This is a genomic window from Clostridium sp. UBA4548, assembly GCF_002387895.1.
Taxonomy (GTDB): domain Bacteria; phylum Bacillota; class Clostridia; order Clostridiales; family Clostridiaceae; genus Clostridium_J.
In genome coordinates, this window is sequence record NZ_DGLI01000028.1 from 115,344 (window position 1) to 210,100 (window position 94,757).

Below are 94,757 nucleotides of genomic sequence, written 5' to 3' on the forward strand. Positions count from 1 at the left end.
ATAATACTTGTTGTTGTATTTAAAAAATCCAACAAACCATCCATCAGAACATTCTATATTCTGATTATCTTTATCCTTTACAAAGTATTCTGTAGTTCCTGTTTTGCCCCCTACTTCCATTCCTGGAATCATTGCTTTTTTTCCTGTACCTAAATCATTATTTACTACTTCTATCATGCTATTTTTCAAAGTTTGTGCCGTATTTTTATTAATTACTCTCTCACTTTCTGTATTATACTTCTTAACTACAGTTCCATCTTCCTTTATAAGGCTATCAATAATTATTGGTTTTACATATACCCCATTGTTAACAACGGTATTTGGAATAGTTAATGCAGCAAGAGGGGTAGCTCTCACAGTCTGTCCAATGGATGTATTTGTTATAATTTCCTCTGAGTTTTTAGACGGATATCCCTCTATTTCCCCTACTTTTTCATCCTGTAAGTTTAGTATATTTGAAAACAATCTTTGCTTCTTAGAATAATTATATAAATTTTCAATCCCTACTCTCCATCCAATTTGAGCAAAGGTATTATTTGAGGAACTAATAAATGCTTCCTTCATATTATAACTATATTTCTTTTCCTTACTTTTAGGAAATAAACCATTTATTAAATTAAAGGTCTCCTTAGTTCCCACTATTTCTTCATCAAGAGCAGCTTCATATACAATAGTTTTAAAGATTGAACCTACATAAAATCCATTTTCGCTTGGAGTTCCTATATTCACATTATTGCCATAATCATCTTTAAGTGCCATAGATAATATTTTCCCACTGTCAGCCTCCATCATCACTACGCCAATTTGTCCATAGCTTTTATATTTATCATCCCTGAGCACTTTTTCTGATAGCTCCTGAACATTTTTATCTAAGGTCAATTTTACGTTCACGTTACCCTTATTTTCTACTATCCTTTCATCAATTATATTTCCACTAACATCTTTTTCAAATCTAATCTTAGTATATTTATTATCTTTAACATATTCATATACTTCTCTCTCAAGAGTTCCTTCATCTTTTAATTTAGTACTATCTGAAACTTTTGTCCCTCGAGTTATCACATTTCTTATATTTGAATTAATCTGAGTTTCTGTTTCATTAGTCTCGTACACATAAAAACCCTTTACAGTTTTCACGTCTTTTAGTTTTTCATAAGTGGTCTTATCTATATCATAATATTGCTTACCCTGATTTGAGTATTTTATCAGGGTCAAATCATAATCCTTATTATAATTTCGAAGGGTATAAGTTAAGGATTGAATTTCTGCTAAGTTTTCCTTGCTATTCATGGTAATAAAATTGTTTATATCTATTACAGCATAATATTTTTTTTCGTAGTTAAACAACTCTTCACTTTCTCTATCCAGTAGCTTATAAGGCATATTTTTTATATTTTCTTCATAGTAGTATTGCCTATTGGCCATAGTCTGAAGACTACTATTATCAAATAACTGAATATAGGCAAGCCTTAAACTTAAAACTATAAATAAAACTATCATAATGCTTGTCAAAGCATAGGTTCTACCTAATATTTTTTGTTTATTACCTCTAATATTAAAGCTCATAAAAACACCTCACTCTAGTGTAATCATTGACTAAAGTGAGGTATTATATTCCAATATATTTATATTAGTTTTGAAGTATTTGTCTAATGTTTGCTGTTATAATATCAATAGCAACTTTATTATGTCCACCTTCAGGTATAATAATATCTGCATATCTTTTTGTGTTTTCAGTAAATTGTTCATGCATTTGCTTAACCACAGTTAAATATTGAGTTATAACTGAATCAATAGTTCTTCCTCTTTCATTAATATCTCTAACCAACCTTCTAATGAACCTTACATCTGCATCAGTATCTACATAAATTTTAATATCAAGCATATCTCTTAATTCTTTTTCTTGAAGAACTAAAATTCCCTCTACAATAATTATATCTCTTGACTCCACAGGAATTGTTTCAACTTTTCTATTGTGAATTTCAAAGTCATAAATTGGCTTATGTATAGATTTACCGTGAATTAGGTCATTTAATTGCTTTACAAGAAGCTGAGTGTCAAAAGCATCTGGATGGTCATAATTTGTTTTTGTTCTTTCTTCAGGGGTTAAATAACTTTGATCCTTATAATAAGAATCTTGCTCAATCATAGCAATACATTCTTCAGTAAAACTCTTGTATATTTCTCTGGCAATGGTGCTTTTTCCCGAACCAGTACCACCTGTAATTCCTATTAAAACTGGGCGTTTCATTACTTATCCTCCTTGGATTTAATTACAATATCATTTTCCTGCAACTCTTCTTCTATAGTTACAGTAAATAACATTTGGGCACTTGGTGCAGAATCTATTTTATTTCCTTTGGAATCTTTCATATCTTTCAATACTACTTGTAAGTTATCTCCTACTGGTCGTAGTACTTCAACACTATCTCCGTCAAAGACTTTATTTCTCTGTTCAATAGTTGCAGTATTAGTAGCAGAATCAAAATTCTTTACCACTCCAACTATGTCATATTTTCTTATATAAGCAGAAGATTCATGAATTTGTTTATTAGGATCATTAAAGTAAAAACCTGTATAGTACTTTCTATGGCTTGGCTTATCTAAATCTTCTAACCACTTTTCTTTAAACTTATATTCTGAAGGATTTTTCATATACTCATCAATAGCTTCTCTGTAAGCTTTAGATACTGTTGCTACATAATATGAACTCTTCATTCTTCCTTCTATTTTAAAGGAAACCACACCTGTACTCATTAGTTCAGGAATATGTTCTATCATACACAAATCCTTAGAGTTCATTATATATGTACCTTTTTCATCTTCAATTATAGGATAGTACTCCCCTTCACGCTTTTCTTCAACTAAATGATATTTATATCTGCAAGGTTGAGCGCACTCACCTCTATTTGCATCTCTTCCAGTCATATAGTTTGAAAGAAGGCAACGGCCTGAATAAGACATACACATAGAACCGTGGATAAATACCTCAAGTTCTAAAGTCTCAGGTGTTTTTTCCCTAATTTCCTTTATTTCCTCTAAGGATAATTCCCTTGCTAAAACAATTCTTTTTACACCCATCTTATGCCAGAAGGTACAAGATTTCCAGTTTACGTTATTAGATTGAGTACTTAAATGCAATTCAAGATTAGGAACTACCTCTTTAGCAGTCATTATTATTCCTGGATCAGAAACTATAATTGCATCTGCTCCAATCTCATAAAGATCCACAAGATATTCCTCTAATCCCTCTAAATCTTCGTTATGCGGGAAAACATTTAAAGTAACATAAACCTTTTTCCCTCTTGAATGAGCAAACTCAATCCCTTCCTTAAGCTCTTCATTAGTAAAATTATTTGCAAAAGCTCTTAAGTTTAACTTATTTCCACCTAAATAAACAGCATCAGCTCCAAAGTTTATAGCAGCCTTAAGTTTTTCTAAATTACCTGCTGGTGCTAACAATTCTGGTTTTATCATCATGGTCCCTCCTTACTGTTAATGCAATACCATCTCCCATAGGCAATATGGTAGTTACTAAGTTTTCATCCTTAGATACTAAATCTAAATAATTTTTCATTCTTTTAACTATAGTAATTTTTCTTCTTTTTACTAACTCTTTAGATGCTACCATTCCCCTAAATAATACATTATCAGCAACAATAACTCCATCAGGGCTTAAAAGTCTTAGGCAGTGCGGCAAAAAGTGATTGTAATGTCCCTTACCTGCATCCATAAATATCATATCATAGCTGCCTTCTAATCCTTCTAGAATTTCCAGACAATCACCTTGAAGAATTTCAATATTGCTATTCAAGTTGTATTTTTCTAAGTTCATCTTAGCAATTTCTATAATTTTTTCATCTCTCTCAATGGTAGTAATTTTATTACTACCACCTGAAGACAAATTCATTAGTATGGAGGAATAGCCTATTGCCGTACCCAACTCTAAAATCTTTTTAGGCTTTTTTAGTGTAATCATAAACTGAAGAAATTTTGCTGTTTCCTTTTGCACAATTGGTACAGAATTTTCCTTAGCAAAATCCTCAAGCTCTTTCAAAATTCCTACATTATCTGGAATTAAGCTTCTTAAATAATCTTCCATATAATCATGTGTAATTCCACTCATTTATTTTCCTCCATTATAAATCAAAAAAATTCTATTTAATTATTATATGGTTATATAATCTGTATATAAAAATTTTATTAAATAAAATCTCATACACTATATTATATTATTGTTCATCTTTATAGTTTAAAAACTCTTCATAAGTCTTAAAAAACTTATGATTTAAGTTATCCTTTGTTATGTAAAAAAGATATTCGCTGCTAGTAGGAAATAATGCCGCTTCTATGGAATCCTTACCTGGATTACAGATAGCACCTATTGGCATCCCCTTAACATAATAAGTATTATAAGGCGATTGAATCTCTAAATCCTTATAGAGCAAAGCCTCTTTATGTTCACCTAGAGCATACAAAACTGTAGCATCTATTTGAAGTTTCATTCCTATTTTTATTCTGTTATCAATTACTGATGAAACTAATAGTTTTTCTTCTTTAGCAGTAACTTCACGTTCAATTAAAGAAGCTTTTGTAATCAAATTCTCTAAGGTATCATTACTTATATCTATATTTTTCTCTTTTTCTATGGTCTTAATAACCTCTAAAAATCTTTTATGCATTAATTGTATTACTTCATTACCGGTAATATTTTTCTTAAATCTATAGGTATCAGGGAATAAAAAACCTTCTAAGCTATATCTTTTTTCAGCATTTGTAGCTATATAATCTGGTAGCTTATATTCCTTACAGGCCTTTATAAACTCTTCTTTCTTTAAAATTCCCTTTTCTTCTAATGTTGAACCTATTTGTTCTATAGTATAACCTTCTGGAATAGTTACATTAGCATTTTGTTGATTTAAATTAGGATCTTCTAATGCCTTTATAAATTCATCCATAGTTAAAGTTGGTGAAACACTAAACTCACCTGGTATAATTTGTGGATTTATCTTATTAATTTTTACATAAAGTTTGGTTAACATTGGATTTTTAATAACTTTTTTATTATTTAGCTCCCCTAATACGTTATAGAAGGTATATCCTTCTTTAATTTCTATTACAATGTCTTCTTTCCCTTTAAATGGATGCGAAGTAACATTTTTGTAATAAAACATACCCCCTAAGCCAATAATTAAAAATGCAATTAAAACTATAATTATTGGTTTCTTCACAAAATCACCCCATATTATTTAATAAGTAACAAGGACTTAATTATTTAACTTCTTTCTAAGAAGGCTTTAACTCAATGTGCAGCATGAGCTAAAGCTTTCTGTTTTTTAACTACTTTATTTTCTTTAAAGAAGCTCTTTTTCTTAGTGTTGGGTCTAGTATTTTCTTTCTCATTCTAATAGTCTTAGGTGTAACCTCAACAAGCTCATCTGAAGCAACAAACTCTAAGCATTGCTCTAGGGACATATCATTTACTGGAACAAGCTTTAATGCGTCATCTGCTCCAGAAGATCTTGTGTTTGAAAGATGCTTTTTCTTACAAACATTAACTTCAATATCGTCTCCTCTAGAACATTCTCCACATATCATTCCTTGATATACAGGCACTCCTGGTCCTATGAATAAGGTTCCTCTTTCTTGTGCGTTAAATAATCCGTAAGTTACAGATTCACCACTCTCGAATACTACAAGTGATCCTCTACTTCTCTCTGGAATATCTCCTCTGAACTTCTCATAACCTTCTAATACATGATTCATTATTCCATTTCCTCTTGTGTCTGTCATAAACTCATTTCTGAATCCAATTAATCCTCTAGAAGGTATTTTAAATTCTAATCTTGTGTATCCATTTATAGCACTAGTCATGTTAATCATTTCTGCTTTTCTTGGTCCTAACTTTTCCATAACTACGCCCATAAATTCTTCAGGTACATCTATAGTTAAATTTTCAACTGGCTCTAGTAATTCTCCGTCTTTTTCCTTATAGATAACCGTTGGTTTAGAAACTTGGAACTCATAGCCTTCTCTTCTCATAGTCTCGATTAATATAGAAAGATGTAGCTCGCCTCTACCACTTACTTTAAAGGAATCTGCTGAATCTGTTTCTTCTACTTTTAAACTTACATTTGTTTCAAGTTCTTTCATAAGTCTATCTCTTAAATGTCTTGAAGTAACAAACTCCCCATCTAGTCCTGCAAAAGGTGAGTTGTTAACTATAAAGTTCATACTAAGAGTAGGTTCATCAATATCAACAAATGGAAGCGCTTCAGGTGATGCTGCATCTGCTATAGTTTCACCAATATTAATATCAGATATTCCAGAAATAGCTACAATATCTCCAAGCTTAGCTTCTTCAGTATCTTCTCTCTTTAATCCATTATACACAAATAAACTTGAAATTTTTACATTTTTTGTGCTTCCATCTCTTCTTATTTGAGCAACGTTTTGGTTTCTCTTTACAGTTCCTCTTTCAATTTTACCTATACCAATTTTACCTACATACTCATTGTAATCAATAGATGTAATAAGTAATTGTAATGGTTCATCTATATATCCAACTGGTGGGTTTACAGTGTTGATAATAGCTTCGAAAAGTGGTCCCATACCTTGTGAATCATCTTCTAATTCGTTTTTTGCTATTCCTTCTCTTGCTGAAGCATATATAACCTTAAAGTCTAACTGTTCATCATTAGCTCCAAGTTCTACGAATAAGTCAAAAACTTCATTTATAACTTCTTCAGCTCTTGCATCTTTCCTATCAATCTTATTGATAACAACCATAGGCTTTAACTTAAGTTCTAGTGCCTTCTTAAGAACAAACTTAGTTTGAGGCATAGCCCCTTCATAAGCATCAACTACTAAAAGAACACTATCAACCATCTTAAGTACCCTTTCCACTTCTCCACCAAAGTCAGCGTGTCCAGGAGTATCGATGATATTAATCTTAACATCATTATACATTACTGCAGTATTCTTAGAAAGTATTGTAATTCCTCTTTCTCTTTCTAAATCGTTAGAGTCCATTACTCTTTCTTGAACCTTTTCATTTTCTCTAAACACCTTACTTTGTTTTAAAAGTGCATCTACTAAAGTAGTCTTACCGTGGTCAACGTGGGCAATTATAGCCACGTTTCTTATGTCTTCTCTTGTATATAAATTCATCATTTTCCTCCAATGTTCATCAAATTTTTTAGAATTAATTGCAAAATCAAACTAGTAAGGAATTCCTTACTAGTTTTTAATAATAGAAACTAGTTAAAGTATCTAGCTTAATATAACATTAATATCATATATTTTAATATGATAATGCATAGCTTCACTTATTAGAGTATTCCGTGCAAAATAAAATTGGATACTTTAGTTTGTACCCAATTTTAAAATTCACTATACTTATTCTAATATTATGCTCCATAAAAGTCAATGTTATAACAATATTAGTTATTTGTTAATATTAATAAAATTTTCCACATATAGGTTTTATACTATGAAAAATCAATTTATACTTCCATAATTATAGGTAAAATCATTGGTCTTCTCTTAGTTTTTTCATATAAATATACTCTTAATACTTCTCTTATGTTAGCTTTTATAGTTGGCCATTCGGTAATATTTTTTTCTTCACATTCTTTAAGAGCTTCTCTTACACGTTCTCTAGCTTGTTCCATTAGATCTTCTGATTCCCTTACATATACAAATCCCCTAGATATTATATCTGGACCTGCTATTACAGAGCCACTTTCTTTGTCTATAGTAACAACTACAGTTAATATACCATCCTGTGATAGATGTTTTCTGTCCCTTAAAACAATATTCCCTACATCACCAACACCTAGACCATCTACAAACACCTGTCCAGAAATAACTGAACCAGATTTTCTTATAGAGTCTCTAGTTATTTCGATAACATCTCCATTTTCCCCTAAGTAAACATTCTTTTCTTTCATTCCAAGTTTTACAGCAAGTTCACCATGTTGTTTTAAATGTCTGTACTCACCATGAACTGGAATAAAAAACTTAGGCTTTACTAAAGTATGAATTAGTTTTAATTCTTCTTGGCAAGCATGACCTGATACGTGCACATCTGCCAAAGCTTCATAAATAACTTCTGCCCCTTGTTTAAATAGTTGATTTATAACTTTAGACACAAGTTTTTCATTTCCCGGAATAGGAGTTGCAGAAATAATAACCATATCACCTGGAATAATATTTACTTTTTTATGTTCAGAAGCTGCCATTCTTGATAAAGCTGACATAGGTTCCCCTTGGCTTCCAGTAGTTATTATCACAATTTCATTCTCTGGATACTTTCCAATAGAATCTACATTAATTAATGCACCCTCATCAATATTTATATATCCAAGTTCTATTGCAACTGCAATTATATTCTCCATACTTCTTCCAGAAAGGGCAACTTTTCTTCCATATTTTCTTGCAGCAGTTATTACTTGCTGTACTCTATGAATGTTTGAAGCAAAAGTTGCTACAATTATCCTTCCCTTTGCAGAATGAAATATGTTTTCAAAGGTTTCTCCTACAGTGCTTTCTGACATGGTATACCCTGGTCTTTCAACATTTGTGCTATCTGCCATCATAACAGTAACACCTTTTTTACCAAGTTCTGCGAATCTGGTTAGGTCGGCTACTCCACCATCTATTGGAGTAAAATCTATTTTAAAATCTCCTGTGTGAAGTAATACTCCTGCAGGAGTGTGAATTGCCAAAGCTACAGAATCTGCGATACTATGACTTGTTCTAATAAATTCTACAGATGAGTTTTCCAGCTTAACAATATCTTTTGGTTTAACAGTTATAAGTTCTACTGTACTTAATAATCCATGTTCTTTTAGCTTAGTCTCAACAATTCCTAGAGTAAGCTTAGTTCCATAAACAGGAATATTAATTTGTTTTAGTACATATGGCAAAGCCCCTATATGATCCTCGTGACCATGAGTTAGAAAAATGCCCTTAACCTTATCTTTATTTTTCAAAAGATAATTTATTTCTGGAATTACTACATCAATTCCTAGCATTTCATCATCTGGAAATTTTAAACCACAATCTATTACTATTATATCATTTTTATATTCAATAACAGTAAGGTTCTTGCCAATTTCATTTAATCCCCCTAAAGGAATAATCTTAATTTTTTCTTTTTCCTTTTTCAAATATTCTTCCCTCCTTCATTTAAAAATAGGTATCTGAAATAAATAACAAGAAAAAGCTGTTAAATATATCAGCATTTAACTAGTTACCTTTAAGATACCTTTTGTTGCTTATATATCATTTAAGAGCATTCGCTACAAAGGCCGTAAAATTTCAATGTATGATTCTCTATATTAAACTTATATTTTTTTTCAATAACTTCTTCAATTTCATCCAACAAATCACCTTGAACCTCAATTACTTTCCCACAGCCATTACATATTAAATGATGGTGTTGATGACTATCATCTTGGTGACAAAGTTCATACCTACTACGCCCATCATCTAAATCAAGTTTGCAAACTACTCCCATTTCCTCAAGTAATTGCACTGTTCTGTAAACTGTAGCTAATCCAATCTCTGGACAATCTACTTTTACTAAATCATATAATTCCTCTGCTGTAAGATGGCTACCTTCACTATTGATAATTTCACTAAGTATGGCTCTTCTTTGAGGTGTCAGTTTATATCCTTTTTCCTTAAGGAATTCTTTTAAATTTTCAATCTTATCCTTTGCCATTTTTGAATTAATACACCCTCTCTTTTCTAATTATCATGAAGTTACCTCTTATGTAAAACCCAGATTAATCTAATAGACCTTCTTCTGAAAGTGTTTCATAAGCTTCAGCAACCATATTAAATTCATCTTCATCATCTACAGAAACTAAAACCTCATTACCATCTTCATCTTCAACAACTTTAAGTGCTACTGCATCTAAATCATCAGTTCCAGCTGGAACTACTATAAAGTATTCGTTTTCTTCTATGTCTAATTTTGTTATTACTTCAAATTCTATATCATTTCCTTCTTCATCAGTTAATACAACTTTTTCTAAATAATTATCCATTTGTTGCCTCCTAATATGTATTTGTATTTTATTAATATATACTGTCCAAATATCCTTGTAATATATAAGTTGCTGCAATTTTATCCACTATTTTTTTTCTTTTGCTTCGAGACATATCTACTTCTAACATAGCCTTATGTGCTGCTACTGTAGTAAGCCTTTCATCCCAATATTTAATTGGTACTTCTGTATTTTCTTTTAGCTTATCACAAAACTCCATAACCTTTTCGCCCTGCATTCCTATGGTTCCGTTCATATTTTTAGGCATTCCAGAAATTATGGTGTCAACATTATATTCTCTACAAATCTTTAAAACTTCTTCAATATCATATTCTATCTTCTTGCGTTTAATGGTGGTTATGCCTTGTGCTGTAAATCCTAGCGGATCACTTATTGCCACTCCAATAGTTCTATCTCCAACGTCTAATCCAAGTACTCTCATATGCTACTCCTTAGTATATTTAGCACCTCTTTAGAGCTGCCTATTATTTAAAAGTATAACAACTAAACCTTTATAGCCTTAGTATTTGTGAATTACAAATAAAAATGCCCGATGACGGGCATTTTTTTATTTTATTTCTAGATAAGCTTTTAAAACTTCTTCTAATATATCGTCTCTCTCTAGCTTACTAACTAATGCTCTTGCTCCGTTATAGTTGGTTATATAAGTAGGGTCACCAGATATTAAATATCCAACTAATTGATTTACTGGATTATACCCTTTTTCTTTTAAAGCATTATACACGTCAGTTAGTATCATTTTAGTCATATCCTTTTTATCTTTAATTACATCAAACTGAACTGTGTGTTGTTTATCCACCATAATCACCTTCTTATTTTATATGATACAGGTATATCTTAGATATATTATAAAACATTATCTCCAAAAAGTATACTATTTTACCAAAGTTTCTATTATTAGGAGAGCCTTATCCATAGCCTCTTTCAGTTTCTCTGGAAGCTTTCCGCCAGCCTGTGCCATATCAGGTCTTCCGCCGCCACCGCCGCCAGCAACTGTTGCAACTTCCTTGATTATCTTACCACAATGCACACCTTTCGATACGGCTTCCTTAGATGCCATAGCTACAAATTGAACCTTGCCATTAGAGTTACTTCCCAGAACTACTACTCCATCCCCAAGTCTATCTCTTAATTTATCTCCAAGATTTCTCAGTGCATCGCCCTCAACATCCTTAACAATACCAACTACAGACTTAACTCCTTTTATTTCTTTAACACTATTTAAAAGCTCATCCTCTGCACCACTAGTTAATTTTTCTTTAAGGGCTTGAATTTCTTTTTCCTTTTCTTTTAAAGTTGTTACTACAGAGGTCAGCTTATTTAGGATATCCTTTTCTCCACATTTTAACACCGAAGAAATTTCCTTTAAGAAGTTATTTTTTTCTTCAACATACTTAACTGATTTTTCTCCTGTTATAGCTTCTATTCTTCTTATTCCTGCTGCTACTCCTGTTTCACTTAGAATTTTAAATAATCCTATTTCACCAGAATTTTCAACATGAGTTCCTCCGCAAAGCTCTTTGCTATAATCTCCTACTGAAACTACCCTTACATCTTCCTTATATTTATCATCAAATAATGCTACTGCACCACTTGCTTTAGCTTCATCTATAGACATAACATTGGTAGCTACATTGTAAACCTTCATTATTTCTCTATTTAGTATATTTTCAACTTTTATAACTTCCTCTTCACTAAGTGCTGCAAAATGAGTGAAGTCAAATCTCAATCTATCCTCATCCACATAGGAGCCAGCCTGATTAACATGCTCTCCTAACACTTCCTTTAGTGCCTCATGAAGCATATGAGTTGCAGTATGGTTTTTACAAATGTTCTCTCTTTTTCTATTATCTACTTCTAAGGTAACAACTTCATTTTCTTTCAAACTTCCTTCGAGAACTTCAACAAAATGAAGGGTTTTCCCACTAATATTTTTCTTACAGTTATAAACCTTAGCCTTAAAACTAGGAGAATAAATTAATCCACTATCTCCAACTTGGCCTCCCATTTCAGCATAAAATGGTGTATTGTCAGTAACAATAATTCCTTTTTCACCTTTTTCTAAGGAATTTGTAAAGTTATCTTCTTTTATTAAAACTAAAACCTTGCCTTCACAGTTTAAAGTTTCATATCCCTTAAATTCAGTTGTAACTTCTAATGGAATTTTATTTAAGACTCCATCATCACTACCCATGTAGCTAGAATCTCCCCTAGCTGCCCTTGCTGTTTTTCTTTGATTATCCATCTCAGCATTAAAGCCTTCTATGTCTATAGTTAGACCTTTCTCCTCTACAATTTCTTGTGTAAGTTCTAGAGGGAATCCATAGGTGTCATAAAGCTTAAATGCCTTTTCGCCACTTAAAGTTTTCTCATTCTTACTTTCTAACTCTTCAATATAACACTTTAATATATCCATTCCTGAATCTATAGTTTCTGTAAATCTTTCTTCTTCAAGCTTAATAACTTTCTTAATATAATCTTTCTTTTCTTCTAGCTCTGGATAAGCACCTTTGCTGTTTTCAATTACCTTATCACAAAGTTCATGTAGGAAAATGTTTTTAATTCCTAGAAGTCTACCATGTCTTGCAGCTCTTCTTAATATTCTTCTTAAAACATACCCTCTTCCCTCATTAGATGGTAGGACTCCATCAGAAATTAAGAAAGTAGTACTTCTTATGTGGTCAGTAATTACTCTTATAGAAATATCAGTTTTTCTATCTTTTCCATAAGTAACTTTAGCTATATCACAAACCTCATCTAAAATTGCTCTTATAGTATCTACTTCAAAAATACTATTTACATTTTGCATAATGGTCGCAATTCTTTCAAGGCCCATCCCTGTATCTATATTTGGATTCTTAAGTTTTATATAATTACCCTTTTCATCTTTATCAAACTGAGTAAATACTAAGTTCCAAAACTCAATTACTCTATCTTCTTCCCCAGCTTTAATAAAGTCAGCTTCATTTGTTATAGTCCCAAGTTCACTATTTCTATCGTAGTGAATTTCTGAACATGGTCCACATGGTCCAGGTCCTACTCCAACTTCCCAAAAGTTATCTTCTTTTCCAAGTCTAAATATTCTATTTGGATCTACATCTGTGGTTCTACTCCAAATTTCAAAAGCCTCATCATCCTCAAGATAGATAGTTACATAAAGCTTTTCCTTTGGTATTTGAAGTGTTTCCGTAATATATTCCCAAGCCCATGGAATTATCTGTTCCTTAAAGTAATCTCCGAAAGAGAAATCTCCAAGCATTTCAAAAAAAGTACCATGTCTTGAAGTTTTACCTACATTGTCAATATCACCAGTTCTTATGCATTTTTGACAATTTGTAACTCTTTTGCTAGGTGGCGTTTGAAGTCCTGTAAAATAAGGTTTAAGTGGTGCCATCCCTGCATTAATTAGCAATAAACTATTATCATTCTTAGGAACTAGCGGAAAACTCACCATTCTCAAATGGTCTTTACTTTCAAAAAACTTTAAAAAAGATTCTCTAATTTCATTTAGCGACATATTCTTCATTATATATCAACCTCCAAATTATTATTCATTTTCATCTAAAATTAATAAATTTATGCACAAAAAAAACCTCTTCCCCAACCAAAGGGACGAAGGTTTTCCGCGTTACCACCCTAATTATATCAATGAACCATCGATATCTCTTAATTAAAATATAGCTCCAAAACAGCTTCAATATACTTTCCAAGAAGTTTTCACCAGCCACTTCCTCTCTGAATGTTCCGTACACTTACTCCTTTTTATCATAGCTTAATATTCATTTATTTCTATTTTAAACCTTGTTAACTACAAATTAAGTAGCATATACTCTTCTACTACACAAAAGTATAGTCCATTTATGACTATCTTTATTATACCAAGGCTTGGATCAAGCTCTCTACATACCCTTATTCATAAGACTTTATATTGTGAATTATAAGTAAAATAATATTAATTGTCAATACAGAGAAATGAAGTTATACTTTTGGTTCTGCAAATTTCCTCTTAGTTGTCTTAATAGTTTATAGATTATTATATCAAGTATTAAATAGAAGCCCTGATTTCTCCTTTTAGAATAAATAATAATCTAAATCCTCATAAAGAATCTTAACCATAACCCAAAGAGGAACCACTACAATCATTCCGATTATACCACCTAAACTTCCACCTATGAGTAATAAAAGTAATATAGTTAAAGGATGGGAACTTACACTATCTCCCATCATTTTGGGTCCAACTACATTTCCCTCAATTTGCTGAATCAAATTAAGCCAGATTGCTAACCATATAGCTTTTTGAACAGAAGTGAAACTTGCTAATATAACAATAGGTATTGCTCCAATTAAAGGTCCAAAGTAAGGTATAATATTGAACACTGCATTAATCAAAGATAAAGCAAAGGCAAACTTAACTCCTGTGAATATTAATATAATATATGTAAGAACCCCAACAATACCACATAATTCAAACTGAGTTATTATATATCTTTCTAAAACCTTGTCAATGTGAACTAATGCTCTTTTTACAACATTCCTACTCTCCATAGGTACATATCTTATTACCCCATTAAGTATTTTTTCATCATCACATAAGAAAAAGTATACTAAAGTTGGAATGATGAATATAAGGAGTATATTCTCCCCAATACTGATAGTTGTATTTATAGTTTCTGTAACAAAACCTTGAGCACTTTCCTTTATCTTTATATAAATATTATTTAAAGTTTCTCTAACAAACTCATTTTTTGCAAACTCATACTTATCTAAAGAAAATCTATTGAAATAGTTTTTAATTTGGCTAACTGTATTAGCAAAATTTGCACCTTCTTTATATATTGAAGGTATTAACAATATAAAAATCAAAGCTATAGCTAGTAAAATAGTGCTAATAACTATAATAGCTGATAACTTCTTGTTTAAGCCTTTACGTAGAAATATTTTGTAAAATGGCCTTAAGCTATATGCAATAATAAAGGAAATTAAAATAACTCCAAATATATCTAAAAAAATAGGAACCTTCCAAATGAGAATCACTATTAAAGCTATAAAAGCAATAGTAATCAGGATATTTTTATACTTTATCTTAATGTTCTTCATAATTTACCACAACCTTTGAAAGGGATTTATGAGGAGTTACCACAAGTTTAAACTTATCTTCATTTCCAAAATAGAGTAAATTATCTTCGCCTAAAATTAACTCCTTAATAAGAAGTATTTTTCTCTCTCTAAAAATTCCAGCTATAGTTCCACATTTTATTGATATACCTTTTAGCTCAAAGGTTTTTTCACAAAATATAATGTCATTAACCATTCCTAATATATTTGAATGTTTGTCTAAAACATACATATTTCTAAGTTCTGAAAAAGAAATTTGATTTTCCTTAGTAGTTTTGGTTACTAAAATTTTGGTATTATAATAAATAATATCCTCTTTTAATATATTAAAACCTTTGCTTATAAACTTATAAGGATTAACCTTAAAGCCTGTTACTTCTTTTTTATTAAAGTTAATTAAAATATCCTTAACATAGCCTAAATTCTTACCGTTGATGTCTATTACATCCATATATATAAAATCTCTACTTTTCAACATAATTGTTACCACTCCAAAGTATGTAATTATTATGTTATTATATCCAAATTATTCAAGTATATACTTTAAAAAAAGGATAGTCTCAAGTTTCATCAAAACTTGAAGCTATCCTTAAAATTATCTTATAATTCTTCTACTTCATGTTGGTGTGAATTAGTATTTTCGTATTTATCCTTCCACTTATCAAGGCCTATAGCTTCTCTATAATTGTTAATGGCCCTATGAATGGTTTGTTCCGCAAGTACTGAACAATGAATTTTTGCTGCTGGAAGACCGTCTAAAGCTTCTATTACAGACTTATTAGTAAGTCCCCAGGCTTCTTCTAAGGTTTTGTTCTTTATTAGCTCTGTTGCAATACTAGAAGATGCTATAGCAGAACCACATCCAAAGGTCATAAACCTTACATCCTTAATAATGTTGTCTTCTACCTTTAGGTAAATCTTCATTATATCTCCACAGTTTGCATCTCCTGCTTCCCCTATACCATTTGCATCTGGCAAGGTTCCCACATTTCTTGGGCTATAAAAATGTTCCAATACTTTATCACTATAATCCATTAAATAACATCTCCTAATTCAAAACTTATAGTTAATTTAAGTTAAGACCAAATTCCCCTATAATGTTTTTAGGATATTCAGCTATATGCCAAATATCCTAAATATAAACTTCATAGTATGCTGTTGTTATAGAATTTCTTCTATAATTCCGCCGCCTACCACTAAATCATCAATATAACATACTACCGATTGTCCTTTAGTTATAGCCCTTTGCTTTTCATCGAATATAACTTTAATTCTATTATCATCCAATTGAGTAACTATAGCTGGAGCTGCTTTTGTAGAATACCTTACTTTTGCAGTTACTCTAAGCTCTCCCTGAATCTTATCAAAAGGTATTAAATTAATATTCTTTGCGATAAGCTCAGTTTTAAAAATATGCTCTTCCTCACCAAGAACTACTTCATTTCTCCAAGGAATTATATCTGTAACAAACATAGGCCTTCCAAGGGCTATACCAAGACCTTTTCTTTGTCCAATAGTATAGTGGATGATTCCTTTATGTTTTCCTAAAATCTTTCCTTGCCTATCCACAAAGTTACCTGGTTTAACTTCTCTTCCGCCATATTTCTCTATGTACTTTCCATGATCATTGTCCGGAATAAAACATATTTCCTGAGAATCTCTTTTTCTAAACACATCTAAGCCTATTTTCTCAGCTATGGCTCTAATTTCAGGTTTAGAATAAGTTCCACAAGGCATTAAAGTATGGGCAAGATGCTCTTGTGTTAACCCATAAAGCATATAGGTTTGATCTTTTTTATCGTCCTCTGACTTTCTAAGAACATACCTATCTTCTTCTTTAGTAATAGTTGCATAATGACCAGTAGCTATATAATCTGCTCCTAGCTGCTTAGCTTTTCTTAAAAGCTCACTAAATCTAACAGTTCTATTACACATAACACAAGGATTTGGAGTTCTTCCTTGGAAATATTCATCAACAAAGTAATCTATAACATTTTCCTTAAAAGGCTTCTTAAAGTTTAGCACGTAGAAGGGAATATCTAAAACATCTGCTACTCTTCTAGCATCATTTGCAGCAGCTAAAGAGCAACAACCACCTTCTGTTTCCTCGTAATCGGGATTATCAGAAAGCTTCATCATGATTCCAATTACTTCATAACCCGCTTCCTTAAGTAAGTATGCAGCTACGGAGCTATCAACTCCTCCACTCATACCAACTATAACTTTTTTTTTCATTAATTATCACCTATTCTCCGTGTACATGATCATGAATATCATCATGCTCTTTAAAGTCCCAAAGGTCTAACCCTTGATTTTTTCTGTAGTCATTTATTGCTTTATGGATAGCCTCCTCTGCAAGAACTGAACAGTGCATTTTTACTGGTGGAAGTCCATCTAAAGCTTCAGCTACTGCTTTGTTTGTTAGAGTCCAAGCTTCATCTACAGTTTTTCCTTTTATAAGTTCTGTAGCCATACTTGAAGATGCTATAGCTGAACCACAGCCAAAAGTTTTAAATTTAGCATCTATCACTATGTTGTCTTCTATTTTTAAGTAAACCTTCATTATATCTCCACATTTAGCATTTCCAACTTCTCCAATACCGCTGGCATCCTTAATTTCTCCAACATTTCTTGGATTAGTAAAATGATCCATAACTTTATCGCTATACATATTAATTCTCCCCCTTATTCATATAATCATCATATAATGGTGACATATCTCTTAATCTTTGTACTATTGATGGTACTGTTTTTAAAACATAATCAACTTCTTCTTCTGTTGTTCCATCGCCTAGACTTAATCTTAAAGAACCATGAGCTATCTCATGTGGCAATCCAATTGATAAAAGAACGTGTGAAGGATCTAGTGAACCAGATGTACATGCACTTCCACTTGAGGCACAGATTCCCATAGCATCTAACATTAAAAGTACAGATTCCCCTTCAATAAATCTAAAACATACATTCACGTTACCAGGAAGTCTATTTTCTCCCTTTGGTCCATTTAGTCTAGTATGAGGTATTTCTAATAATCCATTCATTAATTTATCTCTAAGGTAAGTTAATGTCTTATTATGTTCTTCCATATTATCAGTAGCAAATTCTATAGCTTTTCCAAGTCCTACAATACCAGCTACGTTCTCTGTTCCAGCTCTTCTATTTTTCTCTTGTCCGCCGCCATGAACTAGATTGTGAATTTTAATTCCCTTTTTAACGTATAGTGCTCCTACACCTTTAGGTCCATAAAATTTATGTGCTGCTAAAGAAAGTAAATCCATATTCATTTCTTTTACATCTACTGGAATGTGTCCAACTGCTTGAACTGCATCTGTATGGAAGAATATTTTCTTTTCCCTACAAATCTCTCCAATTTCTTTAACTGGTTGAATAGAACCAATTTCATTGTTTGCCATCATTATTGTAACTAAAATAGTATTTTCCTTGATAGCATTTTTTAAATCTTCAAGTCTTATTACACCTTCAGCATCTACATCTAAGTAAGTTACTTCAAAACCATGTTTTTCTAAGTATTCACAAGCATGTAGCACTGCATGATGCTCTATTTTTGTTGTGATTATATGATTTCCCTTATTTTGATGAGCAAAAGCAATCCCCTTTATTGCCCAGTTATCAGCTTCTGATCCACCACCAGTAAAGTAAATTTCAGCAGGGTCAGCATTAATAGCTTTAGCTACTCTCATTCTAGCCTTATCTAAAGCTTTTTTTGTTTCTCTTGAAATTGAATATACAGAAGATGGATTGCCATAAAACTCTGTAAAATAAGGTATCATCTCTTCTAATACTTCTGTTTTTGTATAGGTTGTAGCTGCATAATCCATATAAATAGGTTTATTCATTTAAATTCACTCCTTTTAACTTGGCGATGTTAAAATAATCGTCTACTATATCTTGTAAAGTAATAGAGGTGGTTACACTATCTATACTTTCTTTTATCTTTTTCCAAACAATTCTCGTGGCACAACAATCTATGTTGTTGCAAGAACCATCTTCTAAACAATTTGAAATTTCAATGGGTCCTTCTAAAACCTCTAGAACTTCATAAACTGTTATATCTTTAGGTTCTTTATCTAAAATATATCCTCCATTAGCCCCTCTTACACTTTTAATAAGTCCTGATTTTCTAAGTGATGAAAAAAGCTGTTCTAAATAATATTCAGATATTTTTTGTCTTTCAGAAATACTCTTTATGGATACTGGCTCTTTGCCATAGTTAATGGCTAAATCAACCATTGCCTTAACGCCATAACGTCCTTTAGTTGATAATTTCATATATATCATTCCTTAAGTTTCATTAATGGTTTTTAATGTTGACTGTTTTACTACACTTTCATATTAGCAAATCAGAGTAAAGTTGTCAACAATTCTATTTTACTTTTTTATTATAAGGAAGTAAAGGGAAATTTATACTCCTTCCTATCTAATTTTAGGGTTAATAATCTTTGTTGTGCCAATAGTTAAAGTTATTAATATTATGTAATAGAAGAACTTTTAGGGAGGTTACAAAAATGAGTAACTTTATAGATGGTACCTTATATAGAGATCTAATCATGGGCATAAATAATAAGGTTCAACTAGCAGATGAAAACTTGATTACTGGTATAAACTTTGATAATGCTGCTACCACTCCACCTCTAAAGTGTGTAGTTGAAGATATAATAAAATTCTGCCCCTGGTACTCATCAATTCATAGGGGAGAAGGCTATAAATCCCAATTATCCACTTCCATGTATGAAGAAAGCAGAAAAATTATTGGAAGATTCGTAGGTTATGATGAAAATAATATGGAAGTAATTTATGTGAAAAATGCCACTGAAGCAATAAATAAGTTAGCTAACATTTTATCATGTGGAAAAAGAAGTAATGCTGTTGTTTTAAGCACCTCCATGGAACACCATTCAAATGATTTGCCTTGGAGATATAACTATAACCTGGATTATGTTGATGTAGATGATAAGGGGAGACTTGACTTAACAGATTTAAAAAATAAGTTGGAAAAGTATAATGGTTTAGTAGCTTTAGTTACTGTAACTGGTGCATCAAATGTAACAGGTCACAAAAATCCTATATATGAGATTGCTAAGCTTGCTCACAAATATGGTGCAAAAATTTTAGTGGATGGAGCACAGTTAGTTCCTCATGCCCACTTTGATATGAAACCCTTCTACAGTGAAGATCATATTGACTTTGTTGCCTTTTCTGGCCACAAAATGTATGCCCCCTTTGGAACTGGGGTCTTAATAGGCTCTAAAGAAGTGTTTAATCAGTGCGGACCCGACTATGTAGGTGGTGGAACAATATCTTTTGTATCCCATGACTTAGTAAAATGGGCAGCTTCTCCAGATAGACATGAAGCTGGTTCTCCTAACGTAATTGGTTCCGTTGCCCTAAGCTGTGCTGCAGAAAAATTAAAAGAACTAGGCATGGATAATATAGATAGATATGAAAGAACCTTAACTAAATATGCTACAGAAAATCTTATAAGAATACCTTCTGTAATTCTTTATGGAGATTATATGAACTTCAGAGATAAGGTAAGCATTATTCCTTTTAATATAGAAGGGATTCACCATACTATTCTAGCTAAAATTTTATCTTACGAATTTGGAATTGCAGTTCGAAGTGGATGCTTCTGTGCACAACCCTACATGCAAAATCTCCTTCATGCCACTCCTGAAATGATTAAAGAAAATATAAATGCTCCTAAAGAAAAAATGCCTGGTACAGTACGAATTAGCTTTGGAATGTATAACACCTTTTACGAAATAGATCGTTTCCTCAATGTTATTTACAAAATTGCAATTAATAAGAATTACTATTTAAATAAATATAATTTTTTTAACTATAAATTAGTATAAAAATACCCGATGCAATTGCATCGGGTATTTTTTATAAATCTATTCCTGCTGATTCTCTTAATTTATCTACTGATTTATCAGTTTTATTTTTTTGAAGCATCATATAAACATAAACTGGTATTCCTACTAACATTAGTATAAATCCGTACATAACTGTTTCTGCTCCAGTTCCATAGATTGCATAAATAGAATATCCAAATCCAAGGATTGAGAAGAAAGCATTCTTTAAGAAGCTAGCAAAATTAAAGTTCTTATCTCCTTTAAATAATAGCACTATTTCTGCTGCTGCACAGAATGAGTATGCTGGAAGGAAGGAAAGTGTAGCAAGTAATATCATGAAATCAAAGGCCTTTTGTAAAGTACTTACATAGTTAAGTATAAGTAATGCATTCATACAAATACTTCCTATGATTAACGCAGCCGTAGGAGTACTATACTTAGGACTGATTTTCTTGAATATTTCTGGGAATAATCCATCCTCTGCTGCACCAACTGCACTTCTAGCAGTAGTTAAAAACCATCCTGAGGTTGCTCCTAAAGTAGATATTAATGCACCAAAGGCAATGAAGTTTCCTCCCCAATTTGCTCCAGTAGCACTATTTATAATATCTGCAAGTGGTGCTTCTGACTTAGCAAGGGTAGCTTGATCCATAGCTCCCATAGCCACAAAGCTCATAAAAATATAAATTGCTGATACAATCAAAATCCCGTATACAGTACTCTTTTTAATATTTTTCTCTGGGTTTTTGATTTCTCCGCCTGCTACTGTAGCACTTTCAAGTCCTACAAAGGCCCAAAGAGCTATTGCTATAGCTGAAGGTAACGTATTCATTCCAACTAATTCTTCACTAGATACTGTACTTAAATAGCTTGGGTTAAAGTTTATTGCTGCAATCACTATAAAAACAACAAGTACTCCAACCTTTAATACAGTGGATATAACCCCAATCTTACCTACATATTTAACTCCATAAATATTTATAGCAGTGAAAAGCCACACTACTATGGTACAAACTAAAAATGCAATACCAGGTGATTTAGCTGCTGGTACAAAATATGTAAAATAGCTCATAAAAGCAGTTATAATTGCGCAGTTTCCAACCCAAGAACCAATCCAAAAGGACCAACCAATTAAGAATCCTGCAAAATCTCCAAAAGCTGCTCTCGTATAAACAATAGGTCCCCCAGTTTTAGGCATCTTTGAACCAAGGTTTGCAAAGCTAAGTGCAATTAATAAAGATCCTATAGCAGTTATCATCCATGCTATCATAGATACTTTTGGATTTGTTACCCTTGCAAAGCTTGCTGGAGACATAAAAATACCAGAACCAATGATGTTTCCAACTACAATTGCTGTAGCCGCCCCAAGACCAAGCTCCCTTTTTAATTTCCCCTCATTGTTTAAAGGGTCTAAATTTTTACTCATGATTATCCTCCTTAGAAGTTAAAATAAAACTTGTCCTAAAATTCTAAAAAATCGTAAACGTATTCTATAACACTATATGTATTTTACGACCTTGTTAATACATTAACTAAGTTTAATACATAATGAGTAATAATTCAACATTTTCTAACAATTATTTTAAAATTTTATAGATAAATTATTTATATAAATAAAATTAAAATTAAACATGTTTATTTTTTGTGAATTTTATGTTGAATTTATTAAGAAAATGAAAAAAAGACCAAGGCACACATCACCCTAATCTTTTAGTACCAACTCCATATTACCTGTCATTTTAGCTATAATAGGCATTATTAACTATTAAACTAAAGTCCTAATCTTAAAAAGAAACCTTATTTTTTTACTAATTAATGGTTCCTGTACCTTGATTTGGTGCCCCCCCCTTTAATAATCTTTCTCCCCCCCCTAAACTCTTATGGATATCCTTCACTTCTAATACAGTACCCATGTTATCCCCCTTTTCAATTAAGCACCCTTAACAACCTGTGCAAAATAATATGCTTTTTATTTATTTACGTTTATAAGCAAATTTTATTTAAAAGTAGTGCATTAATATAGATTACAAATCATATTAATACACTACTTAATACACCATATTTACCATTATTATACACTTAAACAACTAACCTCTTACCTAATTAAGTATTTTTAATCATTCAACAGCTCTAATGGAGTCAACAATGCTACTTTTAAATAAACTCCTCGAAGGAATTATTGATGAAATTAGGCAAATAATTATCACTGTAACATAAGTTATAACAATAGTTACAGTTGGAAACTGCCAAATTATCCCTTGACTAATGAGTTGAGCTCCAACCATATAAATTAAATATGTCAATATAGTTCCTAAGGTTATACCTATTCCACCTGAGGCTATGCCATAGAGTAGACCTTCATGGATTATTATTTTTCTAACCTCATCACTTCCGAGTCCTAAGGCTCTCATCATGCCAATTTCCTTACTTTTTAATATTGCATTCATGCTCATTATATTTATTAAGTTTATTATGCTTATGGTAGCTATTATAAAAATAAAACTATAAAGGCTTAAAGACAATTGAAAATTAGTTTTTTTAACTCTTTCAAGCTCTTCCTTAAAAGATATTATTTTTATTTCTTTGCTTAATTTCAAATTGTTTCTTATCTCATTTTCCACTTTTTCATAGCTAACATCTTTTCTTAAATTAATTACTACTTCTTGATCTTTCTTAACCTCCATATGATTTTCAGCAAATTCACTACTTATAATGACCATATTCTTTTCTTTTCCATAGGATAAATTTAAGGCTTCTTCTTTAAGTAGTCCGCCTATGATAAAATCTTCATTACTAAAACCTAACTCCTTTCCTTCTTTATCATATCTTGTATAGCCTAGTCGTATAGTATCTCCTACTTGTACGTTAGTAAAATTATAATTATTTAAATTTTGTGCTAGAATGACAATAGGTTTTTCCCTCATCTCATTTACACTAACATTTCCCTCTAGTAACCCATCCTTTAATTTATCTAGTTCCTCACTACTATATCCCTGAAGCTCAGTAATAAATCTATAACGGTTTTGAGCTACTAAATCCTTCATAAAATTATCATTCTTACTTTCAGATTTTATATATGCTATACCATCATTTGTTAGTTTGTTTTGTGGCACTTCCATAGCAATTTGAAATTTCTTTTTTACTGACAAATAATTTATACCATCAATGTTTTTTAAACTACTAACTTCATTACTTGCTAACCCTAAGTTTTGTGAATGGCCTATGGCTGAAACAATAAAATCACCATTAAAATCATTTTTAAATCTGCTAACGGGATTAGCTAATGATATTAAGTAATTTACAATCATAAGCATAACTATACTCATACTTAAAGAAAATACTGTTGTCATAAATCTCTTCTTATTTCTGCTTAAATTAAGATAAGCTATATGAGTAGTAAAATTAAACTTTTTCATCATAAAACTATTACTTTGCAATGACTTCCTATTTCTTTCGCCTTTTATACCCATATTATTATTTGAAATAATGGCTTCCATTGGAGATATTTCTGATGCTTTTTTAGCTGGAAAGTATACTCCAACAATTATTGATGCAAATCCTACAATTAATGAAGAAATAATCCCTATACTAGGAATTTGAAATTTACTTGCAGTGTTACTCGTGCCTAGCATAATTTCTATTCCTATTTGAGTCACAAAACTTCCAAATAAGATTCCCATAGGTATAAATATTACCCCTAAGATCATGCCTTCTCCTAACACTAAGCTTTTTATCTTTTTAGGTGATGCTCCAATAGCTCTAAATATTCCAAAATCCTTTACTCTTTGTGCTACAGATACATTGAATATATTGTAGATTATTATAATAGCCACAATACCTACTACTATAAATAAACCGACACAAGCAAAATCTAGTATTTTTTGTCCTAGTACATAACTTCCTATAAGTTCATTAGGCATAAAATGAATCTCCGAATAGCTATTTGTAGCAATAAGTGTCATCAATCCATCCTGTATGGAGTAATCATCCTTAAAGGTTAAATATCCACTATATTGTACATTTTTATTATTTAAAATTGTTTCTGCACATTCTTTAGTAATATAAGCTTTCCCGGTATTTTTAGGTCCATATGCTGTAGACTTATGTTCAAATAACCCTACTAATATAAAGTTATCATTATTTTCTATATTTTTTCTTCCATTGGGAGACATGTACTCAACAACTGAAGATAATTCAATACTATCTCCAATCTTATGTTTTTGTGGAAGTAAATCTAGTATCCACTTTTCTAAGGCAATCTCCCCTTGCTTTTCTGGATACTTACCTTCTATTAACTTGTAGTTTAAAAGTTCAGTAATATTTTCATCACAACCCAAAATGTCTAATTTATAACTTGTATTTTCAAATTTATGAGTTCCTAAAGGAGTTATAAAAGTAACCTTATCTATGATAGGATCATCTTTAATTTCTTCAAATCTAGCTTTATTCCATGTAAAAAACATGGCATCATATATCCCTCCAGATCCATCAATAACACTTTGATAGAAAGCCTTTTTTATAGTCTCAACTAATATAGTTGCAGAAATTACTAAAGATATAGATAACACTATTCCAACTGCCATAAAAAAAATTCTTTTCTTATTCTTTAGAATATATCGTGGAATTAGACCCCAAAAACTGCGCATTATTTAGTCCTCTTATCATCCACAATTATGCCGTCAGCTATAGTTATAATTCTATCTGCACGAGCTGCAATATTAGGGTCATGGGTTATCATAACCAAAGTTTGATTGTATTTTTTTATGGACATAGTAAGTAAATCTAAAACCTCATTACTATTTTTGCTGTCTAAGTTTCCTGTAGGCTCATCTGCAAATATGATTGAAGGCTTATTAGCAAGAGCTCTTGCAATAGAGGTTCTTTGCTGTTGTCCTCCTGATATTTCTCCTGGTAAATGAGTTTTTCTATTTTTAATATCTAAGTTTTCCATTATTTCATTTATATAAGCTTCATCAACTTTTTTGCCATCCATTAATAATGGTAGTTTAATATTTTCCTCCACTGATAATATTGGAATTAGATTGAAGAACTGAAATATAAAGCCTATGTTTCTTCTTCTAAATCTAGATAGTTCCTTCTCTCCCATAGAATAAATATCCGTATCATTTATAAAAACTTGTCCAGCTGAAGGCTTGTCAAGTCCTGCTAGAAGATGTAGTAAGGTACTTTTCCCTGAACCACTTGGTCCTACTATTGCCGTAAATTCTCCTTTTTCAATAGAAATATCTGTAGGTTTAAGTGCCTTAACCTCTGTTTCCTTAATTCCATAGGTTTTTGTTAATCGTTTTGTTCTTAATAATTCCATAAAATCTCCCCCTAATTATTTCCTCATGAAGATTGTTTTATTAAAAATATTTTATTGGCTTCAAAGATGAAGATTTGCTCTATTTATCTTTGAAGCCTAAAAAAATTTGTACTCATATATAAATAACCTATTTATCTTATTTTTAATAATCTTACTTTTATTCTATTCCTCTTATAGAGTCAACAACACTTGAAGTAAAAAGTTTTCTTGAAGGCAGTATGGCTGCTATAACTGTAATAAAAGTAGTAATAACAAATACTCCTGCTACCTCTAAGGTAGGAAAGTTCCATGACATATCTGCTTTTATTACCCCTCTTCCCTTAATATAAATTACATATGTTGAAAACACTCCTAATGTTATTCCTACTATACTAGCTGCAACTCCATAAAACATTCCCTCATGTTTTATCATAGTTTTAACCTCATCACTACCAAAGCCCAAAGCTCTCATCATTCCAATTTCTTTATTCCTAATCATTACATTCATATACATTATATTTATCAAGTTAATTACACTTACTATTGCTACTATGAACACAAGACTATATAGGGTCATAGATAACTTCATATTGGACTCTTTTGTTGTTTTAAGTTCTTCTTTAAAGGATTTAATGGTTAAATCTCTTGAAAGCTTCATGGTATCTCTTATTTCTTTTTCTGCTTGTTCATAGTTTGCATCCTTATTTAAGGTAATATTTGCCTGCTGATAGTTATCAATGCTTAAATAGTTTTTCATTGCATCTTCACTTACTATAAACATAATACTGGTACTAGCATCTACTGAAGCTAACATTTCTTCCTTAACCACAGCTCCTACTTCAAATACTTCTTTTGAATCTCTAACAGGATTTCCTTTTTCATCATAAATTGGATAACTTATTTTAATTCGGTCCCCAACTTTGATATTAGTATAATCTCTATAATTTAAATCCTGAACTACTATAGCTAATTTCTTTTCCTTCATTTCATTTACATCTATATTTCCTTCAATTAGTCCTGATTTTAACTTTTCAAGTTCTTCAGAACTGTACCCCAAAGTTCTTGTTTCAAAATAGTATTGCTTTTTATTAAATAGCTCCTTTAAATATGGGTTTCTATTACTATTAGCCTCTTGAAATTTCAAGCCTTTGCTAGTAACACTTTCTGCCGGCACATATACAGGTGAAGAAATTCTTCTCTCAGTTGAAATTTTCTCTACTCCTTTAATTTTAGAAATCTTACTTATATCTTTTTCAGTTAACCCATAATCTTTGGAAATTCCAGAGGATAGTAATACAAAATCACCTGGAAATTTCTTTTTAAAGTTACCTATTGGGTCTGCAGAACCTATCAAGTAGTTTACACAGCTTAACATAATTATGGTTATAGATAGAGAAACTATTGTAGTTATAAATTTTTTCTTATTTCTATTTATATTCATGTACGCCATATTAGCTGGAAATTTAAATCTTTTTCTTAATGTTCCATTACCTTCAAGGGAACTTTTAATTTTTCTTCCTTTTAAGTTTAAATTATTATTAGAGCTTATTGCTTCCATAGGAGATATTCTTGATGCCTTTAAAGCTGGAAAGTACACTCCTATAATAATTGATAAAAATCCAACTACTAAAGCCGGCGTTATACCAGCCATAGGAATATGAAATAATCCCTTTAAATTCCCCGTTGCTGAAGAAAGCATCATAACGGTCCTAACTGCTAAGCTTCCTAAAAATATTCCTATTGGAATAAATATCATACCTAAGGCTATGCCTTCCCCTAGTACTATGCCCTTAATTCTAAGGGGTGAGGCTCCAATGGCCCTTAACATTCCGAATTCTTTTGTTCTTTCTGTTATAGATATATTAAACACATTGAAAATGATAATACTTGCTACAACTCCAATGATAATAAACAGCACCTTAAAAATTAATTCAAAGACTTTCCCATATTGTATAGTGGAAGTTTTAACATAATTTTCATTAAAGAATATTTTAGAATAATTATTTGTTGCTGCTAGCTGCATTGCAGTATCTGTGACAGAACTTGTAGGGTTTATCATTATATAACCTTCATATTCTAAATTTTGATTTTTTAAATTATCCTTAAGAAATTCTTTAGTTATATAAGCCTTTGCTGTATTTTTATTAGAAAATTGATTATTAGTGTACTTAAAAGTTCCAACTAAAACAAAATTACTTTCTATCTCCTCTTGAAGCCTCTCACCATCCAAAGTTCTATATTCTACAGTATGTGGAAACTTCATGGTATCCCCTATTTCATATTTTTGAGGTAATGCATCTAATACCCATTGCTCTAAAGCAATTTCATTTCCTTTTTCAGGATATCTTCCCTCTGTTAGATTAAAGTTCAAGAAATCTGTAATATTTTCATCATAGGCTTTAATATCAATATTGACTTTAGAATTTGGAATTTTATATTCGCCCAAATTAGCAGCTATAGACATTTTCTCAACTGCTGAATCAGTCTTTAGCTCCTCAAATTTTCCATAATCTCTTGTGAAGAATGAAATATCATAGATACCTCCTGCATCGTCAACCATCCTTTCATAGGATGTCTTGCTCACAGATTCTTGTATTATACTTAAAGAAACTATTAATGCTACTGACAGCACTATACCAATACCCATAAATACAATACGCTTCTTATTCTTAATAATGTATCGTGGAATTATCCCCCAAAAACTCCTCATAATCTCCCCCCAATTTAATTTTCATTCAGTTTTTCATGGTACTAGATTACTAAAAAATATTGTTTAAAAAGTGAAATGATTTGTATAAGATCTGTTGCATAAATTTTTATATGTATCTTTAATCCTAATTTAATATAGAAATAGTATATTAGCATCATCGTCGACTTACTTCTGTATTAATATACTACATTATTTTACATAAGTTTTCAGTAAATTTTCAGAATTTTACAAACAGTTAATACTTTTTTGAAACCTTTGCCCATAATAAAGGTTTCAAAAATCTTACCTTTATTAAATTTACAGCTTATACCTAATTATCTTTCCCATAAATACTAGGGTTTCAGTTACAATAACCATTGAAATAGGTATCAGACTTATAAACTTATTCTGTTAAAAAAATATTCATTTCTTTGTCTACCTCTTTAAAATCATATCCATTACTGGTCAACCCAAGTTAAATAGTCTTCTATATTAGTTCCTACTTAATGCATTCTAGTGGCAATGTATCTGACTCAGATAAAAAAGCCAGCATTTCTGCTAGCTCTTAGTTTATTATTTTATATTTTTATCTATTAATATTATAGTAAGATTTCTTAACTTCTATAACTCTCTACTATTTCTCCATAGTAAATTGTATGGTAATCTCCTCCATCATAGCATTCTTCTTGTATAGATTTGCTCAAAAGGCTAGGGTCCATAGCTTGTTTGTAAACTATCTTACATTCGTAGTGAACCATATTCTCTCCCGCTATTATTGGAGTTTTCACAGCTTTTGAAGGTGCTAGTTCTAAGTTGCATTCTTTAAACTTATCCATATCTCTTCCTGATTTTGATCCAAAAAAGCCTAGTTCTTTTCTTAGGTTATTGTTTACTGGAACACTTACAGTAAAGCTTTCTGCTTTTTCTATTAAGTCGAAGGTATATCTAGACTCCCTCACTAGTACAGTAAATATTGGTCTTCTCCATTCAAAGCCTATGTTTCCCCAGCTAATGGTCATAGTGTTAACTCTGTCCCCTTCCTTCACTGTAAGAAAGGCCCCTACTTTATGTAGGTTTTCCATGGCTAATTCTAAGTTTTCAACAAATTTTGCACTCATTTTTTTCACTCCTTATATTTATAATGTAGATTTTCTCTACACTAATTAAATTCTTTATAAAATGACTTATAAAATGTTTAAGTAAATTATAATAAAGTTAATATTATTAATGGGATTGTAATTACTGAAAGTATTGTGCTCAAAAATACACATTGGGATGCATATTCTGCATTTCCTCCATACTTTGAGGCGATTATTGGGGCCATTACTGCTCCTGGCATGGCAATTATTATTACACACACTCTTGTAAGTTCTCTGTCTAGTCCTAAGGTAGTCATAGCTAAGTAAACTAAAAATGGAGAAACTATTAAGCATATAAAAGAACCTAAATAAATGGTCCAGTCTGAAAGTACTTCTTTAAAATTCGCAGAAGATAGCATAGCTCCTACTATTAACATAGATATTGGCGTGGTGGTATCTCCCATTAGCTTCAGAGTTTTATATATAGGAGTTGGCAGTTTAACGGGAGAAATGAATAAAACTAACCCAAAACAAACAGCAATAAAGGCTGGATTTTTCAATACTTGTATAAAAGATTTTAAAGACTTTTTCCCACTATATAGGGATACTCCTAAGGTCCATACAAAAGCATTAAATACCATATTAAATATTGCTCCATAAAATACTCCCACATCCCCAAATATGCTTTGAAGCACTGGATATCCCATAAAACCCACATTGGAAAAAGTGGTTATAAATCTTAATACTGGCTGCTTCTCCTTAGAAGCCTTAAAGAAAAAAAATTTACTTATGGCATATAAACCTAAATGAATTACTATGGAGTAAATTACAATTTTCTTTGCACTATCTAGTAAGTTACTGTCAAATTCTAGATTAAAGGTACTGACAATTAAAAAAGGTAAGGTTATATTAAGAAGTAAACTACTAAGTCCTTTTTCTACTTCCTTAGTAATAAAACCTCTTTTAGTTGCATAAACCCCCACCAACATCATTAAAAACAATATTATTACTTGATTTATCACATCAATATTCATTTTTTCCTCCCCTTTAATCAACTAATCAAATATTACTAAATAAACTTAATTAGTTACAGCTAAAATTCAAGCCTATAAAAATACTATTCCTTAGATTTCATTTTTGTTCATCAATTTTACTATATTAGGTTTTACCTTGAAAATATATTTCAGCAATCTACAAAATATATTGTGACAAATCATGAATTTAAAACAGCATTCTTTATTATCATACATTGTTTTCCCAGGAAATATATATGATTGCATGTAAATAAATGGAAATATGTTGAAATTTATTTCCTGGAAAATATTTTACATAATCCGCTAGACAAATTTCTTTGGAAATTAACTGTTCTCACTTATTATAATATATTAATTTTTATAGTTTTACCACTGTCCTACAGTGTAAAAATTTCAGTAAAAAATAAAACTGCTGACAAAACCCTTTTGTCAACAGCCTTATTACTACCTATTTATCAAAGCTATCGTTAGTCCACATAATGATATTTATTATCCTACATAATATTTACTTACATAAGGTGAGGTCATTGCTTGTAGTAGGCAGCCATAATCCATATAAAAATCTACTACATCTCCAACTCTATAGTCATATTTACTTTCTGTCACATCTAGAATTAAGTGGTCGCTACTAGCACCTAAGACTCCAATTCCACTATCTAAGGGCGTTATTCCATCCACTTTAATATCCTGTCTTCCAAGTGCAATAATTGCTCTTTTTATAACTCCTCTGTCCTGAAACTTTGGAACCTCTCCAAAGGCATCTAAGCCTATTTTCCCTGTAGGTACAGAAGGCTTATTTTTAATTTCTATAATTTCTCCTTTAAGGATAAAGCAATCCTTATGAGCATTAGGAACTTCCTTTCCATAAGCAGTTTCTCTTCCTAACACTATGGATTCACCAAGTCTTAATTGATTTACCCCCTTAGGCATGGTGTTATCCATTACCATATAAAGACTGCTAGAGTTTCCTCCTGATATAATTGGAAGTTTTATCTCTAAAACTCTCTCAATTTTTTCTTTAATTGCAATAAGTTTACTTAAATTTTCTTCGTCAGGTAATACTCCTCCGTAACAGGTTAGGTTTGTTCCCACACCAACAAGCTCTATATTAGGAAGTCTAGTTATTTCCTTTGCCGCATCTAAAACGTCATATTCTAAAACTCCCTCTCTTAAATCTCCTAAGTCTATCATTAAGATAACCTTGTGAATTTTATTAGCTCTTTTTGCTGCTTTCGCTAGTTTTTTTACTGTTTCTACTTCTGAGTTTAAAGATATATCTGCATATTTAACCACAGAAGAAGCATCACTTTCCATAGGTATTCTAAGAAGGAGTTTTTCACACTTTGCTTCACTGACTCTCTTTAGGTTTGAAAGCCTAGAATCTCCTATAACCTTTAAGCCTCCTTCTATCATTGAGTTAACTATAGGCTTTTGTGCGCAAAATACCTTTGTAACTCCAACTACATCTATGCCTAGTCCTTGGCATATTTCAAGAATGGTTGCTGTATTGTGTTTTATCTTATTTAAATTAGCTTCTATACAGGGATAACTTCTTTTCATAGCTTAAGACTCTCCTTTAATAAAGTAATTGCTGCTTCTTTGTTTTCTCTACTTAAAACTCCAGCACAGGCCATAATATACATAGTATCTATTAATACCTTGGCTTCATGTCTTGGGTACATTGTTAAATCCTCTTTAATTTCTTTTATCCCTTCAAGAGTTTCTTCACCCTTTTGAAGTCTAGTTAAAGCTCCACCGGTACCCACAATATATTTCACCATGGATAAATCCTTTCCATAGGCTAAGAAATTCTTTCCTGCACCATAGACTCTTTTTATTTGACCTACATGCCTGCTTATTGCTACTTCCACAGCTTTTTTAGTCAAAATGCCGCTCCATCTTCGCTCTTCTTCCGTGGCTGGAATGGGTCTTATTTGACTTTCTATATATTCACTTGAGTTTCCTTCAGTTTCATGGTGTGTTAAAAGCTCTATTACATTAGCTCTATTAACATAAACCCCAAGATCCCCTTCAACAGTTCTTTTTGCTTTAGGTTCTGGAGTTACAAGGATATCTAATACCTCCAAACTTCCCTCTGTAACTGAATGCACATCTGTAGTAGCTCCCCCAACATCAAAAACTAATACATCTCCAAGGAGATCATATAAAAGCTTAGTAGCTTCCATTACAGCTCCAGGGGTGGGCATTATTGCTCCATCCACCATTTCTTTGATTTTATCCATGCCCCCAGCCTTTACAATATTTTTCTCAAACGCATCTTGTATTATAGCTCTCGCTGGTTCTACATTTAACTCATCCACTCTAGGATAAACATTCTCTATAACATAAAGCTCTTTTCCTTCAAATATTTCCTTTATTTCATCCACATTAGCACAATTACCGCAGTAAACCACTGGGATTCCAAGATCTGCTTCTGCTAAAATTTCTGAATTGTAAAGAGCAGTTTCTCTTTCACCGTAGTCTGTTCCCCCAGCAATCATAATTAAATTTGGGCTTATTTCTCTTATCTTTTTTATATCAGATTTTCTAAGTCTTCCTGCTGTAACCATCTTAATAATTCCGCCTGCACCGAGGGCAGCTTCTCTTGCAGCTTTTACTGTCATATCTTGAACTAAGCCGTGAACGGTTATTTTAAGTCCCCCAGCAGCACTACTAGTGGCAAGCATTCTTCCATACTCTAGCTTTTCTCCTAAGAAATCCTCAATTTCCTTTACTGCATTTTTAAGTCCAATGGTTACATCCCCTTGCAGCACAGAAGTAAAGGCCTTTCCTTGTCCAATTACTTCTACCCCATTTTTAAAATTAAAGGCTGTAACAAGGGTAGTAGTACTTCCAATTTCCGCAATTAAATACTCTACCTTCATAAGCACACTCCTATAGTTAAGGGCATACATTGATTTTGTATGCCCTTAGTTTATTTTTAAATATTAGTATTTGTACTCACCTACTGAATTTAAATCTTTAGTAGGTATTTATAACCCTTATTGCTCTTCTTTCATTAAAGTTTCAATTATGAAAGACGCCACATGGTGACCTTTGCTTCCACGACCAAAACCTGCATCCATTCCATTAGCTACAGCAATTTCATTAGTAACTTGAGTTCCTCCACAAGCTAATATGAATTTGTCTCTAACGCCTTTTTCAATACAAAGATCATTTAATTTCCTCATATTCTTCATATGAACATCATTATGAGTAATAATTGTACTCATTAAAATTGCATCAGCCTTTGTTTCAATAGCTGCATCAATAAGCTTTTCTACTGGGCATGAAGTTCCAAGGTAAACAGCTTCAATACCGTACTTTTCTATACCACCGTGTTTAATGTCAATTACTTCTCTTAAGCCAACAGAGTGCTCATCCTCTCCTGCAGTAGCTGCTACTACTTTAACTGGATGCTTTTTAACATAATCTCTCATTACATCATCTGCAAGGATTTCTTTCACCTCAGGAAGCTTTAATTCATCTCTAACAATTTTAAAGTTAACTCTTCCTTTAATTTCAACTAAAGTTCCTTCAGCATCCTGCATTACTTGCTTATGGATAATTTCCACATCTGTTAAGTTCATGTTTTTACCCATTTCAAGAGCTGCTGCTTCTGCAATTCTCGGGTCTTCTGGAATGAATAGAGTTACAGATACATAACCATCCTTTTTCCACTCAACCTCTGGTACAATGGTTCCATCTTCCTTAACTTTTTCCATTCTCTTAATAACATTATCTTCTTCATCTAACTCATCAATGTAAACAATCTTGCTTCTATCACAGAAAGTACATCCTTTTATTGCATCACAAGCATGCTCATATTTTTCTGGCACATTGTTGTAACCAAAATGAGCACAAACTGGTGCAAAGTAATCCTTATCTCTTGGAACTACAGTATCCACTGCAAGTCCTCCATCTATTTTACGAGCAATACCATCACCGTTTCTTGCTGGATATTCACCAGAGTCAACGAAGAAGCCATCTTCAACTGCTTTGAAGTATCCGCCATTCTCAATGATTTCTTCTAAAAATAATACGGCTCTTTCTTTAAGCTCTCTAACTTTTTCTGGTAGGTATCCTTCTTTTTTAAGTTCTACCATATCCATTAATCCATCCATTCCAATTAGGGCTTGTTTTGCAGTGTTTACTGCATGAATGTTATTGTAATGCCATGGCACGTTTCTTCCTTCATCAGGAGTAATTGTACTTTGAATATCAGCTGAAGTAAGTTCAGAGATTAATAAGTTTAAGCTGTGAGTTACTGTAGCCTCTCTTGTACAAGAATCCATATACTTAGTATTCATTTGAGCTCTCATTTTATAATTTCTAAATAAGTCTCTTAGTGCCACTGCATAAGGTAAGTCATATCTTAAGCATGGAGCTGGTGGCGCTGTTGGTGGTACTGTTGAAAGAGCAATATTACTTGGTTTCATTCCTACCATTTCAGAGTATTTAGAGTTTATAGCATGTTGAACCATAAGCTCTGGCATTACCATGTAACCTTTCATTGCTGTTGCGTTGGCATTATGAGCTCCGTCTATTTGAAGCATATCTGCCCAAGCCATCATGTGCTTAGCTACAGCTGCATCTACGAAGGATCTTACCATGTTAATATTTCTATATAAAACATTGTATTGTGGGTCTTGGTGAGCACCATTAACTCCCTCTTCAGCAAACATAACTGCGATGTCTGGACCTGCAACCCCTGATACGTAAGAGTGGAAGTTAATTTCTCTTCCTACTTCTTCTTCTATTAAATCAATAGCTTTTCTTGTAGCTCTTACTTCTTTTCTTGTAATTGGAACTCCACCGATTCCTTCTGGTGAACCTTCAATTAATCCATCGTAATGGCTTTGTCCAGCAGTTCTAATAACCATAATGTGGTCAGCTCCATGCCATGCAGCCATTCTCATTCTTCTTATATCATCTTCAAATCTTCCTGAAGCAATCTCAGTAGTTATTACTGGTTTTGGTTGAGGATCTATGTTATTAAAGCTTCTTGCTGATGGAAGAGCTTTACTATTTTTAAGTGGTTTTGTGATTTCTTTGTACTCAAATTCTCCCATTGGTTCATTGTGAGCTTCTCTCCAATGCCAACCTCTTCTCTTTGGCTCATACTTATCTAAATCCTTAAGTATCTCTTCCACATTTATTTTTTTGTTTTCTTCTAGCATTATTTATCCCCCCTAAATAATCCTGATACTTCATTCCAGCCTTTACCTTCTCCTAGTTCGCGTCCTGCTTCTAAATAGTTCATTCCTTTAAGCTCTGCATATTTTAAAACCACATTTCCCATACCTTTACCTAAAAGTTTTGCTTTCATGCCTTCTTGAACTATTTTTGAAGATTCAATACTTGAAAAGCCCATTCTTAAAAGTACAGATCTTTCTATGGAAGAAGATGTGTTGTTATAAGCTAAGTCCACCATTGGTCTAGCTATTTGTTCAGTTAGTGCCCAGAATCTTTCATATAACTCCTCATCAGTTAAGTTTTTTAAATGCTCTCTTCTTTTTTGAAAATCATCTTCTCTTTTCACTTCTTTACCCCCCAATTATTTATTTAACGAAAATGCCATGGCTAGAAAGTATATCTACTACTTCCACCTTGCTTAATTTTGTTTCTTCACATAGGAAATCTATATCAAGAATATCTACTGTGTTGGTTTCTAGCTTTTTAATACTGTTTTTAATAAGGGATTTTCTGTACCCATTTAAATCTTTATCATCTACTTGAAGCATAGCTGGACTTTCTGGAAGCACAATATTTTTCCCTGGAACCTCTGTTTTTGGATCACCCTTAAGGATTTCTATGCCATTGTTCTTTGCAAAGGTAAGTTGAGGTAAAATGTGTTTTCCTGCTCCAGTGTATTCTGTTTCTTGAATCACTATAATTTCATCATTATCCATCTCTTGAGCTATTACAAAAGCTGCTGCAAGAGAAGTATTTCCTGCTGGTCCTCTTTCTAAGCCTTCAAGTTGAGCAAGAAGCTCTGTCATATAGAAAACTTGTCCTTGAGCTACCGTTACATATCTATCTAAATATCTAAGTGGTCTTGCTGCACTTCTTGGTACGTCACTTCTATCTGGCCATACCATAAATGGTATTCCAAAACCAGTGTGTCCTGTAGTGAAGGATTTTCTGTTAAAGTCCTTATCACTTGCCATATGAAGTCCTTCTAAATTTACAGAAGCTCCTACCATTTTTGTATTTGTGGCTCCAGCCTTTATAAGACCTCTTGCTGTACCAGTTACGTTTCCACCACCAGCATGGGTTGCAATTACCACTTCTGGATCCTTACCGAATTTTTCTCTACATTGTGTTGCAATTTCATAACCTAAGGTTTCTACTCCTGCAATACCGTAAGAAGAGTATAAAGATGCGTTATAGAAGCCTGTTTCTTCTAATATGTTTAAGTAAGTATAGAAAAGCTCTGGACCTACAGTAAGCTGAAGCACCTCTGCTCCTAAACCTTCACACTTTCTTCCTTTTTCTAAAATTTCTGGTTGACCTACTTTTTTAGAGTCATAACATTCTTGCACTATTATACATTTTAATCCTTGCATAGCTGCCTGAGATGCAACCGCTGCTCCGTAGTTTCCTGAGGTTGCAGATGCAACTCCCTTATAGCCTCTTTGCTTTGCATCATAAACTGATACAGAGGCTCTTCTATCCTTAAAGCTTCCTGAAGGGTTACAGCTTTCATCCTTTATAAAAATTCTAGCTGCTTTTCCTGTTTTAGAAACTTTTCTTGCTAGGGCTGTGATATTTTTTAACTCTAGAAGCGGAGTGTTACCTACCCCAACTTCCCTTTGAATTCTCATGATGTCACTTAAGGAATATCCAGTGTCTCTCATCATAGCTTCATAATCAAAAGCTAAGGCTCCTTTTTCATACTTACTAAAGTCAATTCCTACTGACTTTATCATTATTTCATTTTTTCTCTCCATGAGAGCTTCATATTTATTCACCTTATTCACCTACTTCCTTACACTATTTAAAAATCATTTCCTTTGCTTGCTTTCCTACATATGCGATCTCACTTACATATCTACCAAAATCATGAGTGTAAGCTGGCTCTACTGCGGTTACTACCCCTCTAACTTTTCTTCCACTAGGAGTTTCAACTTCTGTTTCTTCTCCTAGGTTACATTCTGCTGTAGTAAAACCTCTAACCCACATCATAAGTGGAGTACTTTTTGTTTCCTCTGGTATAACAGGTGATCTATCCTCTGGATCTAAAACTTTGTTTGTTATCTCAACGAAAGTTCCTACCTTAATCAAGTTATCCACCTCCAAAATTCTTTTAATATTTATTTTATTTACCCATATTTCTCTCATAAATTCTCAATTTATATATAGCTGAAAGTAACTTTATAATATGCTTCCTTGGATTAAATCTCTCATATATTTTTGAAATTTACTCCAAGGAAGTTTAATTTAAATTCTAAATTAATTTTATATATCTTACTGGCTTTTACCCATAAAGCCCTCTAATTTACTAACTTAAATTTAACACTCTATATTATCTCTTTATAAAAGTTCTAAAGTCTCCCATAATAGCTCTTGGTACTGGTAAATCTATCATTGTTTTTAAGCCTGGATCTGCATTAATAACATGAGGAATCATATTAACGCACATAGCAATTGTACCAAGTCCTCCATCAACCTCTGGCTTAATAGACATATTAACTTCTGGCGTACCTTTTATAGTGATATAATCTCCTGTAAAGGTGCCTTCCATTTCAGGCTCAATTTGTTGTGGGTGGATCATGTCAATTTTAACCTGTCCATCTACAAAACCTTGTCCAGTCATGTTAACTCCTGCTACATCTCCAGCAGCTGCAAAACCAAATGGTGATTTTCTATCTACTGATGTAACTATTGGAGACATTTGTTGCTCAAACTTATCAACCTTCCAGCCAATAGCATCAGCAATCATATTAATAGACTCAGAGAAACCAACGTGTCCTGCTAAGCTTCCATCTGCAACTCCTCTATTGAAATCATCTACCTTCATTCCAACTCCTTGCTCTTCCATTACTGCTGGTCCGAATGGTGATAGACTGTTTACTCTCTTAGCTTCAATGTGGTCTACATCTGTCATGCAGCCAGTTAAGCAAACTACTAATAAATCCATGATGAGTCCTGGGTTTATTCCTGTTCCAAGAATAGAAACTCCATTTTCCTTAGCAATTTTATCTAGCTCTGCTGCAAGTTCTGGATTTTGAGCTTGTGGATAAGACATTTCTTCTGCAGTTGAAATTACATTTATTTTCTTCTCTAATACTTTCTTTAATCTTGGGAAAGCATTTTTAGTGAAAGAGTCTGTTGCACAAAGGCATATGTCACAGCACTTTTCAGTTAATACTTCATCTATGTTAGGATTTATTATAACCTCTGGTCTTTCTCCTCTTTCTACACCTAAAACTTCATAAATACTTCTGCCAGCTCTTTCTGGGTGTAAGTCACATACTCCTACTATATCTACACCTTTCTTCTTTAAAAGCATACGAGCCATTCCGCTTCCCATAGCCCCAAAGCCCCAAATTGCTACTTTAACATTTTCCATATTCATATTCCCCCTTATAATTTAATTTTCACTTTACTCTTTTAATACAGCAATTTCCGTGCCAAGTATTTTTGCGAAGAATTAGAAATTTCCTGTAGTTATAACAATTATTTTGTATAATATTCTAAATATTTTAAATTTTATAATGAAGTTATTTTTCTACCGCAAAATTTTTTTCTTCATTCTTTGAAATAAAACAAGTTTACTTACATAAACTTCAAATAAAAAAGGGTAAATGCATATTTTTTTGCACTTACCCTGCCGAATTTATGGCACCTGTATATTTTTAATAATTATTCACACTGTTATTTAACTATAATATTTAGAAATTAAAGTTTTCTTCCCATTATAAATTGTATTTTTTTAATTTATATTGCAAATTCTGCCTAGAAATTTTTAGTTCTTCAGCTGTTCTAGTAATATTCTCTCCATTTTTTTTATATATTTTTGTTATTATGGCCTTTTCTACTTCCTCTAGATGGTTATTTAAAGATAAATCACCAGTAAACTTACTATCATTATTTAAATCTCCCACAATAGTAATTTTATTTTCAAAGAATTCTTTAGTTAGCACTTCCCCATCATCCACCATGTTCATAGCTGATTCAATGGTATTTTTAAGTTCCCTGATATTTCCCGGCCAATTATATTCATAAAACTTTTTCCAAACCTCTTCACTAAGTCCCTTTATATTTTTAGAAAGAAGCGTGTTATAGTGACTTATAAAACTCTCTGTAATTTCTTTAATATCTTCTTTTCTTTCTCTAAGAGACGGTACATCAATTCTCATTACACTTAACCTATAATAAAAATCTTTTCTAAGCTTTCCTTCTCTTATAAGTTTTTCTGGTTCTTCATTTAAGGTTGCAATAACTCTTACATCTATATCAATGATTTTATTGCTTCCAACAGGTCTTATATATCCATCTTGAAGTACTCTTAAAAGCTTAGATTGAAGATAAGGTTCCATGGAGTTAATTTCATCTAACAACACAGTTCCCCTATGAGCTTCTTCAAATAGACCTTTTTTATTTTCTGCTCCTGTAAAGCCACCTTTCACAGTTCCAAATAGCATTCCTTCTAAAAGTGCACTAGGTATTGCTGCGCAATTTATAGGAATAAACGGTTTATCCTTTCTAATTCCATTATAATGGATGCTTTGAGCAAATAACTCTTTACCAGATCCAGTTTCCCCGTAAATTAGCACAGAAGAATTTGAAAGACTTGCTTTTACAGCTTTATTTATTTCATTCCTTATTTTTGGGCTGTTCCCAATTATATCTTTAAAGGTGTAGTTATTTTCTTTTTCTTTTATCGCATTCTCTAGCATGCATATCTTTTCATTTAACTTTTTAAGCTGAGTCATATCTCTTGCAATTTCAATGGCAGCTACAGTTTTTCCCCCTATAACAACTGGCACTGTGGTGTTGATTGATGTAATGTTCTTACCATGATTATTGCTATATTGCTGAACTACATCTTTAAACTCCTCATTATTATTAAGGGCATTCATCAGTGTAGAGGTGCCTTCCATGCCCTTTAAATATTCATAAACTTTTTTGCCAAGAACATCTTCTCTTTTTAACCCTTCCATTGTTGCCATAGCAGTATTGTAATAAATAGTTTTGCCCTTACTATCGACTACATGTATTCCTTCTTTTAAGTTATTGATAAGATTTTCTAAAATACTTTCAATCTTATTCATTCATATCCCCCATTTTATATTAATTAACTAAGTTAAATCCTTTATTTTGTGTTGTAACTAACTTATAAGTAATTAAATTAATATTATCTTAGTACAAATTAAGAATTAAAGTCCTTAACTTGCACATAAATCTCTTTTATTCTTTTAAGTGTTTTATAGCAGAGTAAAATTAATTGTAACCCGATATCTCTATATTTGAATCACTATAATTTAATTATAATTATACCTTTGTAATTAATCAATTCTAACAAAGCAAATCTACTCTGCCACCTTTGAACTATGACTAAATCTTAATATTCTAACAGATTACATTTTATTAAGTTTTTGATATATAATAACAATGATATAGATTTAAAAGGGAAATATTTCATATGTTTCTATATGAATGTCTTAAAGGCATTAAAGTGTTTATTAAGTTTAATCATTTGATTTAATTCCCTATATTACTATAGGAGGTGTTTTCAATGTATAATGATGAAATTGTCCATATAGCTGCTGAAGCTGGAAAAATAATGCTAGAAAATGGTGGAGAGACCTATAGAGTAGAACAAACTATTTCTATGATTTGTAATGCTTATAATATTAAATCAACTGAAAGCTTTGTTACCCCTACAGTAGTCATGATTTCTATCACAAATCAAATGGGGGAGACTACCACTGTTATAAGAAGAATTACTTCAAGAACAGTAGATCTTGAAAAAATAGCTGCAATAAATAATTTGTCTAGATCTTTGTATTCAAAACCTCTTTTGATGAAAGATTTAAAAGATGAAGTAAAAAAAATTGAAAGGCACCAAAGATATGGTAATAAGATTACAATAATTGCTGCTGGTGTTACTACTTCCTTTTTCTCACTTTTATTCGGAGGAAATATTAGAGATTTCTTTATCTCCTTTATTGCAGGAATTTTAATTAAGCTCCTTAGTAATTATTTAGATAGATTAGATGTGAATGGGTTCTTTGTTAATGTATTAGGTGGTGCTTTAGCTGCCCTTATTGCTTTAATGGTTAGTACCTTCTTACCAGGCTTTAACGTAGATAAGATTATTATCGGTTCTATAATGCTTTTAGTTCCAGGTCTTGCTATAACTAATGGTATACGTGATACCATTGCTGGTGACTTATTATCTGGATTATCTCGTTCCTTAGAAGCCCTGATGATTGCAGGCGCAATTGCAGCTGGAACAGGTATAGTATTTAAAACTTGGATATATATCTTTGGGGGAGTGTAATTATGATAAGTGTTTTATATGCCTTTATTAGTTCCTTAGGTTTTGGCATTTTATTTAATGTACGGGGTAAAAACTTGATAATTGCTTCAATTGGTGGAGGACTTGGATGGCTTTTTTACCTAATAACTAAGAATTCTACTGGTTCGGAAATTGTAGCTTTATTCGTTGCTTCTATAGTTATAAGTGTGTTTTCAGAAATTTTTGCAAGAATAATGAAAAATCCTGTAACAATATTCTTAATCTGTGCTCTAATTCCCTTAGTTCCTGGAGGTGGTATGTACTATACAACCTTTGAAGCAGTTCAAGGTAATGTAAGCAAATCTATTGTTCTGGGCATCCAAACCCTTTTCAACGCCGCTTCCATTGCTGTAGGAATAATTTTAGTTTCTACTATAAGTAAAATTATAAATAAATTGAAGTTTAATAAATTAGAAAGTTTGAAGAAATAATAAAAATCTAGTAAGATTTTAAAAATCTTACTAGATTTTTTTGAAACTTTTAATTGTAGCTTTTAACCTTTATGTATTTTTTTAAGTATCCATAGCATTTACTTATAGTATCTACCTATACTTTTTAAACTTATACATATGTTTTATAACTTGAAGGAAAATTATATTGTTGATTGATTAGATTAGCTCTTAAACGTTATAATTTTAACACCTTAATTTTAATATATTAAAAAATACTTTCAATATTTATTATATATGAAAATCACACTTGATATTGTAACCTTATTTTTTCATTCACAGTTTCAATTTAGTTATTTGTTTCAACATTTCCATTTTGTATATTTATACTAATAAATATTATATTTTTATATCGATTTTGATACTAAACCTTAACATTATGTGTAAATAAATTTTATAACTTATAACTTACTCATGTTACATTTGCTCTTTAAACTTCTCAATATATGTAGATTCCATTACATAACCAACAGCTTTCTTTCTACCTAAAATCTCCCTGGAGATGTTTGAATTCACCTTCAATATAGGCTTGCTTTGTGAAAAGTTTAATTTATTAACTTTAAAAGTCTTAAAGAAACCAAATTGTATTTAAGTTTTATTTAAGTTATAACTTTATTCACCATATAATTTCTAAGATAAAAGTTTATTTTCTGCATGTTCAAAATTCTTAAAGTATCCACACTAGTAATAATTCGTAAGCTAAATGTTAATGTGATTTTTTTATATAATATAATGGATTTTTGTACACAATAACATTTATAAACTTGAATATTTTTATTAGAGATAAAAAACTAGCAAGCTCAGCTTCCTTGCTAGTTTATATATATATATCTATAATAACACTATTTATTTTCTAAGATAAATAACAACATAGTATCTATGCTTTCTCTATCCTCTATACTATTATAAAACTGAATTAATTTAATTATATTTACATCATTATGATCTATAATTTTAAGAGATAATAACTCTAAAATATTATTCTTAAAATCATTTATGTTCTCTAAATTATTTTCTAAAACTAAAGCATTTAAATACTCTCCTAATGCTTTTCCTAGCAGCTCAAGGCTTTTGCCACTTTTACACATACTTATTACTTTTTCAAAATGCACCTTAGCCTGTTCTATGTCCTGTAATAAAGTTGATGCTATCCCCACTTGAAGATGTGCATTAACAATACAACAATCCTTATCTGTATTGGCACCATTGCTTAATTCATTGTTAAGCTTCTTTAAATAAGTTTTAATATTTTTGTAGTCCTTTAAAATTATGCAAATGTCTAATATATCAGTCATTATTAATATCTTTCTAGCTACATTATTATTAATATACTCATCTAATATTACTTTACTTAATTTAAAACTATCATTAAATAGCTTTATTTGTTTAAGACAATGAGCCTTCAATCTATGAATTTCAAATAGTTCTCCAGATGCTAACTTTGGAAATGCACTTAAAATTTCTTGGATTTCCTCTAACGCCTGGTTATATTTTTTTAAATTTATATTTGCTAATAGATTATTAAAAGTTAATTTATATTTTAGTTCCCTACTTAAAGCCCCGTCATACTTAAGAGCTAAGCTGTTAAAATGTATAGCTTCCTCATATTTCATTAGTATTAAACATAAATCACCAATTTTTTCAAGAATTATTGATAATACTTTAGAATCCTCTATCCTAGTAGCATTCTCCAAAGCTTTAACATAATACATATAACTTTTATCATAATCTCTTTGACTTTCATATATCTCCCCTATTTTTTCATAAAGAACTAGGTTCTTTTCTGGTTCCCCGTACTTCATACAAAAAACCTCTATTTCATCCATTTCTTTAACTAAATTTTCAGAGAAGCTATTCTCGTTTTCAACTAAAATTTCTATATAATTATCTGCAATTTTATTAGATTGTTCTTTAATATCCTCTAATAAATAACTAGCTTCAACAGAGAAATCAATGTCTCTCTCTTTGCAGATTCTATTAATATTATCTGCAATTATTTGTGCCACGTTGGGTGTAAGATTAGTTTTATTGTTTTCGATTATGCTTATAAGTTCTCTTGTTATTTCCCCACCAGTAATGTCTTGTTGTCTAATTTTAAAGTTTTTTCGTATTCTTTTTATTTTTTCTCCTTGTGATAAAATTTCCATAACCTATTCTCCTCATCCAAAACCTTTGTGTTAAATAATACCGACATAACCACCATATCAACCCTTATTTTACCAATTAGCTAATGAATTTTATTTTGTTTAGCAACCTTCTTAAAAGTTTCCTCCACCAATACCTAATTTGCATAAAAGCCCCTCTGGTAAAGAGATAGGTGATTTAATACCTCAAAATGTTGCTAATCAACTGCTTTAGTGTAAGAAATAGAATTAGTTATTTAAGTTTTTGCAAAACCTTACAGTAGAGTAATTTAATTTACTTACATTTAGTAACCTGTACTGTAAAATTATACTAGTTAACATATCTCTATTATACTATTTTTTATAAAAAAATAAAGCATATTTATAGAAGGTTTTTTTATTATGAAGAATTTTTTTCAAAAATTATAATTCATTATTATGAATTTGTTACTTAACTTATAAATTCCTTAATTTTTATTAGTTGCTTTTTTAAAATCCTTGCACTGTACTCCCTTTAGAGAATAGACATTATATAAAGAATTATTGAAAATACAATTATGCATATAAAAAAATACCACTCAAATGAGTGGTATCTTAATTCTCATAATGAGAGTTAGCAAGAATAATCTTGCTAACTCTATTATTTAAAGTAAAATCTTTAATATAAACCGCTGTGCCGTTTATGCTGGTATATTTGAACCCGTTCTCTTACGGGTGGATTCCGCCTTTTTACTTCTGGTACCTATCAGTTAATATTAATAATAAAGGATAGGTCAACACTCCATAAAAAGAACTTCTTCCTTTTAAATCACTGTTGGCTCAACATAGACCAGTTCCGCGCACACAGCAGATCATTTCTAACTTGTAACTACATTATATAATAATTTTAGTGTAATTGCAAATAGAATTAAAATTTCATACTAAAGATTTTACAATAATAGTATATCCGCTATGCCGGATATTATTCTTTTTAAAATCTGGATGAGTTTCTTGTATTTAACAACTTAAACTTAAAACCTTTCATCCTATAAAGGACTTCTATTTAAACCTAATAACTCCTAGCCACAACCAAGTATACATTATATAATTAATATTTTTCTTTATATATAGAATAGAATAAAGAAACTACACTAATAATAAACTTGCTTTTGTACTCTCTTTTATATAAGTTGCTTTTAATTTATTAAGTAATGTAGGGACTCCTTCGAAACTTATATAATTAACTTACAATGTAAAATTAATTGTTCTTAGCTATATTAATTCCAAGTTCTTTAAGTTGTTTTTCTTCAACCACGTTTGGCGCCTCACTCATTGGACAGTATGCATTTTGATTCTTAGGGAAAGTAATAACATCCTTAATGTTATCAGTACCTGCTAGGAACATTACCATTCTATCTAATCCATATGCTAACCCGCCATGTGGTGGTGGTCCATATTTGAAGGCTTCCAATAAAAATCCAAATCTTTCCCAAGCACTTTCTTGACTAAAACCAAGAAGACTGAACATCTTTTCTTGAAGCTTGGTATCGTGGATTCTTATACTTCCTCCACCTAACTCCTCACCATTTAATACAATGTCATAAGCCTTTGCTCTAACTCTCTTTGGATCAGTCTCTAAGTACTGTAAATCTTCATCCATTGGTGATGTGAATGGATGGTGAAGAGCCACATATCTATTTTCTTCTTCATCATATTCAAGAAGTGGGAATTCTGTTATCCATACAAAGTTAAACTCTTTGTTATTTTCTAAAATCCCTAGTTCTTTTGCAAGTTCTAATCTTAATGCTCCTAGTGATTGTAATACTACATTATCCATATCAGCTACAATTAGTATTAAATCTCCTGTTTTTGCACCAGAAGCTTCAATAATAGCTTGCATTCCAGCTTCATCAAAGAATTTAGATATTGGAGATTTTATTTCATCTTCTTTATAAGCTATCCAAGCAAGTCCCTTTGCCTTATAAGTTTTTACAAACTCCCCAAGCTTATCAAGTTTCTTTCTTCCCATATCGGCAGAGTTCTCAGCAACTATAGCTCTTACTGAACCACCATTTTCTATAGCATTTTTAAATACAGCAAATTCTGTACCTCTTACTGCCTCAGTAATATCTTTTATTTCCATGCCAAATCTTAAATCCGGCTTATCACTACCGTATTTACTCATAGCTTCTGCATAAGGCATTCTTCTAATTGGAAGTTTAACTTCCTCACCAATTACTTCTTTGAATACTCTTTGAATTAAGCCTTCGTTTAATGAAATGACATCGTTAAGTTCTACAAAGCTCATTTCTAAATCTATTTGTGTGAACTCTGGCTGTCTGTTTGATCTTAAATCCTCATCTCTAAAGCACTTAACAATTTGGAAGTATCTATCAAAACCTGATACCATTAATAATTGCTTAAATATTTGTGGAGATTGTGGAAGTGCATAAAACATTCCTGGATAATTTCTACTTGGAACTAAGTAATCCCTAGCCCCTTCTGGAGTGCTCTTAGTTAGCATTGGAGTCTCCATTTCTAGAAATCCATTCTCATCTAGATAATCTCTAACTACCTTAGATGCTTTATGTCTTATCATAAGAATTTTTTGCATATCCGGTCTTCTAAGATCAAGATAACGATATTTAAGTCTTATATTTTCTGATGCATCCAAATCCTCTTTTATGTAAATTGGAGGTGTTTCAGACTCAGAAAGTATTTTAATACTTTCACCCTTTAACTCTACCATTCCTGTTGGTAAATTTGCATTTGGTGCTTCTCTCTTTATTACTTCACCAGTAACTGCAACACAGTATTCTGACTTAGCTAAGTCTGCCTTTTCAAAAGCTTCCTTATTTATTTCTTCACCAAACACTACTTGTAAGAGTCCAGTTCTATCTCTTAAGTCAATAAAAACCAAACTTCCTAAATTTCTTTTTCTTTGAACCCATCCCATTACAGTAACTTTTTGTCCTACTTGACTTTCTCTAAGTTCACCGCACATTAGGTTTCTTTTAAGTCCATTAAGTGACTCACCCATTTATTTTTCCTCCCTTTATGTTACAAGAAGCAAATTGCCTCTTTAATTCCATTACAGCTTCTAAATTTGTATAATTTTAAATTAAGCTTTTATGATTTTAGCTACAGCTTCTATATTATCTAAGGAAACCTCTGTAGTTTCTCCATCACTCATTCTCTTTAGCCTAGCTACTCTATTTTTAACTTCATCTTCTCCAAGTACCATAGTATATCTTGCAGCAATTTTATTAGCAAATTTCATCTGAGCTTTTACACTTCTAGCCATGTGATCGCATTCGCATTTAACTCCGTTACCTCTTAGGCTATGAATAACCTTTATAGCCTCAACCTTCCCCTGTTCTCCCATAGAGCCAACATATAAATCCATATAGGTTTCTTCTGGAATTTCTATACCTTTTTCATCTAGGGTTAGAAGTAATCTTTCCATCCCCATACCAAATCCTATAGCTGGCATAGATGGTCCACCAATTTCTTCGATTAAATTATCATATCTTCCACCACCACAAAGAGTAAAACCCTTATCCATAATTTCAAAAATGGTTTTGCTATAATAATCTAAACCTCTAACTACTTGAGAGTTAACTACATAATCTATTCCCATAGCTGATAAATAAGTTTTTAAACTTTCAAAGTGCTCACTGCACTCCTCACAGATATAGTCTAATATAATGGGAGCTCCCTTAACCACTTCTTTACAACTATCAACCTTACAATCTAATATTCTTAAAGGGTTCTTATCTAACCTAGTTAAGCAGGTTGTGCATAGCTCATCTTTTTTGCTAGATAAAAATTCTGTTAATGCTTCATTATATTTTTTCCTACAAGTTGGGCATCCAATGCTATTAATATTAAGCTCTATACCTTCAACTCCTAGCCTTTTATAAACATCCATTACAATACTTATAACTTCGGCATCTACTGATGGTTCCTTTGAACCAAAGACCTCTACTCCAAACTGATGGTGTTGCCTTAATCTTCCCTTTTGCATTTTTTCATAACGAAAGGCTGGAGTAAAGTAAAACATCTTAGTTGGTTGAGCTTCGCTATAAAGAGTATTCTCTACAAAAGCCCTAACTGCTGGTGCCGTTCCCTCTGGCTTTAAAGTTATACTTCTTCCACCTTTATCCTCAAAAGTGTACATTTCTTTTTGAACCACATCAGTAGTTTCCCCTACTCCTCTTTTAAATAGTTCTGTATGTTCAAAAATAGGAGTTCTTATTTCTCTACAACCATAAGCTGCAGCAATTTCTCTCATTATCTTTTCAATAAAATTCCACTTGTACACACTGCCTGGTAAAATGTCCTTTGTACCCTTAGGTGCCTTAAATTCCATCTAAATTCCTCCTTGTTACTTAGGTTACTTCAAATTACTAGTACCTGTATCTATTGCTCTGGCTTATATAAGCTATCTAATAACTTCACCTTTTTGTCTATCATTTCATCAATTCTATTTACATATTCTCTAACATCTTTTACATTGCCAAATCTTTCAATTCGGTTTTCTTCTAAAAATATCACTTTAGAAACTGCATCTGCACCCAAAGCAATAATAGTCTGCTTTTCTTCTATCATTTGGATGTTATAGATACCTTCCTTACCCTTTTCTGAATAACCCACATTTTCCATGTTGCCAACCATGTTTTTTTGCCTATACATGTAGTAAGGAATCATTCCAAGCTCTTTAGATAATTCCACTGTAGCCTTATACATTTCATTAAGCTCCTGTTGACTAGGTATTTCATACTGCGTATTATTAACCATATTTTCGTAAAGCTTAGATGCCCTTTTTATAGACATTCCATGGACTGTTAAGCTATCTGGTTTAAGTTTTAAAAGCTCTTCACAGGTATAGTTAATTTCCTCTATCCCTTCTCCAGGAAGCCCTACAATAACATCCATATTTATATTGTTAAATCCTAATTGCCTAGCCAAATTGAACTTATCTACAGCATCCTCTGCGGTATGATTTCTTCCAATGAGCTTTAAGGTTTTATTATTCATTGTTTGCGGATTTATACTAATTCTATGAACATTATATTTTTTCATAGTCCTAAGCTTTTCTTCAGTGATACTATCAGGACGTCCACACTCTACTGTAAATTCTTTTACATTATGATTATGTACAAAATAATCATAGATATCCCTTAAAATTATTTCAAATTCATCATTATTTACAGCAGTGGGGGTTCCCCCTCCAAAGTATACGGATTCTATATTTAGATCACGGGATTTTATGTAACCACTTAGGGCCTTAATTTCATTAGATAAGGCATTTAGATATGGTTTAACCAAACTCTTGCACCCTGAGATTGGATTAGAAGTAAAAGAACAATATACACAACGTGTAGGGCAAAATGGCATACCTATATAAACACTTATGGTATTTTCATCCTTATTTACTATATTTCTTTCATATTTTGCAACTTCTATACAAAGCTCTGCTTTTTCTTCTGATGTTTCATGAATTACCTTAAAAGTTTTTATGATTTCCTCTTCAGAACAACCTTTCTCTAAAAGCTCTAAAGCTTTTTTAGATGGCCTAATCCCAACTAGAGTTCCCCAAGGAAGTGCTTTTCCAGTATCCTTAGAAAGAAACTTGAACACTGCTTTTCTAACTTCTTCTTTAATCTTATAGTTTTTATTTATATCAAATTCTTCGATTCTTTCTCTACCTATAAGCTTAATGGTATCTTCATGAACTTTAACAAACAAATCAACTTGTTCATCACTGTTAAGTTCAATAAAGTTAATATCTGCAAAACTGTAAAAAAGGTTAATCATTTGAAATACATCATATCTAAATTCAGGATTATTAAGTTTTATTTTAAATTCTTTCTCAGTGCTATACACTTTATATCAAGTCCTTTATGTTTATATGTAATACTATAAAAATGGATTATAAATTTCTTCGTCTCCAATGGTAGTACTTGGACCATGCCCTGGATAAACTATTGTTTCCTTTGGTAGTACCATCAACTTTTCCTTAATACTTCTTATTAATGCCTCTCCATCTCCGCCAGCTAAATCACTTCTTCCAATAGAACCCTTAAATAAGGTATCCCCTGAGAAAACCATGTTTTCTATTTGAAAACATACACCCCCTGGTGTGTGACCTGGAGTATGAAGTACCCTCAGATTACTTTTCCCAAAAGTCAAAGTATCTCCATGATTTAAGGTTATATGTGCTCCTCCCTCAATAAAAGGTCCATAGTACTGAACCTCCTTTAATATCATTTCGTTATCAGCTATTCCTATGGCAACCTGAGCCTTTGTTATGGCTTGAAGTCCATCTACACCTGTAGTATGGTCAAAGTGTCCATGGGTAAGTAATATATACTTAACCTTTGCTCCTAAAATATTTAATGCCTTTTCTATATCATCTACGTCCCCACCTGGATCTAACACCACAGCTTCCTTAGTTTCTTCATCCATTAGAATATAGCAATTAGCTCCATATATTCCTGCCATTAATTTTTTAACTATCATTGAGTTCACCTCTAAAAATCTTTTTTACTTTCTAAAAGTAGAGTAACTGGTCCATCATTTTGTATGTAAACCTGCATATCTGCTCCAAATTCTCCAGTTTCAACTTTGTTAACGTCCTTTTTAAAAGCTTCTACTAAATCATTATAGAGCTGCTCCGCTACTTCTCCACCTTGAGCCTTCATAAAATCTGGTCTTTTTCCCTTACGGCAGTCTCCATAAAGGGTAAATTGAGAAATAAGCAACAACTCTCCATTTACATCGCCAAGGGAATGAGTCATTTTTCCAGTTTCATCTTCAAATATTCTCATTCCAACAATTTTACGAACTATATATTCTATGTCTTCTTTAGTATCTTCTTTACTTATTCCTACTAAAACATTTAAACCTAAGCCTATTTCTCCGATAACTTTATTATCAACTTCAACTCTAGAAGCTTTAACTCTTTGTACTACTGCTCTCATAATCATATCTCCTTTATACTATTTTTTTATTATTTAAGTAATCTTAAGATAATTTTATAATACAAGGCTCATGCAAAACCCATATTTTAATGCTTAATTCTATATACGTCTCTAACACCTTTTAATCTTCTAATCTTGCTTTGGACTTGTTTTAAGTGCTCTACATTAATTATTTTTATTTTTATATTAACTAATGCTTCTCCACTCTTTAGGGTCTTCCCATTTATAGATAAAATATTAGTTTTTGTTAGTCCTAAGATTTCAATTATATCTGTGAGAAGTCCTAGTCTATCTTCCCCTCTTATCTGTATATCTGTTATATAATTTTCACCAGTTTCATTACCCCAAGAAACCTCAATTATCTTATCTGGCTCCGTTTCTTGAAGAGATAAAAGATTTTTACAATCACTTCTATGAACAGATACCCCTTTTCCTTTAGTGATATAACCTACAATTTCGTCTCCAGGTACTGGGCTACAACATTTTGCAAACCTAGAGTGAACATTAGAAGTCCCTTTTACTTGTAGTCCTGAATAGTTATTGTAACTAGTAGTTTTTCTTGGCTGTTCTTTATTAAACTGTTCTATTACAGAACTATTGCTCTCTACTTCTTTTTCTTTAGCTTCATAGGCTTCTCTTAATTTAGTAACTAAATTAAAAGGATTAATATCACCTACCCCTACTGTAGCAAATAGGTCTTCTAAATTCTTTAAATTATATCTTTTAAGAACTTTTTCAAGAGTTGCAGACTTTGAAATTACTCCGAAGGAATATCCTTGTTTTTTTGCTTCCTTCTCAACAACTTCTTTGCCCTTTTCTATACTTTCTTCTCTATTAGCCTTTTTAAACCAAGCTTTAATTTTACTTTTTGCTTGGTTACTCTTTGCAATATTAAGCCAATCAATGCTAGGTCCCTTAGTATTTGGTGAAGTTAGCACCTCAACTATTTCCCCAGTTTTTAAACAATATTCCAAGGTAACTATTTTTCCATTTATCTTTGCCCCAGTACACCTATGACCAACATCGGTATGAATAGCGTAAGCAAAATCTATAGGTGTTGAATCACTTGGAAGACTTATAACATCCCCTTTTGGAGTGAATACAAATACTTCGTCCGAAAACAAATCTATTTTAAAACCTTCCATAAATTCCTCAGCATCAGAAGTTTCCCCTTGCCATTCTAGCATTTCTCTTAACCAAGATAGCTTTGAGTCTAAGGAACTATCTCCATCTGTATTGTTAGTTTCTTTATATTTCCAATGGGCAGCAATACCGTATTCTGCTGTTCTATGCATGTCATAGGTTCTAATCTGTATTTCAAAAGGCTTTCCAAAAGGACCAATTACAGTAGAATGGAGTGATTGATACATATTTGGCTTTGGCATAGCAATGTAATCCTTAAACCTACCTGGAATTGGTTTATACATAGTATGAACTATTCCTAGTGCTGCATAGCAACTACCAATATCATCAACTAAAATTCTTATAGCTGTTAAATCAAAAATTTGATCTATATTTTTATTTTTACTTTCCATTTTTCTATAGATGCTATAGAAATGCTTTGGTCTACCTTCTATGTCTGCCTTAATGCTTACCATAGCTAAATGTAGTTTTAATTGAGAAATAATATGATTTATTTGTTCTTCTCTCTCTGCTCTCTTGTCAGAAATAAGTTTTACAAGTTCATAATATTTTGTTGGTTGTAAGTATCTAAGAGCTAAATCTTCTAGCTCCCACTTAATTTTAGAAATTCCAAGTCTATGAGCCAGTGGAGCAAAAATATCCAATACTTCTTTAGCTTTTTCCTTTTGCTTACTTTCTGGCATATACTTTAAAGTTCTCATATTATGTAATCTATCTGCAAGCTTTATAAGAATTACTCTAATGTCCCTTGCCATAGCAAGAAGCATTTTTCTCACATTGTCAGCTTGTTGTTCTTCTTTAGATTTGTATTTAATCTTTCCAAGTTTTGAAACGCCCTCTACCAAATTTGCAATTTCTACACTAAATAATTCGCAAACTTGCTCATATGTATATTCTGTATCTTCTATAACATCATGTAAAAGGCCTGCAGCAATAGTAGAGGTATCAAGTCCTAACTCTGCCAATATGCACGCCACCTCTAAAGGATGAATTATGTATGGTTCTCCAGATTCCCTTTTCTGATTTTTATGGGCATTAAGAGAAAAAGTATATGCTTTATGTATAAAATCCACATCTACATTGTGACAATTATTATTAATTTTCTCAATTAGTTTCTCAATCATTGGATTCACTCCTAAAACTAAAGGCTGGTTACATAACCAGCCAACTATTTTTACTACATAATATTATATACCACAACCTAAATTAATGCAATTTTTAGTTGAGCTAATTGTCAGATTTTATAAATCGTATTGTACCACTGACATAATGTCATGATTGCCTAATTTACTTCTTCCATTTAACTCTGTAAGTTCAATTACAAAGTTTATTGATACTAACTCTCCACCAACTTCTTCAATAAGTTTAGCAACAGCACCTACTGTTCCTCCTGTAGCTAATAAATCATCTACAATAGCAACTCTTTGACCTGGTTTTATAGCATCTTTGTGTATCTCTAAAACATCACTTCCATACTCTAAATCATATTCTACTTTCATTGTATCATAAGGAAGTTTCCCTGGTTTTCTAACTGGCACAAAACCTGCTCCTAAAGCATAAGCTACAGGTACTCCAAATAAAAATCCTCTTGCCTCTGGTCCAACTACGATGTCTATATTTTTATCTTTTAAATACTCTGCTATGGTATCTATTGTTACCTTTAACGCCTCTCCATCTTGTAAAAGCGTAGTTACATCTTTAAAACTAATACCTTCTTTTGGAAATCCATCTATAACTCTAATTTTTTCTTTAAAATTCACTTTTATTCCCCCTCATGGATTTTTACGAACATTTTCTGTTTTTAAGTGTTTATTATACTTTACTATTATATATTACTTTTATGTACTTATGCAACAAAGCACAAATAGTGCATTTGCTGTTCTTGCTACTATTATAGCATTTTTAATTTTTAGCTCTTCTTTTAATTTCACTATAAAGATATTTAGAAATTTGCGCTGCCCTATAGCTATCGTTAGTAGTTAAAAGCTCTACAATAATCCTAGAGTTGTTTATCCTCTCCTCTGGAATCATTTCTGGAAAAATACTAGCTATAGTTTCAAGGTTAAAAAAATCCTCTTTATAATGGGTATTATGTTCTTCTAACAGTGCTTTTATTCCATAATTATTGGTGGATTTTAACTGTTTTAACCCTTCTTCCACGAAGAATTTGTTCTCTCCCCTAATTGAAAGTTTTTTAGTTACTGTACCAATCATCACTAAGTCTAAATATTTTTGTAAACAAGTCATTTTATAATAAAAAGAAATGGTTTCAGCCAGCTTATAAGCAACTCCCGCTGAGCCCAGCTCCTTAAAAGGATAGTTACATATAGGGTTATTAGGGTTTATCACTATGCCTTCTGAATAACATGAATTATAGCTATGATAATCTGTAACTATTACGTCTATATTGTTTTTTTCACAAAACTGAATACCTTCTTCAGAACTTGTACCGCATCCAACTGTAATAATTAAATCTGCTCCTAAATATTTTATATAACTATTTACATCATTTTTACTTAGAATCCTTTCAATTCTCACTTCACTTGGAATAAAGTATTCAACATCAGCATTTAAATACTTTAAAACTAGCATTAAAAGTGAAATTGCAGTTACTCCATCAAAGTCATAATATCCATAGATAACTATTTTTTCTCTTTCATTTATTGCTTTCACTATTCTATTCAATGCACTTTTCATATTTCTTAAAAGTAGTGGATTATACTGATTAACCTTGAAAATCTCTTCCATGTGCTCTCCTCCAAATAAATAGAAAACACATATATTATAATTTAAAATTCCCCTTATTACAAACATTTTTCGAAAAAATAAGCCAGAAATCTACAAGAAGTAGTTTCTGACTTATCTAAATATAAATTTTACGCTGCTACAGCCTTTTTATTTTTACCTTTTCTTTTCTTCAATACAACCCAAAGTGGGCTAGCTATAAATATTGAAGAATAAGCTCCACAAGCTATACCAATTATTAGTGGTAAAGAGAATTCTCTAATAGATGGAACAAAGATATAAACAGCAGTTATTGTTATTAAAGTCGTTAAAGTAGTATTGATAGATCTTGCCATAGTTTCATTTATACTAATATTAGCAACTTCCTCTGAAGGCATTCTTCTATTTTTCTTAACATTTTCTCTTATTCTGTCAAATACAACAATAGTATCGTTTATAGAATAACCTACGATGGTTAATATAGCTGCAATGAAAGGAGTGTTAACTTGTATTCCTAAGATAGAATAGAAAGATACTGTTAGGAATACATCATGAACAAGAGCAATTATAGCAGCTATTGCAAAGTTTAATTCAAAACGCATTGCCACATAAAGTAATATAGCTCCATTAGCCACAATTAATGCCCAAATTGCCTTTTGCTTAAGTTCATTACCTACACTTGCACCTATAGTTTCACTTCCTATTACGGCACTATCTTCTAAGGAATACTGAGTTTTTACATCTTTAATCAGATTGTTAACCCCTTCTTCATTAAGTACTCCTTCTTGCACAATAATTTCTATTTCTTTTCCTTCATTGGCAACCTTTGTAGAATATTTTCCCTTTGCATACTTATCTACAATAGCATCCACATCAGCTTTTTTAAATTCTTTATTTATGTTCATAGATATTAAAGTACCACCTTTAAAATCTATACCATAATTCAATCCCTTAGTAAGAAGGAAGGATATCCCAATTATTGTTAATACTATTGAAATAGTAAACCAAACTTTAGTCTTTTTAATTATTTGTAACATAATCCTACCCCCTTTTTACACCGAAGTGTGATGGTTTAGTTATTATTCCAGCATTTATTGTATGCTTTAATAAGAATTTAGTAACAGTAAGAGCGGTAAAAATACTTACTATTATACCTATCATTAGGGTTACAGCGAAGCCTTTTACTGCCCCAGTTCCCATAAAGTATAATACTAATCCACCAATTATAGTTGTTATGTTAGAATCTAAAATTGAAGATAAAGCTCTATCAAATCCTGAGTCTACAGCTGATCTAATAGATTTCCCCATCTTTAATTCCTCTTTAGTTCTCTCGAATATAAGTACATTCGCATCAACAGCCATACCAATGGTTAAGATTACAGCTGCGGCACCGGAAAGAGTTAATACCACTCCAAAAGCTGAGAATACATATAGTACTAGTACTACATAAAGAGATACTGCAATTGATGCAATTATTCCTGGTGCTCTATAATAAAGCATCATAAATAGCATAACGCAGATTAGTCCAACCATCCCTGCTTTTACACTAAGTCCCATTGCTTCAAGCCCTATAGTCGGTCCTACAGTTTTAACTGAAACTGCTTCTACTGGCACAGGTAATGCACCAGATTGTATTATATTTGCTATTGAATTTGCTTCTTCGATATTTTTCATACCAGTAATAACTGCTTCCCCTGCATTTATTACTTCATTTACTGTTGGTGCAGTTAACACATCTTCATCCATCTTTATAGTAATTTGCTTACCAATGAATTTTTCTGTTGCCTCTGCAAACTTTTGTTTTCCTTCATCATTAAGCTTTAAATTAACTACATTTTGGTTATCTTTTGTAATATAAGCTGTAGCTTCCTTAACTTCTTTTCCTGTTAAAATTACATTTCCATCTGGGTCTACAAAAGTTAATTCTCCTGTTTTACCAATAGTGTTTAACACTTTATCCGTGTCAGACTCACCCGGTATTTCAATTCTAATCCTTTTATTTCCCTCTGGAACCACTGAAACTTCACTTGTTCCCTCTTTGTTTACTCTTCTAGAAATTAATTCTACTGTTCTATTTAAAACATTAGAATCCACATTATCTGCTTTAATTTCCATTAATAAAGAGGTTCCCCCAACTAAGTCAAGACCTTTACTTATTGATTGACCAAAGGACTTAACCCTATAGTCCCCTAGTTTTAATCCAAAAAGTCCTGAATAAGCTAATAGGGCAATTAATAAAACACTAATAATTAATAAAAAGCCACTTTTACCCTTTTTCATTTTTATCCCCTTTCACGTTATTCAAAATTAATATATATAATGTAGATTATAAATCTTACTAAAAAAATAGTCAATCATAGGTAATTAGTGGAGATTTCCACTAATTACCCATTATCTTACTTTTTAATGCTATAGCACATTCAATTCTTTTCTTCTGCATTTCACAGCCTATCTCATAAGGAACATGGATATCACCGTTAAAGTTAAAGTTATTAGCTTGACAACCTCCACTACAGTAGAATCTAGCCCAGCAAGTTTTACAGGTTGGCTTATTATATATGTGAGCCTCTTTAAAATTCTTGACTAAATCAAAGTTTTTTACACCTTCTGAAATATTTCCCATTAAAAATTCTTCTTTTCCAACAAATTGATGACAAGGGTAAATATCTCCATCTGGAGTAATAGCTACATACTCATGACCTGCTCCACAACCTGAAATTCTCTTGTAAACACAAGGTCCTCCCTGTAAATCTATATTGAAATGATAAAATTTAAAGTCCTTACCTTCTTCATGACGTTTTAACATTTCGTCGTAAAGCATATCATATTGATTAAATATAGTAGGTAAATCTTCCTCTCTTAAAGAAAGAGGATGCTCATCTGGAAGAACTACAGGTTCAATAGAAATTTCCTCAAAGCCTAAGTCTGCCATATGCTTCACATCTTCAAAGAAATCAGTATTTTCTCTTGTAAATGTACCTCTAACATAATAAGACTTTGATTTATCTCTAACTTCTACCATCTTTTTGATTTTAGGAAGTATACTATCATAGCATCCTGTTCCATCAAATCTTATTCTTACCTTATCGTTGATTTCTTTTCTTCCATCAATGCTAAGAACTATATTTCCCATATTCTTATCTAAATAATCCATAGTTTCATCATTTAAAAGAGTAGCATTAGTAGTCATAGTAAATCTAATTACTTTTTTATGAAGCTTTTCTTGCTCTCTTGCATAATCTACTATTTCTTTTATGGTATCAAAGGCCATTAAAGGCTCTCCCCCAAATAGGTCTACCTCAATATTTCTTCTTGGTCCTGAGTTTTTAATAACAAAATCTATAGCTCTTTTTCCTATTTCAGCAGACATAGGTTTTCTACATCCACTGTTATATTCTCCTTCATCAGCAAAGCAATATTTGCATTTTAAGTTGCAATCATGAATAATATTTAAGCATAAAGCTTTAATATTCACCTCTGCTTGTCCGCTTTTCATAGCTATATCTTCATATAAATCCTTAGAGTACAGAACTTCTTCCTTCACTAATTCCTCTAACTCATTATATACTTCCTCTATTTCTTCTAAAGAATATTTATTGCCATATTCTTTAATAATTTCTTCCTTAGATATTAGCTTGTCTTCATCTAGAAAGTCATAAACTATTTCATCTACTAGGTGTACTGCTCCAGAATTAACATCTATAATATAAAAATCATTTCCTTGTATAAATTTATGAACTAATGACATTTTTTTCCTCCCAACTAAACACAAAGCAGTAACCCTTAGTTACTGCCTCTTTAGATAATTAGTTTTCACAAGCTAAATTAGCTACTGTGCATGAAGTTTTGCATGCTGATTGACAAGAGTTAGCACACTCTTTGCAACCTGGTTTCTTTAAACTTTCTTTGATGTTTGATTTGTTGATTGTTTTGATGTGTTTCATTTTTGTTCCTCCACTTGCATGATTATTATTTATAACAAAGCTAGCATTTTTGCTAACCTTACTATTTTAATCTCCTAGATTTACTGCTAACATTCCTGATAATGATCCTACTGCCATTGCAAGCAATAATCTTATAAAGTCTCCTCCATCAACACCAAAACCTTTTCCACATAGTACAGATACTATGTAAAGTATTAACATGTAGAAAACTGCTACTAATAATCCAATAAGCCATCCTTTATTTCCCGACTGCAAAGTTGCATAAACTGAACCATACAATACACTTAATAAAGTTAACACTACAATAAATGCAGAAGTAACCTTAGGGCTAAAGGGTGTAAAAGCTGTGATTAAAGAATAAATTAGTACGCAAAGCATTGTGGTGATTGATGCTCTTAGGACTCCTTGACCTATACATGAGTATTTTAATCTTTTATACATATATAATCCCCCCCATCTATATAATAAATATGAGTAAATAGGGGGAATTATTCACAATATATTATTTTTCTGTCTCGTTAGTAGTAACTTGACCAATACCCATTTTAGCTAATTTTATTCTAGCTCTGTCTGGACCTGTCTCTAAAATGATATAGTCTTCTTGGATGTTTATAATTTTACCCATTATACCACCCTTTGACACAACCTCATCATTTACTTTTAATGATGATAACATATCATTGTATTGTTTTTTTCTTTTCTTTTCTGGTACGAAAATCATAAGATAAAATAATCCAAGAACAATTATCATAGGTGCAAAAGCCATTATTTGATTCATAATATTTCCTCCCTTCTCTTATGCTCTTCCGTTCCATTGATTTAGCTTCTCTTCTTTAAAAGCCTCAAAGTAATCTCCATCAATGGCACTTCTTATATCTTCCATAAGCTTATTATAGAAATATAAATTATGCAATACACAAAGTCTCATAGCTAACATTTCCTTAGCCTTAAATAAGTGTCTTATATAAGCTCTTGTGTAGTGCTTGCACGCTGGACACTGACATTCTTCATCTATAGGATTGCTGTCTAACTCGAACTTTGCATTCATTAAATTTATTTTACCATATTTAGTGAATACATGTCCATGTCTTCCATTTCTAGCTGGTAACACACAATCGAAAAAGTCCACTCCCCTAGAAACTGCCTCTAATATATTGCTTGGAAGTCCTACTCCCATTAAGTATATAGGCTTATCTTCTGGAAGATGAGGTACTACTGCATCAATAACTCTATACATTTCTTCATGAGTTTCTCCAACAGCAAGGCCTCCGATAGCATATCCATCTAAATCCATTTTAGTAATGGTTTTAGCATGTTCTATTCTTATATCCTCATAGGTTCCACCTTGATTTATACCAAATAGCATTTGCTTTTTGTTTATAGTATCTGGTAATGAATTTAATCTATCCATTTCAACTTTGCATCTTTCAAGCCATCTAGTAGTTCTTGCCACAGAGTTAATTACATATTCTCTCGTTGAAGGATTTGGAATACATTCATCAAAAGCCATAGCAATTGTTGACGCTAAATTGCTTTGTATTTGCATACTTTCCTCTGGTCCCATGAATATCCTTCTTCCATCTATGTGAGAACTAAAGTAAACCCCTTCTTCCTTAATCTTTCTCATGGAAGCTAAGGAAAAAACTTGAAACCCACCAGAATCTGTTAAAATTGGTCTATCCCAATTCATAAACTGATGAAGTCCTCCCATCTGCTTTACTACTTTGTCTCCTGGTCTTAAATGTAGGTGATATGTATTTGATAGTTCCACTTGGCATTCTATTTCCTTTAAATCCATAGAGGATACAGCACCCTTAATAGCTGCTAAAGTACCAACATTCATAAATACTGGAGTTTGTATCACCCCATGAGGAGTGTGGAATTCACCTCTTCTAACTTTTCCTGATTTTTTTAGTAACTTATACATGTTATCCCGTCCTTTTAGTTACTTATATATTTTATTCATCATAAACACTAGTCCTATTTTCTAAAGCCACTTATATAACAACATCCACTAAAACATACCTTGTTAAATTGTAAGTAATTCAAATTTGCCTCAAACTTGTATCTATGAAACCTTATTGAAAGATCATCTGGTGTTTCTTAGGAATTAGTGGATAAACATAGCATCTCCAAAACTAAAAAATCTATATTTGTTTTCCACAGCAACATTATAAGCATTCATAATAATTTCTCTGTTTGAAAAAGCACTAATTAACATTATTAATGTAGATTCTGGAAGGTGGAAATTAGTTATTAAGGCATCTACTATTTTAAATTTATAACCCGGATAAATAAATATACTAGTATAACCTGAAGCTTCTCTAACTCTGCCATTTTCATCTGCAATGCTCTCTAAAGTTCTGTTAGAAGTAGTTCCTACCGCGATAACTTTTTTCCCTTTTTCCTTAGTTCTATTTATTATTTCTGCATTTTCACTATTTAAGTAATAGTATTCTTCATGCATTTCATGTTCTTCTATATTCTCAGCTTTTACCGGCCTAAAGGTTCCTAAGCCTACGTGTAAGGTTACAAAGGCAATATTAATTCCCTTAGCTTTAATTTCCTCCAATAATTCCTTAGTAAAATGAAGCCCTGCTGTAGGCGCCGCTGCTGATCCAACTTCTTTAGAATATACAGTTTGATATCTTTCCTTATCTTCCAGCTTTTCTGTAATATAAGGTGGTAATGGCATTTCTCCTAGAGCATCTAGTACAGCTTCAAAAATTCCTTCGTAGAAAAATTTAACTTTCCTATTTCCATTATCTAAAACTTCTATAACTTCCGCTTTAAGCTCTCCATTTCCAAAAGTAAAGGTAGCTCCAACCTTAGCACGTTTTCCTGGTTTAACTAGAGTTTCCCATATGTCCTTTTCTAATCTTCTTAGAAGAAGAAACTCCATTTTCCCTCCAGAACCTTCCTTCGAACCATAAAGTCTTGCTGGCATAACCCTAGTATCATTTAAAACTAGGCAATCACCTTCTTCAAGGTAACCAATTATATCTTTGAAAATCTTATGTTCAATATGTCCAGTACTTTTATCTAACACCATTAATCTTGATTCATCTCTTTTTTCTAAAGGATGTTGTGCTATTAATTCTTCTGGAAGATGAAAACTAAAATCTTTAACCTTCAATGTTAACACCCCTTTTTTCTTAGTTTTAAAACAATTTCCCTTCTGGAATTGCTCTATTTAAATGATTATAAGCCTTATTAGAAGCAACTCTTCCTCTAGGAGTTCTAATAATAAACCCTTTTTGAATCAAATAAGGTTCATACACATCCTCTATGGTTCCAACTTCTTCCCCTATATAGTAAGCAAGAGTTTCAAGTCCCACAGGTCCTCCTCCAAAATTATCAATGATAGCTTCTAAAATCTTATTATCAACTCTATCAAAACCTTCACTATCTATCTCTAAAAGCTCTGCTGCTAATTTTACAGTATTAAAATCTATGTGTCCATGACCTTTTACTAAACAATAATCTCGGACTCTTTTAAGTAGTCTATTTGCAATCCTTGGTGTACCCCTTGAACGCTTTGCAACTTCAATTGCAGCATCTTCATCCATTCCCACATTTAAAATACTTGAAGATCTTATAACAATTTCTTTTAATTGCTCTTCATCATAGTATTCCATTGGACACATTACCCCAAACCTATCTCTTAAGGGAGAGGTTAAAAGTCCCGCTCTAGTAGTTGCCCCAATTAAGGTAAACTTAGGTAAGTCAAGTCTTATAGACTTTGCAGAAGCTCCTTTACCAATAACAATATCTAAAGAATAATCTTCCATAGCTGGATAAAGAATTTCCTCTACAGCTCTATTCAGCCTATGAATCTCATCTATAAAAAGCACATCAAAATTGCTTAATCCCGTAAGTATCGCTGCTAAATCTCCTGCTCTCTCAATAGCAGGACCCGAAGTTATTTTTAAGTTGCCACCCATTTCTTTAGCAATAATATTTGCTAAAGTAGTTTTTCCAAGTCCTGGTGGTCCATACAATAATACATGGTCCAAAGGCTCTTTTCTGATTTTTGCTGCCTGCAAAAATATGCTTAATCTTTCCTTAACTTTTTCCTGTCCTATGTATTCCTTAAGCCTTTGGGGTCTTAAAGAATATTCTACTTCTACATCCTCTTCTTTAAATTCAGAAGAAATAACTCTTTCCTCCATAGCATCCTCCCCTTTTTAAAGAGTTTTTAATGAATTAAAAAGTTTTAATTCATTAAAACTTGCAAACATCCTTTTATCATATCTTCTATGGATTTGGATTTATCCACATTGCTTAAAGCTTTTTCCGCTTCCTTCTCTGAATAACCCAAAGCAATAAGAGCTCCAAAAACTTCCGAAATTCTTTCTTCATTGCTTTCAACAGCTGAGATGCTAGTGTTTTTAGAAACTGTATCTTCTAATTTAATCTTATCCTTAAGTTCTAATATTATTCTTTGGGCTGTTTTTTTGCCAATCCCCGGTGCCTTAGTCAAAGTTTTTTCATCTCCACTGAGTATAGCATATTGAAGATTAGTAACATTACAAATAGACATTAAGGATAAAGTAGCTTTAGCTCCCACACCATTAATAGTAAGTAGTAAATTAAACATCCCTATTTCATCTTTAGTTAAAAATCCATATAATCCAATAAAATCTTCTCTAACCACTTGCTGAAGATACAGAGTAATATCTGCACCTACAGAAGGTAAACTAGATATGGTGCTGCCTGAGGTAAATACCTTATAACCTATTCCCATATTTTCAACTACTATGTAATCTTTAGCTAATCCTATAAAAGTTCCCTTTATGTATTCGTACATATATAATCACCTGTTATCTTATTTATTTTATGAAAAATGAAAATTCAAACTTAAACCATATTGAAGTATTCCAACTTAGATTTCTTAATTATGTTTGCATTGGAAGCCTATAACAACTATATATTACTTTACCATCTATAATACCACAATTCAACAAAAAACCTTAAGGAATAATCATCCTTAAGGTTTTTTGTTATGTGCTACAAAGTGACTGACCATATTCTACAGCATCTTGTATATTTGAAAACTGATAATCTTTATCCCCATAATACAAAGATTTTAAAAGATTACCTTTGTCCTCTATGTCCTTTAATGTTATGTTGGAATTATCTTCTCTTTTTGGATTTATAATTTTGCTTTCAACTACTCTAATGCTTTCATCCTTTTCCTTCTTATATATAACCATATTATTATCTTTAATACCTATAAAATAACTGTCAGGGGAATAATTATATCCTGCTACCTCCTTAATGAAAATAGCATCATTTTTGGTAAACTGTTGAAGTTTATATCCGAACTTCTTAAAAATTTCCTCTAATTGACTTTCATTAAGCCCTATTAATTTTTCCTTTTCAATTTTAATACTTTCGTCAATCTTATTATCAGCTTTAATGTGGTCCAAACAATTGGCATATCTTACTAAAAATTCTAGTTTTGTATCTTTTGTAATAATAACACCATTTTCCTTTATAAAACTAGTTTCCTTTGTCTCTGCTAATACACTCTCATCTAGATTATCACCATGGGTTCCTTTATTTATGAAGCTCAAACTAAGAGCATAACTAGCAGTAAAAAGACATATGGCAATGAATGTTATAACTATATAAAACATCTTATTTTGTTTAAATTCTTTTAACATAATATCCCTCCTATAAGGGATTATCACCACTCTAAAGATTTTTATACAATTATTCATTGATTTTTTTAATATTTTGTGAAGTATTTCTTTAATTATTCATTTATATAAATTCACTCCATATACCTGATGTGGACTTAACTTTACTCTTTACCTCAAAAAATACTTCACCTTTACATAAATAAAAAGAAACTGGTTTGTAATGCACTCTTGTGCATTACAAACCAGTTCCCTTATTTAGAATTATGATTTCCCACAATATTTTAACCAGCACTTAAAAGAGTAACTGCTCCATGTTGTTTAAGCTAGAATTAAAATTCCTTCTAAAGCAGTTTAACCTAAAGAACTTGTTCATTTCTTAATAATTTTTATCTCTTCAAGCTTAGCTCTAAGAATTTCTCAATATCTTCTTCAATGATGCTTAAAGAACCTCTCCAGAAATCAACTGAGTTAATATCAATGTTCATTATCTTAGTAACCTCAGCTACTTTTAATTTTCCTGTAACACTAAGTAACTTATCATACTCTTCAACAAAGGATTCTCCTCTTTTTAAGTATTCTGCATATAAGCCCTTTGCAAATAATAATCCAAAAGCATATGGGAAGTTGTAGAAGTTATATCCTGCTTCATAGTAGTGTGGTTTGCATACCCACATATAAGGATGTAGATATTCCTGATCTAGTCCATCTCCATAAGCTTCCTTTTGAGCTTCTATCATTAAGTTTTTTAATTCCTCACTGCTTAATGAGCTTACTTTTCTATTTTCAAATAAATTACTTTCAAAGATAAATCTGCTTAAGATATCTACAATTATTTGAGTGCTATCTGAAATTTCATTTTCTAAAATTGAAAAGGCTTCTTCCTCTGTAGCTGTTTTTATAGCAGCCTTCTTTACTATAGTTTCACAGAAGGTTGATGCAGTTTCTGCAATTGGCATTGGATAGTCACTATTTAAATATAATTCATCCTTTAAGCACTCTCCATGATAACCATGTCCAAGTTCATGAGCCATGGTTATTACATCACTTAAGGTATTACCATAGTTAAGCATTATACGGCTTTCACCTATCATTTGAAGATTGCTGCAGAAAGCTCCTCCTACTTTTCCTTCTCTTGGGTAAACATCTATCCAACTATTATCAAAGGCTCTTTTTGCAAAGTCCCCTAACTTATGGCTAAAGCTTCTAAAGTTTGCCTCAACAAAAGCCTTACCTTTTTCATATTCAAATTCCATTTCTACATTTCCCATTGGTGCAAATAATTCATAAAAAGGAAGTCCGTTATTATGTCCTAATAACTCACCTTTTCTTCTTAAATACTTTCTAAAGGTTGGAAGGCTCTCCTTCATAGCAGTAATCATTGCATCTAGAGTTTCTTTACTCATTCTAGATTTAAATAAGCTCTCATGCAATGGGGACTCAAAACCTCTCAAGTTAGCTACAGTTATAACTTCACCTTTAATTCCATTAAGAGCTGCAGCCACTGCCTCTTCAACCTTTGAATAAGCTTTCAGTTCTGCCTCATAAGCAGCCTTTCTTACCTTCCCCTCCTTATGATGAGCTAAATTTCTAGCTACAGTAAGCGGTACAGATTTTAATTCTCCATTTTCTTCAATTTCCACTCTTAAGTTAGAAGTTACTAAGTTTTTCATCTTGGACCAAGCACTTGAACCTGTAGTTCTCATCTTGGCAATAATTCCTTCTTCTTTATCACTTAGCATATATTTGCTTTCTTCTGCTATAGATGTTAAGAAGAATTCATATACCTTTAATTTATCTGAGCTTTGGATAATTTCTTGTAGGTTTTCTATGCTACCAATAAATTTGTAAACCTTAGCAGATGGTTCTGCAATTTTACTATACTTTTCTTCCCCAATTTCCATATTCTTCTGTGCTTCAGTGTTATTAGTATCCACACTTAAAATTAAAGATGCAAAACTTAAAACTTTATTAAAGTTTATTATCATCTCTGTATTAAGAGTAATATACTTTTCTAACAATTCCTTTTTGCACTCATAAGTATCTAGTGAGTTTGCAAAATCTATATACGCTTTAACATACTCATCACATTTTGCCATATCACGGCTATATTCTTCACTATCAAAAGAAGAATATAATTCTTTTAAACTCCAGTTTTCTTTCATTGACTTCGCCCCCTATAAAAATTAATGTTATCATTTCCCATTTTATCACTTTTTCTTAATAATTTGAATATTTTTATATGACTACACAGAAGTTTTACATTTGTAAACTAAAGTGCACAGTAACACTTGTTTTTTTATATTAATGAATTATATTAAACTTTTCTTGTAAATTCTTATAAAATAAAAAGAAGCTCTAAATAAAGCTTCTTAATTAGGAATTACATATCACATTGTTCAACTTCGATAGCCCAAGTACCGCAGTTTTTGCAAACTAAGATACTTACTATATAACTGTTATCTATTTTTTTATCCTTAACTAAAGAAGTTAAAGTAACATCCTTATATTCAGGAGATATTGTGCTTAAAACATAATTATTGTCCTTTGTAAACATATAAAAATGATATTCAAGAAATTCAAAGAACTTAGTATCATCTTTTCTATTGAACTTGCATTCCTCACAACAACTGTCATAATACTCAGCTGTAAAGCCAACCTCTTCACCTTTATTTAATAGTTCTAACACCGCTGAAATATTAAAATTTTCCACTTCCTCATTATTTATATAATCGCAATTCTCTTCCTTAAGCTCAAATTCTTTGTCTTCATATTGAAATTTATAGTTATTCATTATTAATCAAACCCTTCTATATCCTATGATTTTCCAACTTTAAAGTCTATTATAGATATATCACAACCAGAATAAGTTTTCAAGCATATATAAAGTACAACAGTGTTATTATAACACTAAGGTATCTTATTTATTAAAGCTTATTTTGAAAACAAAAATCACTCCTTTAGTTGTTTTATACAACCTCTAGAGTGATTTTACGTATATCATTACCCATAGAATTTAAATTTCAACATTTATCTTAATCCACAGAATAATCTGTATGTATATCACAATGAATCAAAATTTAGTATTAAGTTAAATCCTCTCAAAACATTGATTTGTCTACTAGCCTTCAAACTCCTCTGGGAACTCGGCATTATGCCAAACATCTTGTACATCGTCATCATCCTCAAGTGCATCAAGCATCTTTTGGAATTTAACTGATGTTTCCATATCTAATTCAGTAGTTGTATCTGCTACTAACTTAACTTCAGCTTCCAAGAACTCTATTCCATTGCTTTCAAGATTCTCTCTAACTGTACCGAAATCTTCTGAAGTTGTTGTTACAACATAAACTTCTTCCTCTGATGAGAAATCCTCTGCACCAGCATCAAGGGCCATCATCATTAACTCATCTTCATCAATGTTATCAGTTTTTTCTATAATTATTTCGCCCTTCTTTTGGAACATAAATCCTACACAGCCACTTGAACCCATGTTTCCACCATGTTTAGAAAATGCATATCTTACGTTACCAGCAGTTCTGTTTTTATTATCAGTTAATGTTTCTACTATAACTGCCACTCCATTTGGACCATAACCTTCATATGTAATCTCTTCATAAGTTACACCTTCAAGTTCTCCTGCTGCCTTTTTAATTGCTCTAGTAATTGTATCTTGAGGCATGTTTGCAGCTTTTGCTTTAGCAATAACGTCTCTTAGTTTGTTATTAGTTTCTGGATTAGAACCACCAGTTTTAGCAGCTACCATTAACTCCTTACCAATTTTTGTGAAAATCTTTCCTCTTTTTGCATCTACTTTGCTTTTTTTAGCTTGTATATTATGCCACTTTGAATGTCCGGACATATTATTTCCTCCTAACTATATATAAGGCATTTTCAAACGCCTAAAGTTTCCTTATTATACAAAATAACCTAAACATTATATCATACCCACCATATTAATTTCAAATCTGGTTAATTCACTACATAAAGCCTATTATCCTGTTTAAAGAAATATTCTTCATCCCCTTCACTAATAACCAGTTTTCCATTGGTATTTTCAGTTAAGGTGTCACTTATTTGTTTTATCATAGTTGATTCACAGTACATTAAAATTTCTACCTTGTCTGTGTAAACTGTATCTTCAATATGCCACTGATTAGTGCTACAAACATATTGGATCTTTCCTAGTAACTCATAATCTATGGTGATTCTCAAGGGCACTCCAAGAACTTTTTCCACTACTCCACTTTCCCCTATTGCCAAGGAAGCTCCCTTAGAATATGCTCTTGCAAGGCCTCCTGTCCCTAGGAGAATTCCTCCAAAGTATCTTGTTACTACTACAACTATATCTGTTAAGTCACTTTTTTTAAGAACTTCCAGTACTGGAATTCCCCCTGTGCCCTGTGGCTCTCCATCATCACTATATCTTTGAATTCCTTTATTTACACCAATTGCATAAGCATAAACATTATGTCTTGCTTCTTTATGTTGACCTTTTACTTTGTTAATAAACTCTTTAGCTTCCTCTTCCGTATGTACTCTTTTAACATGTCCAATAAACACGGACTTTTTCTCTTCAAATTCAGCAACAGCTTCATTTCTTACTGTAAAATAGCTCAAAATTCTCCCCCTCTCCTAAAGTTTTAAATCTTCCTCTAGAGCTAATAAAAATTCTTCACAAGCCTTTTGAATGTACGGCTTATCACTTGCATCTAAAATTTCTCTAACTTTTGGGACAGCTCTCTTGGATTTAAGCTTTTGAAGTGATTTTATAGCATAGGAAACCACCTGAGAATTAGCATCACTTAAAGCTCTAATTAGTGCAACTTCTCCTTTTTCATGAGCAAGCTTTCCTAGTGCAGATACGGCTAATCTTCTTATATTAACATGATTATTTACAGTTCCCTTAATTAAAATATCTACACATTCCTCTATTCTCAATTCTCCTATAATCCAAATTGCTGACTCTTTGTCCTTTAGAGTTAATTCCATATAATTTCTTTTTATAAAGTCTTTAAGTTTTTCTTTGTTCACCTTATCTAAGCTGTTTAAAACGTAAATCCTTTCCGATTTATCGGCCTTAGCTAAGGATTTAAATAATTCATCTATGCTGGAACTTTTAACTAAATATCTATATTTAATTTTAGCATTAATTATCTGCTTTTGTATTGTAACCTTATCTAAGTTTCTAATTTTACTAATAGCCTCTAAAGATTTTCCTTCTAAATGCAGGAAATAGGTTATTTCTTCTTCGCTATAGTTTTCTATGAAATCCCAATTGTATTTTACTAATCCGCTGCTCAAACTCTTACCACCTTAAACTCTATTTATAAGAAATAAAAATTATGTGTCTACTTATATATGAATTTATATACTTTACTTAAGATTTCAGAATAACCAAATTAAATTTTCACCCCAAAACTAATATTATATAAGAAGTTTATATAATAACTTATAAGTAAATCTCTCTATAAAATATAAGATATGAACTATTAAAAAGTCATATCTTATATATCACATATTAATTTTACGACTATAAATGGATTTTCTCAATGTTTTTCCTTTCAAATCCTCCACATTTATTACATTTAAATATATGGACACAACAATTTCCATTGTCATCTATGGGATCATCAGCACTGTAGTCATCAAAATACTCTTGTTCTCGTCCTTTATTCTCCATGACACCCTCACAGTGATGGCATTTATAAACTGTATTGTATAAATCATTACACAATGGGCAAATTACTTCCTCCATAACTTGAGCCTCCTACTAAAAACTGATTTTATTATTTTCACTGGTTTCTTAATATGATTATTCTACAAAAACCTGTAAACTATTCTACTAGTGTAGCTTACAAATAGAAAAAGCAGAGAACCCTCTGCTTTTCCTATTCTACAATATAATTTTTACATTTATTATAAACTTCTTCATCACCTTGAACCTTTACTAAAGTTCCTTCTTCTAAGTATTCTTCGCCTTCAACCTTTGCATTTCTATGAAGATAAGCTACTGTTGAGGAATCACTATAAGGTATTATCACCTTAAAGCTTTTTAATTTATATGGTAATATTTTTGTGCACTCTTGAAGTAACTCATCTAAATTTTCACCAGTTTTAGCTGAAATCTCAATGATGTTGTATTTTGAAAACTTCTCTTTAAGGCTAATTAATTGTTCCTCTGAAGTTTTATCAATTTTATTAAATACTAAAATTGTAGGCTTCTCACCTGCACCTAATTCTTTTAACACCTCTTCAACTACTTCTATTTGAAGAGCTGCAGTAGCACTTGAAGAGTCTACTACATGAAGAAGTATATCTGAATACACAACTTCTTCTAAGGTTGATTTAAAGGCTTCCACTAAATCATGTGGGAGTTTTCTTATGAATCCAACAGTGTCAGTTACTGTTGCTTCTCTATTATCTGGAAGCACTATACCTCTTGTAGTAATATCTAAGGTTGCAAATAGCATATCTGCTTCAAACACCTTTTCCTTTGTCACAGCTGACTTTTGTGGTGAAAAATCAGTAAGAATATTTCTTAAAGTTGACTTTCCAGCATTGGTATAGCCCACAAGAGAAATTCTTGAAATATTATCCTTATTTCTACCTTCTCTTTGTGTAGCTCTGGTTGTTTTAATTTTTTCTAACTCTCTATTTAAATCATAAATAGTTTCCTTTATATGTCTTCTATCTGTTTCTAACTTCTTTTCTCCCGGTCCTCTAGTTCCAATTCCTCCCCCAGTTCTTGAAAGAACGGTTCCAAGGCCACTTAACCTACTCAATCTATATTTTAATTGAGATAACTCTACTTGAATTTTTGCTTCTTTTGTTTTAGCTCTTCTTGCAAATATATCCAAGATTAAAGTAGTTCTATCAACTACCTTAACACCCAGAGCTTGCTCAAGATTTCTCACCTGAGATCCTGATAATTCTTCATCGAAAATTACTACATTTGCTCTTAAGGATTGTCTTAGTAGTGCTATTTCTTCAACCTTTCCACTTCCAATATATAGAGCTGGATCTATTTTATTTCTTTTTTGCAATATGCTATATACTGGCTCCACATTACAAGCCTTTGTTAGTTCTTCTAGTTCTTGAAGACTTTCTTCATCTTCAACTGCTACTAAAATTGCTCTTTCACTGTTATCCTCAATAATCTCGTTATCTTTCATCAAGCTTTCAACATGTTTAACTCTATCTAGAAAATTAAACTCTAGTAATTTTCCTATACTTAAAGGTCCAACTTCCTCTTCAATTAAAATATTATTTCTTACATCGCAAAAGCCTAAATTAAAATAAAGGGGATTATCCTGGGATACTCCAATGGCTACTATGCAGTCCAATTTCAATTTAAGCAGTGCTGAAATATCTAAAGCAGATAGTTTTGGATTTCCATTAGGATGAGTATGTATTACTCTTATAGAAGATAATTTACCTTCTTTTATATTAATTTCAGGCATATCTACAGTAGAACTATCTCCTATAGCTACACTTACTACAGAACCTTTTCTATCTATAGCTACACTTACTTCTCTTTCTAATTCTAATGTAACTTCCTTTAAAAGGTTTGCTAATTCTTCTGTAAGCACTTCAACTTTTCCGAATTTCATATCATATATTTCATCTAATTTGTTTAATATAAACTTTTTAACACCTTCTGTATTTCCATTTACCATAAAATCATCTCCACCCTGTTTAAAATAAAGTTATTTTAGAATAATATAGTTTGGACCTAAAAAGTTATTTATCTACATTATTCTTTATAATAAGTATTTATGTTTTTATAGTCTTATATACCCTTGACAACTTTCATATTATTTTATACTATAAAGGCATTATTGTAAATATAGATTAGAGGGTGTGAATCTTATGGAAAATAAACAAAGAAATATATTGTTTTCTAAAGAACAAATTGATGTAGCAATCACTAAAGTTGGTGCACAAATCTCTAAAGACTATGCAGATAAAAAGTTATATGTTCTTTCACTTTTAAGAGGAAGCTTCATTTTTACTGCAGATTTAGTTAGAGAAATCGGAGTTCCAACTAAAATTGGATTTATGACAACTTCAAGCTATGGCCACGGTGAAGAAACCTCTGGGGTTTGTAAGGTTGTTAATGATGTTCCAGATAATATAGAAGGCTATGATGTTCTAGTGGTGGATGACATAATAGATAGTGGAATAACTATGGATTTTGTAATGAATCACGTTAAAAACCTTGGTGCTAACAGTGTTAAGTGCTGCACACTATTAGATAAGCCTGAAAGAAGAAAAATTGAAATGAAACCTGATTATTGTTGTTTTGAGATCCCTGATCTATTTGTAGTAGGTTATGGATTAAATTATGGTGACTACTACAGAAACATACCATACGTATTTAATTGGGAAACACCTGAAGAATAATTTTGTACATAAAAACACCACCTAGAAATATCTATGGTGGTATTTTTATAGTTTTTTAAAATCGATAAAAAAATAAAACCAACAGTAATATTAAACCGTTGATTTCACACTTCTTTAAATAGCTGCCGTTGTAAAGTCGAAACTGTCTTGTCTCTTATAATCCCGTAAAAGCCCCGTATATATAACATCTTTGTTCTCCATGTTATAAAAGTGTGTGGGTTGCACTAATGCTGGTGGAATATTAAAATCTAAAACTCCACTCTTTAATAATACCTCAGATACAAATTGTGAACAAAAATAATGATTTGTTCTTTCTATAGGGACATTAACCAGTACCCCTAATAATCCTATCATATTGTAATGAAGGTTATGTTTTTTAATTTCAAAGCCCTTAATTATATTTCTAATAGCTTCGTACTGTTCATCAGTTACCTCTATAGCATAAATATAACACTTTGTATTTTCAAACTTTTTATAAATCCCATCTTTTATATCCTCTTTTATAAACCCTCCAATAAAAGGATTATTTACTTTCTTCCTTGCAAAACTATATAATTCCTTTAGTTCAGAATCCAAACCAATAGAAACATGAGAATATTTTTCTCTGGAGAAAAGTTTAATTACCTTAGAAGGAGCTGTTCCTGTATATGAAAGCATAATATATATTTTTTTCATATGTTTCCTCCATTTAAATTATAATTAATAAATTCGCTATAATTAATAAAACAACAATAATTATTAAGACTATATAATTGCTGAACTAATCATTTATTGATTTAATTTTAACACAGCTTTAATAGTTTGTCCTTATAAATCTATTAGAAATATTTCAATGAATTTCCAAGTTAAAAAGAACCTACTGACCAATAGTTTCATTTTGTAATAAATCCTTATTTAAATCCATTTGTAAAGAGGTTTGAGGAACTTTTCCTACAATAATAGTTTCAGCTATTGGAACCTGATTTACTATTTCCATATCACTACTTGCCATAGGAATTATAACCTTAATTTTAGTTTTAGCCTCTAAATATATTTTGTGTCTAGTTTGGTTTATTCCTGCTGTTTCAAACTTTGAAATATACTTAGTTTCTATATGCCCTATGGGTTGCATTCTCACCGTAACCTTAGGACCATAATAAGCAAGTATATTATTTTTTGCTAAATAACCAAAAGGTAATCTAATTCCCACCTCTCCAATCCTTCGTATCTCCTCTTGTGCATTAAGCGCTACACCAGTGGCAATTTTATTCATTTTAAGAGTATCCGTTCTTATCATTGATATATTGCCTTCCCCGTCTTTTTCTACATTGATTATTTCTCCATAGTTAAAGTTATTAGAATACTCCTCAAATATGGCTTTATTAATGATTTCCGTTGCCTTAGCTTTCATCTCTGCATCACAGGTTACCATAACTGTAGGCATAATAACTGAATCTAGTGCATAAATAGCAGTAAAGGATAATGATATTAGAAAAAATACTATAATTAATAATTTAAGTTTTGTTATAGCTTTCATGGATAAACCCCTTTATAATTGTAATATAATGGATATAATTATACCTATGTATATATTTATATGTATGCTAGGAAGTGCAAAGAATAACTTTGTTTTTAAATTTTAAAAATTATGGTATAATAACTAAAAATGAAAGAAAATCTTAAGGAGGATACCTTATGGGGGAAAATAGACAAACCGAAGGAAAAAACAAAAAACCCATGAAAAAAAAGAAGAAAAAATTCTTTAAAATTCTATATATACTTCTTTTATTAGTTATTTTAACTTCCATAGCAGTTGGTGGAGGAATTTTTCTAGCAGTTATAAAAACTGCACCAAAGCTTGAAGTAAATAATTTTTTAAAGGTTAGAGAAACTTCCATACTTTATGATAATGCTGGACAAAAAATGGATGAGTATATTTCTGAGCAACGAAGAATCGCTATAACCTTGGATAAGGCACCAGAGGATTTAAAAGATGCTTTTGTTAGTATTGAAGATGAAAGATTTAAATCTCATCATGGCATAGACTACAGAAGACTAGCTGGTTCCACTTTAAAAAATGTAAAAGTACTAGTTGGTATGGCTCAAGGAAGCTATGAGGGTGCTTCCACTATTACCCAACAGCTAGTTAAATACAAGTTTTTTTTACAAGAATCATTAGATAACAGATTATCTTTTAAAAGAAAAATTCAAGAAATGTATCTAGCTATGGAAATTGAAAAAAAATTAAGTAAGGATCAAATTTTAGAAGCATATATGAATACTATATTCTTAGGAGGAGACTCCCATGGAGTAGAAGCTGCTGCCAATATGTACTTCAACAAATCGGTTTCAGACTTAACCTTAAAGCAGGCAGCCTTTCTAGCAGGCGCTGCTCAAAACCCTTCATTATCCTTTACTATGGCGCGTAATGCCTTTGAAACTAAACAGCCTTTTGACTCTCCTAGAACAAAAGCTGTTTTAGGAAAGATGTTAGAAACTGGCGCTATTACTCAAGGAGAATATGATACAGCTATGGCTGAGAATTTAACCTTCACTTTCTCTGAAGTGTCAATAGATAAGATGAACTATGAATGGTTTTCTCGTCCTGTGGTTGAACAAGTAAAAAAAGATTTAATGAAAGTTTATGGATATACTGAGGCTGAAGCCTATGAACATCTTAATTCTGGTGGATTACAAATACACACTACAATGGATAAGAAAATTCAAGACTCTACTCAAAAGGTTATAAATGAATCTTTTCCTAATTACAAGGATTTACAAGCTTCTGCAGTAGTAGTTGATTATTTAAAGGGTGAAGTGAAAGCTATTGTAGGTGGTCGTGGAGAACAACCTGCTTTATCTTATAATAGAGCAGCTTCTGATAACTTCTTAAGATCTCCTGGTTCAAGCATAAAGCCATTAACAGTATATGCACCAGCCATAGATTCAAAGAAGATGACTGCTGGTTCAGTATTTGAAGATGCACCTATTCCTAAAAATGTGGGTTCTAAATATGCTGCACCTGGTAAAGAACCTTATAGTCCTACTAACCTTCCAAACAAATATGCTGGTTATATAACTTTAAGGGATGCAGTAAAATATTCTAAAAACACTATTTCTGTTAAAATAGATGATGAAATTGGACTTCAAACTGCAGTGAAGTATGGTGAAAAGTTCGGGATTCACTTAGATAATACAGACAAAACAAGTATTTCTGCTCTTGCTTTAGGACAGCTAGATGGTGGAGAGCTAAAAGGAACTAACCCACTTGCAATGGCACAGGCTTATGGTGCTTTTGGAAATCAAGGGATGATGTCTAAAGCAAGAATGTATACTAAAGTAACTGATAAGAGTGGAAAGGTTCTTTTAGAACCAAAGTTCGAATCTACTCAAGTAATTTCACCTCAGGCAGCTTATATAATGTACGACTTATTAAAAGAGCCAATTGCTGGAACTGGTCCTGGTGCTAAATTTGGGGATATGCCAGTTAGAGGTAAGACAGGAACCTCTTCTGATTATGTAGATATTTCTTTCGCTGGACTTACACCTTATTACTCTGCTGCTGTATGGATTGGTTACGATAATTACAAAGAACTTGATAGTGGTGTTAGAGGTAGTAATAACTCAGCTACCCTATGGGGGAAAATTATGAAACCTATTCATGAAGGCTTACAGGTAAAAGATATCCAAAAGCCCGAGGGAATCGTTAACGCTTATGTATCTAAAGATTCAGGGAAAATTCCTACTGAACTTACAAAGCGTGATCCAAGAGGTAATAGAGCTTATCAAGAAATGTTTATAGAAGGAACTCAACCTACTACTCTTGATGATGTTCATGTTGAATTAGAAGTAACAAAAGGAGCAGATGGTAAATACTATCTAGCTACTGAATTTACTCCAAAGGATAAAGTTGAAAAGAGAGTATTTATTAAGAGGGAAAATAAATATAATGTTAAACTTGAGGATGATGCTTACTTAGCTCCTACTGAAAAGGATCCAACAAAGCCTGAAGATAAGCCTCCAGTAACAACTGATCCCCCTGGTACAACTACACCTGGAACTACTCCTGGTGGTACTGGCACCGATCCTAATAAACCTGGTACATCAACTGATCCAACTAAGCCTCCTAATAAACCTGGAGAGCCAACTATTCCTCCTACAAACCCAAATCCTTAAAATTAAATTTAACTAAATTTAAAATACCCCCAGTGCTTTTAAAAAGCATTGGGGGTATAGTTTATTGCAAATTTTAAAGGTTATTTTATTTATAGGATTTTTTATACTTTAATTTAACCTTAAAATTTATTTTAAAGCTGAAAATTATTTTGTCTTAGAGTTAAAACAAAGTGACATGATGTATCCAAATACAATAGCTACCGTAATTCCTCCTGCAGTACCCTTAACTCCACCTGTAAAAACACCTATAATTCCACTATCATCAACTTCTTTCATAACTCCCTTGGCAAGTGAGTATCCAAAGCCTGGCAGTGGAACTGTAGCACCGGATTTCCCAACTTCAACTATTTTTTCATATATGCCAAATCCTTGAAGTATAACCCCAGCTGTTACAAAAATAACTAGTATTCTTGCTGGCGTAAGCTTTGTGGTATCCATTAATACTTGTGCTATAACACAAATTATTCCTCCTACAAGAAAAACTCTTAAATACTCTCCTATGTTAATCACCTCCACATTCCACTACAACAGCATGAGCTATTCCTGGAATACTTTCCCCTTGAAGGGCTGATGTTGAACTTAGAAGGGCTCCTGTAGCAATTAATAGTACTCTTTTATATTTTTTATTTAGTAAACCTTTATATATCATGCTACACATTACAGTGGCAGAACATCCTGCTCCACTTCCACCACAATTAGTTCCTTGATTTTCCCCATGAAAGATTTCCTCTCCACAGTCAATATAATTGCTTTCTATGTTGTAGCCATATTCCTTTAGTAGCTCTATGGTAATAGTTTTTCCTACTTTCCCTAAGTCCCCACTTACTATCAAGTCATAATCCTTTTCTGTTCTATTGGTATCCTGAAAATGTTGCTTTAAGGTATCAACAGCAGCAGGCGCCATAGCTGCTCCCATTTCATTGGGATCCTTTATGCCATAGTCCTTAACTTTTCCTGTAGTAACATGTGTAATGTAGGGATACTCTCCCCTTTTTCCAAGGAGTAATGCTCCTGCACCAGTTACCGTCCATTGGGAAGAAGGGGATCTTTGACTTCCCATTTCCAAGGGTAATCTAAATTGACGCTCAGCAGAAGAAAAATGGGAGGAGGTTGATGCAATAGCATAAGCTGCAAATTCAGCTTCAATTGCCATAGCTGCCATAGTTATAGCTTCAGTAAAAGTGGAGCAAGCTCCATAAAGTCCAATAAAAGGAATTTCTAAATCTCTTGCCATAAAGGTAGATGACATTATTTGGTTTAATAGGTCCCCTGCAAAAATATAATCAATGTCTGATTCCTTCATTCCTGCTTTTTTAATACAGGAAGTCACTGTGTTATAGTGAATTTTGCTCTCTGCTAGCTCAAAGCTTTTACACTCACACATATCATCACTGAGTATTTCGTGAAAATATTCTTTTAAGGGCCCCTCCCCCTCCTTTGGCCCTACTATCGTATAGGCTTCAATGATTTTAGGTTTACTTCCTAACTCTACAGTTTGAAGTCCAACTTTTCTTGCCACAAACATCACCACCTAAAAAAGTAATATAATATTCCTAAAATAAAAGAAGATGTTATTCCATAAACAAGCACTGGTCCAGCCACAGTAAACATTTTTGCCGCTACACCAAATACAAAACCCTCTTTCTTAAATTCTATAGCAGGTGAAACTATTGAGTTAGCAAATCCAGTGATAGGTACTACTGATCCTGCCCCTGCATAATCTCCAATCTTATCATATATACCCACACCTGTAAGTAATGCGCCTATAAAAATCATTATTATTGATTCAAAAGCTGAAGCTTCTACTTTTGATATTCCTAAGTTAATGAGAACATCGTATATTATCTCTCCAACCATACATATTAACCCGCCAGTCCAAAAGGCTCTAAAACTATTTCTCACCAAATTAGGCTTAGGTTTAGACTGTTCGTAAAGTTGCTGAAACTTTTGTCTTATGTTTTTTTCCTTAACTTTCATAGTGAACAACTCCTTATTATCTTTGCTGTTAGATTAATCAGATCATTAGCCTATTTATTTTCCTTTTACCTAGGAAAGTTTCACTATTTTAATAATGATTTTATCTAGTAAATTATTATTTACTCTGGCAATAAATATATTATCTGCAAATATCTTATTTTTACTCAAAAATAAGATACTATTGAGTGTTACTCAATAGTATCTTATTCAATGGCGTCCTATCCACTTAACTTTTCTTTCATTATCTTTAAAACTTTTTTTTCAATTCTTGATACTTGAACCTGACTAATACCCATCATTTTAGCTACTTGAATTTGGGTCTTATCCTTAAAGTATCTTAAAAGTATAATTTGTCTTGATTTCATATCAAGCTTTGTCAAAGCTTCTTTCAATGCTAACTTATCAATAACTTCATTATCTTCTTCATAATCCTCACTTAGTTTATCAATTAGTAGCACTGGAGCTCCATCATCTTGATGTATAGTATCATATAGATATTGCATACTACTAGAAGATTCTAATGCAGTGATAATTTCTTCCTTATCAATGCCTGAAAACTGTGAAAGCTCTTCAATTGTAGGTTCTCTTCCCAACTTTTTTGTTAAGGAATCCTTATCGTAATGAAGTTTTCTTGCTGTATTTTTTACACTTCTACTAACTTTAATAATTCCATCATCTCTTAAAAATCTCTTTATCTCTCCTATTATCATGGGAACAGCATATGTAGAGAATTTCACATTAAATTTATCATCAAAGTTATTTACTGCCTTTACAAGTCCAATACATCCTATTTGAAATATATCATCATACTCATATCCTCTATTTAAAAACTTTTTACTTATAGAAGACACTAAAGGTAAATTCATTTCAATAAGATAATCTAGCGCAACCTTATCCCCATCTTTCGCAAGCTTTATTAACTGCATGTTGTCATCATAATTGTAATTATTATTTTTAAGCCCCTTATCACTCATACTCTTCACCTATCTTACTGAGTTAAAGATCTTCTTCATTGTAATAGTTGTTCCCCTACCTTTTTCAGATTTAACTTCTAAGGAATCCATAAATGTTTCCATAACAGTAAATCCCATACCAGATCTCTCTAAATCTGGTCTTGAGGTATATAATGGTTGCATAGCAAGCTCTAAATTATCAATTCCTTCTCCCTCATCAGTGACACTAACAGTTAGTTCATTTCCATTTATTGCAGCTTCTACAGTGACAGTTTTATCTTCATTTTCATTACCATATCCATGAATTATTGCATTGGTTACCGCTTCTGAAATAGCTGTTTTTATATCGCTAATTTCATCTAAAGTGGGATCTAACTGAGCAGCAAATGCAGAAACTACTACCCTTGCAAAACTCTCATTTTCCGAAATACTTTTAAATTCTACTTTCATTCTATTTTGCTTCATTACAATCCCTCCATTAAATGTTGTTGACCGCTTGTTCAACATCATCAAAAACTGAAATTATTTTAAACATACCTGATAACTCAAATACTCTCTTTACTGAAGCTCTTGGATTAGTAATACAAACCTTTCCATTTCTCATAGCTACCTTTTTATATCGGCCAATAACAGCACCAATTCCCGAACTATCCATAAAGTTTACCCCTGAAAAGTCTAATATCAACTTTGTGTATCCTTCTTTGTCCAACATATCATCTACTCTATTTCTAACTTCTTCAGCACTATGGTGGTCTAGTTCCCCTTGCAAGTAAACCACAAGCTTATCCGTAACTGGCTCAAATCTTAGTAACATGCGTATCCCTCCAAAATTTTTATATATATGCAAAACCTTTCCATTTATGATTATTAATTATACACTAATTATTCTATAAATTACAGTTTTTTCCTTCTTTTTAACAATATTTTTATATTTATTTTTAAAATTTATTTTTTTTAAGTAAAATTCTAGTAAAAAACCTTGGTTTTCCTGCACAATATACTGCATGTTGGGCAAAATACTATATATTGCAGAAAATATTTTATATTGTTATAATGGTGTTGTTTATTTTTTACAACTATATATAATAGTAGAAATTACAACTTGGAGGAATTTAATATGGAAATGTGGTTAAAAGAAGAACAAATAGAAAGTGCAGCTATGACTTATAAGATAAAAGAAACTTTGGTTAGAAGAAAAACTGACTTTCAAGATTTAGCTATATTAGATACAGAAGCTTTAGGAAGAATGCTTGTCCTTGATGGGATTGTACAAACAACTATTAATGATGAATATGTTTATCATGAAATGATAGCTCATATACCTCTATTTACTCATCCAAATCCTAAGAAAGTTTTAGTTGTTGGTGGTGGAGATGGTGGCGCTATCAGAGAAGTGCTAAAGCATCCTTCAGTAGAAAAAGCTGTATTATGTGAAATCGATGGTGCTGTTGTAGAGGAGTGCAAAAAGTATTTGCCTGAAATATCTTGTGCATTAGATGACCCAAGATGTGAGGTTTTTATAGGTGACGGAATTAAATATGTTCATGAACATAAAAATGAATTTGATATAATAATTGTAGATTCTACTGATCCTTTCGGAGCTGCGGAGGGATTATTCGGCGGAAGCTTCTATAAAGAAATCTCTGAATGCTTAACTGAGGAAGGTATATTCATAGCTCAAACAGAAACTCCTTTCTATCTTCCAGAAGTAGTTAAGAGTGTATTTAATGACGCAAAAGCTGTTTTCCCTGTAACTAAGTTATTTATGGCAGCTATCCCTACTTATCCAAGCGGATACTGGAGCTTTACAGTAGGTTCTAAAAAGCATGATCCTGAAAATGCTGACCTAACTAATGCTTTAGACATAGATACTAAATACTATACTAAAAAACTACACAAAGCCTGTTTTACCCTTCCTAAATATGTTGAAGATTTAATTAAATAAATACTTTATATGTTACAAATTTAATAACTATAATATAACATCAGTTTAATAATTAAACTCAAGTTATAACACAAGGCTAGTGAACTTTTCACTAGCCTTTAAAATTTAAAACACTTTATTACAACCTTATAAGGAATCTTCTATTATTTTTATTTCCTCATGATTTATATTAAAGTAATTGTATAACTCTTCTTCTGTTAAAGTGCTAAACCCATTAAAATCAGGTATTCTAAGCTTCATAACATTGTTAGGATAATACTCATATAAATCTTCACCTAACTTTTTAGCAAAGGTTTTAAAATAAAATTCATACAAGTTACTATTTAATATAAATAATAAAAATTCATAGGAAAAATCTATTTTCTCTTTTAACCTTAAAGCATAAACATCTGCACTAAAATAACTACCCTCATCTAAAGCAAATTTGCTGCTAGCAGCTTTAAAGGGAAATATTATTTTTTTATCTTCAAAAATATTTTGAGTTCTTCCCCATTGAAGGGCATACCATTTTCTTACACCTTTTACGCACTCTCTTCTCATTGATAACTTTTCTTTATAGTCCCCAATATACCTTATTGAGTTTGGATACTGACTTTCTTCCTTTATCAAATCCGAGTATATAAGATAACTATTTTGCCTATTTACTTCATTTTTTCTTATATAGCTTCCCTTAATCCAAGGTTTTAGTATATCTTTTTCTAGATGCCTTTGCTCTGCTGTTTGACCTTTAACCACAAAAGCTCTATCACATCCAGTAATAATCCCTTGATGGCTTGTACAAATATCTGACAATAAGTATTTACACTTACTTTCTATCTTTCTAACTATTTCCTTAATTTCATTATTCCTAAGAATCCATTCATCGCCCTTTAGTGATTCTTGAGATATAAAAAATCTGTTATAATCATTCCCTTCATTTAAAAATAAGGAATTAAAAAACCTGTTATCTTTTTTCCCCTTATCAGAAAGTGGTTTTATTATTTCTATATCCTTATAAGTGTCCTTACTCTTATCCATAAATATGATTACAGGATCAATACCTATCCCTTTGAAGGGTCTAACCCCGTAAAAATCAATAAGTTTATAAACAGACATGGATTCATTTATAATTCTTCTTAAATTCTTTCCACTTGAAGACTCTAAAAAATATCTTGAAGTAATAAAAGACAGCTTTCCCTGTTCTCTAAGAGTATCAATAGACTTCTTAAAAAAACAGTAGGAAATATCACTTTTATCTTTGAAAACTTCACTATATATAGTTTTTAATTTTAATGAATATTCCTTATCTATAGATTTTGGACCAACATATGGTGGATTTCCAATTATTACATTGAACTTATCAAGTTCTTCATAAGTTAAAAAATCTCCATTAACAAGATTTTTTGTAACTTCTCCACTTATTGAAAACAGGTCTAGTTTGAGTATATCTAGAGCCACACCATCTATATCAAATCCATATAAGTTGTGTGTAACAATATGCCTATTGATATTGTTTTCATTTAGTTTTATTTTATTTTCTTTGTTTATCCTACTTATATTTCTTAGGTATATGTCTTTAATATAAGTAAAACAATGTATTAGTAAATTCCCCGTACCACAGGCGGGATCTAATATTTTTATATATGGATTTTTAATTATATCCTCTTCTTTTATTGTGTTGTCTATAAGGTATCTTGCCATAGCAAATGGAGAATAAACTGTTCCTTTTTCTTTGTTATTTTTTATTATTTCATAGTAATATTCTGCAACAGTTTGTTCATCAGGAATATGAATTTTCTTTTTAAAACTTCCAATTGCAATCTCCTTAAACATAAAATCTATAGGAGAATTTAATACTTCAATAACTTCTTTGATATTATCAACAAATATTTTTCCCATGGCGATCACTTCCTTACATAACTACTATTTAAAGAAACTTTACTTTCTTATTTATATTAAAATCAGTATAACATAACTGAACAATTTTTGTAATAATGTAAAAATTAAAAGAAAAATGTCCCATACTCTAAGAAATTAAAGTATGGGACATAATATTACATATTTTCTTTTACTATAGTTAATATTTCTTCTTTTCTTTTTAACCCGTCCTTAGAAAGTCTTTCTATTTCTTTTTCCATGGCAGCTTTATACTCTTCATCTTTAATGCTTGAAAGATTTATTTTTACATTTAGTATAGCTCCTTCAATAGCACTTTGAGTCATTAAGGCTGCAACCCCACCATCAGAAATTGCATTTTTGTTTCCGTATTTAACTGAAACTAAAATACTGTCATAAAGGTTAAAGGTTTTTCTTGCCACCTCTAGAGGAATTGCAATTGCCCCTTTATAGCCTTCTTGTATCTTCTCACTTCTAATTGCCTTTTCTTCTTCTGTTTCCTTTGGAAGTTTAAAGGCAGCCATTACAGAGTTAAAAGCTTCTACATCCTTATTCATTAAGTCTAAAAATTCATCTTTTAACTTATCTGTAATTTCTAAGTGCTTATCTACTAATGCTTTTTCCTCATCATTTAAGCTTGCATAAGCTTTTTTTCCTACAGTCAAGTTAAATACCATGGCACTTAATGCACTAGCTAAGGATGAAGCTAAAGCTGCTACACTTCCTCCACCTGGAGCTGGTGAGTTTGATCCAAGCTCTTCTACGAATTCTCTTACAGTTTTATTGTCTAACATATTTACTCACTCCTTTTAATGTTCCACTACGATTTTACCATTTTTTATAACTTTATCTATAGAATTTATACCAAAATGATAAATTAAATAATTTAAATTTTTACTACTAAAAATTGCAATGTCAGCCTTTTTACCCACTTCTATGGAACCAATACTGTCTTCTCTATTTATTGCACAAGCTGCATTAATAGTCATAGCATTAATGATTTCTTCTGGGAACATTCTCATTCCAAAGCAAGCAAAGGTCATTACATTTTGTAGTGACTCCGTAGGTGAAGTTCCTGGATTACAATCTGTTGCTAGTGCTACAGCAACTCCATTATTAATCATTTCCCTTGCCCTTGCATATTTTCCAAGCATTAAATAAAAGGCTGTAGATGGTAAAAGTACTGCAACTACATCATTATCAGCTAACGCCTTTATTCCTTCATCAGAAGCTGCGATTAAATGCTCTGCAGTTGTAGCTTTTAATTCTCCTGCTAATTCTGCTCCCTTTACTGACTCTACCTCATCAGCATGAATCTTAAGCTTCAACCCATGTTTTCTTCCTATTTCTAAAATGTTCTTGCATTCCTCTGTTGTAAAAACTCCCTCTTCACAAAAACAGTCAACGAACTCAGCTAATTTATGTTCACTTATATAAGGAATCATTTCTTCATTAATTTTTCTTATAAATTCTTTTCGATTTTCCTTATATTCCTTTGGAATTGCATGAGCTCCCATAAAGGTTGAAACTATATCTATAGGATGACTTTCATTAAGTAACTGATTTACCTTAAGGATTTTTTCTTCGCTTTCTAAATCTAAGCCGTAGCCTGATTTACTCTCTACAGTAGTAGTTCCATGATTAAGCATAATGTCTAATCTTTTTCTAGCTTCTCCTGCTAATTCTTCAACTGAAGCTTTTCTGGTGTTTTCTACTGTACTTAATATACCTCCACCCATTTTAAGTATTTCTATATAGCCTACCTTGTTTAATTTTAGTGGTAGCTCTCTTTCCCTGCTTCCAGCATACACTACATGAGTATGAGGGTCCACAAGACCTGGTGTCACTGTCTTACCTCTTCCATCTATGATAGTATCTGCTTCAGCTATATAGTCTCTATATTCTTCTCCACTGCCTACAGCTATGATTTTATCTTCTCTTATTACCACATAACCATTTTCAATGATTTTGGCATCCTTCATTTCTTCTCTTTTCTTTCTATAGCTGCCCTCACAGGTAACTAAACAGTCAATGTTCTTAATAATTATGCCCATTAGTATCAGCTCCTAAATAAAATTATTCACTTATTCTTTTTTCTAATATTTGATCCATTGAGAAGTTTTCTATTTGAAGATAGTACTCTGCACTCTTAACTAAGGCTGCCATTGGTACAAGACCTATAACTTCACTGCCTATAACTGGTACTCCATAACGTTTTGCTTCCATTTTAACCATTTCAAAAGCTCTATATACTGCAGTTTTTTCGTAGTTTACTAGGTTCATTGAAACTTGAGCTATGTTTCTATCTTCTAATTTTACTCCCATAGCCTTAACAAATCTTAAGCCTCCACCTAAATGTCTTACAGTTTTTGCAATGGCATCAGCAATTTCCACTTTATCTGTACCTAAGTTAACATTAAAAGCTACAAGTGGTTCTCTAGCTGCAATAGCAATGCATCCACCCTTCACATTTACTTCACTTGGACCATAATCTGGTTTCCAATTTCCTTCTTTTATTTTTGTAAAGAAACCTTCATATTGTCCTTTTCTTACAGAAGCTAAGTTCTCTCTATGTGATGCTGTAGCAGCTTTTTCATAAAGGTAAACAGGTACATTGAATCTCTCACCAATTACTTTACCAACATTATTAGCTATTTCAACGCATTCCTCCATAGTAACCCCTTCTATTGGAACAAAAGGTACTACATCTAAAGCTCCCATTCTTGGGTGACCACCTTCATGAGTGCTCATGTCTATAACTTCATAAACCTTCTCTGCCATGTTAATTATTGCTGCTTGGAGTGCCTCTGGATTTCCAACTGCTGTAACTACAGTTCTGTTATGGTCTGCATCGCTTGAGTAGTCTAAAAGCTTTACCCCCTCAGCCTTTCTTAAAACTTCTACTATACTTTCTACTTTCGCCTTATCTCTTCCCTCACTAAAGTTAGGTATACATTCAATAATTCTCCCCATTATAAAGTCCTCCTTATATTTTTATAAAATTAAATTATTTCTTCTATTAATAAGTTACTTTTACTACTTTCTCTACATTATTAACAATTGTTTCCTTAACTATAAGTTCTAGTACTTTATCTAGCTCTTTATACATAACTACATCTTTATCTATAAAATTTACAGCTTTTCTTACTGTATCATAGGCTATTTTAGTTCCTTTTCCTAAAGTGACATTTTCTCTAAAATCTATTCCTTGACAAGCTGCTAAAATCTCAGTAGCTAAAACTCTTTCACAGTTTCTGATTATGTCCCTTCCCTTTCTTGCTGCTATAGTACCCATACTTACATGGTCTTCTTGATTTGCAGAAGATGGTATAGAATCCACACTAGCTGGATGAGCTAAAATTTTATTTTCTGATACTAAAGCCGCTGCTGCATATTGTGTAATCATAAACCCAGAGTTTAAGCCCCCATGCTTAACTAAAAAAGCAGGTAAATCATTTAGTTGATAGTTTATCAATCTTTCAAGTCTTCTCTCGGATACATTTGCAAGTTCTGCCATAGCAATACCTAGAAAATCAAAAGCTAAAGCCATTGGCTGCCCATGGAAGTTTCCTCCTGAAATTACTTGGCCTTCTTCAGTAACTATTGGATTGTCTGTTACTGAATTAATTTCAATTTCAACTTTTTCCTTTACATAGTTTAAGGCATCCTTGCTAGCACCATGGATTTGTGGAATACATCTTAAGGTGTAGGCATCTTGAACTCTTATCTCTCCTTGATTTGTAATAAGACTACTTCCTTCTACTAAATTTAAAACATTCTCTGCTGTTTTGATTTGTCCTCTATGAGGCCTAATACTATGCGTTCTTGGATCAAAGGCATCTCTTATACCTCTTAGTGCCTCTAAAGTTAAAGCTGAAGCTATGTCTGAGGTTTTTACAAGGTTAATTCCATCATAAAGTGCAAGAGCACCTACTGCTGTCATTATTTGAGTTCCATTAATAAGGGCTAAACCTTCCTTAGCAACTAATTCTACTACAGGAATTTCTGCTCTTTTCATTGCCTCCTGGCCAGTTAATATCTCTCCTTTATATTCTGCTTCCCCTTCCCCAAGCATAGGAAGCACCATATGAGAAAGTGGTGCTAAGTCTCCTGAAGCCCCTAAAGAACCCTTCTCTGGAATTATAGGATGAACTCCTTTGTTTAACATTTCAATAAGAGTATTTAAAGTTTCTAATCTAATGCCAGAATACCCTTTTGATAAAGCGTTGGCTCTTAGTAGCATGGCAGTTCTAACCTCATCTTTTGCCAGCCTATTTCCGAAGCCGCAAGCATGAGATATAATAAGGTTTCTTTGAAGAGTTTTACAATCCTCTCCTGATATAGTTACATCAGAAAACTTTCCAAACCCCGTAGTAATTCCATAAACAACCTGGTCATTTTCTACGATGCTATCTACTATACTTCTTGATTTAATTACTCTTTTCTTTGCTTCTTCACTAAGCTCTACCTGATAATTTTCTCTAGCTACTTTGATAATTTCTTCTAGAGTTAAACTATTTCCATCAATCACCACTTTTTTCATTTAATAACCCCCAATATTTATAGATTTCTATATCTACTCTATTCTTTATAAAACCCAAATAACCTCCTAAAAATATATCAAGAATATTGCGAATATTTTTAACATAACATCACTTTACTTTGTTAAACTTCTCATACTGCTTTTTATCTATATAGATATACCACGTCTTAGCTTTAAATAAAATTAATTTTTTCTATACTTGGATAGCAAAATACTTTAAGGTTTCAAGTAGTAAATCTATATATGACTTACAAAATAAAAAGTCTAGTTCAATCTCTATCAACCTCTTTAATTTCCCCTTCATAGAGCTTTATATAGCTATATAATGTACTTCTTGACTTAACACCTAATAATTTAGTAAACTCGACTGCTGTTATTTCTCCGAATTTCCACTTTTCATAATACTTCTTAAAGTCTTTGGGCAGTTATTTCACGTTCCATTTCTGCAACTGCACCCAGGATAGTTAATAAAAACTTGTATGTATCACCATTTGTGTTAAATCCTTCTTTGATGAAATGAACTACAACACCTTTTTCTTTAAAAAATTCGCATAGTGACCTAAGACCATCTACATTTCTTCCTAATCTTGAAATACTTTCACAATAAACGTTGTCAGTTTTCTTTGCCTCTAATTTTAACTTATTTAACTTTGGTCTATCTGCGCTTTTCCCAGTTACCTTATCTATATACCTTTTATTGATTTTAATATGCTCCAACGCCATTTCTTGACGTTTTTCATCTTGCTTAATAGTAGATACTCTTTCATAGCTGTAATTCATAGCAACCCCTCCTATAACAATTATAAGTGTTCAAAAAAGTTATTCAACGCATTGAACACTTATATATCTTGATTATTATTGTTTTATAAAGGTTTATGTATATTTTTATTCGTTTTAAACATGTACATAAAAACTGTTGATAAATTGAACATATAAGAGAGTTATTTAGGGTGACAATGAGGATGTCATCAAAGGAGGTTATATAATGAGGGTTAAAAGGGGACATAAAAAAGGCATAACCTTATAATTAAAAATTCTTTAATCGTTGATATAAATCTTCCGAATGACGATATCGTTAAAAAGCCTATCAGGATAAGTGATAAGATGTGGAATGATTTTAATGATTTCTGTAGAAAACAGGGTATTTTGAATTTGACTTTAATAAAATTCCTGAAAAATAATCAAAGAATTAATTTACATTTTATTCAAAATTATGGTAATATATATGTATATAATTATTAAAGGAGGCTCCTTATGTCCATTTTGTCAACAGTGATATCATATATTGTGTTTTGGATATTTTTAAAAAAATTTGATGACAAAATATGTAGACCGATTGAGAGTTTTATAAACAAATTTAGATATAAGAAAATTATTAAAGGTGTTGTATTAATATCATCTGCATTTATATGGCTAAGTATGGAAGGTTACGCAGGGTTAAATGATATTCTTTGGGGTATTATTTTTGGAATGATCTTAGCAGCAGGGACTACATTCTTAAATGTATTTAAAAATTAGTAAAAAGCTAAAACATGTATTCACATGTTTTAGCTTTTTTTTAACCTAAGTAACTAGGATCGGTTTCCCATTTACCATTAGCATATTGTAATGCAACAACTTTAGGTGCCTCTATTGCATACCAAGACTCAAAATAATCGCCACCTGATTTTACTCTTTTATATTGATACTTTTGAGCTACTTTGGCATTTATAAATCTGCCACTATCCATTAAATCGTTTGCTAAAGAGTATGCCCTACCAGCTGCTTTAAAGTCGTATTGTATTACTGCAGACATTACCATTACTCCAACAGCAAGTGGAGGTAGTACTACTAAAGCTTTCATTGCTAAGATTCCTAAGTTGTTAACATCGCTGGCAGCGTTTAAACATTTATCACGCAGATTTCTAGATTGCATCGCATTTACTACATTTTCAAAGTATTTAGTTTCTCCATTGTATGGCATAAAAACATCTCCTTTAAATTTAAAATATTTTATTTTCAATCGATTGAATTACATAAATTAAAAACGAAAATTTTTGAAACGTGTAAACCTAAGTTTAAAACAATTATTTATTTTTTTTTAAAAACATAATCTTTAATTTCCTGTACATCGTTTTTTACATCTTCAATAATGTTAAACTTATCTGTTAGCCTAGAAATAATATCCTGATAACTTTTTTCTCTTTCATCCTGCTTAATATCCCTTTTTTCCTGAGCTTTAAGAATATAAAAAATAAGAGCAACACTCAAGGCTGCCCATAACCCTTGAGAAGCTGCTATTTTAAATAGTTCACTTTCCATTTAATCACCCCTTTGCGTTATCCATAACATACAGATAATTTCTAAGGGCCTCAATACCTCGCCTTTTGGTTTTATTAACAGCTTGTCTACTAATATTTAAAGACTTGGCAATCTCAGAATCAGAATATTCAGATAAATAGCTATGCTTTAAAATTAATTTTTGTTGAGCTGTCAAAATATCCATATCAAAAAGTTCTTTTACAAAAATATGAGTATCCATATCAACTTCAATTTTTAATATGTCTAAATTCAATTCTAACTCTTCAGTGGGTTTGAGCACGTATTTTCTAAACAAATCAATACTTCTATGTTTTAGAAAATTAAAGAGATACTTAACTAAAGCACCTTCATGAGACTCATCAAACTTATTTATATCTATTGTTCCTAAAAGTTGAATAAATAAAATTACAAGATCTGTTTCGGCTTCTTCATAATTTAGTTTTTTAGATAATTTTTTAATTAATGGTTTAAATTTGTTAATGATCGCTAGTGAAGCATCCCTGTTACCTTCTTGGTGTAGAAGAACTAATTCATATAAAGAAGTTTCAATATCCATATACCTCAACACAATCCTTTCTATTCCCTAATTAACCCATATATGTAACTAAAAACGGATTGTGAAAGAAACTGTAAACTTTAAAAATAAGTTTTTTTGATGAGTATATAGAAATGCTTTTCAATAAATATACTTAAACTCCTCTAATGCGGATACTTTTCAACGTAAAATAGATTTCATTTGTGACTAAAAAGCAAAAAACTCAAGAAATTTATATGTTCCTTGAATGATACGTGCCAATTACTTTTCTAAATTCTTCTATAACTAAGTATGTGGGTACTTAATTTAAAAACTATTTTTATTATATGTTTATTAAACCAAATGATAAGTTTTAATAAATACCTACAATTTAGTACCTATTAGTGTCAGGTCAATTTCTTTTAATTTTTCTGGCCAGAAACGGCGGTTAAAAGTTTATTAAGATCAAAGATTAGTTTTTAAAAAAATTTATTAAAGGGAGGCATTCTATATGCAGTGTATTTTATCATTTTTACATTCTCATTGGGACAAACTTATCAATATTGTAAGTTCATTATTCAGGTCTAAAGGAACCCTTTCCATGAATTCTTCATCAGTCTCACAAAAAGAAAAAATAACAAAAGGTTTTTTTATTAACCTGAGGATATTTAAATGTTATTTTAATAAGGTTACATACAAAAAATATAAGAAGTAGTTTTATATTTTAATTATTGTTTAAAAGATGCGAGAACTATCTATAATTCGTTAATAGATAGTTCTCGCATCTTTAGCTTATATAAAGTCACATATTAAGTTAAAATCCATAGATAACTTTTTTACAATTAGACTTATTTATTTCATTCATGATTTTCATAACTATATTATTATTGATGCTATTTGAGTTAGAATTTATTAAATTATATACTCTTCCGACACTAACTTCTAGTAACCCTATACCTGGATATTTGTAGTCCTCTATAGCTGTTTTAGCAGCTCTAATGACCTCTAGATTATCACTAATTATATATAGGTTATTGCAACTCTTTATAGTTAATTAACTTTTTATCTATTCTTAAATCTCCCACTGATGCCTTCGCCTCTAATATTACTACCTGTCCATTTTCACGATTATAACCTACAATATCAAATCTATAGTTGTCTATTGTAATCTCTGCAGCACATATATACCCTTGGTTAAATAAGTACTTAAGCCCATAATTCTGGATCTTAGCATGCCTTTCTATACCTTTTAAACTGATTTCATTTGCTATAGTTGCACTAGACATGTAATCAGTAGCCTTAGTGTTTTTAACTTTTTTATTTCTTTACTAATTTTAACTTTATCCTTTTCTATTTTCTTTATTTCTGTTTCCATTAATTCAAGTTTTTCAATATATTGTTCTGCTTCCATTAATCCAACTGGTAATCTATATTCTTCAGAGTATACTGGAATTCCAAACTTATTCTTCTCGTGCTGATCCCAATCAAAATTTAATTTACGGCCTTCCTTAATTCTCTTTTCTATATATTTTATAAATGCTAGCAATAGATGGCGAAAAGCCTTTAAGAAACATGGCGTTTTAGGGTTAGATGATACAAGAAGAAGTAACAGTGGTCGTCCACGTGAGCGTGAGCTTACACAAGAGGAACTAATATCAAAAAAAGATGCAGAAATCGCATATTTGAAAGCTGAGATTGAATTGTTAAAAAAGTTAGAGTTGCGAGAAAGGTAGGTGAACAATTATAAGCTATCCGCAGCAGAAGCATTTAAGTTAATCAAATTAACTGTTAATAAGTTAAATACCTCAAATTTAGTTAGCCATTTGTGCAATACTGCAAATGTATACCGTTCAGGTTATTATAATTATTTAAGATCTACCGATCGACGGTTGCAACGAGAAGCACAAGATTTAGTTTTAAAGGATATAATTTTAAAAGCTTATGAACATAGAGGATATAAACGTGGTTCCATATCTATTAAAATGACGTTAAATAATGAGTTCAACATAATCTATAGCAGGAAGCGTATTCAAAGAATTATGCACAAATACGAGATAGTTTGCCTAATTCGCAAAGCCAATCCATATAATCAAATACCGAAAGCTACTAAGGAGCATACTGTTGTACCTAATATTTTGAATAGAAACTTCAAACAAAATACTCCAGGAAAAGTTTTGCTAACTGATATAACATATTTACCATACAGCGGTGGCCGTATGGCCTATTTATCGACCATTAAAGATGCCTCTACTAACAAAATACTAGCCTATATAGGGTTCCATGATAGAATTTTAACTTATTCATCTTCATAACCCCTTAAGGGAACCAGGGTAGGACTCATGGATAAGTTAAGTTTTAACTCTGGTTCCCTATATAGGGTTCCTTGGT

At 31.7% G+C, this 94,757-nt stretch carries 87 protein-coding genes, 1 other RNA gene and 1 other annotated feature (1 of these 89 only partly in view); of the genes, 8 read left to right on the forward strand and 80 right to left on the reverse strand.

Annotated elements, in window-relative coordinates:
• The 19 genes from B3040_RS11740 to B3040_RS11830 form a co-directional block, all read right to left on the reverse strand.
• Nucleotides 1-1,566: the 5' portion of a penicillin-binding transpeptidase domain-containing protein gene (locus B3040_RS11740; protein WP_291573486.1), read on the reverse strand. The gene continues 114 nt to the left of window position 1, outside the view; the window shows 1,566 of its 1,680 coding nt (coding positions 1-1,566); its start codon is at nt 1,564-1,566; its stop codon lies off the left edge, out of view.
• Between the two features lie 64 nt (nt 1,567-1,630).
• Nucleotides 1,631-2,251, reverse strand: coding sequence for a uridine kinase (gene udk / locus B3040_RS11745; protein WP_291573488.1), 621 nt, complete (start codon nt 2,249-2,251; stop codon nt 1,631-1,633).
• Entirely contained in the window at nt 2,251-3,477 is a 1,227-nt protein-coding gene (locus B3040_RS11750) for a peptidase U32 family protein (RefSeq protein ID WP_291573490.1), read from the reverse strand. The genes udk and B3040_RS11750 overlap by 1 nt, the downstream gene beginning before the upstream one ends.
• Nucleotides 3,443-4,126, reverse strand: coding sequence for an O-methyltransferase (locus tag B3040_RS11755; RefSeq protein ID WP_291573492.1), 684 nt, complete (start codon nt 4,124-4,126; stop codon nt 3,443-3,445). Before B3040_RS11755 ends, B3040_RS11750 begins: the two co-directional genes overlap by 35 nt.
• 106 nt (nt 4,127-4,232) lie before the next feature.
• On the reverse strand, nt 4,233-5,231 hold the full coding sequence (gene mltG, locus B3040_RS11760) for an endolytic transglycosylase MltG (RefSeq protein ID WP_291573494.1): 999 nt from the start codon (nt 5,229-5,231) through the stop codon (nt 4,233-4,235).
• Between the two features lie 109 nt (nt 5,232-5,340).
• On the reverse strand, nt 5,341-7,170 hold the full coding sequence (typA, locus tag B3040_RS11765) for a translational GTPase TypA (RefSeq protein WP_291573496.1): 1,830 nt from the start codon (nt 7,168-7,170) through the stop codon (nt 5,341-5,343).
• 335 nt (nt 7,171-7,505) lie between these two features.
• Nucleotides 7,506-9,173, reverse strand: a complete 1,668-nt coding sequence (locus tag B3040_RS11770) for a ribonuclease J (protein ID WP_291573499.1) — start codon at nt 9,171-9,173, stop codon at nt 7,506-7,508.
• A 119-nt stretch (nt 9,174-9,292) separates the two neighbouring features.
• Complete coding sequence (locus B3040_RS11775) at nt 9,293-9,730, reverse strand: Fur family transcriptional regulator (protein ID WP_017414595.1); 438 nt, start codon at nt 9,728-9,730, stop codon at nt 9,293-9,295.
• A 64-nt stretch (nt 9,731-9,794) separates the two neighbouring features.
• On the reverse strand, nt 9,795-10,058 hold the full coding sequence (locus B3040_RS11780; RefSeq protein WP_291573503.1) for a DUF1292 domain-containing protein: 264 nt from the start codon (nt 10,056-10,058) through the stop codon (nt 9,795-9,797).
• Between the two features lie 31 nt (nt 10,059-10,089).
• A complete protein-coding gene (gene ruvX, locus B3040_RS11785) occupies nt 10,090-10,500 on the reverse strand; it encodes a Holliday junction resolvase RuvX (protein WP_291573506.1) in 411 nt (136 codons plus the stop codon).
• Nucleotides 10,501-10,626: 126 nt separating this feature from the next.
• Nucleotides 10,627-10,881 carry an IreB family regulatory phosphoprotein gene (locus tag B3040_RS11790; RefSeq protein ID WP_017414598.1) on the reverse strand — a complete coding sequence of 85 codons (255 nt, stop codon included), beginning with the start codon at nt 10,879-10,881 and terminating at the stop codon, nt 10,627-10,629.
• A 72-nt stretch (nt 10,882-10,953) separates the two neighbouring features.
• On the reverse strand, nt 10,954-13,605 hold the full coding sequence (gene alaS, locus B3040_RS11795) for an alanine--tRNA ligase (RefSeq protein ID WP_291573508.1): 2,652 nt from the start codon (nt 13,603-13,605) through the stop codon (nt 10,954-10,956).
• A 79-nt stretch (nt 13,606-13,684) separates the two neighbouring features.
• Nucleotides 13,685-13,857 (reverse strand) — a binding site (T-box leader).
• Nucleotides 13,858-14,150: 293 nt separating this feature from the next.
• Nucleotides 14,151-15,176, reverse strand: a complete 1,026-nt coding sequence (locus B3040_RS11800; protein WP_291573510.1) for an AI-2E family transporter — start codon at nt 15,174-15,176, stop codon at nt 14,151-14,153.
• Entirely contained in the window at nt 15,163-15,672 is a 510-nt protein-coding gene (locus B3040_RS11805) for a PRC-barrel domain-containing protein (RefSeq protein WP_291573512.1), read from the reverse strand. The genes B3040_RS11800 and B3040_RS11805 overlap by 14 nt, the downstream gene beginning before the upstream one ends.
• Before the next feature lie 122 nt (nt 15,673-15,794).
• Nucleotides 15,795-16,229: a Fe-S cluster assembly scaffold protein NifU gene (gene nifU, locus B3040_RS11810; RefSeq protein WP_291573514.1), complete on the reverse strand. Its 435-nt coding sequence runs from the start codon at nt 16,227-16,229 to the stop codon at nt 15,795-15,797.
• A 126-nt stretch (nt 16,230-16,355) separates the two neighbouring features.
• Complete coding sequence (gene mnmA, locus B3040_RS11815; RefSeq protein ID WP_291573516.1) at nt 16,356-17,429, reverse strand: tRNA 2-thiouridine(34) synthase MnmA; 1,074 nt, start codon at nt 17,427-17,429, stop codon at nt 16,356-16,358.
• 10 nt (nt 17,430-17,439) lie between these two features.
• On the reverse strand, nt 17,440-17,865 hold the full coding sequence (nifU, locus tag B3040_RS11820; RefSeq protein WP_291573517.1) for a Fe-S cluster assembly scaffold protein NifU: 426 nt from the start codon (nt 17,863-17,865) through the stop codon (nt 17,440-17,442).
• A gap of 1 nt (nt 17,866) precedes the next feature.
• On the reverse strand, nt 17,867-19,051 hold the full coding sequence (gene nifS, locus B3040_RS11825) for a cysteine desulfurase NifS (RefSeq protein WP_291573520.1): 1,185 nt from the start codon (nt 19,049-19,051) through the stop codon (nt 17,867-17,869).
• Complete coding sequence (locus tag B3040_RS11830; RefSeq protein WP_291573522.1) at nt 19,044-19,484, reverse strand: RrF2 family transcriptional regulator; 441 nt, start codon at nt 19,482-19,484, stop codon at nt 19,044-19,046. Before B3040_RS11830 ends, nifS begins: the two co-directional genes overlap by 8 nt.
• Before the next feature lie 236 nt (nt 19,485-19,720).
• On the opposite strand from B3040_RS11830, the gene B3040_RS11835 reads away from it, so the two are divergent.
• A complete protein-coding gene (locus tag B3040_RS11835; RefSeq protein WP_291573525.1) occupies nt 19,721-21,070 on the forward strand; it encodes an aminotransferase class V-fold PLP-dependent enzyme in 1,350 nt (449 codons plus the stop codon).
• Nucleotides 21,071-21,101: 31 nt separating this feature from the next.
• On the opposite strand, the gene B3040_RS11840 is transcribed toward B3040_RS11835, so the two are convergent.
• The 14 genes from B3040_RS11840 to B3040_RS11905 all read right to left on the reverse strand — a co-directional run bounded on the left by B3040_RS11840 (nt 21,102) and on the right by B3040_RS11905 (nt 41,457).
• Entirely contained in the window at nt 21,102-22,496 is a 1,395-nt protein-coding gene (locus tag B3040_RS11840; protein WP_291573527.1) for an APC family permease, read from the reverse strand.
• 691 nt (nt 22,497-23,187) lie between these two features.
• Nucleotides 23,188-25,716, reverse strand: coding sequence for an ABC transporter permease (locus tag B3040_RS11845; protein ID WP_291573529.1), 2,529 nt, complete (start codon nt 25,714-25,716; stop codon nt 23,188-23,190).
• Nucleotides 25,716-26,396 (reverse strand): ABC transporter ATP-binding protein, encoded by a 681-nt coding sequence (locus tag B3040_RS11850; protein ID WP_291573531.1) that lies wholly within the window; start codon nt 26,394-26,396, stop codon nt 25,716-25,718. Before B3040_RS11850 ends, B3040_RS11845 begins: the two co-directional genes overlap by 1 nt.
• A 157-nt stretch (nt 26,397-26,553) precedes the next feature.
• Complete coding sequence (locus B3040_RS11855) at nt 26,554-29,085, reverse strand: ABC transporter permease (protein WP_291573533.1); 2,532 nt, start codon at nt 29,083-29,085, stop codon at nt 26,554-26,556.
• 593 nt (nt 29,086-29,678) lie between these two features.
• On the reverse strand, nt 29,679-30,182 hold the full coding sequence (locus B3040_RS11860; protein WP_291573535.1) for a flavin reductase family protein: 504 nt from the start codon (nt 30,180-30,182) through the stop codon (nt 29,679-29,681).
• Between the two features lie 86 nt (nt 30,183-30,268).
• A complete protein-coding gene (locus B3040_RS11865) occupies nt 30,269-31,177 on the reverse strand; it encodes an AEC family transporter (RefSeq protein WP_291573537.1) in 909 nt (302 codons plus the stop codon).
• Between the two features lie 489 nt (nt 31,178-31,666).
• Nucleotides 31,667-32,737 carry an ornithine racemase Orr gene (gene orr / locus B3040_RS11870; protein WP_291573539.1) on the reverse strand — a complete coding sequence of 357 codons (1,071 nt, stop codon included), beginning with the start codon at nt 32,735-32,737 and terminating at the stop codon, nt 31,667-31,669.
• Nucleotides 32,734-34,062: a GlmL-related ornithine degradation protein gene (locus tag B3040_RS11875; protein WP_291573541.1), complete on the reverse strand. Its 1,329-nt coding sequence runs from the start codon at nt 34,060-34,062 to the stop codon at nt 32,734-32,736. The genes orr and B3040_RS11875 overlap by 4 nt, the downstream gene beginning before the upstream one ends.
• A 117-nt stretch (nt 34,063-34,179) precedes the next feature.
• The gene (gene oraE / locus B3040_RS11880) at nt 34,180-36,357 is read right to left on the reverse strand and encodes a D-ornithine 4,5-aminomutase subunit OraE (protein WP_291573543.1); all 2,178 of its coding nucleotides are present in this window, start codon (nt 36,355-36,357) and stop codon (nt 34,180-34,182) included.
• Nucleotides 36,357-36,719, reverse strand: a complete 363-nt coding sequence (locus tag B3040_RS11885) for an ornithine aminomutase subunit alpha (RefSeq protein ID WP_291573545.1) — start codon at nt 36,717-36,719, stop codon at nt 36,357-36,359. Before B3040_RS11885 ends, oraE begins: the two co-directional genes overlap by 1 nt.
• Nucleotides 36,720-36,738: 19 nt before the next feature.
• The gene (gene ortB / locus B3040_RS11890; RefSeq protein ID WP_291573547.1) at nt 36,739-38,151 is read right to left on the reverse strand and encodes a 2-amino-4-oxopentanoate thiolase subunit OrtB; all 1,413 of its coding nucleotides are present in this window, start codon (nt 38,149-38,151) and stop codon (nt 36,739-36,741) included.
• Nucleotides 38,152-38,173: 22 nt separating this feature from the next.
• Nucleotides 38,174-38,473, reverse strand: a complete 300-nt coding sequence (gene ortA / locus B3040_RS11895; RefSeq protein WP_291573656.1) for a 2-amino-4-oxopentanoate thiolase subunit OrtA — start codon at nt 38,471-38,473, stop codon at nt 38,174-38,176.
• Between the two features lie 232 nt (nt 38,474-38,705).
• On the reverse strand, nt 38,706-39,752 hold the full coding sequence (gene ord, locus B3040_RS11900; RefSeq protein WP_291573549.1) for a 2,4-diaminopentanoate dehydrogenase: 1,047 nt from the start codon (nt 39,750-39,752) through the stop codon (nt 38,706-38,708).
• A gap of 346 nt (nt 39,753-40,098) precedes the next feature.
• Nucleotides 40,099-41,457, reverse strand: coding sequence for a sigma-54 interaction domain-containing protein (locus B3040_RS11905; protein WP_291573551.1), 1,359 nt, complete (start codon nt 41,455-41,457; stop codon nt 40,099-40,101).
• A gap of 464 nt (nt 41,458-41,921) precedes the next feature.
• Between B3040_RS11905 and B3040_RS11910 the strand changes: the two genes are divergently transcribed.
• Nucleotides 41,922-42,689, forward strand: coding sequence for a threonine/serine exporter family protein (locus B3040_RS11910; RefSeq protein WP_291573553.1), 768 nt, complete (start codon nt 41,922-41,924; stop codon nt 42,687-42,689).
• 2 nt (nt 42,690-42,691) lie between these two features.
• Nucleotides 42,692-43,138 (forward strand): threonine/serine exporter family protein, encoded by a 447-nt coding sequence (locus B3040_RS11915; RefSeq protein WP_291573555.1) that lies wholly within the window; start codon nt 42,692-42,694, stop codon nt 43,136-43,138.
• 860 nt (nt 43,139-43,998) lie between these two features.
• Here B3040_RS11915 and B3040_RS11920 read toward each other — a convergent pair.
• The 28 genes from B3040_RS11920 to hflX form a co-directional block, all read right to left on the reverse strand.
• On the reverse strand, nt 43,999-45,303 hold the full coding sequence (locus tag B3040_RS11920) for a helix-turn-helix transcriptional regulator (RefSeq protein WP_291573557.1): 1,305 nt from the start codon (nt 45,301-45,303) through the stop codon (nt 43,999-44,001).
• Between the two features lie 637 nt (nt 45,304-45,940).
• Nucleotides 45,941-46,135: non-coding RNA, 6S RNA (gene ssrS, locus B3040_RS11925), on the reverse strand.
• 381 nt (nt 46,136-46,516) lie between these two features.
• On the reverse strand, nt 46,517-48,298 hold the full coding sequence (aspS, locus tag B3040_RS11930; protein WP_291573560.1) for an aspartate--tRNA ligase: 1,782 nt from the start codon (nt 48,296-48,298) through the stop codon (nt 46,517-46,519).
• Between the two features lie 81 nt (nt 48,299-48,379).
• Entirely contained in the window at nt 48,380-49,630 is a 1,251-nt protein-coding gene (gene hisS / locus B3040_RS11935; RefSeq protein WP_291573562.1) for a histidine--tRNA ligase, read from the reverse strand.
• Nucleotides 49,631-49,680: 50 nt separating this feature from the next.
• Nucleotides 49,681-51,147 carry a coproporphyrinogen III oxidase gene (locus tag B3040_RS11940; RefSeq protein ID WP_291573564.1) on the reverse strand — a complete coding sequence of 489 codons (1,467 nt, stop codon included), beginning with the start codon at nt 51,145-51,147 and terminating at the stop codon, nt 49,681-49,683.
• 33 nt (nt 51,148-51,180) lie between these two features.
• Nucleotides 51,181-51,783, reverse strand: a complete 603-nt coding sequence (locus tag B3040_RS11945) for an MBL fold metallo-hydrolase (protein WP_291573566.1) — start codon at nt 51,781-51,783, stop codon at nt 51,181-51,183.
• Nucleotides 51,784-51,794: 11 nt separating this feature from the next.
• Nucleotides 51,795-52,244 carry a D-aminoacyl-tRNA deacylase gene (gene dtd, locus B3040_RS11950; protein ID WP_291573568.1) on the reverse strand — a complete coding sequence of 150 codons (450 nt, stop codon included), beginning with the start codon at nt 52,242-52,244 and terminating at the stop codon, nt 51,795-51,797.
• Between the two features lie 86 nt (nt 52,245-52,330).
• Nucleotides 52,331-54,511, reverse strand: a complete 2,181-nt coding sequence (locus B3040_RS11955; protein ID WP_291573570.1) for a RelA/SpoT family protein — start codon at nt 54,509-54,511, stop codon at nt 52,331-52,333.
• A 117-nt stretch (nt 54,512-54,628) separates the two neighbouring features.
• Nucleotides 54,629-55,147 carry an adenine phosphoribosyltransferase gene (locus B3040_RS11960; RefSeq protein WP_017414644.1) on the reverse strand — a complete coding sequence of 173 codons (519 nt, stop codon included), beginning with the start codon at nt 55,145-55,147 and terminating at the stop codon, nt 54,629-54,631.
• A 142-nt stretch (nt 55,148-55,289) separates the two neighbouring features.
• Nucleotides 55,290-56,135 carry a DHH family phosphoesterase gene (locus B3040_RS11965; protein WP_291573573.1) on the reverse strand — a complete coding sequence of 282 codons (846 nt, stop codon included), beginning with the start codon at nt 56,133-56,135 and terminating at the stop codon, nt 55,290-55,292.
• A 128-nt stretch (nt 56,136-56,263) separates the two neighbouring features.
• Nucleotides 56,264-57,148, reverse strand: coding sequence for a protein translocase subunit SecF (gene secF / locus B3040_RS11970; protein ID WP_291573575.1), 885 nt, complete (start codon nt 57,146-57,148; stop codon nt 56,264-56,266).
• A 4-nt stretch (nt 57,149-57,152) separates the two neighbouring features.
• Nucleotides 57,153-58,391, reverse strand: coding sequence for a protein translocase subunit SecD (gene secD, locus B3040_RS11975; protein ID WP_291573577.1), 1,239 nt, complete (start codon nt 58,389-58,391; stop codon nt 57,153-57,155).
• Between the two features lie 100 nt (nt 58,392-58,491).
• Nucleotides 58,492-59,859, reverse strand: a complete 1,368-nt coding sequence (scfB, locus tag B3040_RS11980; RefSeq protein ID WP_291573579.1) for a thioether cross-link-forming SCIFF peptide maturase — start codon at nt 59,857-59,859, stop codon at nt 58,492-58,494.
• 58 nt (nt 59,860-59,917) lie between these two features.
• The gene (scfA, locus tag B3040_RS11985) at nt 59,918-60,055 is read right to left on the reverse strand and encodes a six-cysteine ranthipeptide SCIFF (RefSeq protein WP_017414649.1); all 138 of its coding nucleotides are present in this window, start codon (nt 60,053-60,055) and stop codon (nt 59,918-59,920) included.
• 66 nt (nt 60,056-60,121) lie between these two features.
• Nucleotides 60,122-60,496: a TIGR04086 family membrane protein gene (locus B3040_RS11990; protein ID WP_291573582.1), complete on the reverse strand. Its 375-nt coding sequence runs from the start codon at nt 60,494-60,496 to the stop codon at nt 60,122-60,124.
• Nucleotides 60,497-60,557: 61 nt separating this feature from the next.
• Nucleotides 60,558-60,833, reverse strand: a complete 276-nt coding sequence (yajC, locus tag B3040_RS11995) for a preprotein translocase subunit YajC (RefSeq protein WP_017414651.1) — start codon at nt 60,831-60,833, stop codon at nt 60,558-60,560.
• Nucleotides 60,834-60,851: 18 nt separating this feature from the next.
• On the reverse strand, nt 60,852-61,982 hold the full coding sequence (gene tgt, locus B3040_RS12000; protein ID WP_017414652.1) for a tRNA guanosine(34) transglycosylase Tgt: 1,131 nt from the start codon (nt 61,980-61,982) through the stop codon (nt 60,852-60,854).
• Between the two features lie 183 nt (nt 61,983-62,165).
• Nucleotides 62,166-63,191: a tRNA preQ1(34) S-adenosylmethionine ribosyltransferase-isomerase QueA gene (queA, locus tag B3040_RS12005; protein WP_291573586.1), complete on the reverse strand. Its 1,026-nt coding sequence runs from the start codon at nt 63,189-63,191 to the stop codon at nt 62,166-62,168.
• Nucleotides 63,192-63,216: 25 nt separating this feature from the next.
• On the reverse strand, nt 63,217-64,227 hold the full coding sequence (ruvB, locus tag B3040_RS12010) for a Holliday junction branch migration DNA helicase RuvB (RefSeq protein WP_017414654.1): 1,011 nt from the start codon (nt 64,225-64,227) through the stop codon (nt 63,217-63,219).
• A gap of 44 nt (nt 64,228-64,271) precedes the next feature.
• Entirely contained in the window at nt 64,272-64,865 is a 594-nt protein-coding gene (ruvA, locus tag B3040_RS12015) for a Holliday junction branch migration protein RuvA (protein WP_291573588.1), read from the reverse strand.
• 193 nt (nt 64,866-65,058) lie between these two features.
• Nucleotides 65,059-65,724, reverse strand: coding sequence for a hypothetical protein (locus B3040_RS12020; protein ID WP_291573590.1), 666 nt, complete (start codon nt 65,722-65,724; stop codon nt 65,059-65,061).
• A gap of 365 nt (nt 65,725-66,089) precedes the next feature.
• Nucleotides 66,090-67,865, reverse strand: coding sequence for a M3 family oligoendopeptidase (locus B3040_RS12025; protein ID WP_291573592.1), 1,776 nt, complete (start codon nt 67,863-67,865; stop codon nt 66,090-66,092).
• Nucleotides 67,866-68,083: 218 nt separating this feature from the next.
• Nucleotides 68,084-68,494: a DUF3785 family protein gene (locus tag B3040_RS12030; protein WP_291573593.1), complete on the reverse strand. Its 411-nt coding sequence runs from the start codon at nt 68,492-68,494 to the stop codon at nt 68,084-68,086.
• 327 nt (nt 68,495-68,821) lie between these two features.
• A complete protein-coding gene (locus B3040_RS12035) occupies nt 68,822-69,562 on the reverse strand; it encodes a YebC/PmpR family DNA-binding transcriptional regulator (protein ID WP_291573595.1) in 741 nt (246 codons plus the stop codon).
• A 110-nt stretch (nt 69,563-69,672) separates the two neighbouring features.
• Nucleotides 69,673-70,320, reverse strand: coding sequence for a YigZ family protein (locus B3040_RS12040; RefSeq protein ID WP_291573597.1), 648 nt, complete (start codon nt 70,318-70,320; stop codon nt 69,673-69,675).
• A gap of 15 nt (nt 70,321-70,335) precedes the next feature.
• A complete protein-coding gene (locus tag B3040_RS12045) occupies nt 70,336-71,004 on the reverse strand; it encodes a HEAT repeat domain-containing protein (RefSeq protein ID WP_291573598.1) in 669 nt (222 codons plus the stop codon).
• A gap of 229 nt (nt 71,005-71,233) precedes the next feature.
• On the reverse strand, nt 71,234-71,458 hold the full coding sequence (locus B3040_RS12050) for a hypothetical protein (protein ID WP_291573600.1): 225 nt from the start codon (nt 71,456-71,458) through the stop codon (nt 71,234-71,236).
• A 133-nt stretch (nt 71,459-71,591) separates the two neighbouring features.
• Complete coding sequence (hflX, locus tag B3040_RS12055) at nt 71,592-73,379, reverse strand: GTPase HflX (RefSeq protein WP_291573602.1); 1,788 nt, start codon at nt 73,377-73,379, stop codon at nt 71,592-71,594.
• A gap of 193 nt (nt 73,380-73,572) precedes the next feature.
• Between hflX and hpt the strand changes: the two genes are divergently transcribed.
• On the forward strand, nt 73,573-74,106 hold the full coding sequence (gene hpt / locus B3040_RS12060) for a hypoxanthine phosphoribosyltransferase (RefSeq protein ID WP_017414664.1): 534 nt from the start codon (nt 73,573-73,575) through the stop codon (nt 74,104-74,106).
• A 114-nt stretch (nt 74,107-74,220) separates the two neighbouring features.
• Here hpt and B3040_RS12065 read toward each other — a convergent pair whose 3' ends face one another.
• Nucleotides 74,221-74,781, reverse strand: coding sequence for a hypothetical protein (locus B3040_RS12065; RefSeq protein WP_291573605.1), 561 nt, complete (start codon nt 74,779-74,781; stop codon nt 74,221-74,223).
• 181 nt (nt 74,782-74,962) lie between these two features.
• Nucleotides 74,963-75,622 (reverse strand): sporulation protein YunB, encoded by a 660-nt coding sequence (gene yunB, locus B3040_RS12070; RefSeq protein WP_291573607.1) that lies wholly within the window; start codon nt 75,620-75,622, stop codon nt 74,963-74,965.
• Nucleotides 75,623-75,780: 158 nt separating this feature from the next.
• Between yunB and B3040_RS12075 the strand changes: the two genes are divergently transcribed.
• Nucleotides 75,781-78,261 carry a transglycosylase domain-containing protein gene (locus B3040_RS12075; RefSeq protein ID WP_291573609.1) on the forward strand — a complete coding sequence of 827 codons (2,481 nt, stop codon included), beginning with the start codon at nt 75,781-75,783 and terminating at the stop codon, nt 78,259-78,261.
• Nucleotides 78,262-78,405: 144 nt separating this feature from the next.
• Here B3040_RS12075 and spoVAE read toward each other — a convergent pair whose 3' ends face one another.
• From spoVAE to spoIIAA, 6 genes are all read right to left on the reverse strand, one after another.
• Nucleotides 78,406-78,771 carry a stage V sporulation protein AE gene (spoVAE, locus tag B3040_RS12080; RefSeq protein WP_414632536.1) on the reverse strand — a complete coding sequence of 122 codons (366 nt, stop codon included), beginning with the start codon at nt 78,769-78,771 and terminating at the stop codon, nt 78,406-78,408.
• Nucleotides 78,764-79,780, reverse strand: coding sequence for a stage V sporulation protein AD (spoVAD, locus tag B3040_RS12085; protein WP_291573611.1), 1,017 nt, complete (start codon nt 79,778-79,780; stop codon nt 78,764-78,766). Before spoVAD ends, spoVAE begins: the two co-directional genes overlap by 8 nt.
• A gap of 5 nt (nt 79,781-79,785) precedes the next feature.
• The gene (gene spoVAC, locus B3040_RS12090; protein ID WP_291573613.1) at nt 79,786-80,238 is read right to left on the reverse strand and encodes a stage V sporulation protein AC; all 453 of its coding nucleotides are present in this window, start codon (nt 80,236-80,238) and stop codon (nt 79,786-79,788) included.
• Nucleotides 80,239-80,456: 218 nt separating this feature from the next.
• Nucleotides 80,457-81,212, reverse strand: coding sequence for an RNA polymerase sporulation sigma factor SigF (gene sigF, locus B3040_RS12095; RefSeq protein ID WP_017414671.1), 756 nt, complete (start codon nt 81,210-81,212; stop codon nt 80,457-80,459).
• A 9-nt stretch (nt 81,213-81,221) separates the two neighbouring features.
• Entirely contained in the window at nt 81,222-81,656 is a 435-nt protein-coding gene (spoIIAB, locus tag B3040_RS12100; RefSeq protein ID WP_291573615.1) for an anti-sigma F factor, read from the reverse strand.
• Between the two features lie 13 nt (nt 81,657-81,669).
• Nucleotides 81,670-82,005: an anti-sigma F factor antagonist gene (spoIIAA, locus tag B3040_RS12105; protein ID WP_017414673.1), complete on the reverse strand. Its 336-nt coding sequence runs from the start codon at nt 82,003-82,005 to the stop codon at nt 81,670-81,672.
• A 303-nt stretch (nt 82,006-82,308) separates the two neighbouring features.
• Here spoIIAA and speE point away from each other — a divergent pair, with 303 nt between their 5' ends.
• Complete coding sequence (gene speE / locus B3040_RS12110; RefSeq protein ID WP_291573618.1) at nt 82,309-83,136, forward strand: polyamine aminopropyltransferase; 828 nt, start codon at nt 82,309-82,311, stop codon at nt 83,134-83,136.
• Nucleotides 83,137-83,262: 126 nt separating this feature from the next.
• Here the strand turns inward: speE and B3040_RS12115 are convergent, their stop codons facing one another.
• From B3040_RS12115 to B3040_RS12140, 6 genes are all read right to left on the reverse strand, one after another.
• On the reverse strand, nt 83,263-85,014 hold the full coding sequence (locus B3040_RS12115) for an Eco57I restriction-modification methylase domain-containing protein (protein WP_291573620.1): 1,752 nt from the start codon (nt 85,012-85,014) through the stop codon (nt 83,263-83,265).
• Nucleotides 85,015-85,169: 155 nt separating this feature from the next.
• Nucleotides 85,170-85,805, reverse strand: a complete 636-nt coding sequence (locus tag B3040_RS12120) for a cyclodeaminase/cyclohydrolase family protein (RefSeq protein ID WP_291573622.1) — start codon at nt 85,803-85,805, stop codon at nt 85,170-85,172.
• 15 nt (nt 85,806-85,820) lie between these two features.
• Nucleotides 85,821-87,065, reverse strand: coding sequence for an imidazolonepropionase (gene hutI / locus B3040_RS12125; protein WP_291573624.1), 1,245 nt, complete (start codon nt 87,063-87,065; stop codon nt 85,821-85,823).
• Between the two features lie 22 nt (nt 87,066-87,087).
• Entirely contained in the window at nt 87,088-87,984 is an 897-nt protein-coding gene (ftcD, locus tag B3040_RS12130) for a glutamate formimidoyltransferase (RefSeq protein WP_291573626.1), read from the reverse strand.
• A 46-nt stretch (nt 87,985-88,030) separates the two neighbouring features.
• A complete protein-coding gene (gene hutH / locus B3040_RS12135) occupies nt 88,031-89,554 on the reverse strand; it encodes a histidine ammonia-lyase (protein WP_291573628.1) in 1,524 nt (507 codons plus the stop codon).
• 408 nt (nt 89,555-89,962) lie between these two features.
• Complete coding sequence (locus tag B3040_RS12140) at nt 89,963-90,334, reverse strand: recombinase family protein (RefSeq protein ID WP_349679177.1); 372 nt, start codon at nt 90,332-90,334, stop codon at nt 89,963-89,965.
• Between the two features lie 474 nt (nt 90,335-90,808).
• Between B3040_RS12140 and B3040_RS12145 the strand changes: the two genes are divergently transcribed.
• Nucleotides 90,809-91,072, forward strand: coding sequence for a hypothetical protein (locus tag B3040_RS12145; RefSeq protein WP_291573630.1), 264 nt, complete (start codon nt 90,809-90,811; stop codon nt 91,070-91,072).
• Nucleotides 91,073-91,112: 40 nt separating this feature from the next.
• On the opposite strand, the gene B3040_RS12150 is transcribed toward B3040_RS12145, so the two are convergent.
• The 5 genes from B3040_RS12150 to B3040_RS12170 all read right to left on the reverse strand — a co-directional run bounded on the left by B3040_RS12150 (nt 91,113) and on the right by B3040_RS12170 (nt 93,915).
• The gene (locus B3040_RS12150; protein ID WP_291573632.1) at nt 91,113-91,517 is read right to left on the reverse strand and encodes a hypothetical protein; all 405 of its coding nucleotides are present in this window, start codon (nt 91,515-91,517) and stop codon (nt 91,113-91,115) included.
• Between the two features lie 107 nt (nt 91,518-91,624).
• Entirely contained in the window at nt 91,625-91,855 is a 231-nt protein-coding gene (locus B3040_RS12155) for a BhlA/UviB family holin-like peptide (RefSeq protein WP_291573634.1), read from the reverse strand.
• A 4-nt stretch (nt 91,856-91,859) separates the two neighbouring features.
• Nucleotides 91,860-92,411, reverse strand: coding sequence for an RNA polymerase sigma factor (locus tag B3040_RS12160; protein ID WP_291573636.1), 552 nt, complete (start codon nt 92,409-92,411; stop codon nt 91,860-91,862).
• A gap of 989 nt (nt 92,412-93,400) precedes the next feature.
• A complete protein-coding gene (locus tag B3040_RS12165) occupies nt 93,401-93,655 on the reverse strand; it encodes an MmcB family DNA repair protein (RefSeq protein WP_291573638.1) in 255 nt (84 codons plus the stop codon).
• Entirely contained in the window at nt 93,637-93,915 is a 279-nt protein-coding gene (locus B3040_RS12170; RefSeq protein WP_291573640.1) for a hypothetical protein, read from the reverse strand. Before B3040_RS12170 ends, B3040_RS12165 begins: the two co-directional genes overlap by 19 nt.
• 343 nt (nt 93,916-94,258) lie before the next feature.
• Here B3040_RS12170 and B3040_RS12175 point away from each other — a divergent pair, with 343 nt between their 5' ends.
• A complete protein-coding gene (locus B3040_RS12175; RefSeq protein ID WP_291573642.1) occupies nt 94,259-94,681 on the forward strand; it encodes an IS3 family transposase in 423 nt (140 codons plus the stop codon).
• The last annotated feature ends 76 nt before the right edge of the window (nt 94,682-94,757 follow it).

Excerpts from the sequence above, each read along its gene's own strand:
- speE (WP_291573618.1), top strand. The coding sequence starts at position 82,309 with ATGGAAATGTGGTTAAAAGAAGAACAAATAGAAAGTGCAGCTATGACT.
- B3040_RS11840 (WP_291573527.1), bottom strand. The coding sequence starts at position 22,496 with ATGAGTAAAAATTTAGACCCTTTAAACAATGAGGGGAAATTAAAAAGG.
- typA (WP_291573496.1), bottom strand. The coding sequence starts at position 7,170 with ATGAATTTATATACAAGAGAAGACATAAGAAACGTGGCTATAATTGCC.
- spoIIAB (WP_291573615.1), bottom strand. The coding sequence starts at position 81,656 with ATGAAGCAAAATAGAATGAAAGTAGAATTTAAAAGTATTTCGGAAAAT.
- B3040_RS11910 (WP_291573553.1), top strand. The coding sequence starts at position 41,922 with ATGTATAATGATGAAATTGTCCATATAGCTGCTGAAGCTGGAAAAATA.
- yunB (WP_291573607.1), bottom strand. The coding sequence starts at position 75,622 with ATGAAAGCTATAACAAAACTTAAATTATTAATTATAGTATTTTTTCTA.
- B3040_RS11955 (WP_291573570.1), bottom strand. The coding sequence starts at position 54,511 with ATGATTGAGAAACTAATTGAGAAAATTAATAATAATTGTCACAATGTA.
- tgt (WP_017414652.1), bottom strand. The coding sequence starts at position 61,982 with ATGTATAAGTTACTAAAAAAATCAGGAAAAGTTAGAAGAGGTGAATTC.
- B3040_RS11775 (WP_017414595.1), bottom strand. The coding sequence starts at position 9,730 with ATGGCAAAGGATAAGATTGAAAATTTAAAAGAATTCCTTAAGGAAAAA.
- alaS (WP_291573508.1), bottom strand. The coding sequence starts at position 13,605 with ATGAAGAATATGTCGCTAAATGAAATTAGAGAATCTTTTTTAAAGTTT.
- B3040_RS11805 (WP_291573512.1), bottom strand. The coding sequence starts at position 15,672 with ATGTTGAAAAGTAGAGATTTTATATATATGGATGTAATAGACATCAAC.
- aspS (WP_291573560.1), bottom strand. The coding sequence starts at position 48,298 with ATGGGTGAGTCACTTAATGGACTTAAAAGAAACCTAATGTGCGGTGAA.
- B3040_RS11830 (WP_291573522.1), bottom strand. The coding sequence starts at position 19,484 with ATGAAATTATCAACTAAAGGACGTTATGGCGTTAAGGCAATGGTTGAT.
- B3040_RS11845 (WP_291573529.1), bottom strand. The coding sequence starts at position 25,716 with ATGCGCAGTTTTTGGGGTCTAATTCCACGATATATTCTAAAGAATAAG.
- B3040_RS11855 (WP_291573533.1), bottom strand. The coding sequence starts at position 29,085 with ATGAGGAGTTTTTGGGGGATAATTCCACGATACATTATTAAGAATAAG.
- B3040_RS11965 (WP_291573573.1), bottom strand. The coding sequence starts at position 56,135 with ATGGAAGAGATTTTCAAGGTTAATCAGTATAATCCACTACTTTTAAGA.
- B3040_RS11780 (WP_291573503.1), bottom strand. The coding sequence starts at position 10,058 with ATGGATAATTATTTAGAAAAAGTTGTATTAACTGATGAAGAAGGAAAT.
- B3040_RS12150 (WP_291573632.1), bottom strand. The coding sequence starts at position 91,517 with ATGCCATACAATGGAGAAACTAAATACTTTGAAAATGTAGTAAATGCG.
- yajC (WP_017414651.1), bottom strand. The coding sequence starts at position 60,833 with ATGAATCAAATAATGGCTTTTGCACCTATGATAATTGTTCTTGGATTA.
- mnmA (WP_291573516.1), bottom strand. The coding sequence starts at position 17,429 with ATGAAAAAAAAAGTTATAGTTGGTATGAGTGGAGGAGTTGATAGCTCC.
- B3040_RS11800 (WP_291573510.1), bottom strand. The coding sequence starts at position 15,176 with ATGAAGAACATTAAGATAAAGTATAAAAATATCCTGATTACTATTGCT.
- ord (WP_291573549.1), bottom strand. The coding sequence starts at position 39,752 with ATGGAAAATGTTAAAGTAGCAATTTGGGGCTTTGGGGCTATGGGAAGC.
- B3040_RS11860 (WP_291573535.1), bottom strand. The coding sequence starts at position 30,182 with ATGAGTGCAAAATTTGTTGAAAACTTAGAATTAGCCATGGAAAACCTA.
- B3040_RS11990 (WP_291573582.1), bottom strand. The coding sequence starts at position 60,496 with ATGTATAAAAGATTAAAATACTCATGTATAGGTCAAGGAGTCCTAAGA.
- B3040_RS12120 (WP_291573622.1), bottom strand. The coding sequence starts at position 85,805 with ATGTTAGACAATAAAACTGTAAGAGAATTCGTAGAAGAGCTTGGATCA.
- B3040_RS11875 (WP_291573541.1), bottom strand. The coding sequence starts at position 34,062 with ATGAAGGTAGAGTATTTAATTGCGGAAATTGGAAGTACTACTACCCTT.
- B3040_RS12050 (WP_291573600.1), bottom strand. The coding sequence starts at position 71,458 with ATGGAGGAAGTAATTTGCCCATTGTGTAATGATTTATACAATACAGTT.
- sigF (WP_017414671.1), bottom strand. The coding sequence starts at position 81,212 with ATGAGTGATAAGGGGCTTAAAAATAATAATTACAATTATGATGACAAC.
- hisS (WP_291573562.1), bottom strand. The coding sequence starts at position 49,630 with ATGGAATTTAAGGCACCTAAGGGTACAAAGGACATTTTACCAGGCAGT.
- nifS (WP_291573520.1), bottom strand. The coding sequence starts at position 19,051 with ATGAATAAACCTATTTATATGGATTATGCAGCTACAACCTATACAAAA.
- B3040_RS12160 (WP_291573636.1), bottom strand. The coding sequence starts at position 92,411 with ATGGATATTGAAACTTCTTTATATGAATTAGTTCTTCTACACCAAGAA.
- ruvA (WP_291573588.1), bottom strand. The coding sequence starts at position 64,865 with ATGTACGAATACATAAAGGGAACTTTTATAGGATTAGCTAAAGATTAC.
- B3040_RS12140 (WP_349679177.1), bottom strand. The coding sequence starts at position 90,334 with ATGAATTACAGCTATGAAAGAGTATCTACTATTAAGCAAGATGAAAAA.
- secD (WP_291573577.1), bottom strand. The coding sequence starts at position 58,391 with ATGAAAAAGGGTAAAAGTGGCTTTTTATTAATTATTAGTGTTTTATTA.
- B3040_RS12115 (WP_291573620.1), bottom strand. The coding sequence starts at position 85,014 with ATGGGAAAAATATTTGTTGATAATATCAAAGAAGTTATTGAAGTATTA.
- B3040_RS12020 (WP_291573590.1), bottom strand. The coding sequence starts at position 65,724 with ATGTTAAAAGAATTTAAACAAAATAAGATGTTTTATATAGTTATAACA.
- dtd (WP_291573568.1), bottom strand. The coding sequence starts at position 52,244 with ATGAGAGCAGTAGTACAAAGAGTTAAAGCTTCTAGAGTTGAAGTTGAT.
- scfB (WP_291573579.1), bottom strand. The coding sequence starts at position 59,859 with ATGTCATTAGTTCATAAATTTATACAAGGAAATGATTTTTATATTATA.
- B3040_RS11835 (WP_291573525.1), top strand. The coding sequence starts at position 19,721 with ATGAGTAACTTTATAGATGGTACCTTATATAGAGATCTAATCATGGGC.
- hutI (WP_291573624.1), bottom strand. The coding sequence starts at position 87,065 with ATGGGCATAATTATTAAGAACATTGACTGTTTAGTTACCTGTGAGGGC.
- hpt (WP_017414664.1), top strand. The coding sequence starts at position 73,573 with ATGGAAAATAAACAAAGAAATATATTGTTTTCTAAAGAACAAATTGAT.
- ruvX (WP_291573506.1), bottom strand. The coding sequence starts at position 10,500 with ATGAGAGTACTTGGATTAGACGTTGGAGATAGAACTATTGGAGTGGCA.
- B3040_RS12075 (WP_291573609.1), top strand. The coding sequence starts at position 75,781 with ATGGGGGAAAATAGACAAACCGAAGGAAAAAACAAAAAACCCATGAAA.
- orr (WP_291573539.1), bottom strand. The coding sequence starts at position 32,737 with ATGAAAAGAAGTTATCCCTGTATAGAAGCTAATTTAAATAAGATAAAA.
- scfA (WP_017414649.1), bottom strand. The coding sequence starts at position 60,055 with ATGAAACACATCAAAACAATCAACAAATCAAACATCAAAGAAAGTTTA.
- B3040_RS12030 (WP_291573593.1), bottom strand. The coding sequence starts at position 68,494 with ATGAATAACTATAAATTTCAATATGAAGACAAAGAATTTGAGCTTAAG.
- B3040_RS12155 (WP_291573634.1), bottom strand. The coding sequence starts at position 91,855 with ATGGAAAGTGAACTATTTAAAATAGCAGCTTCTCAAGGGTTATGGGCA.
- ftcD (WP_291573626.1), bottom strand. The coding sequence starts at position 87,984 with ATGGGGAGAATTATTGAATGTATACCTAACTTTAGTGAGGGAAGAGAT.
- nifU (WP_291573517.1), bottom strand. The coding sequence starts at position 17,865 with ATGTATAGCGATAAAGTTATGGATCATTTTACTAATCCAAGAAATGTT.
- B3040_RS11750 (WP_291573490.1), bottom strand. The coding sequence starts at position 3,477 with ATGATAAAACCAGAATTGTTAGCACCAGCAGGTAATTTAGAAAAACTT.
- B3040_RS12065 (WP_291573605.1), bottom strand. The coding sequence starts at position 74,781 with ATGAAAAAAATATATATTATGCTTTCATATACAGGAACAGCTCCTTCT.
- B3040_RS11920 (WP_291573557.1), bottom strand. The coding sequence starts at position 45,303 with ATGGAAATTTTATCACAAGGAGAAAAAATAAAAAGAATACGAAAAAAC.
- B3040_RS11850 (WP_291573531.1), bottom strand. The coding sequence starts at position 26,396 with ATGGAATTATTAAGAACAAAACGATTAACAAAAACCTATGGAATTAAG.
- hutH (WP_291573628.1), bottom strand. The coding sequence starts at position 89,554 with ATGAAAAAAGTGGTGATTGATGGAAATAGTTTAACTCTAGAAGAAATT.
- B3040_RS11865 (WP_291573537.1), bottom strand. The coding sequence starts at position 31,177 with ATGAATATTGATGTGATAAATCAAGTAATAATATTGTTTTTAATGATG.
- secF (WP_291573575.1), bottom strand. The coding sequence starts at position 57,148 with ATGTTACAAATAATTAAAAAGACTAAAGTTTGGTTTACTATTTCAATA.
- B3040_RS11915 (WP_291573555.1), top strand. The coding sequence starts at position 42,692 with ATGATAAGTGTTTTATATGCCTTTATTAGTTCCTTAGGTTTTGGCATT.
- B3040_RS11790 (WP_017414598.1), bottom strand. The coding sequence starts at position 10,881 with ATGGTGGATAAACAACACACAGTTCAGTTTGATGTAATTAAAGATAAA.
- nifU (WP_291573514.1), bottom strand. The coding sequence starts at position 16,229 with ATGGATTATAGTGATAAAGTATTGGAACATTTTTATAGCCCAAGAAAT.
- B3040_RS12165 (WP_291573638.1), bottom strand. The coding sequence starts at position 93,655 with ATGTCTAGTGCAACTATAGCAAATGAAATCAGTTTAAAAGGTATAGAA.
- B3040_RS12145 (WP_291573630.1), top strand. The coding sequence starts at position 90,809 with ATGTCCATTTTGTCAACAGTGATATCATATATTGTGTTTTGGATATTT.
- spoIIAA (WP_017414673.1), bottom strand. The coding sequence starts at position 82,005 with ATGTTACTAAGATTTGAGCCAGTTACGGATAAGCTTGTGGTTTACTTG.
- B3040_RS12025 (WP_291573592.1), bottom strand. The coding sequence starts at position 67,865 with ATGAAAGAAAACTGGAGTTTAAAAGAATTATATTCTTCTTTTGATAGT.
- udk (WP_291573488.1), bottom strand. The coding sequence starts at position 2,251 with ATGAAACGCCCAGTTTTAATAGGAATTACAGGTGGTACTGGTTCGGGA.
- B3040_RS11945 (WP_291573566.1), bottom strand. The coding sequence starts at position 51,783 with ATGATAGTTAAAAAATTAATGGCAGGAATATATGGAGCTAATTGCTAT.
- spoVAC (WP_291573613.1), bottom strand. The coding sequence starts at position 80,238 with ATGAAAGTTAAGGAAAAAAACATAAGACAAAAGTTTCAGCAACTTTAC.
- hflX (WP_291573602.1), bottom strand. The coding sequence starts at position 73,379 with ATGGTAAATGGAAATACAGAAGGTGTTAAAAAGTTTATATTAAACAAA.
- B3040_RS12035 (WP_291573595.1), bottom strand. The coding sequence starts at position 69,562 with ATGTCCGGACATTCAAAGTGGCATAATATACAAGCTAAAAAAAGCAAA.
- B3040_RS11905 (WP_291573551.1), bottom strand. The coding sequence starts at position 41,457 with ATGAATAAGATTGAAAGTATTTTAGAAAATCTTATCAATAACTTAAAA.
- ruvB (WP_017414654.1), bottom strand. The coding sequence starts at position 64,227 with ATGGAGGAAAGAGTTATTTCTTCTGAATTTAAAGAAGAGGATGTAGAA.
- oraE (WP_291573543.1), bottom strand. The coding sequence starts at position 36,357 with ATGCTAGAAGAAAACAAAAAAATAAATGTGGAAGAGATACTTAAGGAT.
- B3040_RS11755 (WP_291573492.1), bottom strand. The coding sequence starts at position 4,126 with ATGAGTGGAATTACACATGATTATATGGAAGATTATTTAAGAAGCTTA.